Raw genomic sequence first — 115,343 nt, 5'->3', positions numbered from 1 at the left:
GATGAATGGGAAATCATTGATTATACTGAAAGAGAAGAAGCTATCAATTTGATGTATAAACATATCATCGATCGATTGAACAACGCGATTAGACTACATAAAAAGAAAGACAAAGTAATTGATGGCGATTTTACGGAAGAGTTTAAAACAGACCTATTTGATCAATCTATAGATAAAGTAAGTAAAAAGACATATAAATCACTTATTGGTGACTTACAAGATAGACTGAAAGAATTGCAATTTGCATTATACGAAAGAAAAATTCCGTTAATATTAGTGTACGAAGGTATGGATGCAGCCGGTAAAGGTGGCAATATTAAAAGAGTTAGAGAAAAATTAGATCCAACCGGTTATGAAGTAAATGCAATAAGTGCCCCAACAGACGTTGAGTTGAATCATCATTACTTATGGAGATTTGCTAAAGATATGCCTAGAAGCGGACATATTGAAATATTCGATAGAAGCTGGTATGGAAGAGTATTGGTAGAAAGAGTAGAAGGATTTGCTACTAAAAAAGAATGGAAACGTGCCTATGAAGAAATCAATCAATTTGAGAAAATGTGGACAGACGAAGGTGCAATTATTCTAAAATTCTTCTTAACTTTAGATAAAGATGAACAATTAAGAAGATTTAAAGAAAGAGAAGAAACACCAGAAAAACAATGGAAAATTACAGACGAAGATTGGCGAAATAGAGAAAAATGGGATCAATATATCGAAGCAAGTCATGATATGATTAAATTAACAAACACAGATCATGCACCATGGCTTGTCGTACCAGCTGACAATAAAAAATCAGCTAGAATCGAAGTTATCAAATACATTATTAAAAAATGTGAAGAAGTATTATGGGGCGTTAAACAATATTAGAATATGTTAGGGACAGAATTCCGAGAAATGTCCGTAAGAGAGGTCGTTAGGGACAGAATTCTGAGAAATGTCCGTAAGAAGTGTCGTTAGGGACATAATTCCGAGAAATGTCCGTAAGAGGTGTTGTTAGGGACAGAATTTGGAGAAATGTCTCTATATGAGCGCGCATCTAATTACCAGAATTCAGAATAATGGAAGTTACAGCGTTCTAACAACCACAATTCGGAATAATGGAAGTTACAGTGTTCTAATTACCACAATTCAGAATAATGGAAGTTACAACGTTCTAATTACCAGAATTCAGAATAATGGAAGTTAGCCGCCCTCCAAATACAAAAAAATAAGCATATCACTTAAGACTGAGTTCATCAGTTCGGTGATATGCTTATTTATTTACACTTAGCTATACATGCTTAAGATTGTATGATAAATCAGTTGTGAAATTTGAGATTGTTTCTCTAATTGTTCGTTTACTTGATCTTTAAATACAATTTGTCCTAAAACAACTATTCCGTTCATTCCCATATGTGCAACCATTGGTACGATGATACGTTTCGTTAATACATAAAGGCCGCTAAATACAGTTCCCATTACAACATATATTAATGTATGTTCTGGATCTGAATGTGCTAATGAGAAAATAAAAGAACTGACTAATACTGCTACGATAAAGCTTAACCACTTAGGTGCTTTAATCATATTGTATATTTCTCCGAAAATTAATTTACGGAATATTAATTCTTCTAATATTGGACCTGCTAATACGATATAAACGATTAATATATGTGATTGTTGTGCAATCTTCATGAGATTTTGAGTATTACCACTTTCTACTGGTTGATTAAATATATATGTATTAATCAAAGCGGCGATGATTTGTCCAAGCATGGCCATTATAATACCTGCAACACACCAGAAAATCACGTATACCCATGGTTCTTTCTTCTGTTGTTCTAATCGAGTTGGATTTTTAATATTTGAGTTCATATACCATAATAATAAAACAGTAATGATAGCTGTTGTTGCCATCCATGTTAAGCTGATTTCTAATCTTGTGACTTTAGATAATCCTGAATCAGCGTATAAACTATTTGGAATAATTGCGATTGTTTGTACAACACCAAATAGTAATAGGGTAGCAATATTAACAGTTAATCGATTAAATTGCATTTTCAATTCCTCCAAAAATAAACATGTAAACATTGTACCTTATTTAGCAGAAAAAGAGAAAAATTTAAGTTATATTGCTTGTAATTTTGACCAAATTTGATTATTATAAAAATGTAGTTAGCACTTAAGTATAAAGAGTGCTAACATTATTAGCGCCAAGGAGGATTTTATAAATGTTAAAACCATTGGGAGATAGAATTATTATTGAGAAAACAGAAACAGAACAAACTACAGCTAGCGGGATTGTATTGACAGATTCAGCTAAAGAATCGTCTAACGAAGGAAAAGTTGTTGCTGTTGGACCAGGTAAGCGTCTAGAAGATGGTACAAGACTTACTGTAGATGTTGCTGTAGGTGATCAAGTTGTATATCAACAATACGCAGGAACAGAAGTTAAACGTGATAAAGAAACATATATTATCCTTTCAGAAGATGACATTTTAGCAGTTATTGAATAATTTAGATAATATTTTTGAAGATATTTTATGGAGGTTTTTATAAATGGCTAAAGAACTAAAATTTTCAGAAGACGCTAGACGTTCTATGCTTGCTGGTGTTGATAAATTAGCAAATGCAGTTAAAGTAACTTTAGGACCTAAAGGACGTAACGTCGTTTTAGATAAAAAATTCACTTCACCATTAATCACAAATGATGGTGTTACAATCGCTAAAGAAATTGAATTACAAGATCCATATGAGAATATGGGTGCTAAATTAGTTGCAGAAGTTGCGAACCAAACAAATGATGTTGCAGGTGACGGTACAACTACAGCAACTGTCTTAGCTCAAGCGATGATTCAAGAAGGTTTAAAAAACGTAACAAGTGGTGCAAATCCAGTTGGTATTCGTGAAGGTATTGATAAAGCAGTTAAAGTAGCTTTAGAAGAATTACACAATATCTCACAACCAGTTGAGAAAAAAGAAGAAATTGCACAAGTTGGTTCTATTTCTGCTGCTGATGAAGAAATTGGTAAATTTATTTCAGAAGCAATGGAAAAAGTAGGTAATGACGGTGTTATTACAATTGAAGAATCTAAAGGATTCAGCACAGAATTAGAAGTTGTTGAAGGTATGCAATTTGATAGAGGATATACTTCTCCATACATGGTGACAGATTCAGACAAGATGACTGCTGAATTAGAAAATCCTTACATCTTAATTACAGATAAAAAGATTTCTTCATTCCAAGATATTTTACCTATCTTAGAAAAAATCTTACAAACAAATAGACCAATTTTAATTGTTGCTGATGATGTTGATGGAGATGCATTAACAAACTTAGTATTAAACAGATTACGTGGTACATTCACAGCAGTAGCAGTTAAAGCGCCTGGATTTGGTGACCGTCGTAAAGCTATGTTAGATGACTTAGCAATTTTAACTGGTGGTCAAGTGATTACTGATGACTTAGGTTTAGACTTAAAAGAAACAACTTTAGATATGCTTGGTGAAGCAGGTAAAGTTCAAGTTACTAAAGACGACACTACAATTGTTGAAGGACAAGGTGACTCAGTAAACATCGACGCTCGTGTTGGTCAAATTAAAGCTCAAATTGAAGAAACAACTTCAGACTTTGATCGTACGAAATTACAAGAACGCTTAGCTAAATTAGCAGGTGGCGTTGCAGTTATTAAAGTAGGTGCTGCAACTGAAACAGAATTAAAAGAACGTAAATTAAGAATTGAAGATGCTTTAAACTCTACACGCGCTGCAGTTGAAGAAGGTATTGTAGCAGGTGGTGGTACAGCATTAGTATCTATTTATAATAAAGTAGCTGAAGTTGAAGCAAAAGGCGATGTACAAACTGGTGTGAACATTGTGTTGAAAGCTCTTGAAGCACCATTACGTCAAATCGTTGAAAATGCTGGCTTAGAAGGCTCAATTATAGTTGAAAAACTTAAAAACGCTGACGAAGGTATTGGTTACAATGCAGCAACAGACGAATGGGTAAATATGTTAGACGCAGGTATTGTCGATCCAACAAAAGTTACACGTTCAGCACTACAAAATGCAGCATCTGTAGCTGCAATGTTCTTAACTACTGAAGCAGTAGTAGCAGACATTCCAGAAGAAGAACCAGCAGCACCAGATATGGGCGGCATGGGCGGAATGCCAGGTATGATGTAATTCGGTGAATATAACCGACATTACAAACTAAGAGATATGTATAATCCCCTTTCTAAATGTTATTAAACCATATGGAAAGGGGATTTTTATGTTAAAATGAATCTAATTTGTATTAAAGGAGTAGAAAATATGATTAGACCTGCTGTTAAAGAAGATGCAAAAAAATTAAGTGAGTTAATGTTTATGATTTGGCATGATATGGAGCTACCTTTAGTTGTTCAAAATGATAAAGAAACTGTTTTAAGATTACTTGAACAAGCGAGTGTTGAAAGTGAATATAGAAACCATTATAAACATAGTCAAGTATATGAAGTCGATGGAGAAGTAGCAGGCTTTCTTAATTGCTATAGTGGCAGTGACGAAAAACAACTTGAAGAAAATTGGCACAATATTGCATTTAAAGATTCATTTAAATTAGAAGGAACGCCGTTACCTGAACAAGAAGCGGATAATGGTGATTTATATATTGATTCAGTTGCGGTCTTTTCAGAATATAGAGGTAGAGGTATTGCCTCTAAACTTATAGAAGATGCTTTTGTACGAGCTAAAGAAAGAGGGTTTAAGCAAGTATCATTAAATTGTGAATTTGATAATGAAGGTGCAATGAAATTATATGAAAAACTTGGTTTTAAACCATCATATGATCGAAAACTAAGCGGACATGACTACAAATATATGATTAAACATTTATAACAAATTAAAAAAGTAACATCGGTTGAAAATATTAGCCGATGTTACTTTTATTTTTCTCAATATCAAGCAAGATTTCTTTACGCTCTATGCCACTAGAATATCCACCAATTGATCCATCAGCAGCTATCACACGGTGACAAGGTACAAGAATCGTAATAAAGTTCTTACCATTTGCATTAGCGACAGCACGAAAAGCAGTAGGTTTACCGATATTTTCAGCTAACTGCTTATAAGATATCGTCTCGCCAAACGGAATATCACATAAAGCACGCCACACTTTTTGTTGAAAAGGTGTGCCAAAGTTAAAATATATAGGTGTTGTAAAAGTAGAAAGATTACCTTCAAAATAAAGAGCTAATTCTTCCTCAAGTTTATCTAAAACATGATTACTTTCATCATTAATTTCTGAATTAAGTTGTTTACGTACAATATGTAATTCTTCTTCTAACGAAGGCTTATTCGTAAAATGTAACATTAATAAATACTCATTATTAGCAATTGCTAACATTTCACCAGCGCTCGTTTGAATTAACTTTTGATATAAAGCCATAATCATCACTCCTAAAGAGAGTTTAACATATAAAAATTTGATTGACTTTAGATTACTAAATGATAATATAATAATTAAACAGATGAGTTTAGTCGGAATTGAGGGAGGACTTTTTATGAAAAGATACATATTTTTAGCTTTGACACTTATTTTATCAGTTGTGGTAGCGGCTTGTGGAAATAATGATGACAAAGAAAAGAAGGAAATTACTATTGCTACATCACCGGGACCATATAGTGAGTTGTTTTTGAAAGGTATTAAACCTGAACTAGAGAAGAAAGGTTATACTGTTAAAGATAAAGACTTCACAGAATTACTTCAAGCTGATGTTGCTTTGCAAGAAGGTAGTGTGGATGTTAACGTTGATCAACATAAAGCGTATATGGATACGTTTAATAAAGAAAGAGATGCTGATTTAACGAATATTACTAAAATACCAACTGTGCCTGCACAAATATTCTCTAATAAAAATAAAAATCTTAAAGGTATTAAAAAGGGAGATACAATAGCTATACCACAAGATCCATCAAATGCAGCTAGAGCGTATCGTTTATTAGAAAAAGCAGGATGGATTAAATTAAATGCAGATAAAAATGATATTAAAATCACGAAGAAAAATATTTCTGATAATCCAATGAATCTTAATATTAAAACGATGGATTCTGTAAATATTCCTAGAATTTTAGACGAAGTTGATTATGCAGTTATACCAGGTTCAATTGTTTACGCTTCGAAAGTTGATCCAGCTAAAGGACTTCTAAAAGAAGATTTAGTAGAAGATTTATATTTACAAGTTGTTGTAGATAGTAAAAATAAAGATGCTAAATGGGTTAAAGATATAAAAGAGGCATATCAATCAAAAGGATTTAAGAAAGTATTAGATAAAGAAAATAAAGATGATTATTGGAAAATACCAAAGCAATCATAATATAAATATAGAGACTAGGACATTACCTTATGTTCCAGTCTCTATATTTTTTACTTCTTTTTATTAGCTTTTTTACGGTCGCCATTTCTACTTATAAATGCGGCTATTAAAAATAATATTGAAGAGAATGTAAATTGAATGCCTGAGTTGCCGCTTATTTGAATGCCTATTCCGATAATTAAGCAGATTATAGCTAACCCAACGAGAACTTTTGTAATTGTAGACATATGTTTTGCTCCTTTACTTTATTTATTATATCAATTATTTCTTTGTTATCCAAAAAGGGATGATTTTCTAAAATTAAATGATGAAATTTAGTGAACACACTTTTAATTTTCATAATTCTCGTCTAGTATAGAAGTATCATAACAATGAAAGAGGATGACTTTCTATGAACCCACTAGCATTAGAATTAAATGAACAACTGAAAAAAGAATATCCTGTTGTATTAGATATGCTTTCCGATTTAGGTAAATCTATTTATTATCCAAAGGGTATTTTATCACAATCTGGAGAAGCAAAAGGTACTAAGTATAATGCAACAATCGGTATGGCAACTACTGATGAAGGTATTATGTACACAGATGCTTTATATAATCAATTTGGTGACCAAGATCCAAGTGATATATTCCCATATGCACCGCCACAAGGTGATGAACGTTTACGTACATTATGGCAACAGAAAATTTTAAAAGACAATCCTGATTTAAGTGCTGATGATATTTCTAAACCAGTCGTAACAAACGCATTAACACATGGATTATCTTTAGCTGGAGATTTATTTGTAGATGCCCAAGATACAATTTTATTACCTGAACATAACTGGGGTAACTATAAATTAGCTTTTGGTGTAAGACATAGTGCGAACATTGAAACTTACAAAGCATTTGAAGAAGATGGTAGTTACACTTTAGAATATTTCAAACATGCTTTAGAACAATATAATAAAGAAAAAGTTATTCTCGTGTTAAACTTCCCAAATAACCCAACTGGTTATACACCAGTAGTTGAAGAAGTTAAAGAAATGGTTGAAGCTATTAAACAATTAGCTGACAAAGGTACGCAAGTGATTACATTAGTTGATGATGCTTATTATGGATTGTTCTTTGAAGATGTTTATAAACAATCTGTCTTTACAGCATTAACAGCGTTAAATCACGAAAATATTATGCCAGTTAAAGTTGATGGCGCAACTAAAGAATACTTCTCATGGGGCTTCCGTGTTGGTTTCTTAACATTTGGTAGTCAAAATGAAGTTGTTAAAGATGTATTAGTTGCTAAATTAAAAGGTTTAATTAGAAGTAACTTATCAAGTTGTTCTTTACCTAGCCAAACTGCAATAATTCATGCAATGGAAGATCCTTCTTTCCAAGATCAAGTTGATCATAACGTGAATATTCTAAAAGAAAGATATGAAGTAACGAAAGAAGTCGCATATCGTGATGAATTTAAATCATTATGGACGCCATATGCATTTAATTCAGGTTACTTTATGGCACTTAAAGTGTTAGATGTAGATCCTGAGCAATTGAGATTACATTTAATTGATAAGTATAGTATCGGTATTATTGCTTTAAATAAAACTGATATTCGTATTGCATTTAGCTGTATTGAAAAATCTGATATAGAACATGTATTTGAATCTATTGCTAAAGCAATCAATGACTTAAAATAATAAAATCAAACAGAGTGTGTATATACAATGAGTATACACACTCTGTTTTTTTTGTGTCTAAGAACATTGATTTATAAGCTTTTTAGTAAATGAGTTTGACAAATATGTATATAGTGTATATACTGTTTATACACAGTTAAAGAGAGGGAGGTTAAACATGAAGATTCTACTTCAAAATAATAGTAATCAGCCAATTTATGAACAGATTAAAGAACAAATCAAAGCACAAATATTACAAGGTAAAGTAGAACCGGGTGCTTCATTACCTTCTATGAGAGAGCTAGCAAGTGATTTAGGCGTCAGTTTAATAACAACTAAACGTGCTTATGTTGATTTAGAACAAGAGCAATTTGTCACGACGATAAGAGGGAAAGGTACTTTTGTAAAATCACAAGATCCCTCAATCATGAAAGAAAAACAATTTATTGTCATAGAGGATTTAGCAAGAGATTTAACTAAACAAGCAAAGTTAATCGGAATGGATGTTAAAGAACTCAATGAAATCGTTAATTTGATTTATGAGGAAGGTGAATAAAATGGACAATGCGATAGAAGTTAAAAATCTAAATTTTAATCATAAAAATCTTAAATTATCAGATGTTAACTTTGAAGTACGTAAAGGTTATGTAACAGGATTTATTGGTGCGAATGGTGCAGGTAAAACAACGATTATTCGTATTATTATGGGTCTACTTAAAGAACAAAGTGGAGATTTAAAAATACTTGGAGAATATTTAAGTGAGAACCCAGTTGATATTAAAAATAAAATCGGCTTTGTCTATTCTGAATTATATATGTATGAAAAATGGAATATTAAAACAATCGAGAAAGTCATCAGTAAATATTATAAACAATGGGATCACGAAATATTTCAAGGTTATATTAAAGAATTTAAATTACCTTATAAACAAAAGATTAAGCAATTTTCAACAGGTATGAAAATGAAATTGTCATTAGCAATCGCATTAAGTCACCATGCTGAACTCTACATTCTAGATGAACCAACTGCAGGACTTGATCCAGTCGTACGTAATGAAGTGCTTGAAATTTTACAAAGAGAATTAATAGATGAAGAAAAAACAATCTTTTTCTCGACACATATTATTTCAGATTTAGAGAAAATCGCTGATTATATTGTCTATTTGAAAAATGGATCCATTGTTATTAATGAAAGTGTAGAAGATTTAACAGATGGTTATCGAATTATTAAAGGAGACCAATCTATACTTGATGATGAATTAAGATCGTTATTAATCAGTGTGAAAGAAACGAAAACAGGTTTCTCAGGATTAACAAGACAAAGTTCAGTATTTGTTGAGTTATTTGGAAATGAAGTAGTCGTTGAAACGCCATCAATAGAGGATATCATGGTAAGAATTGAGAAAGATCAATTCGATAAGGAAGTGGTATAAATGAAAGCTGTTTTCTACCGAAACTTTCAATATGAGAAAGGGTATTACTTACTTTATTTAATTTGTTTCGGATTAGTATTGTTAACGAAATTTACTGTGTCTTTTCAAAGTATAGAACTCATGAATGTATTAGCGGTATATTTTGTCGCAGTCGTTTCAGTTCATAGTATTAATCATGCGATATTTTTAAATAAACAAAGCAGTCAAATCTTTTATATGAGTTTACCAATTTCTAAAGTTGATATTGTAAGAGGGCATTATTTATATAATTTATTAGTAACAGGTATTTCATTTATCATGATTATGGTCATAGCATTCGTAAAGCAAGACACAATATTTATTCAAGCTGGGTTATTTATTGTAGCAACGAACTTATTTACGTTAAGCATCGTTTATCCAACATTTGCACATTTGAATATTAATCAATTCGGTGCTTGGATATTAGTTGCTATGTATGGGATATTTACAATGTTTTACTTTGGTATATATTCGAATCGAACTCGCCAATTTGCTGAAGTTTTAGGTTGGAAAATATTTCTATACTATACACCAACAATCATATTGTTAATCGTTGCAATCATATGGTCGATTCAGTTTAGTAGAGCTATCAAACTAGCTAAACAAGATCAAATTACGGTTTATGGAGGTATAAAATGAAGGCAATCTTATATAGAAACTTAATTTTATCAAAATCATACCTATATTTAATGTTAGTTACAGCATTGTTATTACCATTAATAGTCGTATTACCTCTTAATGGCTTTATTAAAATAGGTATATTAGGCATACTCGTCGTTATGATCCATATTGTGTTCTTAGTACCAATGTATTTTCTATTTAATAAAATCAATAAAAATCATTCTGAATATACATTTTTAAGTTTACCTGTTAAGCAATCAACAGTAATTAATGCTCATTATTTAACAGGATTAATATTTATTTTATTCACACAATTACTACTTGGTTTATGTACGATTGTAGCATTTTTAATACAAGAACCAGGTATGAAAATTTCATACGATCTTTCAGGCATGTGTTTAAGTATTGCAGGGAATTTGTTGACGATTAGTTTAATCTTGCCATTTGCTGAGTATAAAAGATTGATCAAAATTCCTATTATATTTTGGATGATTATAGTCGGGGTGATTGTACCAAACTCAATACAGTTTATAGATTATGTGCTTAAATTCTTCTCAGTACAATCGCATATATTCAAGACACACGACATGTCTATATTCTTAGGCTGTTCCATCATTCTATTTATCGTGAGTTATATCATTTCAATTAATAAAGCACGAAAGCATGCAATTACAATTTAAAGGAGAGGTGAATAATCGTGAAATTAAATAATATACAAAAGTATTATGGTAAGCAACATATCCTCAAAAATATTGACTTTGATTTTGGGGATAGCCAAATTGTCGGATTGATTGGTAAAAATGGTGTAGGTAAAACAACATTAATGAAAATTATGAACCAGAATATTATGAAGTATGAAGGAAATTTTAACAAAGAAAATAGTGACAAAGTGGGTTATTTAATTGAAAATCCTAAATTATATTTGAATAAAACTGGCTATTATAATTTAAACTTCTTTAGAAAGGTATTAGGGACCAATGTAGATGATGATTATATAAATCTGTTAATCGAGTCATTTGGCATTAAGCCTTATATCGACAAAAAAGTAAAAAAATATTCAATGGGTATGAAACAGAAGCTATCTATTGCAGTTGCGCTTATGAATAAACCACAATATTTGATTTTAGATGAACCGACAAACGGGATGGATCCAGACGGTTCGATTGACGTCTTAAAAACGTTAGAAAAAGTAAGTAAAGATTTGAATATCAAAGTACTCATTTCAAGTCATAAGTTAGAAGATATTGAATTAATATGCGATAGAACGGTATTTATGAAAGATGGTGCGATCGTTGAAGATTATGATATGAAAGCTCAATCTAAAGACGTGACTAAATTTATTTTTGATCATTCAAACTATAATGAAGCACTTAATCTTCTTACGATGAATTACAAAGTAGTAACAAGTAATAAACAAGAATCGATTATTTCAGTAGAAGCGCTAGAAGATTATCAAGACGTGTTAAAAGCGTTAAGCGCTAAAAATATTTATCCTAAGTTTATTCAAAATAATAAAACGACTTTAAGAGATCAATACTTTAATATTAACAAAGGAGTTGAAGTATCATGAATATCGCCCAACATGTAAAATATGATTTAACGAGAATATTTAAAAGTCCATTAGGCTATTTAGGATTTCTTATTTCATTGTTTCCAGGAATAGCCATCATGATTTCGGTTAAAACATTAGATGGACCATTTGATGCACAAGTTGTATTGGCTATGTTCTTCGTATTTGGAGGACTCGTATTATTAATGTTCTCTATTAGAACGATAGTACGTGATATGCAGTATGGTACGATTCAGTTGTTTTTAAATTCTAAAACAAATAGAGTGAAGTATTTATATGGCAAGTTACTATCTATCATTGGCATTGTTATTATATTTACGATTTTAGGTACGCTATTTACATTATTAGCATCAACTATAATTGATGCAGGCGAATTAAGTGTATCGGACTATTTCAAAATGTTTGGTGAATTTCTACTTATCATGCTATTTTACGGAACATTATTAAATATCCTTAATTTATTAACTGGTAAATCAGCAGTTGTTTATACTACTGCCATCATATTAATATTATTTTTACCTAACATCTTTGATGCATTGATTTTTATTCCTGAAATAGGGGAAGATTTATCAAAAATGATGAATTATAATCCTTTAGACTTTTTACCTAAAATATTGAATCAAGGTTTACTCACAATGAAAGTATCACAAATTTGGATATCTGTAGCATGTATTGCTGTATTCACAGGTATCAATCATTACATGATAAGAAATAAGAATATTTAATGGTTTATCCCTCATTTCTATGTTAAATTTAAATTATTAGACATAAGAATGAGGGATATTTTTGGGTAAAAAATTTATTAAACATTATATCATTATTGGTATAATATGTATTGTTGCAAGTTTCTTTTTCCACGGTACACCAAGTTCATTAATGATTGGAGCTGGACTAGGATTTTTCCTAACAGCCGTATTAGCGAAATTTGAAAAAGAAGATAAAGTTGATGAACATCCAGATAAATTAAAAGATAAAAATGAAAAAAAGTAGCTACTACATTTTGTGGTAGTTACTTTTTATGAAATTGAGGAGGTGAATCTATGTTACGTAGTTTACTATTCAAAAAGCTTGAACAAAAAGAGCAAGATATGATTAAGCATTATCAATATTTACATCAATATCCTGAACCGTCATTTAATGAAGTGAAGACATCACAATATATAGAAGCGTTTTATGAAAATAAAGACGTCGTTATACATAAACGCATTGGTGGTAATTACGGGCTGATTGTAGAAATTGAAGGCAGTTTACCGGGAAGAACAATTGCATTACGAGCAGACTTTGATGCTTTAAATATTACTGAAGATACGGGATTACCATTTAGTTCTAAAAATAAAGGTTGGATGCATGCTTGCGGGCATGATGCACATACTGCATATTTGTTAATACTTGCGGAATGTTTGATTGAACTAAAAGCGCATTTACCAGGTAAGATTATGATTATTCATCAACATGCCGAAGAGTTAGCACCAGGTGGCGCAATTGACATGATGCAGTCAGGTTATTTAAATGGTGTGGATGAAATCTATGGTATTCATTTATTCCCTGACTATACACCTGATGTTATTTCATATAGGAAAGGTCCTACAATGGGTGGTCGATCATTATTTCACCTTAAAGTAAAAGGAAAAGGTGGACATGGATCAAGTCCACACCTTGCGAATGATGCAATTATGGCAGCAAGTACTTTCGTAACGAATGTACAAACTGTTGTATCAAGAAGGTTGAATCCATTTGATATGGGCGTCGTTACGATTAGTTCATTTAATGGTTTAGGTTCATTAAATGTAATCCAAGATAGTGTTGAATTAGCTGGTGATGTAAGATATATGGAAAGCCGTATAGGTCATCAAATCCATGATGAAATCGAACAGTTAATTAAAGGATTAGAAGATACTTTTAATATTCAATGTGAGTTTAAATATGAATTAGATTGTATTCCGCTAGTTAATCACTATAAACAAACAGACTATTTAATAGATATTTTGGCAACGAGTCAAGGTGATTATTTTGAATCCTTAAAAGAACATGAACAATTAACGAGTTCTGAAGACTTTGCGATATATCTTGAAAAAATACCAGGTACATTTTTCTTTGTCGGATGTAAACCATATGGAATTGAAAAAGCGCACTTTAACCATAGTCCGAAATTTGTGGTTAATGAAGATGCTTTATTAACGGCGAGTAAAGCATTAGGGGAAGTTGTATTAAACAGATTATCAATAGAATAGCGTTATATTTATGAGAGTTTAGGATAAAAAAATATCCTGAACTCTTTTTTTGTATTTTAAAAAATAAGCAGTAACCGTTTACAAATAATTCGAAAACGTTTACAATAACTTGTATACAAGTATACGAAGTTTGGAGGTATTTTATGAAACATCATTATCATTATCCAAGCGAATGGTTAAAGCATCGTTCAACGGGAGAGCAAGTAGCGAGTGAACTTAGGCTAGCAATTATAAGTAAGATTATAGAAGAAGGCGATAAGTTAAGTGAAAATAAAATTGCTCAACAATTTGAAGTGAGTCGATCACCAGTAAGAGATGCACTTAAACTCCTGCAACAAGATGGTCTTATATCATTAGAACGTATGGGAGCAGTTGTTATGGGGTTATCTAAAGCAAACCAAAAAGAAATATATGACATTAGGTTGATGTTAGAGTCATTTGTATTTGAAAGATTACTCGTTGAAAATAATGAAGAAGTGATTAAACAGCTGAATAAAATATTAAAAATGATGACTGTAGCTGTTGAATTTGAAGATGCAGATGAATTCACGAGATTGGATTTACTATTTCATGAATCAATGATCACTGCTATTCACCATCAATACATTGAAATGATATGGCACAATTTAACGCCAGTTATGGAATGTTTAGTTTTAATTTCAATGAGAAAAAGAATGCAAAATGAACCTGAAGATTTCAAAAGAGTGATACACAACCATAAAGTATATATTGAAGCGATTGAAAATAAAGATAGAAATAAAATGAAAGAAGCATTTCATTTAAATTTCGATGACGTTGATGAACAAATTGATGTCTTGTGGAATTCTCAAACTAATATAGATAGAAAGTAGGATTTTGTAATGAAATATATGATTGGTGTAGATATTGGTACAACGAGTACTAAAGCTGTTATTTATGATAGCGAAGGGAACTTTTTGAAAAAACATAATATAGAATATCCAATGACGACCCATGAAATCGGCGTTGCAGAAGAAAGTCCTGCAGAAATATTCGACGCTGTACTATTTACAGTAAAAAAAGTGATTAGAGAAGTTGGCGCTAAGCCAGAAGAAATCAAATTATTAAGTTTCAGTAGTGCCATGCACAGCTTGATAGCAATGGATAAAAATAATCAGCCATTAACGGAATGTATCACTTGGGCAGATAATAGAGCAAGTGAATACGCAGATAAGATAAATAATGAACATAACGGATTAGAAATATATAAAAGAACGGGTACACCCATTCATCCAATGTCTCCATTATCAAAAATTTATTGGTTAAAACATGAACATGCCGATATATTCAAGAACACTGAGAAATGGATAGATATTAAGACTTATGTATTCTATCAATTATTTGAAACATACGTTATGGACCACTCAATTGGTTCAGCGACGGGTATGATGAATTTAAATACATTAAATTGGGATAAAGATGTCTTAAACTTACTTGAAATTAATGAAACGCAATTACCAGAATTAGTGTCAACAACACATATTATGAAGCAAGTTAAAAAGAATTATGCTGATATTATGGGTATCAATGAAGATACACCGATTGTAATCGGCGCTTCAGATGGCGTATTGTCCAATTTAGGTGTTAATAGTTATCGTGAAGGAGAAGTAGCCGTAACGATTGGGACGAGCGGTGCTATTAGAACAATTATTGATAAACCAAAGACAGATGATAAAGGAAGAATCTTCTGTTACGTATTAACGGAAGATCATTATTGCATCGGTGGACCAGTGAATAACGGTGGTGTCGTTCTAAGATGGTTAAGAGATGAATTGTTAGCAAGTGAAGTTGAAACAGCTAAAAGACTCGGCGTTGATTCATATGATGTCTTAACTAAGATTGCAAGTAGAGTAAAACCTGGGGCAAATGGTTTGTTATTCCATCCATATTTAGCCGGTGAAAGGGCACCGCTTTGGAATGCAAATGCAAGAGGTAGTTACTTTGGTTTGACACTGTCTCATAAAAAAGAACATATGATACGTGCTGCGTTAGAAGGCGTTCTACTTAATTTATATACAGTATATCTTGCTTTAATAGAAGTGATGGATAAAGCGCCTGAACAAATTAAAGCAACAGGTGGATTTGCTAAGAGTGAAGTATGGCGCCAAATGATGGCAGATATATTTGATACTTCTGTTGAGGTACCAGAAAGTTACGAAAGTTCATGTTTAGGTGCTTGCATATTAGGATTAAAAGCTATTGGGGAAATAGAGGATTTTGAAGTTTTAAACAAAATGGTCGGTAAAACATATCAACATGAACCTAATCAAGAGAATGTCGATATTTACCAATCGTTAATTCCGATATATATCAATTTAAGTCGTAAATTAAATGAAGAATACGATTTAATTTCAGAATTTCAATCAACACATTCATAAGGAGATGTTTATATGTTTTCAGATATTGCACCATTATTAATTGTAGCACTTGCAATTGTTATATTATTAGGTTTAATTATGTGGTTAAAACTTAACACATTTGTATCTCTGATTATCACAGCTATGTTAACAGGTATTATGCTCGGTATGCCACTAAGCAAAGTCATCGGTACAATTGAAACAGGTATGGGATCTACACTCGGTCACATTGCTTTAATATTTGGTCTCGGTGCTATGTTAGGTAAGTTATTAGCAGACGGGGGCGGTGCAACTAGAATTGCACATACATTGATTGATAAATTTGGTCAAAAACGTATTCAATGGGCAGTTGTAACAGCATCATTTATTATTGGTATAGCTTTATTCTTCGAAGTAGGGTTAGTATTATTAATTCCGATTGTCTTTACAATTGCTAAAGAGTCTAAAGTTTCAACATTATACTTAGGTATTCCAATGACAGCTGCATTATCTGTTACACATGGATTTTTACCACCTCATCCAGGTCCAGTCATGATCGCTAAAGAATTTGGTGCAGATATTGGTCAAGTATTACTATTCGGCTTTATTGTTGCAATACCAGTAACAATTATTGCAGGTCCTATTTTTACAAGATTTGCGAAAAAAGCAATTCCAGAAGCATTTACTAAGTCAGGTGACTTAGCTTCATTAGGTAAACAAAAAACATTCAATATAGATGAAACACCTAGCTTTGGAATTTCTGCTTTAACAGCTTTATTACCAGTATTTATTATGCTTATTTCAACTATTGTAGATTTATTGACAGGCTCACCAGAAAACCCACAAGGTATTTTAGGATTTATTAGTTTTATTGGTGAAGCGGGTACTGCAATGTTAATTTCAGTATTATTCGCTATTTATTCAATGGGTCTTAAACGAGGATATAAAGTTACAGAAGTTATGGATACATTAACAAATGCCATTTATCCAATCGGTATGATGCTCTTAATCATCGGTGGTGGTGGAGCATTTAAGCAAATATTAATTGATGGTGGCGTAGGTAAAACAGTTGAGTCACTATTTACAGATACAGCAATGTCTCCAATATTATTAGCTTGGATCGTTGCAGCAGTCCTAAGATTAGCATTAGGTTCTGCAACAGTTGCTGCGATTTCAACAGTTGGTATTGTTATGCCATTATTAGAATCATCAGATGCTAATTTAGCATTAGTCGTATTAGCAACTGGTGCTGGTAGTGTAATCGCGTCACACGTGAATGATGCAGGTTTCTGGATGTTTAAAGAATATTTCGGTTTAACGATGAAAGAAACATTCTTATCATGGACGCTTCTTGAAACAGTTATCTCAGTTTCAGGTATTATCTTTATACTATTTATAAGTCTATTTGTATAATATATTTAAATATGAATATAAAAACCTCCAAATCTGTAAATAATCAGATTTGGAGGTTTTGTTATGTGTTTTTATTTGATGTTTACTGTGCTTGCATTTCTTTAATTCTTTTAATATCTACTCTGATTAAGAATGAAATCGCTAAAGCTACTACAAAGAATGCTGCGAAAATATATAATGTTGCCATGTAACTTTGTGTAACTTCTCTGACAGTTGCTGATATAAAAGGTCCAACTAATCCAGCTGCTGCCCACGCAGTTAATATATAGCCATGTATGGCACCGAGTTGTTTCGTACCAAATATATCACCGATATAAGCGGGGATAGAAGAGAAACCACCGCCATAACAAGAGATAATGATGAACAGAATAATTTGAAATAGCATTGGATTATCAACGATTGGTAACCATAAGAATAATGCGATTTGTATGACAAAGAAAATTGTATAGACATTTGTTCTGCCAATAAAGTCAGATATACTTGCCCAAATGAGTCGACCAAGACCATTAAACACTCCTATAATGCCAACCATTGTTGCAGCTTGAGCAGGTGTTAAGTTTACAATTTCTTGTGCCATTGGACTTGCGACAGATAAAATCGCTATACCACAAGTAACATTGATAAAAAGCATTAACCATAAATAATAAAACCTTTTAGTTCTAACGGCCTCATTAGCAGACATTTGAACTAAGTCTGGTTTTTTCTTTTTATCTTTTTGAGGATTAAAACTATTAGGTCTATAATATTCTGGTGGTCTTTCTAAATATAAACTAGAGATCAGCATGATAACACAATACACGACTGCTAAAATGATAAAAGTCGAGACAAGATTAAAATGTGTAATGAGAAATTCTATAACTGGACTGGCGATCATTGATGCGAATCCAAATCCCATAATGGCTAATCCTGTAGCCATACCACGCTTATCGGGGAACCATTTTACTAATGTAGATACAGGTGCAATATAACCAATACCAAGTCCAATACCTGATAATACACCATATCCTAAGTAAAGTAAGGGTAAGCTCTCAACGGAAATCGCATAACTAGAAAGTAACAATCCTGAGATGAAAAATATCGTAGAAACAAGTCCAGATAAACGTGGACCAAATTTCTCAACGAAATGCCCCATAAAAGCTGCAGAAAGACCTAAAAATAATATTGCAATACTAAATATTCTAGATACTTCACTTAAAGTAAAGCCTAAATCATTTTGAATATGTTTCGTGAAAACACTCCATGAATAAACAGATCCTATTGAAATATGTATTCCAACAGCTGCAACAGCAATGAGCCACCTGTTTTTGATTTTCTTGTTCATCATATTCCCCCTATAGTAATTGTGTCCAATTGATGTCATTATAGCTAAATTCAGAATATTCAGCAATCAAAATTTTGAAAAAAGTGACATTATTGAACAGTTAGGCAGCATGAATGCATGTTGATTTCATCGCCTTTTTAACAGTTAGGCATTCCTAACTGTTAAAAAAATAGTTGTAAAATACACTTAAGAAATGAAATATTTGAGTTAAGAATGAATCAACAAAAATTCCTATCTCACTGATATACTTTAGTCATAGATAACACAACACGAAGCACAATCCATTCAATTCCTCAAAACTATTTCGTATATGTTTTTTTCATGATTGTAAATGACTTTGTGTAGAACGTGTTTTGATAGTTATCTGTAATTGTAACGTTGAAATGGATCATAAAATGATTCAAGATATTTTTATAAAGTTTCCCGGCTTTATAAAAATACATGTTTCCTTAATTAATAACCCTTCCCCGAAAAGCGCTCGTTAATTCCCGGACGAGCGCTTTTCACTTGCCAATTTTTATATGTTAACTTTAATAACATGAATTTTCAGTTTTTGTTGATTTGAAGTATAGTTATATTAGTAGCCATGGGGATGGCGAGAAATTCTCCTAAGTGAATAGGGGCATTCATACATAAATAAGGCTCGGACTAAATGTCCGAGCCTTAATACTTTTAATTATGAAATTGAACTAACGATTGATTCGTATACGTCATCCCAAAATTCTGTTTTATTTTGATAAGTTTCATGGATGCTATGATGTACTTCTTTTTCTTTTTCAGCATATGTTGGATCGTCTTTACTTGGTAAATCTTTGCGAATATTTTCTACAAATTTTTGGACGCTGATTGCTCTTGGTCCCCAAACATGTTCTTGTTCATGTTTGTCATTTAAAAATACAAAAATAGGTATAGAGCGAGCAGTACCATTTGTTAAGTATTGATCAATTAAGTTTGTATCTTCATCACGATGGAAAGCTTTCACTTCTATATTAGCGTAATCAGCAATGTTTAATAGAACAGGTATGTTCATCATTGCATCTCCACACCAATCTTCAGTAATCACAAGTACTTTATAATTTTTATCTTTAATTTTATCTAATCGTTCATCATTTTTCGGTAATTGGAAAGATTGATAAATATCGAGTAATTGCTCTTTATTTGTTGTCATCTCATTAACATATTCTTTAATGGGTTGTGCCTGTTCATAGTATGTAGCTAACTTTGTCATTGTAAAAATCCCCCTTTGATATACTTAATATTATAACAATTCTGAAATATTTCGCAAAGTACAATACTTTAAAATGAATAATTAATCTACTGCATTATCGATTATTGTAAATGTCTTATTATCGACATCTAATTCAGCTTGTGCACCGTATGGAATAATGCATTTTGGTTCATTATGTCCAAAACTAGCATTATAGAAAACAGGCATATCTTCTTGATGCCACTCTTTTAACATTTTAACCCAGACTTCTTTATATTCTTCATAATATACATCGTCTTGTGGTCTTCCGATAATAACGCCATTAATTCTATCAAAAATACCCATAGAACCAAATGCACGAACATAATCTTCCATCAACCATGGTGGGGCATGAACTTCAGCAGTCTCAATGAAAAGAATTGCACCATCAAAGACATCTTTATTAGGGAACACGTCAGTAGCTTTTAAGGAATGGAATAATTCCATACAACCGCCAATAAGATGTCCAGTAGCTTTGCCAGAACCATTTAGAATTTCATATCCGTTATTGTCAAAAGATTCCCGGTTAATATTTTTATTCTTTTCATCCCACTGTAAACCGTATTTTCTAATTTGTGGTGAAGTAGGTACATTACCGACAATTCCATTTTGGAACCACGTTTGATTGATCGATTGAACAGTGTAGTCATCCATCTGAACATTTTCTGCAAAATCAGTTAATAACAATGGTCCGTAAAAGCTAGAAACACCTGCTTGATAAAACATAAAATGAAGTGCAGTCGTGTCAGAATAGCCACTGAAAATTTTAGGGTTATCCTTAATAATATTTAAGTCTATGTATGGCCACAATCGAACAGAATCGTCTCCGCCTAATGTACAGATAATAGCTTTAACTTCTGGATCTTGAAGTGCTTGATGTAAATCTTCTACACGTTTTTCTGGATGGTTATATGTATAGTCAGCACCTTTTAATGCGTGTGGCATGACTTTGACATTTAATCCGAACTCATCCTTTAATCTTTGTATACCAACTTCAGTTCTCCATAATATGTCTTTTTCGCCAGCTAATCCTGAAGAAGGCGAGACAATTGCTACAGTATCGCCTTTAGAAAGCTTACTCGGTTTTATTAATTCTTTCACATCATTACCCCCTTATTTGTATATTGAAATTAGTATAGCATACGGGTATAACTTGAAATCAAATAATTCAAATGATAATATAAGTTTGTTTGTAAAAAGAATGGTAAAATAATGAATAATGTAAGGTTAACTTCAGAAAATAAGGGGTATTTCTATGGATAAAATAACCTTCCTTAATTACCTTGAGGATGAATTATCTCGACTGCCTAAAGTAGAACGAGATAAAATAATGTACGAATATGAAACGAAATTTTTTGAATCAGAAGATGAACAAAGTTTAATACAAGAACTTGGTGAACCTAAAGCAATCGCCAAGAAAATATATGCAACAAGTGCCATTCATGATGCAGAGTTATCACCCAATTTTAAGAATGTATTTCAAGCAATTTTAGCTACATTAGGATTGAGCTTTTTTAATATAATTTTTATAATTATTCCATTTCTTATCATTGCCTTTGTACTGCTCATTGTAGTTGTAATCGGCGCTTTAATGATGCTAGGTCCTATCGTTAGTGTGATTAATGTATTTGTTCACGGTTTTTATTGGGTAGATATTACTAATATTATTTTTTCAATCTCTTTCTTAGGATTAGGACTGATGTTGTTAATAGCAGGGCTTAAATTAATAGAAGTGAGTTACAAAGGTATCTTAAAATATTTAAGATGGTGTGTGAAACTCGTTAAGGGGCGTGCTGAATCATGAAGAAGTTATTTTTATCTGGTCTAGGCATCTTCTTAATTTTTGGCATTTTAGGAACGATACTTTGGTTTACGGTTAATAATAAATATGAAAAGCAAGAAACGTATGAAAAAGTATATAAAAACAATCAAATAGAACAAGTTATCGTGAACGGGCAAAATACAAATGTTGAAGTTAAGAAAGGGAAATATTTAAGTATTAAATATAATGGTAATCAAGACGTAAATGCGAGCATAGAAAATAATTTATTGCATTTTACGGAGAGAAAAAATAAATACAAATTTAATGCTAATTTTATTCCATTTAGAAAGACGGTCAATCACTTAGTGATCACACTACCACCAAAAAATTACGAATCATTTAACATTACTACGAATACTGGAAACATTTCAGTACGTGACGCTAAAAGCAACAATAGTAATATGATTACGGATACAGGTGACATTGTTTATCATAATGTAAACTTGAAACATGCTAAAGCGATGACTGATTTAGGTAGTGTTAAAGTTAAACATTCAGATTTAACGGAATTCACAGGCGAAATTAAAACGGGTAATATATCTGTAGATAAAAGTAGTCTCGTTAATAGTGAAATGATTACATCATTAGGTAATATAAATATTAGACAACTGAAAAATGAATGCGATATTAAATCTTCAACAGAAGATGGAGATATTTCAATTTCTTATATGAATCCACCTAAGAATACTTTATTACAACTTCAATCTGAATCTGGAAATACAAAAATTGAAAATAAAGCATTTAATGGCGAAAAAGTAGGTAAAGGGAAACACGTTATTGAAAGTTATACAGATAATGGAGATATTTATATAAAATAATATGAAAATAGGCTGAGACTTCTAAGTCTCAGCCTATTTTCATTCACTCACTAGCAAATAGAATGTCTGAATCAATCTGACCTGTTATTGTAGGGAGGGTAATGGATTTACCATCTAACCATTCTTTGAAATCAAATGTATGTATGGTGCCATTTTCACCAAGTGCAATTTTCATTTTTAATTGGCTAGGTATATATGCTGATGTATGTATCGTACCTGACCAACTTTTAAATAACTTGCTGTAAATTTCATATTGAGGATCATTAAAATATCGAAAAGCATCTTCTAAAGACATTTGATCATTTGTGATTTGGTCAATTCGATTATATCTTTCGACAGACTCTTTAATATAATTTCGATTCTCATGACTTAATATTTCAAAATGATTAGTACATAAATTGTTATGTTTAGTAACAACTTCTCTTGGTGTCGCTTCTACAGTAATTCTCTTGTTTGTTTTATCCATTAAAATATAGCTAAATGAACTACGATGAGGAATTTCATTTAATAATCTAACAGCATCATCGACATCTTTACATGTTTCTAAGATCAGTCTTCCAATCATATAGCATACAAATCCATCACCAGGTTTTTTACGATGCATAAAATTATAGCCCATTGCTAGACCATGTTCATTCATGCCATCCATTCTGCCAGTTACTCTAGAAGTAGGGCCGATTTGTGCGTATCCACCATCTGTAGGTTGAAATAGACTAAATCTACCATCATATGTAGCTGGACTATAATCATAGTTTCTAACCATATAATCTTCTCCTAAGAAAATAGAACAACCACTATCTTTAGCATAAACTCTATAATGACCGTAGTTTAACAAGATTGTTTCTAACGGGAATTTTAATGTATCTTGAATACCCATCAGTTCGTCCCAAATTTTTGGTGCGAATTTTTGATATATATTTTTTGTTTCATCTATATTAATATCGAAGCGGGGTCTTCTAATTCGCCATTCTTTTTCTCTATTTTGCAACATTTTAGTAGACTTTAACCATTCTGCTTGGGCAACACCATAATCATAATGGTTACCTCTAAACTCTAATGTTTGCATCTTAACATTTTGCACATTATCACTCCTCTTATATTTATTTTGATTGAACTAATGTACTTTGTCACGTAAATCCTCTCATATAATTGGAAATATGATGTTAAAGAGATTGTAATAATCGCTTAACCTATGTAATTTATTACCATGTTATATTTGAATTACCAATTATCTCACAGATTATGTGAGAAGGGGGTATGTAAAATGTGGAATCAAGGATATATTTACGTAAAGAAAATATGGCAAGAATGGTATAGAAGATAATCTATTAAATGACGCTTATAGAACAGCTAGAATATATATTTTTGAAATAAAGGAGCAAGAGACGATTTAATGTCTCTTGCTCCTAAATTTTTATATTTGATCTGTTGATGTTCTATAAGATTGCGCTTTGTTTGTCTTTTTAGTTTGGTTAGACCATATAATAGCAATTGTAGGTCCGGTGATTAAGTGGATAAAGCTGAATATTGCACCTGGAACAGCGGATAGGGGATTGAAATGTGCTGTTGCGAGTGACACAGCTAGTCCGGAATTTTGCATACCAACCTCTATAGAAATTGCTCGTTTATCTGGTCTGTTAAGTTTGAATAATTTAGCTAATAAGTATCCGATTGTTAAACCACTGACATTATGAAGTAAAACAACGCCGAACATAATAAGACCAGTTTCAATGATTTGTGTTTTATTACCTGCGACTACGCTTGCAAGAATAAGTGAAATAGATACAACCGAAATAATAGGTAAAATATCAATAGATTTTTCAGCTACTGGTTTAAAGAATCTTTGAACGATGAAACCTAAAATAATTGGAATCAATACAACTTGAACTACTGATATAAACATAGATGCAAATGATACTTGTAACCATTCTCTTGCAAATAAATATATTAAACTAGGTGTAACAATAGGTGCTAATAATGTAGAAACAGTTGTGATAGAAACGGATAACGCAGTATTTGCTTTAGCTAAATAGCTAATAACATTTGATGCAGTTCCACCTGGACAACAACCTACTAAGATAACGCCTAATGCTACGTCAGGACTTAAATTAAGCCCTTTAGCGATTAAATAAGCAGTGACAGGCATTACGGTATATTGAAGAATAACACCAATTAATACGCTTTTGGGTGATTTAAATACTTCTTTAAAATCATTTGTAGAAATAGTCATGCCCATTCCAAACATTACAATTCCTAATAAATAAGGAATGTAAGGTGCTATTTGAGCAATGGCATTTGGAAAGCTAAACCCTAGCACTGCTGCCAAAAGCATCCAAAATACAAATGTTTTATTGATAAACTGACTGAACTTCTTAATATTACTCATATATACACCTTCCAATTAAATAATAATCAGAATATTAACAATAATACAAAAATTTTTCAATACTTTATTTGAATTAATTATTTATTTCACTTATTAATGATGAAATGATACATATATTAAGTGAAATTATACTAAAATATCTATATATCGATAATATCTCGCTTAGAAAAGGATAATATCTTTTATGTATTTTAAATATTATGTTATGATGAAAGAGGTAGAAAATGATGAATGAGGTGACTTCAATGGATTGTATTAAAGGGATATTCAAATTCTTTTTCATCTTAATTGCTATAACAACAGTTGCTGTTGGGGCAGGTATTGCTGTCTTAGCATTTGTGTTTAAAAAAGACTTTGAAGAATTAGAACAAAAAACAAAAGAAATTGTATCTGAAATCGAATCTAATAATTAAAATAAAGGAGCAATCACAATATTTCTGTGATTGCTCCCTTTTTTATATTTAAAAATTAGGAGGGTTTATATTTGCGATATGAGCGTAATGTTTTAATATCCCCAAGACTAGAAAATGACAAATGTCATCAATTAAAAGCTTTATCTCATAATCTCAAAGTACCAAGCGAAGATGAATTATATGCCATACTTGAAAGCATTGAATATGACCAACCATTTTTAAAATCGATTACAATTGGAACGAGTAATGAAAAAGAGATGATTAATACAGCATTTCATTTAAAAGCAATCATAGAGTATATGTGGTACGAACGAAAAAAATCTGAAGTATATGTTAATATCGTCATTTGGAAGAATCATGTTGGTTCTTCTAAAAAATATGTTGATAAATTTATGAAGTATGAACCAGATGCGTGGATAATATTAGGATCTCATATAGGTTTCTGCAATTTGTTAAAAAGATTATATAGATTTGAAAATTGGGATGCTAATCGAACATATTGTTCAAATGCGTTATTGTCCCAAACGATGTTTCAAATAGTAGGTGAAAAGTATTTCGAACATATTAAAAGTATCAATCATCTCGGTAAACCAATAATAATCGAAGATGGTAAAATCATTTCAAAATTCAACGCTATTGTTTAGACCGCTTCTTTTTGAATATAAAAAATAGAATTGATGAAATACATATGAGTAATGCACTTATTAAATAATTCAAGAAATGTTTTGAACTTTGACCAGTTTCAGGAAGCTTTGATGTTTCTGATTTGGTCTTTTTTTCTTTATTAGTGTGATCGTTAGTAAGTTTATTAGGGTTTGGAATTAAAGAGTCTTTAATAACTGAGATTTGATATGTCTGATTTTGACTTGGAATATGATTAGAATTCGGATTATCAGTAATTTGACTTTGACTTTGTTGTCCTTGATCTATTTGAGTAGGTTGATTTGTACTTTGTTCAAAAGTTGAAGTAGTCCTGTCGTCAGAATTAAATGTATAATATTTATCCTCTCCTAGTGAAATTGTTGAGTGGCTATCTACGCCGTTAATCTTCACATTAAATTTAGTAGACTTAGTAAATGTAGTGGGTATATTGATTGAAGTATTACCGTTCTGATCTGTTATGCCAGAAAATTCTTGGTTATCTGCAATGAGTTTAACTTCGACATTATTTAAAGGGTGATAGGTCTTTGAAAGTACATTAATTGAAATGGATTGATTATTTGTATTTGTTATATTGCGTTGGATATTGCTAGAAGAAGTTAATCTATATAACTTATTAGGTTCAACAGTAAAAGTTTGATTATTTGAAGTGGTTAAAGTGTAATGAGGTTTAATATTCTTATTAGGAATTTCTATAAATGCTAAACCATCAGATTTAGTTGTTAATGATTTAACTTCTTGATCTAACTGTAATTGGAAAGTTTCATTAGATATCGGGGTATTATCAGAAGCATAGAATTGAAAGCCAATAGGTGTCATATCATTATTAGCGTGTGCAGTTCGTGACGTATTGAATGATGTAGCGACCATACAAACAATACTAAATAAAAAGATTGGGAAAGGTTTCATATTGACCTCCTTTCATCTTATTAATGGTTAGATGATCATCTGATATCATTATGCCATAAACTCAAGTGATATGCCACTATTATTTTATACTTTTTATATAAAATTTTTAATACAACTAAAATCTTCCTATATATATGTCATTCAAAATTTTTGTGAATGGACGCTTGAATCTTTTTGCAAGTGATAAAATAAAAGAGTAAAATATAATCAGAACGAGCATAATCTAAAAGGGGATGTCTTATATGAAATGTGCAAGTTGTAATCAAGAAATGGTAGATGATCTTCGTACGAATGTTCCAGGCACTCTAGTTGATGTTAGATTAATAAAAGAAGAAGAAAATGAAGATATTTTAAACAAAGCGATTGCAATACCGAAAGCAGCAGTATGTTTACAATGCGGCGAAGTGAAATATTACATAGAAGATATTGAATCATTTAGAAATGCTATTAACCATGATTAAAAAGTAAATCATTAATAAAAAAACAGCGTACATTTGAAAAAAATCATGTACGCTGTTTTGTTTATATTTTTTTAATATTTCGTACAGATGCATAGCAATGCTCACCATTACTAAAATATACAGCACGATCTTTCGTGTTAATAGTATCAACGTTATTGCGATTAATGACATAGCTGTTATGACATCTGAAGAAGCGGTCATCTAAATTAGATAAATCTTTTAAACTGCCATAGAACTCAATTTGTCTATTGTCTAGATGGGCAATTAGTCTATGTGATTTTGATGATGACTCAAAGAACATAACGTCATCATATTGAACATATACAGAATTGCTACCTCTCGTTAATTCTATTTTTTCAACGTTTGTATTTTTTGAAAGCATACCTAATCTTATGTATGCAGTGTCTAAACAATCTAACACTCTAGTCTTCAGTTGATCTGGATCATCCTTAAAAATAAAATCCATCGCAGCAACTTTATAAACAAATGTTAAATAAGTCAGTTCACTGTGACTTGTGACAAAAACAATATTACCAATAGGGTCATACTTACGTATTTCACTTGCTAATGTAATACCATTAATATCAGCATCTAATTGAATATCTAAAAAGTAACAGCCTATATCATTTGAAGATTTAACGTGCTCCAACAATTCGTACGGATCACGTGTTGCAAGTTCAATAGACATTTCTTTTTCTTCAATCATAATATAATTATTGATAATCGTCTGCATGCGCTCTAATTGTTTCGGGTCATCTTCACAAATGATGATTTTCATTGAATCACTTCCTCATTGCTATCATTTAAAATTTCAAGCTTTTGAATAAAGTATTGATTATTAATAAAAGTATCTAAGAAAACATGGTCTGTCTTCTCAGTGATTTCTTTCAACGTAGTTAACCCAATACCACGCTTACGACCTTTAGTAGAATAATGATTTTCAAATAGTTTATGTACCTTAGGCGTATCTTTAGAACATTTATTCATGAATACAAGTAAAATCGATTCCTCATTTTTAATAAATGCAATTTGAATCGTTGGATTATCAACAAACTCAGAAGCCTCAATCGCATTATCCATAATGATGCCGATACATCTACTTAATTCAACAATGTTCATATTTATATGATCAATCTGTTCAGTAATCTCAACACTAATATTGATATTCTGTTCTTGAGATTGAATAATTTTCGTCGTTAATAAACCCTTAATTTCTCTAACATGTAAATTTTGAAGACCATTAATTTTTATCGCATTTAATTTCATATCATCATGAAGATGTGCAATATTTTGGTCAAAGTAAGTTCTCAAACCATCCATATCATCTTCTCTAATATATTCAGATAACGTCGCTAAAATATTTACATAATCATGACGAAACTTACGCATCTCATTATTAATCTGCTCAATCTGCAACGTATACTTATAATACTGATTGATTTCTTTCTTCGTACGCTGCAAAGCCATCTCTCTAATAACCGTGAAAGAAATTAAAATAATAAAAATAGCCGCAACACATACATAAATCACATAAAATAAAGTTTGGAATTCAAATTCTTTTTCAGTATTGTAAGACTTTGGCATGTACACATAGAACACCATGAAGGATATAGCTAAGAAAGCAGCTATCAATAATAAATAAACTCTATTATTATACAAATAACTGATCTTTAATCGATTCATTAACCGTCTTATTAAAAATGCTATTATTATTGTGAATGTACTGTGAAACATCATATAATACAAGAAAAATTGTGGTACATTATTTAAGCTATCAATTAAATATTTGGTGATAAAAACAGACATATAATCTGAAACTACTGAGATTAATATAACAATAAGTGTGTTTATAATACCTAGCAATCTGAATTTTTTATAGAAGAAAATGAAATAGAATAGGCATACATAAACTATTGCACTCATACCAAATATATAATAAAAAGCAAGAGAAGGGATCATGTATCCCGTTGAGAGAATAACATAATCCCTTTTGCTATAACGATAATTTTGAGTTATAGCTAATAAAATCGTAAATAATAAAATTTGTAATATGCCAAATGGTAAAGATTCTATATTTGTAAATGATTCCATATACCCTTACACTTCCCTAAAACAATCTTATTGTTTTTCTTTTAATAATTCTGCAGGAACTTCTGTTTCATCTAAAAATGCCATACAACCTCTAATTACCGCTTTTTCACCGATTGCTGAAAGGATATTTGATACTGATTTTGAAAATAGGCTTGATAATAAATTCATGATAATGTTTCCTCCTCTTTGTAAAATATAGGTAATAGTGATACTGCTTCAAAGATTAATCCTAAACATACTAATTGTTGATAGGGTTCTTTAAGGAATAAAGTTAATACTATCAAAATTGTTGCTGCTAGGATTGATCTTAGTTTAAGTCCTTTTTTCCATTTGCCTAATATTGGGTGTTTCTTTGTTTGCATTGGTGCGTACTTTATAATGATAAGATAACCGACTAACGCTATGGCTAAGAATGGCCAATAGGGTATGTTGGTATTTATAATTATAAGTGGTGCAACGACAAACATAATTAGGCTTTGTATCGTACATAGAAATGTGGACTTAGCGTGCGCGCCAAACGCGAAATATCGAATGGCAAAATAACTAAGATGTACAATAAGTGTGTATAAAAATATATGGCATAGAAGGGCAGCGCCGTATATAACTATGGTCTTCATCATATTCCCTACAAATACTTCTAGCCCATACTTTACCTTTAAATAACTAACATGATCTAGATTATTTGAATTTTGAAGACTTGCAGCAATTTTATCTATTTGTGTTTGGACAGGTTGATACATAGCGCCCCTCCTTCATTATGATTATAGAACATATTGATTTACATTTTACTTCTTTTGCCTAACTGTATTATTTCAATGCCTAACTGTTTGAATTTATAATATATTTGTATTTTAACATAATTTTAATGCAGTTAAGAACTTAAATTAACGACTTAGGGAAAATATAAAATTCTATTATTGAAATACTATAATATATTTAGTGAATATTTAATTTTTTATGATAAATTAAAAAGTTTAAATATAAAGGAGGATCCTTTATGGCAGGCGATATCGTCAATGCTATTTGTAGTATTTTTAATTGGTTAGTGGAACTTTTTTATGGGTTGTTTACTTAAATATCTGCTGTGTTTGATACGTGGTTATTCATATAATAAATATTTTAACGTGTACCATTTGGTATGCGTTTTTATTATAGTTATTGAGCGTTTTCATGTAGAATGATAATAAAGAACAAATTAGGGAGGAATTTAATTTTATGAAAACGAAAGGTTATATTGGAAGTTATACGAAGAAAGAAGGAAAAGGGATTTATCGTTTTGATGTTGATGAGAATGATCAAACAATCGAGAAGGTTGAAGTTGGTTATGAAGTTGAAGCATCTACATATTTAACGCAACATGGTCAATTTTTATATGCTATTAAAAGAGATGGCGATGATTGCGGTGTTGCAAGTTTTAATATTAATGAAGATGGTAGTTTAACATATATAAATGATTGCTTAGCTTCACAAGAAGGAACGGGTTGTCATATTTCAGTTTCTGAAGACGGTCAATATTTATTTGAAGCTGTTTATGGTAGTGGTTATGTAAGACTTTATAAATTAAACGCTGAAAATGGCGAAATTATTGAATTAATAGATGTGTATAAAGGTGAAGGTCATGGACCAAATGAAGCAAGACAAGAAGGTAGCCATATACACTTTGCAGAACAGACACCAGATTTAGATTATATCGTTACAGTTGATTTAGGTGCAGATGTGATCAGAACATTTAAATTCTCTGATGAAGGATTGGAATTATATGAAACATTAGAAGTTCAAGCTGGAAGCGGTCCAAGACATATTGCGTTCCATCCAAGTGGTGTTTACGCATACTTAGTGAATGAACTGAGCAATACGATTCAAGTGTTGTCATATAAAAATGGAGTGTTTGCGACAATCAGTCCAGCAATATTAACGATTCCTGAAGACTTTGATTTAAATTCACAAGTTGCTGCTGTTAGATTAAGTCATGATGGACAATTTATTTATGTTTCTAATAGAGGACATAATAGTATAGCTGTTTATAAAATATTAGGTGATGGTGCAAATGTTGAATTAGTTGAAATTGTAACGAGTGGTGGAACTTGGCCAAGAGATTTAAATATCACACCAAGTGATTCGTTTATAGTTGTTGCACATGAACATTCATATAATTTAGTATTATTTAGTCGAAATAAAGAGACTGGTAAGCTGACAGAAATAGAGAACGAACAAAAAGCTGCAGAAGGCGTTTGTGTTCAATTTATATAATGGTAGGTGATGAACGTTGAAAATAGCACTATATCAGATGCATGTAATACCTGGAGAGCCTGAAAAAAATATTGAAAAAATTAATCAATGGTTAGATGAGTTAGATGATGAAATTGACATAGCAGTGTTACCTGAAATGTGGAACACTTCTTATCGATTAAATGAGTTAACCGAACTTGCTGATGAAGACGGTCAAAGAATTTTACCTTTCTTAGAGCAAAAAGCAAAAGAAATCCACAAACATATTGTTGCTGGTTCAATTGCATATAAAAAAGGAACTGAAATTTATAATCGAACAATTGTCGTCAATAACGAAGGAAAGTGCATTAATACTTACGACAAAGCACATCTTGTACCAATGTTTAATGAACATCATTTCTTAACTTCAGGTAGTAAGAAATCAACTGTATATGAGTTAGATGAAATAGAGATGGGAACGATTATTTGTTATGATTTAAGATTCCCAGAATTAACACGTTCATTAGCTTTAGAAGATGCAAAAGTAATTTTTGTTCCGGCACAATGGCCGAAATCAAGAATTGATCATTGGAAAGTATTATTACGTGCTAGAGCAATTGAGAACCAAGTGTACATTATTGCTTGTAATAGTGTGGGGACTTGTGATGATAACGAATTTGGTGGGCATAGTTTAGCATATGCACCAGATGGTACATTAATTGATAGTTTATACTATGATGAAGATACATTAATCGTAGATATAGACTTTGATTCGCAAGAAAAAATTCGTGAAGCCATTCCTATTTTCAATAGTTTAAGAACAGATTTATATTAGGTAGATGTAGTTAGAGACTGGGATATTATATGATATTCCAGTCTCTTATTATCTTACAAATGTCATATTGAACATTTGTAGAAAAAGTATAAAATCAATTATAAGACAGAAAATAGTTAAGGCATGGAGATGATTTATTTGGAAAGTAGTGTAGCAGTCCAATTTAAAAATGTAGAATATGAAATAGAACGGTCACTAATTTTAAAAGGTGTTACAGGTGATATTTATAAAGGTAAACTTACTTCTATAATCGGGCCATCAGGTGCAGGAAAATCAACACTGCTCTCTTTAATTAATTTATTAAAGTCTAGTACAAGTGGCGAAATATTCATTGATCAACAATCTATTGAAACATATAATCCAATGGAACTTAGAAGAAAAGTACAGTTAGTTTCTCAAGAAGCAACGATGATTAAAGGAACTGTAAAAGATAATTTAGAACTGCCATTAATACTTCAAAATAAAAAAATGACAGATGAAGAAGCTAAATATTATTTGAAGATAGTCGATTTGCCAGAAACTTTCTTGAATAAAAATAGTAAAGAATTATCAGGTGGAGAAAAACAAAAGTTATCATTAGCACGATCACTCGTTAATAAACCTAAAGTGATATTGCTAGATGAAGTGACATCGGCATTAGATAGAAACTCAAAGCGTGCAATTGAACAGCTTTTACAAAAAATTATTAAAGAACACGAAGTTACGATGATATGGATTACACATGATATTAATCAAGCCTTTAGAATGAGCGATTACATATGGGTTATGATCAATGGAGAAGTTGCACAAGCTGATACAGCTGAAAATGTTAAAAATTCAGAACAACCAAACGTCAGAAGCTTTATAGGAGAAAAATTAATATGAGTATTACATCAATCGTGTTAATGTTTATTTTTATTATTATTCCGATCGTTATTTCGAAAAGTTTTAATTTAGGATTAGGGAAAGATACATTAATTGCAGCTATTCGATCATTTGTTCAACTGTTAATTGTAGGGTATATATTACAATTTATATTTGATCAAGAAAGCCATATTTTTATCATTTTAATGGTCATGCTCATAATAGGTGCTGCAACACAAAATGCACGAAAAAAAGGTTTGGAAATACCAGGCATCACTTGGAAATTATTACTCGCTTTTGTAGCAATAGAAGTTATTACACAAGGTATCTTATTAGGATTTAAAATAACACCACCAACAGCACAATACATCATACCAATAAGTGGCATGATTGTTGGTAATGCAATGGTATTAAGTATATTGTTCTTAAATAGATTTATGTCAGAAGTTAAACAAAATGAAAATGTGATAGAGCTTGTTCTATGTTTGGGAGGAACTCCTAAACAGGCTATACATAAGCAACTGATCACTTCTATACAGTCTAGTGTTATACCAACTATAGAACAACAAAAGACAATTGGTCTTGTTCAATTACCCGGGATGATGAGTGGTCAAATTATAGGTGGGGCAGATCCAATTGAAGCGGTACTCTTTCAAATATTAATCGTATTTATGTTATTAACAAGTGCTACAATGACGAGTGTAATATTAGGTTTCTTATCATATCCAACTTTATTTAATAAAAAGCAGCAACTCATTGAAAGTCAATATAAATAAAAATAAGCATATGGTTAAGACGTTAAAGAATGTCTATACCATATGCTTATTTTATATGCTTAAATTTAATTTTGTCGCTATAAGTAACAATTCAGAATTACTTTTTAAACATGGCTCTCACGTATTTAGCTTTTCCTTTATAAGGTGGGAAAAGGACACCAGTTTCTAGTTTAGTTGTTTTAAACATGATGCTCTTTTCATTGCTAAAGAGTTCAAATGAAGCTTTGCCATGATATTTACCAATTCCTGAATGACCGACACCACCAAATGGTAAGTTATGGTTACCTAAATGTAAAAGTGTATCATTGATACAACCGCCACCGAATGATATTCTTCTTACGACTTCATCAGTATGATTTTCGTCTTCACTAAATAAATATAGTGATAGTGGCTTTGGTTTATTTTTGATAAATTGAATGGCATCGCCAAATGCTTCATACGTCATAATAGGTAATATTGGACCAAAGATTTCATCTTCCATTAGAATATCATCAAATTTAACATTATCGACAATAGTCGGTTCTATATAGCGATTCTCTCTGTCCGAGCTACCACCGTAAACGATGTCACCATTAGTTTGATTAAGTAAATTCACTAATCGATCTGTATGACGTTCATTTACGATTCGGCCATAATCTTCACTATTTTGTGCTGATGACGTATAAAATTCTCGAATAGTTGTTTGAATTGCTTTAATAAATTGTTGTTTAATCGATGCGTCGATGATGACATAATCTGGTGCTACACATGTTTGACCGGCATTAATGAATTTACCAAATGCGATTCTTTCTGCTGCTACTTTAATATTTGCAGTCTTATCTACAATTGCTGGACTCTTTCCACCTAATTCAAGTGCTACTGGAATCAGTTGTTTACTAGCTTGTTCGTAAACGATTTGTCCAACTTTAGTAGAACCCGTAAAGAATATAAAGTCGAATGGGTAAGTTAACAGTTCTTCAGTTACGGTTTGATCACCAGTTATACAAGATACATATGAAGGATTAAATGCTTCTTGTATAATTTTTTCTATAACAACACTAACATTTGGTGTAAGTTCTGAAGGCTTGATAACTGCACAATTTCCAGCAGCAATGGCACCAATTAAAGGTTCGATAACAAGTTGAAACGGATAATTGAACGGACCGATGATTAAGACTGTGCCATATGGTTCGTTAATTGTGTAACTTTTACCTGGAAATAAAAATACAGGTGTGTTCACGTTTCTTTTACTTGCTAAACTCTTGACTTCTTTTAGCATGAAAGAGATACTTTTGTAAATGTAACCTATTTCAGTAGCATAAGATTCAACAGAATTTTTACCTAAATCTTGTTGCAATGCTGAAATTAAGGCACTTTCATTTGATTTAATGGATTTTCTCAGTGCTCTTAACTGTTTTTTTCTAAATTTAATATCTTTTGTTACATCACTATCAAAAAGTGATTGTAAGTTTTCGAATTGAGTCGCGATAGTCAATATGGATGTCTCCTTTATACTTCTATTGTTTATATTTTAACAATAGTTATAATTAAAAGCGAAGTGTTTATTTATGAAATTTTTATTTTTAAAAAAATAACGAAAAGGTGAAATAATATGAGATTTGGATTTATAGGTACCAATTGGATAAGTGATAAATTTATAGAGAATGGTTTAGAAGTTGAAGCGTTTGAACCTTATGCTGTCTATTCACGTACTGAAGAAAGAGCAGACTATTATAAGGAGAAACATCAACTTACTGAAACATTCACAGATTTAGAGTTATTTTGTCAATCACCTAATTTTGAAGCGGTATACATAGCATCACCAAATGCGTTTCATTTTGAACAAGCAGAAATAGCGATTAAAAATAAAAAACATGTCTTAATCGAAAAGCCAGCGACAATTGTTCAAGAGCAATTTGAAGCATTATCTAAACTTGCTTATGAATATAATGTTACTGTTATGGAAGCTATGAAATCAACATTATTACCACCATTTGTAGAATTTACAAATGATCAAATTGATATTGGTGAAATTAGATATGCTGATTTTCATTATCACCAATATTCTTCAAGATATGATAACTATAAAAAAGGCATCATAGAAAATGCTTTTAAACCTGAGTTAGGGAACGGCGCTTTAATGGACTTAGGTGTATATGCAGTAGCACCAATGATACATTTGTTTGGTATGCCACAAAGTATTAAAGCAAATGGCTTTAAATTAGATACTGGAGCAGATGGACAAGGTAATGCGATATTGGATTATCCTACTTTCCAAGCAACAATTAGTTATTCAAAAATATGTGACCGCCCCAGCCCTTCAGAAATAGTAGGGGAAAATGGTTATGTATTAATTGATAAGATAAGTGCACCGTCAAATATTAAAGTATTTAATAGAGAAGGTGTATTACAGAAAGAATATAATAATGATTCACCGTTAACAATGAAAGATGAAATAATTGAATTTATTAAGTGTGTACAGAATCATAAGGTAGAGTCATCTATTAATACACATCAAAGATCATTAGAAACGATTAAAGTATTAGATGAAATTAGACAGCAAATTGGAGTTCAATTTAATGTCTAAAAAGTACTTCATCATTACATCTGTGATTATTATCGTTTTACTTTTAGTCGTGGCATTTGTGCCATTCAAACAAAATCCTTCTTCGACATCAAGAGTGGTCGTTGATCACTTTAACCATAAGTATGCATTTCCGAGTTGTTATGACTACGAAAAAGCATCAAATTATATCGATGAAGTAACATATAAAGATGCTCAAGATTTAAAATATCCACCTATGAATACGTGCACAGAAGAAAAGGCAAAGCCTCAATATAAATCATTGCTTAAACGGTTATTAGAAAGTACAGAAATATAAAAAATCCTGACGAAATGATATCATTTCGTCAGGATTTTTTGATTATTTCTTTAATACATCGTGTGTGCTTTCATCTTTAGTCATAACATCTTTAACGTACGGACAAACTGGATCAATTACTTTCTCTTCAGATCTTGCTTTTTCAATAACAACATCAACCAATTTTCTAGCAATACCTTGTCCTCGTAGTGAAGGATCTACAAATGTATGATCGACCACAAGTGTCTTGCCATCTAAGTCTTGATACGTGATTTCTGCTTCAAAATCATTCTCAGAATTGCCTACATAAAATTTGTTTGTACCTTGTTTGATTTCCATTTAAAGCACACTCCTTATAAATTATTTACCTAATAATTCATCAATAGGTGGAACCACTTGTTTCTTACGAGAAACAACGCCAGGTAATACAGCGACATTTCCATTTAATTCAGTGTTGAATGCTTTTGTTACGACTTGTTGTTCTTTACCTAAAGCAATAGCAGTTGAGTCACTGTTTAAGATATCTGTAATAACAAATACAAATAAGTCATATTGTTCTTTAGCAATAATTGCGTTGATTTCATTTTCAACGTCTTCTTGAATTTCAAGAACTTCGTTTACATCAACAGTATTAACTTGTGCAATACGTACGACTTTATCACCCATGTTGAATGATTTAGCATCCATATTTAAAAGGAATTCAGGTGATTTACCTTTTACTGAAGCACCAGCTTTTAACATTTCTAAACCATATTCATTTAAATCAACATTGGCAATTTTAGCTAATGCTTCACAAGCTTTTTTATCTTGTTCTGTGCATGTTGGTGATTTAAATAGTAATGTATCAGAGATAATAGCTGAAATCATAAGACCAGCAATTTCAGGTTTAATTTCAACACCATTTTCTTCATACATTTTTTTAAGGATTGTAGTCGTACAACCAACTGGTTCAGCTCTGTAATATAATGGAGCTGCTGTTTCAAAATTGCTGATACGGTGGTGATCAACAACCATTGTAATTGTAGCATCTGAAATGTCATCTGCACTTTGTTGGAATTCATTGTGATCGACTAAAATAACGTCTTTATCTTTTAAAGGTGTTTCTAACAATGCAGGTGCTTGAACTTTGAAATAATCCAATGCAAATTGTGTTTCGTCTGAAACGTCTCCAAGTCTTGCAGCTTGAACGTCATTTCCAAGTTCTTTTTGTAAATCTTCCATTACTAATGCTGAAGCAATTGTATCTGTGTCAGGATTCTTATGTCCAAATATAAATGTGTTTACCAATGTAATTTCTCCTTTTGCTTTGAATATTCTGTCACTTTATTTTAACATGAACACCTTGTCTATTCTACAACTGCGCCTATACTATTTTCAAAATGTGTAAGTGCCCAATCGTGCCCAGCTTGATTAAAAGAAGCGACACAATTCTTCGGAATAATAATTTGATAATTTAAATTGTAAGCATCGACAGCAGTATGTAACACACAAATATCTGTACAAACGCCGACAATTTCAACAGTATCAATATGTCTTTCTCTTAATAAACTATCAAGATTTGTACCGAAAAATGCACTATATCTTGTCTTATCTATCCAAAATACATGATTAGAATGTTTGATTGAATCGTATTGAGGCTTTAATGAGTTATATAAATTTCGACCTTCTGTACCTACAATATTATGAGGTGGAAATAATTTTGTTTCAGGATGATATGGATCATTCTCATGGTGATAGTCCATTAAATAAAAAATCAAATCTTCATTCGAGTTGTATGTTTCAATTTTGTGGTGAATATTTTGTTCAATTTCTTGACCAGGTTCTCCGCATGTTAACTTACCATCTGTCGCAACGAAATCATTTGAATAATCAACGATAATGAGTGCTTTCTTCAATTATATTCCCCCTAATTGTTTATAAAATGTTTTCAGTGTAATATAAATATACATGCAAGTATACGCTATATTAAGGTGGTTATGAAGTATGAAGCATATTGTTAATGTAAATCGTTATGGTGCTAAAGGTGGTTGTGGAATAACGGATACAGTTGGTATTCAATTAGCTTTGTTACAAGCTAAGAAAGGACCAGTAACTGTTTATATACCTAAAGGTGTTTATCATATTATTTATGAATTAGTGATATATGAAAATACAACGCTTATTTTACATGATGAAGCTGTGTTAATCAGAAAATCGCATACAGCTATGCTGAAAAACGGACATAGATTGAAAAAATACTATGGCTATGAAGGTCATGGTAATATCAATATTATCGGTGGGACATTTGATGCATATGGACATACAAATAATACAAATAACACAATCATGTCTATTGGTCATGCACGAAATATTCAAATACATAATGTGACATTTAAGAATGTTGTTGGTGGGCATGCGATTGATGCATGTGGCTTAGATGGCTTTTATGTAAATGAATGTAAGTTCCTTGGATTCCGTGACGATAGTGGAACAAGGTTATTTAGTGAAGCTGTACAAATAGATATTCAAACTGAAGGGGCATTTCCTAAATTTGGGGCGACAGATGGTACGATAACTAAAAATGCACTGATCGAAAACTGTTATTTCGGAAATTCAGGTGATCCGAACATGTTACCTTGGAATAGAGCAGTCGGATCTCATGCAAGTATGTATGATGTGTTTTATGAGAATATAAATATTCAACATAATACTTTTGAAGGGTTAGGGGATTTCGCAGTTACTTTATTAAAAGCGAAAGATTCAACTGTTACAAACAATCAATTTATAAATTGTGAGGGTGGCATACGCTATTTAGCAGTACCAACAGGTAAATATTCTGTAGATATCCATAAATTAAATAGAGGCGGACAAGCAGGGTCAACTATTTTGATAGGTGATAATACATTTAAAGATATTAAAAGTAAACCAAGTATTTTAATTAAAAGTTATGAAGACGTTATGAATAAAGATATTTATATTTATAATAATCATTTTGAAGGAGAATCTTCAAATAATATTAAATTCATTAAGACGACAGATATTTATTTATACAATAACCGTAATTTAAGCAATATCAAACAAGATCAAGTTGAGAATCTTATTCATATTTAATTAAAATGGAGGACATGATGAATAGCATAGACCGTTATATTGAACAAATAGATGAAAAGAAAAAAGAAACATATATTCATTTGCTAGATACAATCAAAACACATTTACCACCAGGATATGAACTAGTCATGCAATACGGTATGCCGACATTTGTAGTACCTTTAGATAAATATCCAAAAGGTTATTTAAATAGAGCAGACGAACCACTTCCGTTCATTAGTCTTGCTGCTCAAAAAAATCATATTGCCTTATATCATATGGGCTTATATGGGATGAAAGAATTGAAAGAATGGTTTGAAGACAGATACAAAGAGCAAGTACCAACTAAATTAAATATGGGGAAAAGTTGTATTAGATTCACAAACAATAAAAACATACCCTTTACTTTAATAGGTGAGTTGAGTGAAAAAGTCACTGTAGATGAATGGATACAAAAATATGAATCAGGACATAGAAATCAAAAATAATAGTTTTAGTGATGATTACTTGAATTATACGAGAATGCTTTATTTTATGCATAAAATTGGAGATTTGTATCGATTTTGCAAAGTGCTGACGCCTGAGGGAATAGTATGAGCGAGAGACTACAGGCTCGAGCCATACCCTAGGCAAGCATGCACGAACAAAATCGTAGATTATAAAATAACACCCTATTTACTGAATAAATCAGTAAATAAGGTGTTTTTTAATTTGAGTTAGGAATTATATCCCAAACGATTTATTTATGTAATTCGCTTATCAAAATTACCTAGCACTTTTACATTAAAGTCTAATGTTTTTAGGATTGTGATTACTTTCTTCATTTCTACATCTTCAGCGCTACAATCTGCTTGAACAAAGAAATGATACATGCCGAGTTGCGTTTTGAGTGGTCGTGACTCAATCCATGATAGGTTGATATTAAACAAAGCAAATGTATTTAATATACTTGCTAATAAGCCTGGTTTATCTTGGTCAGGAGTAATTAATAAAATACTATCTGTTGCTTTTTCAACATGTTTTTCTTCAGCTGATAAAATTAAAAATCTTGTTGTATTATGTGGATAGTCTTCGATGTGTTCATGCAATGCTTCAACATCGTCATTAGATTTTTCTAAACCAATTGGTGCAATTGCGCCAGTATGTGCATCTATTTCATCTAAACTTTGAACGGTACTATCAGAATATCTGTATGCAAAGTTATGATTTTTAATAAATTTAGATGTTTGATTGATCGCAGGGGCAATAGAAACAACTTCTTTAATATCTTCTAATTTTGCACCTTTTTGAACATAAAGAGAAAATGATATATCTAGATGTAATTCGTCTATAACGTGGATTTTCTGTTCTGTTAATGAATCGGCAATGATGTTGATCGTACCTTCGATAGAATTTTCAATTGGGGCAATTGCGATGTTTTCTGGGTCAGTTTCAATTGCTTTAACCACTTCGTATAAATTTGACTTAGGAATATATTCATTAATTTCATCTGGCTTATATTTAAGTGCTGCCATATGTGAAAATGTACCTAGTGGTCCTAAATAATATAACTTCATAAATGACTTCCTTTCTAATGCATTGGACAACCTTTTTGATTTTGTCTATATAAAAAGTTTGGACTTCTCATCTCATTATCATAGCCTTTATGATAATTATGTACAAGTGAAGGTGAAAGAGGAGGTGCAAGCCAACTCCATTTTCCGGTCACTTTTCTATTAGCTTTACATTCATTTTCTTCAAATTTCTTAAATTGTTTAGAAGCATTATAATGATCAACAATTGCAACACCCGCTTCTTTATACGAATGATAAATAGCATAATTAAACTCTACTAAAGCTCTATCTCTCCAGTAACTTGATGTTGTCGTCGTATCAAAATCAAATGCTTCTGCAATATCTTTTAATTTATTATAGCGATATTGATCAGTAAAATTTCTAACGCCTATTTCAGTTTCCATGTACCACCCGTTGAATGGGGCAGTATGATAATATATACCACCAATTTCTAAATCCATATTTGAAATGATGGGTACTGCATACCATTTCAGTTGTAGTGATGCTAACTTAGGATACTGTTTATGAGTGATGTCAATTTCTTTAATGAGTTCTTGTGGATATTGATGGATTTTAGGGCGTTGTTGATTAATTCGATACATTAATGGAAGTACATCAAAATCAGTTTGAGGACTTTGCCAATTTAAATGGCGTGCTAATTTCGTCATTTCAATAGATTTAGGGTCGCCCTTATCTCCGTATCCTGCATATCTAATCAATTGTTCATTCATAATTTCTATTTGGTTGTTATATATGCTGATCATGGGTTTGATTTTTCCATCATTTGTAGCATCTTTAATGTGATCTTCAATTGAAGCGATAAATGTTTGTTCATCTTGAATATGTCTTAAATCTCTAACCGTCAATTTATCCCAAAATAGTCTACCAATACATCTATTTGAATTTCTCCAAGCTACTTTCGCACCATATTCTAATTCCTCGGTAGTGTGGGTATAAGTACCAGTTTGTGAAATTTCATGTTCTATTTCTTGTATTCTTTTATTCATTTGTAATTCTGATATTTCTAATTCTTTATACATATCGTTAATAAAAGCAGTCGCTTTATCTCGTAACATAAATACACCTCTATGTACTAGTATAAGCGACTGCTAATTTTTGACAATATATGAATTATGACAATTTACCAATTATTAATGTCTTGTCGTTCACCTTTAAAGTTACCTGACTTTTTATGACGTTCTTTCAATACTGATATGACATCTTCAAATTTAACGCCTCTATCATGTAGTAATACGAATAAATGATAAAGTACATCAGCGACTTCATTTGTGAGTTCTAATTTGTCATTTTTCATAGCTGCAATAACGACTTCAAACGACTCTTCTCCATATTTTTTAGATATTTTATCTATACCTTTATTAAGTAAATAATTTGTATATGATTTTGGATTATTAGAATCAACACTTTCTTGAATAGTCGTTTCTAATGATTCAAGCGTGTAAGGTTCTTCAGTATTAAAGCAACTAACAGATCCAGTATGGCAAGTAGGGCCATCAGGATTGACTTGTAATAAAATCGTATCTTGGTCACAATCTAATTGTATCTCGATAATATGCTGGATATGATTGGACGATTCGCCTTTTTTCCATAGACGATCTTTACTTCTTGAATAAAACCAACAGACTTTATCTTGAATGGTTAAGTTATAAGCTTCTTCATTCATATAACCTAACATTAATACTTGTCCAGTTTGGTAATGTTGTAGGATGGCTGGTACAAGACCTTTAGAAAAATCAGGTGCTAATTCACTCATCGTACATTCACTCCTTCATTAGATAAATGTGTTTTGACTGCTTGTATCGTTGTTTCTTTATCGTGAAAAATACTTGCAGCGAGACCTGCAGATACATCCGTTTGTTTAAATAAATCAACAAAATGCTGACTATTACCGCCACCACCTGATGCAATAACAGGTAAAGAAACCCGTTGATTAATTTCAGTTAATAAACGATGATCAAATCCTTGTTTAACACCATCGTAATCCATACTGGTAATTAATAATTCACCAGCGCCGAGATTTTCAACTTCTTGAACCCAATCTAACACACGTTTATCTGTTCTCTGTTTACCACCATGAGTATAACAATACCAATCTTGATGTTCTTCTTCCCATTTAGCATCAACTGCGATACAGATACATTGTTTTCCGAACTTATCACTCGCTTCACGAATAAATGCTGGATTACGCAAAGCACTTGAGTTTAATGAAATTTTATCAGCACCATGATTAAGTAATACCGAAATATCTTCAAGTGTACTAATACCACCACCAATAGTAAGTGGTATGAATAATTTTGAAGCTGTTTCTGATATGATATCTAACATCATTTGATGTCCATTTTCTGTCTTAGAAATATCTAAGAACACAAGCTCATCTGCCGCTTCTTGATTATAATATTCAGCTAATTCAACTGGATGTCCAATATCTCTCAAACCTTTAAATTTTATGCCTTTAACGACACGTCCATCTTTAACATCTAAGCATGGGATGATTCTTTTTTTGATCATTCAATACCCTCCCAAAATGCATCCGTATTTGCTGCTTTTCCAACAATTGCAGCGTGTACATTTAATGCATCCAGTTGATCTATGTCATCTTTATTTCTTATACCACCAGATGCAATGACAGGAATAGATGTAGATTGTACTAATTTACCTGTTAATGCAAAGTTTGGTCCAGACATTTTTCCGTCTTTTGAAATATCTGTATAGATAATTCCGCCGAGAGGGAATGTGTTGATTTTTTCAATAAAATCAAATAGGTCTATACCGGCATCATCGAGCCAACCGTTTAGTTTGATTTTTTCAACATACGCATCGACAGATAAATATATTTTGTTAGGGAACTTATTAGTCACTTCTTTTAACCAGTCTAAGTCTTGTATGCCTTTAGTGCCGACGATAATGTACTCAACGCCTTTATTTAAATATGATTCAATTGTTTCAACACTTCGAATACCGCCACCAACTTCAATTGGTAAATGAGTTAAACTGACGAGTTGTTCTATGTAATCTGCTTCTGTTGGTTGTTGATTTTTAGCGCCGATTAAATCGATAACATGAATTCTAGAAACTTGTTTAAATTTTGAATAGAAAGCAATTGCTTCTTCAGCAGTTCTAGGCATAGATTCTTTAGAATCATATTTACCTTCAGTTAATCTCACGCTTGTGGAGTCTATTAAATCTATTGCTGGCCAAATTTCAATCATTTAAAAAACCTTCTTTCAATGCTTGGTCTAGTATTTTGAGTCCATAATCACCACTTTTTTCTGGGTGGAATTGTATACCGATAATATTTTCTTGTTGCACGATAGCAGTAATTGGTTGTCCATAATCTGCTGTAGCAACTATAGGTAGATCAGTAGAGACATGATAAGAATGTATAAAGTAAACATCACCATCAAGAAGTGGATGTTCACTTTGTAAATTGTTCCATCCTAAATGAGGAACAGGGTAGGGACTCTCTATAGGTATAACGTTCCCTTGCAATAAATTTAATCCTTTTGTTGAACCTTCCGCACTGTATTCAAATAACACTTGCATACCTAAACAAATGCCAATGATTTTATGCGTATCTTTAATATCTTTAATCACTTTGTCTAGACCACTTGATGTTAATTGTGTCATAGCATCTTTGAAGTGCCCGACACCAGGAAGAATGACATGTGTACTATTTTTTATAGTTTCTTCATCTGAAGTTAATATGGCATCATATCCTAAATGTAAGAGGGCACGTTCAATATTTTTAATATTGCCAAGTCCATAATCAATGATTGCAATCATTATTCAATCACACCCTTAGAAGAAGGGATACCTGCATAATCATCTTGTGTTAATGCGATTTTTAAACTTCTAGCAAATGCTTTAAAAATCGCTTCGATTTCATGGTGCGTATTGCCACCTCTAATTAAATCGATATGTGTTGTTAACCTTGCATTAATCACAAGTGCTCTAAAGAATTCCTCAACAAGTTCTGTATCAAATGTGCCAACTTTTTCACGAGAAAATGTCGCATTAAATGATAAATATGGTCTGCCACTAATATCCGTTACAACACGTGCTAAAGTTTCGTCCATTGGTATATAGAATGAACCATATCTCGTAAATGATTTTTTATCCTTAACGACTTCAAGCAGTAATTGACCTATTACAATGCCAATATCTTCAACAGTATGATGGTCATCTACATGTGTATCTCCATCAACTTCTATATTTAAGGCAATACCACTATGAAAACTAAACAACGTCAACATATGGTCTAAAAAACCAACACCTGTATTAATGTGTGAATCTTCTCCATCTAATCGTAGTTGAATTTTGATATCTGTTTCTTTAGTTGATCTTTCTTTTTGATAAGTCATATTCTTGTCTCCATTCTTTAACGATTTTTTCAAGTTCATTTAATTCAGATTCTGTAGCAATAGAGTATCTAACAGTTTGTTGCATGTTTGGTTCATCATAAAATCTTGGTAAATAGCCATGGTCATAAATATACTGACCTAATGATTCTGCTAAATCTCCATAAGTTAATACGAAATTTGTTTTTGAAGGTATGACATGGATAACATCGCTCACATGTTGTTCAAAAATATTTCTTAATTGAATACTCAATTGTCTTTGTTGTGTTAATAATGAATGTACAAGTTCTTTGTTACTGAAAATTTCAGTCGCAATATTTAAAGTTAATGTGTTTAAAGGATACGGATGTGCGATACGATTTAAAGTTTGAATGGTCTTCTCAGTTGAAATGACGATGCCGACTCTTAAACCAGCTATTGCAAATGCCTTACTTAACGTACGCATTTGAATGATATGGTCTTGCAATTCAATATCATATGCATCTCCAAAATCTAAATAAGCTTCATCAATAATAAAATAACCACCAATTGCCTTCATTTCATTCGCAATTTCTTCTAAAAATGATTTAGGATATTGAATGCCTGATGGATTATGAGGCACACTCATAATGAAAAATGCTGGCTTTAATTCTTGGATTGATTGCTTAATTTTATCTAATGAGAATGTATAGTCATCTTCTGCATCAACATAATGAATAGGGCGATTAATCTGATGTGCATATGCTGTATACATGAAGAAATCTGGATTAAGCGTTAGGACAGGTCCATCGGGTAATGCAATCATGCATTTTTGAATCCACTCATCTGAACCATTCGCTGCAGAAACTTGGTTAGGTGATAATTGATAGTAGTCTGCATAAGACTTGATAAAGGCATCATATTCCTCATCAGGATAAAAATTAAAATTTGAATTGGCGATAATATTTTTTAAAGTTGCATTATCTAATGCAGGAATAGGGCTTTCATTCTTGTTTATTCTAATCATGTTTCACGACTCCTCGTTGTTTGTTAATCTCACTTCTAAAGATTGTTTATGTTGATATAAACCTTCTTGTTCAGCTAAAGCTATAGCACTAGGTGCAATACTTTGATAAGTGTGTTCATCTAGATGAATAACAGAATGACTCGTTAAGAAATCATTGACTGTTAAGCCATTCGAGAATCTTGCTGTTTTATCAGTCGGTAATACATGACTTGGTCCAGCAGCATAGTCACCAATTGCTTCTGGTGAGTATTGACCTAAGAACATTGCTCCGACGTATTTAATTTTACCAATATATTTACTTGGATCAGTCGTTTGAATGGATAAATGTTCTGGCGCAATATAATTAATGACATCTATCGTTTCGTTAATATCACGCGTTAAAATTGGATAATGATAATTTTTGATACTTTGTTCGATGATCTGTTTTCTTGGTGCTTGATCTATAGCTTGTTGTAGTTTCTGTTGAACTTTTGTTAAGAATGAAGAATCTGTTGAAACTAGAAATGTTCTAGCCTGTTCATCATGTTCTGCTTGCGCTAATATATCTTGAATGATGTAATCTACATTTGAATTTTCATCAGCAATAAGTGCGATTTCACTTGGTCCAGCTATTTGATCAATACCAACTACACCGTATAATAACTGTTTACTTAATGAAACAAATTGGTTACCAGGTCCAACAATTTTATCTACTTTCGGAATTGTTTCCGTACCGAAAGCTAGTGCAGCGATACTTTGAGCGCCACCTACTTGGAATACACGATCAACACCCGTAATATGGCATGCAGCAAGTATAGCTGGGTCGATACCATCTTTTTGAGGTGGGGTAACAACAATAATTTCTTGAACATTTGCTACTTTAGCAAGGGTAGCTGTCATCAGAACTGTTGATGGGTAACTTGCTTTTCCACCTGGTACATAGATACCGACTTTTTCAATAGGGTGATAAAGTTGGTAAGTTTGACCTGTAGTTACATTTTCATGTTTAATTTTTTGTTGGAAATTTTTAATTTGTTCAAAGCTTGTTTCAAGTGCTGATCTTAAAGTATCTGATATAAGGTTGATACTGTTTTTTATATCATATTGTGGGACTTCAAGTTGTTCTAAATCAACATTGTCAAATTTCTTGTTATAACGAAATAAAGCTTGGTCTTGATGTTCTTTTACATCTTGGATAATTTTTTTAACATCTTCAGTATTACTTTCGTCTGTTAATCTATCTTGTTCAAATTTATTTATGAATTCTGTTTTAGATAGCATTCATCGACACCCCGATTTCTTCTATAAATGATTCAATCATATTTGATTTACTAAAAAATGCATGTTTATTTGTAATCAATTTAGCATTGATGTCACCGATGGATTCTTTTTCAACGAGTCCATTAGATTTTAATGTCGTACCTGTTTGGACGATATCAACGATTGCATCAACCATGTTCACTACTGCTGCTAATTCTACAGATCCTGATAATGGAATAATTGAGACATCTTGTCCTTTATTTTTAAAATATGCTTTCGTCGTTTTAACATAAGTCGTCGCAATTTTTTTATATTCTGTTACTTCAGGTTTACTTGCAACAGCAAAGTGACAATAACCAAAAGGTAAATCAACTAAGTTGTTTACATTGAGTTTATCTTTTTCATCAAGAATATCACTGCCTGTAATACCTATATCAGCAATGCCTTCTTCAACATAAGTTGATACATCATTTCCTTTAACAAGAATAAATCTAACGTTCGCAACTTCAATTTGAAGTTTACGTTCTCTATTATTTAAGGCGTCTGCCCATTTTGGGTTACCATTTTCATCAATAAATTTTATGAAATCTTTTAATAAACGTCCTTTACTTAATGCAACTGTTAACATAATGACCTCCTATGATAGTTGAATACCAAATCCAAAACCTTCTAACGTACCGTTATAATGTCCGCCTGATGCGATTGGATTTCGATTGTTATTTTCATAAAGCTGAATGAAGCTCCCAACATAATATGATTTTGGGGGCATTGTTGTTATATCTAAATGTATATGGTTAATACCTGATGCTTCTAATGTCGCTTTCCAATATTGTAAAGATTTATAAGTTGGATGGTCAGTATCAGCAAAAGTTGTTAAAAAGTCTAATTGTTGATGAGTAGGTGTTTTAAGTAATTGTACGAGTGAATGATTTTGTGAAAGTAGTTTAGAAATTTTTGAAATATTTCTTTCACTAATAGCCGTAAATAATTCTTCGTTTTGTTCTTCTTTAGAAAGTAAAAGATCAAATAATTGATAATGTCCAATAACAGCAAAATCAACATTTAAATCAAGTTCATTTTGGATAAAGTCATGTATATATTCATAACATTGCAACATGTCATTCCTTTTAGGATTAAAGATTTCAACACCTAAATTTGTATATATATGTTCATTAATTGCGATAGGGCCAGCATATGTTACGGAACGTGCATCAAGGTTATATTCACGACTATAATGTTGGATTTGATCCGTCCAATCATTTCTTAAACTATAAAATGCATCGCCATTTTTCCAAATGCTTCTAGTATCTAAACTATTCAAATCATCTTGTGTTAATTGTTTCCAATGAAGCTTTTCTATAAAACTCATATCTATCACTTCGAAATCTCGAGCACTAAAATATTTTAGAAATTTAAGTTCTTTTTCTTTCTTTTGAATAACGTCATCTCTGTATTTTACATAATCCATATTATAAACCTCGCTTTTACTCTCTACCAAGTTAAAGTATTTATTTAATTATAAATGATACTATAACATGCATAACGAAACATATCAATTGAAAGTTCTGAATATTTAAAATATCAAAAAAATATATAAAAAATAAACCCATAGACATTTGAATTAGTCAAAGTCTATGGGTTTAAATTATATTATAGTGATGCGATTTTAATTTTTATGAATAGCTTAAATTACGCTTCAACTTTTGTAGGTGTTCTATGAATAAGTAATAGAATAAACACGATAAATACAAATGCAGCAATCATCGTAAAGAATATTGTGCCGTTTGATAATTGTATAATCGTTCCTCCAAGCATTGGGCCAATGATACTACCAACACTAAATGACATGGCTATCATTAAATTACCAGCTGGTAGATTATGCTTTGGTGTTAAATCTGTCATAAAGCTTACACCTAAGCCATAAAATGAACCTGTGAATAATCCGGCGATTAAGAATAATCCCATCATAATAAATGTACTCGTTGGTAAAAAGTCTCCTAACATAAACACGATGCTGCCGATTAATGTTAATCCAGTTAATACTTTCTTTCTACCATGAATATCACTAAACATACCTAATGGAACTTGGAAAAGAATAGCACCAAGACTAAATGCAGGTAAGATTAATGTAATACTTGTGACATCAAGTCCATTTCTTAAACCATAAACAGGGAAGTTACTATGTAATCCTGCTTCAAATAATCCATATAATAATGGAAACATAAACGCTATCCATGATGTTCTTATAACATCTCCAAAGTTTTTTAACGTATTTAATATACTGACTGGTCTAACATTAGATGAAGGGAATTCATTGTGTATTAAAAGGACTAATGAAATTGTTATTAATGAAAGTATTGCTGAAAGGATAAATGGTAAAGCTTCCGAAACGTCTACAAGTTTAGCTAATAGGGGTCCTAACATAAAACCTGCTGAGAAACTGAAACCATAAACAGAAATCGTTCTTCCTAATTTTTCTTTAGGTGTAATATGTGTTAACCAAGTTTGCGTGCTAAAGTGTAACATATTATCACCAATTCCAATTAATAGTCTTAAAATAAACCAAATAGATAATGTCTTTAAAGTTGGAAATAACAATAAAGATAAAGCAACTATGGCTCCACCAACTAATATCATATATTTAAACCCAGACTTTCTAACAAGCCCTTCGATAAAGAATGATGACAAGAATACACCTATATATAATGAAGTTGCATGTAAACCATTCAATGAACTTGAAATACCATTACGTTCAAAGATGACCGATATAAGTGGTAAGAGCATTCCTTGTGAAAAACCAGAGACAGCTACAGTAATTGAAAGTATAATAAATAATTTTTTGAATGAAGAATTTTTCATTTGTATGCCTCCTTGTAAATTTTACATCTTTAGTATTTTATCACAGAGGTAAATGACTTGATATATTTAAGTTACTTTTTAATTTTTAATTTAAAAAGTATGATAAAATAATATAAAATTAGATAACCTGAGGAGTATTGAATAATGTATAAATATGAAGACGATAGTTTGATGTTACACACGGATTTATATCAAATCAATATGGGTGAAACTTATTGGAATGATGGTATTCATGAGCGTACTGCTATTTTTGATTTGTATTTTAGAAGCATGCCATTTAATAGCGGCTATGCTATTTTTAGTGGATTAGAAAGAATTGTGCAATTTATTGAGCATTTTAAATTTACAGAGTCAGATATTGAATATTTAAGAGAAGTTGGATATCAAGATGATTATTTAGATTATTTAAAGTCATTGCGATTTACAGGGAATATTAGAGCAATGAAAGAAGGGGAACTTTGTTTCAATAATGAACCACTCATTAGAGTAGAAGCGCCACTTATTCAAGCACAGCTCATTGAAACTGCACTTTTAAATATCGTGAATTTCCAAACGTTAATTGCGACTAAGGCAAGTAGAATTAAACAAGTTGTTCGTGATGAAATTGTAATGGAATTTGGTACTAGAAGAGCGCAAGAAATGGATGCTGCGATTTGGGGTGCTAGAGCTGCGATGATTGGTGGATTTGATTCTACAAGTAATGTCAGAGCTGGTAAATTATTTGGTATTCCGATTTCAGGAACACATGCGCATTCAATGGTTCAAACATACGATGATGAATATACAGCGTTTAAAAAATATGCTGAAAGACATAAAAATTGCGTGTTTCTAGTAGATACTTTCCATACTTTAAAATCAGGTGTGCCGAATGCGATTAAAGTAGCGAAAGAATTAGGAGATAAAATTAATTTTATCGGTATTCGACTAGACTCAGGAGACATCGCTTATTTATCTAAAGAAGCAAGAAGAATGTTAGATGAAGCTGGCTTTACAGAAGCAAAAATCTTCGCTTCAAATGATTTAGATGAACAAACAATTACAAGTTTAAAAGCACAAGGTGCAAAAGTAACGGCATGGGGTGTCGGTACGAAACTGATTACAGCATATGATCAACCTGCATTAGGTGCTGTATATAAACTTGTAGCAATCGAAGAAGAAAATGGTGAATTATCAGATCGCATCAAAATTTCTAACAATGCTGAAAAAGTTACAACACCAGGTAAGAAAAATGTTTATAGAATTATCAATACTAAAACGAATAAATCTGAAGGCGATTATATTACATTAGAAGATGAAGAGCCGAATAAAGAAGAACGTCTAAAAATGTTCCATCCTGTTCACACTTATAAAATGAAATATATCAAACATTTTAAAGCTGTCGATTTACATCATGACATTTTTAAAGATGGTAAACGTGTGTATACACTTCCAGAAATTAAAGAAATTAGGGAATTTGCTTTTAACAATTTAGATATATTATGGGAAGAAAATAAACGTTATTTAAATCCTGAAGAATATCCAGTAGATTTGAGTAAAGCATGTTGGGATAATAAAAATAAAAAGATATTCGATGTAGCTGAAAGAGTAGCAGAAGCGATAAAGGATGTGGAAGAGTCATGAGAGATTTACAATCAATCATTGTCAAAGAAATGAATGTTAAAAAATCAATCGATCCCAAAAAGGAATATGAAGAAATTAAGCAGTTCTTAAAATCTTACGTTAAAGCACATAGTTTTGTTAAATCTTTAGTGTTAGGTATTTCTGGCGGGCAAGATTCAACATTATTAGGTAAAATCGCGCAATTAACTGTAGATGAATTAAATGCTGAAGAAAATCATCAATATGAATTTATCGCAGTAAGGTTACCTTATGGTGAACAATTTGATGAACAAGATACACAAGATGCATTAGATTTTATCAATCCAAGTAAACGTGTAACAGTCAATATTAAACCGGCAGTGGACGCGAGTATTCAATCTTTAAAAGAAGCGGGCGTTGAATTAACTGATTTTCAAAAAGGTAATGAAAAAGCGAGAGAACGAATGAAAGTTCAATATTCAATTGCTTCAGCTAATAGCGGACTTGTACTTGGTACGGATCATTCTGCTGAAAATATTACAGGTTTCTATACGAAATTTGGAGATGGTGCTTGTGATGTTGCACCGTTATTCGGACTTAATAAACGCCAAGGCAAAGCCATTTTAAAATATTTAGGTGGTCCAGATCATTTAATCAATAAAGTACCAACTGCTGATTTAGAAGAAGATAAACCTGCTTTACCTGATGAAGAAGCGTTAGGCGTAACTTATGATGCAATTGATGACTTCTTAGAAGGTAAAAAAATCAGTGAGAAAGATCAAGAAATTATTCAAAATCACTATGTAAGAAATGCACATAAAAGAGAAATGCCTTATAACCGTTACACATGGCCAAAATAATGCGTGACTTTCATAAGTTTGCTTGATAAAATGATTCCAGTATTTTGATTTATGGAGGGTTTAAATGTCAGCTATATTAGATAATCCATGGTTAATGGTGCTATCTATATTTGTCATTAATATAGTATATGTATCCTGTTTAACAATGAGAACAATTTTAACATTAAAAGGATATCGATATGTGGCCGCTGCTGTTAGTGTACTTGAAGTAGTTGTTTATGTTATCGGGTTAGGTTTAGTAATCAATAGTCTTGACCAAATTCAGAATATATTAGCTTATGCGCTTGGATTTGCTGCAGGCATCATTGTCGGCATGAAGATAGAAGAGAAAATTGCATTAGGATATATCGTTGTGAATGTTACAACAGCTGAATATGAAACAGATTTACCAAGAACGTTAAGAGATTTAGGTTACGGTGTTACACATTACGTTGCTAAAGGACGAGATGGTGATCGCTTAGTGATGCAAATTTTAACACCACGTAGATTCGAATTAAAATTAATGGATACAATTAAACAATTGGATTCTAAAGCCTTTGTAATCGCTTATGAACCTAAGAATATACACGGTGGATTCTGGGTTAAAGGTGTACGAAGCAAAAAATTAAAGGCGTATGATACGGATGAAGTTTAGAGTAGAAGACAATGAAACGATTGAAATGTGTCTCAAAAGAATGAAAGCTCAAGGTTATACACCTGTAAAAAGATTTGAAAAACCTGTATTTATTGAGAAAGAAAATGGTGACATTGAAGTTCTTAAACAAGAAATACAATTCGTAGGTAAGAAAATCAAAGAATGATTATAAATCTGGGACATGAGAATGTGGCCCAGATTTTTTTCTACTTTTAGTTTATTCTCCTAGTGTTACAATATATAATGAAAGATATTAGGAATAAAATTATAAATCACGAACAATTTTGTATTTTTTATAAACAATGTACGTGTTCGTAGAAGTCTGTTATACTATAAATGACTAAAATATGTTAGGAGAATTTATCAATGATTGAACGTTATTCAAGAGAAGAAATGGCTAATATTTGGACAGAACAAAATCGTTTTGAAGCTTGGTTAGAAGTTGAAATACTAGCTTGTGAAGCATGGAGTAAATTAGGACACATTCCTGCAGAAGATGTAAAGCTTATAAGACAAAATGCTAAGGTCGACGTTGATAGAGCTAAAGAAATTGAACAAGAAACACGTCACGATGTTGTGGCATTCACAAGACAAGTTTCTGAAACTTTAGGTGAAGAACGTAAATGGGTACATTACGGTTTAACTTCAACAGATGTTGTTGACACAGCGTTAAGTTATGTCATTAAACAAGCAAATGAAATCATTGAAAAAGACTTAGAAAGATTTTTAGAAGTATTAAAAAATAAAGCAATCGAACATAAAACGACTTTAATGATGGGTAGAACACATGGTGTACATGCTGAACCAACAACATTTGGTATTAAAATGGCACTATGGTATACAGAAATGAAACGTAACTTAGAAAGATTTAAACGAGTTCGTGAAGAAATTGAAGTTGGAAAAATGAGTGGTGCTGTTGGTACATTTGCAAACATTCCACCAGAAATTGAAGAGCATGTATGTACAGAATTAGGATTAGGTTGTGCGCCAGTTTCTACGCAAACACTTCAACGTGATCGCCATGCTTATTACATTGCGACATTAGGATTAATCGCAACATCTATCGAAAAATTTGCAGTAGAAGTTCGTGGTTTACAAAAAACTGAAACACGTGAAGTTGAAGAAGCTTTTGCTAAAGGTCAAAAAGGTTCTTCAGCAATGCCTCATAAACGTAATCCAATTGGTTCTGAAAATGTGACAGGTTTAGCACGTGTGATTAGAGGATATATTACGACTGCTTATGAAAATGTACCATTATGGCACGAAAGAGATATTTCACATTCATCTGCAGAAAGAATTATGTTACCAGACGTAACAATCGCATTGGATTATGCATTAAACAGATTTACGAATATCATCGATCGTTTGACAGTATATCCAGAAAACATGAAACGTAATATCGATAAAACATTTGGTTTAATTTATTCACAACGTGTTATGTTAACGTTAATTAATAAAGGTATGGTAAGAGAAGAAGCATATGATATCGTTCAACCAAAAGCAATGGAATCATGGGAAACTCAAACACCATTTAGAACATTAGTAGAACAAGATGAAAAAATTACAAACTTGTTAAGTACTGAAGAATTAGACGAATGCTTCAATGAGAAACATCATTTAAATCAAGTCGATACAATATTCAGAAGAGCGGGTATAGAATAAGACACATTTTACTGTACTTTAATAGGTTAGTGCGTTAAAATGCAATTAATGAACTTATATTAAACAGGGGTTGATTTTTTGCAAATTGAAAAATTAAGAGGAAAAGCATTAGATGAACTATTTGATGCAGTTCTTACACTAGAAACTCGAGAAGAATGTTATCAATTTTTTGATGATTTATGTACAGTAAATGAATTACAGTCATTGTCACAAAGATTACAAGTGGCTAAAATGATTAAACAAGGATACACTTATGCTCATATAGAAAAAGAATCAGGTGCTTCAACTGCAACAATTTCAAGAGTTAAACGCTCATTGCAATGGGGTAATGATGCATATACGATGATTCTTGAAAGAATGAATATTGACTTCGAAAAATAATCATAAATATGTATGAGGGGGAGCGAGACAGAAATCTAATTTGTGAAAAAGATTTCGTAGTCTCGCCCCGGCAAAGATGGCTAAAGTTGAAAAAGTTTGAAACAAGCGCATTTCAATTCAGTCATCTACTGCCAAATGACTAAGAGAGACTGAGACATTTTATTATGTCTCAGTCTCTTAATTGGTTAAAATAGTATAATAATAGTAAATTTTATGAAATAAGGAGCTTTACGCATGAAGAAATTATTTTTAATAATTGGCATATCTACTTTAGTATTAAGCGCATGTAGTGATGATCAGAATACAGATAATCAATCAACTAAAGAAGAACATACTCAAAAAGATAAAAAAGAGACAGCACAAAAATCTAAAAAGCAAGAACAAAAGAAACATAAAGTGACAAAGAAAGATGGCATCACATATGTTGACGGGCATGTTTTTGTAAATAAAAAAGTAGGCTTACCTCATGATTATGCCCCAGGTGAAAATAGTACTGCAAGAAATCAATTAAATAAACTAATACAAGATGGAACGAATGAAGGTTTAGACTTAGTATTTAGAAGCGGATATCGTTCTTATGAAAATCAAAAACAACTATATAATGATTATGTAGCAAGAGATGGTGAAGAAGCGGCCAACCAATATAGTGCTAAACCAGGACAATCAGAACATCAGACAGGATTAGCATTTGATGTAGGTTCAAACTCAGCAACTGATGATTTTAGAAAGTCATTCGGTAATACAAACGAAGGAAAATGGATTAAAACACACGCACATCAATATGGATTTATCATTAGATATCCATTAGGCAAAGAAAAAATAACAGGATACCAATATGAACCATGGCATTTAAGATATGTCGGTAAAGAATTAGCAGAAAAAATTTATAAGCAAGACACAACATTAGAAGAATACTTTGATTACGGTAAATAGAAGTTGTGAGAGAGATTGAATAGTCATAAGATCGTCAGAGTCGTGGCTTAAGTGGTGAATAAAGCCAAGAGATAGCTGAAGTCGTGGCTTAAGTGGTGAATAAAGCCAAGAGATCGACTAAGTCGTGGCTTAAGTGGTGAATAAAGCCAAGAGATAGCCCAAGTCATGGCTTAAGTGGTGAATAAAGCCAAGAGATAGCCCAAGTCATGGCTTAATGTGTGAATAAAGCCAAGAGATAGCCCAAGTCATGGCTTAAGTCCTGAGTAAAGCCAAGAGATTGTCTAAGTCATGGCTTAAGTCCTGAATAAAGCCAAGAAATCGTCCAAGTCGTGGCTTAAGTGGTGAATAAAGCCAAGAGATAGCCCAAGTCGTGGCTTAAGTCCTAAGTAAAGCCAAGAGATAGCTGAAGTCGTGGCTTAAGTGGTGAATAAAGCCAAGAGATAGCTAAACTCACACCTCAAAACTTCACAAACATACATCTTCACCTTAACCGTAATTCAAACATCGTAAGAAGCGAAATTTTTCGCTTCTTTTTTTATGATAATTGTCCTATTTCATTTCGGAATTTAATCTTAAAAATGCTATAATTAATCTTATGATAATTAAAGGAGTTTAAGTATGTACGATATAAATTTGTGGAGTCACGTATTTAAATTAGATCCAGCGAAATCTATATCAGATGAGGACTTAATGAAAATATGTGAATCTGGTACGGATGCTATTATAATTGGCGGTACTGATAATGTTACGGAAGATAATGTACTAAATTTAATGAGTAGAATTAGACGTTATCCGCTACCTTGCGCACTTGAAATTTCTAATATTGAAAGTGTTGTGCCTGGTTTTGATTTTTATTTTGTACCGAGTGTTTTAAATAGTAATAATGTTGACTTCCATAATGGCCTGCTTCAAAAAGCCGTTAAGGAATATGGCTATATGATGGATTTTGATGAAATTTTCTTAGAAGGCTATGTTGTCATGAATGAAGACAGTAAAGTAGCGCAATTGACAGGCGCGAATACAGATTTAGATGAAGACGATTTAATCAGTTATGCAAGAATGGTGGATAAACTTTATCATTTACCTATTTTTTATTTAGAATACAGTGGTAAGTATGGAAAAGTGGAAGAGATTAAAGCTGTTAAAGAACATTTAGAAAACGCCCGACTTATTTATGGTGGCGGTATAGATAATTTAGAAAAAGCGAAAGAAATGGCAGAATATGCTGACATAATTGTAGTCGGTAATGCCATTTATGAAGATTTGAAAAAAGCTTTACAAACAGTAAAAGTAAAACAATAAAGGAAGGTTTTTATGAACGCATTGTTAGATAGAATGAATGACGAACAGAAACAAGCAGTCAAAACAACTCAAGGGCCATTACTGATTATGGCAGGTGCAGGTAGTGGTAAAACGAGAGTATTAACGCACAGAATTGCGTATTTATTAGATGAGAAAGATGTTTCTCCTTATAATGTTTTGGCAATTACATTTACTAATAAAGCAGCTAAAGAGATGAAAGAAAGAATTAGCCATTTAGTTGGTCCTGAAGCTGAAAGTATTTGGATATCTACATTCCACTCAATGTGTGTAAGAATCTTAAGAAGAGACATTGACCGTATTGGAATTGAAAGAAACTTTACAATTATAGATCCGACTGACCAAAAATCAGTGATTAAAGAAATATTGAAAAAGCAAAATATAGATAGTAAAAAATATGACCCAAGAACATTTATTGGTGCGATTTCTAATTTAAAAAATGAATTAAAAACAGCAGAAGATGCTGAAAAAGAAGCTAGTGATTTTCATGCCAATATGGTTGCTAGTGTATACAAAGGCTACCAAGAAAAATTACTTAGAAATCACGCATTGGACTTTGATGATTTAATCATGATGACGATTCAATTATTTAATAGAGTGCCTGAAGTATTGGAGTACTACCAAAATAAATTCCAATATATTCATGTCGACGAATATCAAGATACTAACAAAGCACAATATACGCTCGTTAATTTATTAGCAAGTAAATTTGAAAATATATGTGTCGTAGGTGACTCTGACCAATCTATTTATGGTTGGAGAGGTGCAGACATTAAAAATATTTTATCATTTGAAGAAGACTATCCAAATGCACAAACAATTTTCTTGGAGCGTAACTATAGATCAACTAAGACGATTTTAACTGCAGCAAACGAAGTGATTCGTAATAATGCTGAACGTAAACCTAAAGCATTATGGACGGATAATAACTCAGGCGAAAAGATAAAATATTATGAAGCGACAACTGAAAGAGATGAAGCAGAATATGTCATCCGTCAAATATTAAAGAAAAAACAAGAAGGCTATAAAAACCAAGATATAGCTGTGTTATATCGAACAAATGCGCAATCACGTGTACTTGAAGAAACGTTCTTGAAATCTAATATTCCTTATACAATGGTTGGCGGAACAAAGTTCTATGACAGAAAAGAAATTAAAGACATTTTGAGTTATTTAAGATTAATTTCAAATAGTAATGATGATATTAGTTTTGAAAGAATCATTAACGTACCTAAAAGAGGTATTGGACCGACATCAGTTCAAAAAATTGCTCAATATGCAGCGATGAATCAATTGAGTTACTTTGATGCATTAGGAGAAGTTGATTTTATCGGTTTATCTAAAAAAGTTACTGAAGAAGGCGCAGCATTTTATGAGATGATGAACAACTTTATGCAACAACAAGAGTTCTTATCAGTAACTGAAATTGTAGAACAAATACTAGAAAAATCTGGTTATAGACGTATGTTAGAGAACGAACAAACGATTGAATCACAAAGTAGACTTGAGAATATTGATGAGTTCTTATCAGTACCAAGAGACTATGAGAAAAACACACCAGTTGAAGAGCAATCATTGATGAACTTCTTAACAGATTTATCACTCGTTGCAGATGTTGATGATGCAGATTTAGAAGCCGGTGTAACATTGATGACAATGCACTCAGCGAAAGGTCTAGAGTTCAAAGTTGTATTTATCATTGGTATGGAGGAAAGTATTTTTCCACACTTTAGAAGTCTTCAATCAGGTGAAGAACATGAAATGGAAGAAGAACGCCGAATTGCATATGTGGCTATTACGAGAGCCGAAGAAGAGTTACACTTATCTCATGCGACAACTCGTACATTGTTTGGTAGATCTCAAGCGAACTTAAAATCAAGATTTTTAAAAGAAATTCCAGAAGATTTACTGGATGGCGTGAAACCAAAAACATCATTCAAGCAAAAACAAACATCAACACCTAAACGTAGTTTTGCAGGGCGTATGAATACGAAGCAGAAACCAGAAACATCATGGAATGTTGGGGATAAAGTAACTCATAAATCATGGGGTGAAGGAATGGTAAGTGCTGTGAATGATAAAAATGGTTCTGTTGAATTAGATATCATTTTCAAAAAAGAAGGACCAAAACGTCTATTAGCGCAATTTGCACCTATTGAGAAGAAAGGGGAGTAAACTATGGAAGATTTAAAATCAAGAGTTAATGAACTTCATCAATTGTTACATCGTTATAACCATGAATATCATGTGTTAGATAATCCAACTGTTCCGGACAGTGAATATGATCAATTATTGCATGAGTTAATCTCTATAGAAGAAAAGCACCCTGAACTAAAAACGGACGATTCACCAACAGTTAGAGTTGGTGGACCACCGTTATCTCAATTTGAAAAAATTAATCATGACACACCTATGTTGTCATTAGGTAATGCTTTTAATGAAGAAGATTTAAGAAGATTTGATCAAAGAGTTAGAGAAAAAGTAGACAATGTTCGCTACACTTGTGAATTAAAAATTGATGGCTTAGCGGTATCGTTAAAGTATGTAAACGGACGATTTGTTCAAGGATTAACGCGTGGAGATGGTACAACTGGTGAGAATATCACTGAAAATTTAAAAACGATCCATGCGATTCCTTTAACAATTAAAGAACCTCTTTCTATTGAAGTTCGTGGTGAAGCATATATGCCAAGAAAATCTTTTGTTTCTTTAAATGAACAAAAAGAACAAAATGGTGAACAACTATTTGCTAACCCTAGAAATGCCGCTGCTGGTTCATTAAGACAGCTTGATTCAAAATTAACTGCTAAAAGAAAGCTCGATATTTTCTTATATAGTGTTAATGACTTAACTGAAATAGAAGCGGATAGTCAATCAGAGGCATTAAATAATTTAGATGAACTTGGCTTTAAGACAAATAAAGAAAGAGAAACATTTGATGATATAGAAGGTGTATTATCTTTTATAAGTAAGTGGACTGAACAACGCAATAATTTATCATATGATATAGATGGTATTGTCATTAAAGTTGACGATTTAAGTCAGCAAGAAGAACTTGGATTTACTCAGAAATCACCAAGATGGGCAATTGCGTATAAGTTCCCAGCTGAAGAAGTCTTAACTACATTAACAGATATTGAATTAAGTATAGGTAGAACGGGTGTTGTGACGCCAACAGCGATATTAGAGCCTGTTAAAGTGGCAGGAACTACTGTTTCTCGTGCATCATTACATAACGAAGACTTAATCCATGAAAAAGATATCCGTATAGGGGATAAAGTTGTCATCAAAAAAGCAGGTGACATTATACCTGAAGTCGTTAAAAGTATTGCTGAAGAAAGAAGCGAAGATAGTGAAGTTTATCATATGCCAACACACTGTCCAAGTTGTGAGCATGAATTGGTTAGAATAGAAGGCGAAGTTGCTTTAAGATGTATTAACCCTAAATGTTCTGCTCAATTAGTAGAAGGTATGATTCATTTCGTATCACGACAAGCAATGAATATTGACGGTTTAGGAGATAAAATCATCGAGCAACTTTATCAAAATGATAAAATTAAAGACGTTGCGGATTTATATTATTTAACTAAAGATGATTTACTACCATTGGAAAGAATGGGCGAGAAGAAAGTTCATAAATTATTAACAGCAATCGAAGCTTCTAAAGAAAAATCACTTGAACATTTATTATTTGGTTTAGGTGTGAGACATTTAGGTACGAAAGCAAGTCGTGTAATAGCTGAAAAATATGAAACAATTGATCGTTTATTCGAAGTAACGATAGAAGATTTAACTGAAATTCCAGATGTTGGGCATAAGATGGCTCAATCACTTGTTACGTATATGGAAAATGATGATATAAAAGTATTAATCGATAAACTTAAACAGAAAAATGTTAACATGACTTATACAGGTATTAAGCAATCTGAAATCGAAGGTCATCCAGATTTTACTGGAAAAACATTCGTCTTAACTGGTAAAATGACAGAGATGACAAGACCTGAAGCAACAAAAGTAATCCAATCATTAGGTGCAAAAGTAACAGGAAGTGTCACTAAAAATACAGATGTTGTTATTGCTGGTGAAGATGCTGGATCCAAACTTGAAAAAGCTGAAAAATTAAATATAGAAGTTTGGTCAGAAGAAGATTGGTTAAACAAATATCGTAATATCAATGAATAGAGGTTAAAGATATGAAAAAAGGATTTCTTATTTTAGCGTCTGTAATATTGCTTACAGCATGTTCATCAGATACTACTCAAAAAGATAATCAAGATAAATCGGATAAAGAAAAAGAGCAAACAAAGCAAATTTCTACAGGTATGCAAATTTCCAGTGATTATTATCGAACATTACTACCTTTTAAAGTAAGTGCTGCTAGAGGATTAACTCAAGATAATATGATTTCTAGTTATAACAGTGAAGCATTTGAAAGTGGATTGTTAGATATAAGTAAACAAACATTTTCACCTGATGATTACTTATACAGAGATGGCCAATTCTTAGATAAAGATACTGTGAGGGCATATTTAGCACCTAAATTTACTAAAGCAGAAATCAAAGATATGAGTGATGATGAAAAAGAACAAAATAATGCTAGAGAAAACTTAGGATTGAATCCAACTCATAATGGAGAAACAGATCCTGAAAAAATAGCTGAGAATTCACCTACATATTTATCACATATCATCGAACAAGATTACTTCACAGAAAGTGATGCTAAAAAACAAAAGATTTCTGGTATGACGATTGGTTTAGCAATGAATAGTGAATATGTTTACCAAAAAGAAGAATATGGTGAAACATATACGAAGAAACTTGATAACAAAGAAGTAGAGAAAAAAGGTAAAGAAATGGCTGAAGAAATCCTTTCACGACTTCGTGTAAGAGATGACCTTAAAAATATTCCAATTAACTTTGGTATCTTTATACAGTCTGGAGAAGGTGACATCAAACCAGGTAAATTTGTTTCTTATGCTTCTAGTGAAGGCGGTAAGCGTAACGTTAAAAGTTGGGAAAAAATGAATCAAAAATATGTCACAATCCCATCAAACGATGCAGCAGATTTAGATGAAAATTTAAATTCTAATTTTGAACAGTTCAATCAAGACTTACAAAAATACTTCCCGAACTTTACACAATCAGTAGGAACAGGTAAATTTGATGACGATAAACTGACAGAACTAGAAATAAAAGTACCACTTGATTATTATGGAAAAGCAGAAGTAATTGGTGTGACTCAGTACGTAGCAGACCTATCTCAAAAATACTTTAAAGGTATAGATGATTTAGAAATCTCTATCGTAGACGGAGAAGAACCACAAGCATTAATTACGAAGACTAAAGACGATGACGAACCACAAATTCATATTTATAAATAATTAAAAAGAGAGTCTGGAACAGAGGAATGTTCCAGACTCTTTTCGTATTTTCGGAAATATGGGCCTGAACATTGCAAGTGGGGTGTGACAAGCAATGTTCAGGAGCTCGAATTTATCAAGACTGCCCAAACAAGATAAATATGAGCCCTGTATTTATCAAGATTGACCAAACAAGATAAATATGAGCCCTGTATTTATCAAGACTGCCCAAACAAGATAAATATGAGCCCTGTATTTATCAAGATTGGCCAAACAAGATAAATATGAGCTCTGTATTTATCAAGACTTACGAAACAAGATAAATAGAAGGTCTGTATTTATCAAGACTAGCGAAACAAGATAAATATGAGCTTCGTATTTATCAAGACTAGCGAAACAAGATAAATATGAGCTCTGTATTTATCAAGACTGGCCAAACAAGATAAATATGAGCTCTGTATTTATCAAGACTGGCCAAACAAGATAAATATGAGCTTCGTATTTATCAAGACTAGCGAAACAAGATAAATATGAGCTTCGTATTTATCAAGACAGGCCAAACAAGATAAATATGAGCCTCCTATATTGCTAGACTGTCCAAACAAGCAACATAGAACGCCCATATATTGCAAGACTGTCCAAACAAGCAACATAGATCGCCCATATATTGCAAGACTCCCTAAACAAGCAACATAGAAGCTCCCTATGTTGCAAGACTCCCTAAACAAGCAACATAGCCCCCAATGTTACAGCTATTTTTCCATAAAAAAGACTGGCACATTATATGTACCAGTCTCTTCCATATTAATCTTCTTTTAAGATACGTTTCATACGATCTAAGTTATCAATAACTTCTTTGTCTGGCTTTTTAGTAAATGAACTTACAATAACTGTAACGACGATGTTTGTGAAGAATCCTGGGATAATTTCGTATAATTCGAAAATACCGCCATGACTTTTCATCATAATCCAGAATAGTACGACGATTGAAGACGTAACCATACCTGCGATTGCACCGTTTTTCGTTAAGCCTTTCCAGTATAATGACATTAATACAAGTGGTCCAAATGCTGCACCGAATCCTGCCCAAGCATTACCTACAAGGTTAAGGATAGTGTCGTTTGGAGTCCAAGCAAGTAATATTGCCACAACTGCTACAGCTAATACTGCAAATCTACCTACCATAACAAATTCTTTATCTCTATCTGGTTCATAACCACGTTTTTTAGTTATGATTTTATAGAAGTCTTGTGTTAAAGCACTTGATGTAACGAGTAATTGAGATGAAATTGTACTCATAATAGCTGCTAAAATTGCTGCTAAGAAGAACCCGCCAACTAATGGGTGGAATAACACTTGACTCATTAAGATGAAGATTGTTTCTGGGTTATCAATTGTTTGGCTCGTGTCATGAATGTATGCAATACCAGTTAAACCAACTAAACATGCACCTAATAATGAAACTGCCATCCAACCGATACCGAATCTTCTTGCTGTTGGTAATTGTTTATGTGATTTAATAGACATAAATCTTACAATAATATGTGGTTGTCCAAAATAACCAAGTCCCCATGCAATTAATCCTATGATACTTACAACTGAAGTTCCTTTAAACCAATCTAAGTTTGTTGGTTTAACTTCTGCTACAGTGTGGAAAGTATCTAACCCGTTTAAAGTTAATAATGCTGCGATAGGTACCATAACCATCGCTATTAACATGATCACACCTTGGAAGAAGTCTGTTAGAGAAACAGCTAAATATCCTCCGAAGAATGTATATATTACAACGATACCAGCAGTTAAGATAATACCAAGACGATAATCCATACCAAATGCACTTTCGAATAAAGTACCGCCTGAAACCATACCAACTGAAGTATATAGTGTAAAGAATACTACAATGATAATACCTGAAATAATTTTTAAAGCATGTGTATTATCTGCAACACGTTTCTCGAAGAAGTCTGGAATGGTAATAGCATTTCCAGTATGTTCAGTATATACACGTAATTTCGGTGCTACTAATATGTAATTTAACCATGCACCTACTGTTAAACCGATAGCAAGCCAAGTTGCTGATAATCCAATACTGTAAACTTCACCAGGAAGTCCCATAATCATCCAACCACTCATATCGGATGCACCAGCGGATAATGCTGTTACATAAGGACCTATACTACGGCCACCTAACATGTACTCATCTAAATTGCTTGTTGATTGTTTATAAGCATAATAACCAATTGCTAATAGAACAACAAAATAGACTATAATCATGAAATAAGTTTGCCAGCCTGAAGCAACTCCAGTGCTCGCATCAATTTGTCCTAAAATAAACATATTCCCGCTCCTTTATTTAAATATTTTAAAGTTGCACGTTGACCATTATACACAAATGAAATAATAATCAAAGGGTAAAAAGTAAATTATCCGTATATTCAGTTTATCATTTATATAGAATGATGTCACAATTTGTTCATATTTAATATTGCTCTATGCCTTGCGGTGTAAATGTTTACAAAGGATATGCATATGACTTATTTTGCTCATAAAATTACGATGTAAACTTTTTTAAAAATTTTTAGCTTTTTAAAATTTGTTCCATGTCGTCAAACTTTTTAAGGTCATATTCAACAGGTGGTTTCGTCATTAAACTCACAATAACTGTTACAATCATACTTGAAATAAATCCAGGTATGATTTCGTAAAATTCAAAAATGCCACCATGATCTTTCATGAGTATCCAGAAAATAACGACTAATGAACCAGTCAAAATTCCTGCAATCGCGCCGTATTTAGTTAGACGTTTCCAATATAGTGATAATAATACTAAAGGTCCAAATGCTGCACCGAATCCAGCCCAAGCATTACCAACTAAATTTAAAATTGTATCATTTGGATTCCACGCGATATACATCGCAACGATTGATACAAGTAAAACAGATAAGCGTCCTACAAGAACGAATTCCTTTTCATGACTTTTATCTTGTAACGTTTTTCTGCGCAATAACATGTAAAAGTCTTGCGTTAATGCACTAGATGTTACAAGAAGCTGTGAAGAAATTGTACTCATAATCGCAGCTAAAATTGCTGCTAAGAAGAACCCTGCAATGAGTGGATGGAATAAAATTTGACTCATCACGATAAAGATTGTTTCTGGGTTTTTAACTTCTATATTAGTGTGTTCAACAAAAGCAATACCAATTAATCCTGTCATACAAGCACCTAATAAAGAAATTGCCATCCATGAAATACCAATTCTACGCGCTCTAGGCATTAGTTTATGCGTTTTGATAGACATAAAACGTACTATAATATGTGGTTGACCGAAGTAACCTAATCCCCAAGCGAGTAAACTGATGATACCAACTGTTGTTGTACCTTTGAACCAATCTAAATTCGTAGGCTTTAAATCACCAACTTCACTAAACGTGTCTAGACCATTTAACTTTAACAACGCAACGATAGGTACTAATACCAATGCTAAGATCATAATGACACCTTGGAAGAAGTCCGTTAATGATACAGCTAAATAACCGCCGAAAAGTGTATACAAAATAACAATACTAGCGGCTATAAATAAACCGACATGGTAATCTAGTCCAAATGCACTATTAAATAGTACGCCACCAGCTACCATTCCAGAATGTGTGTATAACGTAAAGAATACAACGATAACTAATCCTGAAATAACTTTAACGATTCTTGTATGATCTGATAATCTTTTTTCGAAAAAGTCAGGTAAAGTAATAGCGTTATCAGTCAGTTCAGTATAAATTCTCAAACGTGATGCAACGAGTATGTAATTAAGCCAAGCACCTATTGTAAGACCAATCGCAATCCAAGTTGCTGATAGACCAATACTATATACAGATCCCGGCAAGCCCATAATCATCCAACCACTCATGTCTGAAGCACCTGCTGATAGGGCAGTAACAAGTGCACCTAAATCTCTGCCGCCTAACATATATTCATCAAGCGTACTTGTCGAACGTTTGTAAGCATAAAATCCAATTGCTAATAAAATGGCAAAATAAATAGCAATCATGACGTATGTTTCCCAAGAAGTTTCGACTTTAACATTCTTAAAAGTATTTCCAAGTATAAACATGAAAAACCACCTCTCACTCATTGACATAAAATTCAGAAAAAATTCTGATAATTTATTATACACAATGTATGCGCTTTCATGTAGTTAATTTTTAATAACTTTAGATTTTTATATGAAAATTTGTTAAAATTATATGATGTTAGATTAACTAAGGAGGCGTCGCACATGACGAAGGTAACATCTGAGCAAGTTGAACATGTTGCTAATTTAGCTAGACTTGAAGTTTCACAAGACGAAGTCAATGAATTCACACAATCTTTAGAAAAGATCTTAAATTTTGCAGGACAATTAGATGAAGTTGATACTGAAAATGTTGAACCAACATTCCACGTATTAGACTTACAAAATGTTCTAAGAGAAGATAAGAGTGAATCAGGAATTCCTCAAGAACAAGCATTACTTAATGCGAAAGAAAAAGAAGCGGGGCAATTTAAAGTTCCAGCAATTATGAACGAGGAGGACTAAAGCATGACAATTCGTTATGAAACAATTGAACGTTTATCAGAAATGATTAAAAATAATGAAATTAAGCCATCTGAAATTGTTAGAGATATTTTTGATGCGATAGAAGCAGACGACGCAAATATTAAAGCATTCTTAGCTTTAGATAAAGAACAAGCAATTAAAAAAGCTGAAGAACAAGATAAATTACAAGCTGAAGGTAAAATGGAAGGTAAGTTATTTGGTATTCCAATGGGTATCAAAGACAATATTATTACTGAAGGTGTAGAAACTACATGTGCAAGTAAAATGTTAGAAGGCTTTATTCCTATATATGAATCAACAGTTATGAATAAATTAAATGCTGAAAATGGTATTTTAGTTGGTAAACTTAACATGGATGAATTTGCTATGGGTGGTTCAAATGAGAACTCTTATTTCAAGACAACTGTTAATCCATTTGACCATAAAGCCGTACCAGGTGGTTCATCAGGTGGTTCAGCAGCAGCTGTTGCAGCAAGCTTAGTACCATTTGCATTAGGTTCAGATACTGGTGGTTCAATCCGTCAACCAGCATCATACTGTGGTGTTGTTGGTATGAAACCTACATATGGTCGTGTATCTCGTTTTGGTCTAGTAGCATTTGCTTCTTCATTAGATCAAATTGGACCTATTACACGTAATGTTAAAGATAATGCGTTAATCTTAGAAACGATTTCTGGACATGACGCACAAGATTCAACAAGTGCACCGATTGAAGATGTAGACTTTACGTCTGAAATTGGTAAAGATATTAAAGGCTTAAAAGTAGCTGTTCCAGAAGAATTCATTGGATCTGGTGTATCTGAAGAAGTTAAGAACTCAGTAAATGAAGCGGTTAAAACTTTAGAATCTTTAGGTGCTACAGTTGATCGCGTATCATTACCAAATACTAAATACGGTGTAGCAAGTTACTATATCATTGCATCTTCTGAAGCATCAGCTAACTTAGCAAGATTTGATGGTATCCGTTATGGTTATCATTCAAAATCAGCAAATACACTAGAAGAACTATACAAAAAATCTCGTGGTGAAGGCTTTGGAGATGAAGTTAAACGTCGTATTATGCTTGGAACGTTCGCATTAAGTTCAGGTTATTACGATGCTTACTACAAAAAAGCTCAAAAAGTTCGTACATTAATCAAACAAGACTTCGAAAAAGTATTTGAAGATTATGATGTTATCGTAGGACCAACTGCACCAACGACAGCATTCAATATTGGTGAACAAATTGATGATCCATTAACAATGTACGCTAATGATATTTTAACGATTCCAGTTAACTTAGCAGGTGTACCATCAATCTCTATTCCTTGTGGTAAATCAAATGGTCGTCCAATTGGTTTACAAATTGTTGGTAAACCATTCGATGAAAAAACAATATACAAAGTTGCTTATCAATATGAAACACAATATAACTTACATGATGACTATAAAACTTTACAAGGAGTGTGAAACTGAATGCATTTTGAAACAATTATCGGCTTAGAAGTTCACGTCGAATTAAAAACAGAATCAAAAATGTTTTCACCATCACCCGCTCATTTCGGTGCGGAACCTAATACAAATACAAACGTTATTGACTTAGCATACCCAGGCGTATTACCAGTTGTAAACAAGACAGCTGTTGATTGGGCTATGCGTGCAGCAATGGCATTAAATATGGATATAGCGAAAGAATCTAAATTTGATAGAAAAAACTATTTCTACCCAGATAATCCAAAAGCTTATCAAATTTCTCAATTCGATCAACCAATTGGTGAAAATGGTTGGATTGATATTGAAGTAGATGGAGAAACTAAACGTATTGGTATCACACGTTTACACATGGAAGAAGATGCAGGGAAATTAACACATAAAGATGGATATTCTTTAGTTGATTTAAACCGTCAAGGAACACCTTTGATTGAAATCGTTTCTGAACCTGATATTCGTTCTCCTAAAGAAGCATATGCATACTTAGAAAAATTACGTGCAATTATTCAATATACAGGCGTATCAGATTGTAAAATGGAAGAAGGTTCATTACGTTGTGATGCCAACATTTCATTACGCCCATATGGTCAAGAAGAATTCGGTACAAAAGCAGAGCTTAAAAACTTAAACTCATTTAACTATGTACGTAAAGGTCTTGAACATGAAGAAAAACGCCAAGCAGAAGTATTATTAGCTGGTGGAGAAATTTTACAAGAAACACGTCGTTTCAACGAATCAACTGGCGAAACAATTTTAATGCGTGTTAAAGAAGGTTCAGATGACTATCGTTACTTCCCAGAGCCAGACTTAGTACCATTATACGTTGATGATGAGTGGAAAGAACGTGTACGTCAAACAATCCCAGATTTACCAGACGTACGTAAAGAACGTTATGTTAATGAATTAGGATTACCAGCTTATGATGCACATGTATTAACATTAACTAAAGAAATGTCAGATTTCTTTGAAGCAGCAATTGAACATGGTGCAGACGTTAAGTTAACATCTAACTGGTTAATGGGTGGCGTTAATGAATACTTAAATAAAAATCAAATCGAATTACAAGATACTGCATTAACTCCAGAAAACTTAGCAGGTATGATTAAACTTATTGAAGATGGTACAATGAGTAGTAAAATTGCTAAGAAAGTATTCCCTGAATTAGCTGAAAACGGTGGAGACGCACATCAAATTATGAAAGACAAAGGTCTTGTACAAATATCTGATGAAGCAACACTATTAGGATTTGTTACAGAAGCATTAGACAACAATCCACAATCAGTAGAAGACTTTAAAAATGGTAAAGGCAAAGCGATGGGCTTCTTAGTAGGTCAGATTATGAAAATTTCAAAAGGCCAAGCAAACCCACAAATCGTGAACCAATTACTAAAATCAGAATTAGAAAAAAGATAATAAATATTATGAAAATCTCGTCACAGAGTGAAGTACTCGTGACGAGATTTTTTTGTTGAATGAGATGTTGGCGTGGCTGTTAGGGACAGAATTCTGAGAAATGTCCGTAAGAGGTGCTGTTAGGGACAGAATTCCGAGAAATGTCCGTAAGAGTTGTTGTTAGGGACAGAATTCCGAGAAATGTCCGTAAGAGTCGTTGTTAGGGACAGAATTCTGAGAAGTGTCCGTAAGAGGTGCTGTTAGAGACAGAATTCCGAGAAATGTCCGTAAGAGGCGTTGTTAGGGACAGAATTCCGAGAAATGTCCGTAAGATGGGCGGTTATGGACAGAATTCTGAGAAATGTCCGTAAGAGTCGTTGTTAGAGACAGAATTCCGAGAAATGTCCGTAAGAGAGCGCCCACATAACTACCAGAATTCGAAATAATGGAAGTTAGCGCCCACATAACTACCACAATTCCGAATTATGAAAGATACACCTCCATTAATTCTTGTTCTTATTAAATTGCAAATTCTATATCTAATTACTTGCATGGTTGGTGTGTTGAAGTACAATAGTATTAAATCATAATGACGATGGAGGCGTAATTACATATGACGCAAATTAAAATAGCTAAAAATGAAAATGAAATCAATTTAGAATTAGGCCAAGCTAATAGACATGGTTTGATTGCTGGTGCTACTGGTACTGGTAAAACAATTACTTTAAAAGTATTGGCTGAACAATTTTCTAAAGCTGGTGTACCAGTCTTTATGTCAGATGTTAAAGGGGACATCTCAAGTATTGCAGAAGCTGGCTCTATCAATGATAAGATTCAAGAACGTATTGATATGATGAAAATTGATGATTACAAAAATAATGCTTTTCCTGTAACGTTGTTTGATGTATTTCAAAAAACGGGCGTACCTGTTCGTACAACGATCACAGAAATGGGTCCGCTATTAATCGGTAAATTATTAGATTTAAATAATACTCAATTAGGTGTATTAGATATTGTATTTAAAGTTGCTGATGAAAGTGGTCTGCTTCTGATTGATATGAAAGATTTTAAAGCACTTTTAAAAGAAATTAATGAAAATAGAGCAGAGTATGCTGAAAAGTACGGTAATATTTCTTCTGCATCAATTGGTGCAATTCAACGTGCATTATTACGATTAGAATCTGAAGGTGCTGAAACATTCTTCGGAGAACCTGCGTTACAATTAGAAGATTTTATTAAGTTTGATGAATCAGGCAGAGGTATGATTAATGTACTTGATGCATCTGTTTTATATCAAAAGCCTAAATTATACGCAACATTCTTATTATGGTTATTATCTGAACTATTTGAGAGTCTTCCAGAAGTAGGCGATCCTGAAAAACCAAAAATTGTATTCTTCTTTGATGAAGCCCATCTTTTATTTAATGACAGCTCTAAAGAGTTAATTGAAAAAGTTGAACAAGTAGTACGTTTAATCCGTTCTAAAGGTGTAGGTATTTATTTCGTAACTCAAAATCCAATTGATATTCCAGAATCTGTCCTTGGACAACTAGGTAATAGAGTACAACATGCACTTAGAAGTTACACACCTAAAGATCAAAAAGCGATTAAAAGTGCTGCACAAACTTTCCGTCAAAATGAAAGTTTCGATACTGCTCAAGTAATCGGAGAATTGAAAACTGGGGAAGCGTTGATTTCATTCTTAAATGATGAAGGCCAACCGAATGTTGTTGAACGTGCATTTATTCGTCCGCCTGAAAGTAAAATTGGTGTAATCGATGAATCTGTTAAAAAAGATTTAATTGATAATGCACCATTAAATGAAACATATAAAGAAACATTTGATCGTGAAAGTGCATATGAAATGTTACAAAATAAAATTGAAAAGCAACCTGAAGAAGAACCAAAAACTAAGAAATCAACGTCAACTAAGAAAGAAACAACATCTAAGAAGAAAGAAAAACCTTCACAATTCCAAAAAGAAACATCTAAATTCTTATCAACAGTTGGAAGACAAATTGGTAGAGAAATCGTACGTAATATATTTGGAACGAAAAGACGTTAATTATTTTTTGCTTTCTTATATTTAGTATATGCTTTAATATAAAGATATAAGAATATACAAGAGGGATCATAATGAAGAAAAAAGCTAGAATCATTTACAACCCAACATCAGGAAGAGAATTATTTAAAAGAGCATTACCTGATGTATTAATTAAATTAGAACAGGCTGGTTATGAGACAAGCGCTCATGCTACAACAAGTGCTGGAGATGCGACACATGCTGCTAGGGAAGCTCTAAAATATGATTATGATGTAATCATTGCTGCTGGTGGAGATGGTACTTTAAATGAAGTTATCAATGGTATAGCAGAAGCAAAGAAGCGACCTAAACTAGGGTTAATTCCTATGGGGACAGTTAACGATTTTGGTAGAGCACTTCTTATTCCAAACAATATAATGGAAGCTGTAGATACAATCATTAAAGGCGATCTTGTACCTGTAGATGTTGGTAAAATGAACAATCGCTATTTTATTAATATTGCTGGTGGCGGTAAAATAACAGAAGTTTCTTATGAAGCGCCAAGTAAATTGAAAACAATGGTTGGACCACTCGCTTATTACATTAAAGGCTTAGAGATGTTACCACAAATTAAAGCGACTGATATACGTATCGAATATGATGGTAATGTATTCCAAGGCGAAGCGATGATGTTTTTAATTGGCTTAACGAATTCAATAGGTGGCTTTGAAAAGCTTGTACCAGATGCTGATATTAATGATGGTAATTTTACTTTGCTTATATTAGAAAAAGTGAATATAGCAGAACTTGGACATATTATGACATTGGCTTCTAGAGGTGATCATATCAATCATCCGAAAGTTCATTACACTAAAGCTAAAACAATTAATGTCTCATCATTTGAGCAAATTCAATTAAATGTTGATGGTGAATTTGGTGGCGTATTACCTGCTAATTTCTTAAACTTAAAACAACATATACAAGTCTTTTCTAAACTTGAAAGGGTTAAGAGAGAGCACGGAATTGAAACAGTAGAAAGAGAACGAGAAAGACTACACGAAGAACAAACAGAAGAATAAATACATAGGGACATTATTTTGTCCCTTTTTTCTATGTTTATCGTGAAAGAGGGAGTTAATATGGCAGGAGTCGTAAATAAGAATGAAATATATACTGGAGAGGTTATCGATTTTACACATGAAGGGCATGGTGTTGTCAAATTCGATCGTTATCCAATTTTCGTACCAAATGCAATTAAAGATGAAACCATTTCATTTAAAGTCATCAAAGTGAAAAAGCAATTTGCTATTGGTAAATTAATCTCCATTGAAGAAGCATCAAAGGACAGAATTGAACCACCATGTGAATATTATAAAGTTTGTGGTGGATGTCAACTTCAACATTTAAGTTACAATGCGCAATTAGAAATGAAAAAAGAACAAGTGATTAATCTATTCAAGAGAAAATCACATTTTGAAGATACAATCATTCACGACACAGTTGGTATGGAGAATCCGTGGCATTATCGTAATAAATCTCAAATACCAGTCGGGAAAAATAAATCTGGTGAAATTGAACTAGGATTCTATAGACAAAGAAGTCACGATATCGTGAATATAGATCATTGTATGATTCAAGATGAAAAGCATGATTTAATTATGAAGAAACTTAAGCAACTTTTAGATGAAACAAACATCAGTATTTATAATGAACAAAAACATAAAGGTGAATTAAGACATATCATCTTGAGAACTGGTTATTATACTGGAGAAACAATGGTTATATTCGTGACGAATAGTAAACAACTTAGCCATAAAAATAAAATAATTGATTTTATACAAACAGAATTTGAAAATGTGGTCAGCATTAAACATAATATTAATTTAGAAAAATCAAATGTTATTATGGGACATACGTCACATACTTTATACGGGAAAGATACAATTACAGATAAACTTTCTGAATATGAATTTAAAATATCCGACACTTCTTTCTATCAAATCAATCCAACACAAACAGAAAAACTTTATCATAAAGCACTAGAATATGCACAATTAGATGGAGAAGAAACAGTCATAGATGCGTATTGTGGTATTGGGACAATAGGTTCATACATGTCACAAAAAGCAAAACACGTTTATGGCGTGGAAGTCGTAGAACAAGCTATAGAAAACGCAAAAGAAAATGCGCAAATCAACCATATAGACAACGCGACATGGGAAGCAGGAAAAGCAGAAGAGATCATCTTAAAATGGCAACAAGAAGGTGTTAAACCAGAAGTTGTAATGGTCGATCCACCAAGAAAAGGATGCGATCAAACATTTATTGAAACATTAATCGAATTATCACCAAAAAGAATCGTGTATATTTCCTGTAACCCAGCAACACAGGTGAGAGATGTAGAATTGTTGAAAAATAGCGGTTATCAACTAAAAGAAATCACACCAGTGGATATGTTTCCACATACAACACACGTCGAAACAGTAGCTTTAATCGAAAAAATAAGAGAATAGAATTCACCAAAAACCCAAGCCAACTTATACGTTGGCTTGGGTTTTTGAGCGTTATGTTTGTGTGAAAGTGTTTACAACTGTATAAATAATGTAAGGAGGGTTGTTTATGAAGCGACTAATGATCAGTGCAATTTCGGCTAGTTTTATTTTATCTGCTTGTGGTAATGATTCGCGTGATGAAACTGAAGATAAAGATAAGCAAACTCAGAATGAAATGGAACATGAACAGAGTCAGTCAGATGACAACCAAGAACGTAAAGAAACTAAAGGTATTGAAACGGTAGCTCAAGGTTTAGATACACCGTGGAGTATTGCGAAATCAGATGATGTGTTTTATTTATCAGAACGTCCTGGCAAAATTATTAAAATTGATGGCAATAAAAAGACTGAGCAACAAGTAGATTTAGATAAGGAAGTTTCTACTGCTGCTGAAGCGGGTTTATTAGGATTCGTTCTTGCACCTGATTTTAAAGATTCTCAAGAAGCATATGCGTATTACACATATGAAGATAATGGCCAGTTTAATCGTATCGTAAAATTAAAATTAGAAAATGATACGTGGAAAGAAGAAGAGGTATTAATTGATAAAATACCGAGTGGTCAATATCATCATGGTGGTCGGTTGAAAATTGGACCGGATGATAAATTATACGCGACAACTGGAGATGCTTCAGACGAACAAAATGCGCAAGATAAAGATTCATTAGGTGGTAAAATCTTAAGAATTAATCTTGATGGTAGTAAGCCTAAAGATAATCCGATGTCTAATTCATATGTTTATAGTTACGGTCACAGAAATCCACAAGGACTTGTATGGACACCAGATGGACAGATGTTTGCGAGTGAACATGGTAATCAAGCTAATGATGAAATAAATGAGATTAAAAAAGGGCATAATTACGGTTGGCCAGTGATTGAAGGTAATGAAGAAAATAATAATATGGAAACCCCGATATTTACTTCAGGATCAGATGATACTTGGGCACCTTCAGGCATCGCATTTAAAGATGGGATCATTTATTCTGCTGCATTGCGTGGAGAAGGTATTATGAAATTTGATGTAGAAAAAGATGAAATGAAAAAAGTGGCGACTAAATATGGAAGAATTAGAGATGTTTACATTGTAAATAATGATTTATATTTTGTAAGTAACAATACAGATGGTAGGGGTAATCCATCTAAAAACGATGATAAGATGTATAAAGTTTCACTAAGTCAATTAAATTCATAATTCAAACCGAGCATAAAATCATTAGTATAAATTGAATTTATATTTTATAATCATTATGTAAAGGTTATTAAGAAATGGTTTCACGGGGGTATTGGATGCTTAAAATTGACTTAGTTAACAATATATCTGTATTAAAAAGGTTAGCACTTTTACAATTTGTTTTATTTCTTTCATTAATATTAATTAGTTTTAAGTTAATTGCGAATATCATATATATTTATGAAGAAGGCTTTGTAAGAAATATTATAGTCGGGTTAGTTGGTTTAATTATATTAGTGTTTATCCATGAGTTAATACACGGTATTTGTTTTAAAATATTTAACCCAAAGGGAAAAGTTAAATATGGATATATGAAAGGCATGTTTTATGCAACGATGCCAAATGCTATTTTTACAAGAAAACAATTTTATATCATATTATTAGCACCATTTGTTTTAATTAGTATAGGATTATTAATTGTATTATTATGGCTTCAAGTCACTTCTATTATTTATGTATTTGCTTTTCATGGTGCTGCATGTATCGGTGATTTTTACATGGCGCAAGTGATTTATAGTAATAAACAGATGAATTATGTAGAAGATACAGAAGTAGGCATTAATTTATTTACGGATAATAAAGACGTTCAATCAACAAGTTAAAAAGATTTTTGATATAATATATAGGAATTTGGGCAACCAACTTCCTATTTTTTTGTAGAGGTGTTTAGAATGGAACGGCGAATCATTCACATTGATATGGATGCTTTCTTTGCTCAAGTAGAAATAAGAGATAATCCAAAATTAAAAGGAAAACCAGTGATTATAGGTGGACGTGCTTCAGGTAGAGGGGTTGTTTCGACAGCTAGTTATGAAGCTCGTAAATTTGGTGTTCATTCAGCTATGCCCATGGCTCAAGCACATCAACTTTGTCCGGATGGTTATTATGTACGCCCAAGAATTAACTATTATCGAGAAGTGTCGAATGATATAATGGCAATTTTTAAAAGTTATACAGATATTGTTGAACCATTATCGTTAGATGAAGCTTATTTAGACGTTACTGAACTTGTGAGAAAAGACTTACCTGCGTCAACGATTGCACAATACATTCAAAGAGATATTTATGATAAGACGCATCTTACTTCTTCAGCAGGCGTTTCTTATAATAAATTTTTAGCAAAGCTCGCAAGCGGTATGAATAAACCGAGTGGTCGGACTGTAATAGATTATGAGAATGTACATGATTTGTTGATGTCGTTGCCAATAGGAGATTTCGCGGGTATTGGAAAAGTAACCGAAGAAAAGATGAAATCATTGGGAATCAATAGTGGTAAAGATTTATACGCATATGACCAAATGGAATTGATTCAATTATTCGGTAAACGTGGTGTAAGCTTTTATAATAAAGTACGCGGTATTGATCATTCACCAGTGAAACCAACACGTGTTAGAAAATCAATCGGTCGAGAAACAACATTTGAAACAGATCAAAATGATGATGACTTTATACTTAATACGATTAGAAAATTGAGTACGGAAGTTGCCAATAGAGCTGATAAACATGAACTAGCAGGACGAACGATAACAGTTAAACTTAAGACACATAACTTTGAAACATTATCTAAACAAACAAGTAGTCATACACCAGTCTATGACGAAGTTGAAATATATAATATAGCATATGATTTATATAATTCATTAAAAGATCCGGTTACTTCTATACGTTTAGTAGGTGTATCAATCGGGAATTTAGTTTCGAGAACGTATCGCAATTTAACAATATATGATTTTATTTAAACCGATTTACTTGATATCATCATGTATCCTTAGTATTCTGAATATTGTTGAATGCGCGTTTCGACTAAATGAGAAGTGGGTATTTATTAATACTTATAATAAGAAAGTAGAGATTGATATGAAATTTAAATTTTCAATTATTGCAATTACAGTATTATTAATCATTTTATTTATTAAAAGTTCCATTGAAACAGGTACATTCGATATTATCAAATTACTAGGTATTATTGCGATAGCAATATTATTATTCTGGGTTGATAGAAAGTTAGAAAGACCTGTTAATAAAGCGAGTTTAAAAAGAGACATAAAAAAAGAATTCCAACACAAAGAGTAAATAAAAAAAAGCTTCTAGGATGCGTCATGATATCCTAGAAGCTTTTTATTTATACATATTTTTTATCGGTTAATGTTTTGCCGTAAATATCTAATACAGCATCTAAGTCTGGATAATGTTTTAACAATCGATACGTAATAATCGCACATGCTTTAGCATCATTTAACGCATGATGGTGACCTTTAAAATCAATATTATAATAATCCATCATTGGCGCAAGTCCATATCTATGATTGTTGACTGTTTTTCTAGCTAGTATACATGAACAAAAATACGTTAATTCAGGAATTTCGATTTGGTGTTTAATGAGTGATTTAAACAATACAGTCATATCAAATTTAGCATTATGTGCTACAACAGGTAGTGTACCGATGAAATCCATCATATATGGAAACACGACATCGAAAGTAGGTGAATTTGTCACATCAGAAGGTTTAATTTTATGAATTTTAATATTTATATTTGAAAAATAATCTTCGGGATTCACTAATGTATAAAAAGTTTCTGTAATTTGATGATCAATTACTTTGACCATTCCGACAGAGCAAATACTTTCCGGACTTCCATTTGCTGTTTCAAAATCAAGTGCTACAAATGAAGACATGCCATCACTTCCTTTAGAAAGTTATTATAAACATTTGTTGGAATAATGTAAATGATGATGGTATGTAGATAGAATGAATAAAGACCATCTGCCATGAATAGTTCATGGAGATGGTCTTGTTTAAGTATTGTAAGACTATAAATTATTCAGCATCTTCATCGAAGTGACGAGAAGCTAAATCTTTTTCATAGATAAATAATGCGTTATTGTCTTCTTGAATTCTTTCTAAGTAGTCAATATGTGTTTCAAACATAGACTCTTCTTCAACTTGCTCATCTAAGAACCAGTTTAAGAATGAAATTGTAGCAAAGTCTTTTTCTTCTTTAGCAATTTCAGATAAATTATAGAATCGACGTGTAACATCTTGTTCTTGAGCTAATCCATCTTTAAATGTTTCTAATAAAGAACTGAATTCAGTCTTAGGTGCATCTAAAGCTGTGAAAATAGCTTTTTCACCACGATCGTTAATATAGTCATATATTTTCATACCATGGAAACGTTCTTCTTTAGCTTGTTGAATATAGAAGTTTGCAAATCCATCGTAACTCTTATCTGCACAATAAGCTGCCATTGCCATATATGCATGTGCTGCGTAAAATTCATGATTCAACTGATTGTTTAAAGCATCTAAAATATTTTTAGATAACATAGAAATCTTCCCTTCTATAATAATTTTAACTTACATTTTTATTATACAATAACAACAAAATGAAACCAATGATTTGATACAGTTAAACACTTTTTTTAAAGCTTTTGAACGTGGTATAATGATGTGACAGAACAAGGAGGTAACGTATGAAGAAGTATGTTGCGAAAAATATAGCAAAGCTAGCTCGATATGCTAGTAGAAAAGTAGGTAAACAAGGTACGGATCTTCCGGGACAAATAGCTCGAAAAATAGACCCGCTTATTTTAAGAAAGTTAGCAAATGAAGTAGATGAAATCGTGATGATTAGTGGTACGAACGGTAAAACGACGACATCGAACTTAATAGGTTATACATTAAAGAAGAACAATATTGAAATTATACATAATACTGAAGGTGCCAATATGGCAGCTGGGATTACTTCAAGCTTTATTGTTCAATCTAATAAAAATACTAAAATTGCTGTTATAGAAATAGACGAGGGTTCTATACCAAGAGTGTTAAAAGAAATGACACCTTCTATGATGGTAGTGACAAACTTCTTTAGAGACCAAATGGATAGATTTGGTGAAATCGATACGATGGTAGATAATATTGCCAACTCAATCAAAGATAAAGGTATTAAACTGTTATTGAATGCAGACGATCCTTTCGTTAGTCGTTTGAAAATAGCAAGTGATGACATCGTATATTATGGTATGCAAAAAGGGATACATGAATTTGAACAAAGTACAATGGTTGAAAGTAAATATTGTCCTAATTGTGGTAGATTATTAAATTATAGTCATATACATTACAACCAAATTGGTCATTATACATGTGAATGTGGATTCAATAGAGCGACTCCACAATATGAAGTGACAGCATTTAAACAGGAACCATTTATACATGTCGGCTTAAATGATGCACATTTTGATATGAAGATTGCTGGTGATTTTAATGTATTTAATGTCATTGCAGCTTATTCAGTATTAAGAGAATTAGGTTTAAATGATCAATCTATTAAAGCTGGATTTGAAACATATACTTCTGATAATGGGCGTATGCAATACTATAGAAATAGTAAAAAAGAAGCGCTTATTAACTTAGCTAAAAACCCTGCAGGTCTGAATGCAAGTTTATCTGTTGGTGAACAAATTGATGGAGAAAAAGTTTATTTAATCAGTTTGAATGATAATGGTGCAGATGGAAGAGATATTTCATGGATTTATGATGCAGACTTTGAGAAATTATCTAGACAGAATATCAAAGCCATCATCTGTACAGGACAAAGAGCTGAAGAATTAGCATTAAGATTGAAATATGCTGAAGTTGAAGTGGAAGTTATTATAGAACATTCAATAGAAAAGGCAACGGAACTATCAATGACATACAATCAGTTTACAGTTGCAATTCCAAACTATACATCTTTATCACCAATGCATCGAACATTGAATAAAGCCTTCAAGGAGGAAGCGTAATGTCATCAATAAAAATATTTCATTTTATGCCAGATAAATTAAATTTATACGGCGATATTGGCAATATCATTGCACTGAAACAACGTGCAAAATGGCGTAATATAGAAGTAGAAGTAATAGATATAACAGATACTGATCAATTAAGTTTAGATGATTGTGACATTTTCTTTATAGGCGGTGGAAGTGATAGAGAACAAAGTTTAGCAACAGAACAATTAAAGAAAATTAAAACACAACTCAAAGATGCAATTGAAGACGGTATGCCAACCTTAACAATATGTGGAGGCTATCAATTTTTAGGATCTGAGTATGTAACACCTGATGGAACAAGATTAGAAGGTTTAAACATTCTTGATATTTATACAGAATCTAAGAAAGACCGTCTAATCGGTGATATTGTAATTGAATCAGAAACATTTGGACAAATTGTCGGTTTCGAGAATCATGGTGGAAGAACATATCACGAATATCCTACATTAGGTAAAGTCGTTGATGGTTATGGTAATAATGATACAGATAAAAAAGAAGGTATCCATTATAAAAATTTATTGGGAACATATTTACATGGACCAATATTACCTAAAAACCACGAAATCACCGATTACTTATTAAAACAAGCATGTATCCGAAAAGGTATAACATTCGAACCAGAACAACTAGACAATACAGTTGAAGAAGCGGCAAAACAAGCTATTATTAAACGATTGTTAAAAGCAAAATAATAAAAAGCGGCTGGGACATAAATTAATGTCTCAGCCGCTTTTTAATATTTTAGCTTAGTTATTTTGTTAATCTTGAATATCTATCGTTTAAAATTTTATTAATCATGAGTATTTCATAAATAATGTGACTTTTGATTTGGTTTTCATCAAATTCGTTCAGCCCTTTAACACTATTTTTTAAAGTGGATGCTGCATTTTTTTGTTTTTTATATTCATTTTCTTTTATTAAGTGTTCATAGGATTTGATGAAATTTGAGATTGCTGTGCGTTCTTTTTCGGTAAAGACGATGTGCGTATTCTCTGGTAAATATACTAGGTTTAATAAATGTGCGTTTAGTAGTCGGTTAATGTGATATTTCATTTCGACTTTTCTAATATGAGATTTAGATTCTTTCTTTGCTCTATGGTAATCGTATTCTTCTTTTTGGTATTTGATAAGTTGTTCAATTTTAGTGGCTTGTTGTTGTAATGTTGATACTTTTTTCATGGATAGGGCAGATTCATATTCACCTAGTAAGAGTTCTTTAAGTCTAGATATGTATATTTCTAAAATACTTTGATCCATTTTATGATTGATGTCTTCTATTTGATTTATATATTTAGGTGGCAAAATAATAAAATTGACGATGCCTGCTGTTGCAAGTCCAATTGTAGTCGTCGCTAATCGTGATACGAAATTATATACAAATGCTTCATGGATAACAGGAACCATTGCAACAGCTGTAATGGCAGCTACTAACATACCATCAAATAATTTAAGCTTATAACAAACTAAAATTGTGACGGTTGCTGCTAATGAATAACTTAAAGGTGATTCTCCAAAGAAGTATGTACTAATAACGGCAATAAATGCACCAAGTATTGAAGCGGGGAACCTAACAAATGCTTTCTTTAAGGATGCTTTAGCTGTAGGTTCAATTGTCACAATAGATGTGATAACCGCAAATATAGGATTTAAATTTAAAGACATACATATTAAAGCAGTTAAAAAAGTTGCTAATCCAGTTTTAATAATTCTTGCACCGATAATTCGAGATAACCAATTTTCTTTCATATTCAAAACTCCGAAATCATTTTTTTATAGTATAACATGCATTTTCTGATATAATGATAAACGACAAAAAAATTTTAAAAGAAAGAACGGGATTTAAATGATAATTCAAAACAATGAAGAACTTGAAGGCCTAAAAGAAATAGGTAAAATTTGTGCAATAATTCGTGATGAGTTAAAAGAAGCAACTAAACCCGGAATTACAACTAAAGAATTAGATAACATCGCAAAGGAAAGATTTGAAGAGTTAGAAGCAGAATCAGCACCTATTGCAGAGTATGATTTTCCTGGTTACACATGTATAAGTGTAAATGAAGAGGTTGCGCACGGTATACCTGGTAAACGTGTGATTAACGAAGGCGATCTTGTAAATATAGACGTTTCTGCTCGTAAAAATGGCTATTATGCAGATACAGGTATTTCATTTGTTGTTGGTAATGCAGATGATCCGAAAAAACAATTAGTAGTAGATGTAGCAGCTATGGCTTTTGAAGAAGCAATGAAGAAAGTTAAGCCAGGCGCTAAATTATCTCAAATAGGTAGAGCAGTAAATGCAACAGCACGTAAAAATGGCTTAAAAGTTATTAAAAACTTAACTGGTCATGGTGTTGGACGTTCATTACACGATTCACCACAACATGTTATGAACTATTATGATCCATTAGAAAAACAATTGCTTAAAGAAGGTATGGTACTTGCAGTAGAACCATTTATCTCATCTAATGCAACAATCGTTAGCGACGGTAAAAATGATTGGGCATTTGAAACGAAAGATAAAAGTTTCGTCGCTCAAATTGAGCACACAATTGTTGTAACAAAAGAAGGACCATTATTATTAACTAAATTAGAAGACTAAAAATATAAGAGGAGTGGATAGAATTGATTAAACATACAAGATTCTATACTACTCCTTTTTATTTTCCTAAGACTAAGGTCCTATTGAAAATTCAATCCTAGGTCCATTTTTAGATTTGAAATAACATTTTATAATAGAGTCTAATATGACAGAAGTAGGTGATTCTATGTTTAATGTTGTTTCAGATCAATTAAAGCAATTAATTCTTGTTTCTTATTATGAAAGTTTAGATACATGTGCTAAGCGCTTAGATGTTAAAATTAAAGCTATGAAGCAGTACTTAACGTATCTTGAACAAAAACGTTGTCAATTAAGTAAATTAATTGATAAATATACTTTAGAATTAGACAATAAGTATATGGACAAGATTGAAGATTTTAAAATTAAATGTGCTAAAAAATTAGAAGATCATGATTTACAATGGTTACAAAAGCAAATTAATATGTTAGAAAGTGAATTAGCGAAAATTGACGAAGCTATGAAAAGTACTTTAGATAAAATTGCTGATACGATAGCTGAGCGTACGATGCTTACTCAGATGAATTCACTTCTCTAAAAAAGGAGTGGTATGTTGAAGAATAAATTTATATCAACGGAATTGTTGATCGTATTATCTGTATTGATTTTGTTATCAAACATTTACTATATTTTCTTTGAGAAAATAGGCTTATTACTCGTTGTTGTAATGGGTACGATATTTATATATGTAGGATATTTATATTTTCATAAATTACGGGGATTAATTATATTTTGGATAGGCGCCATTTTAATGATTTATGCATTACTTTCTAATCCATATATGCTTGCCATTTTATTTTTATTCTTAGTATTTTTAGTTATTAGATATCTTATATATCGTAAGAAACCATTAAGAGTAGAACATGTCGATCAAACGTCCAATGAAAATATTAACGAATCATTTATAAAACAGCGATGGTTCTCACCACAAAAGACACCACACTATATTTATAAATGGGAAGATATACAAATTCAACAAGCAATTGGAGATATTGAATTAGATTTATCTTTAGCTGCTAATTTATCTGAGCATAATGTTATTGTCGTGAGACAGTATATTGGAAAGACGCAAATTATTGTTCCTTATAATTACCATGTACATGTACATATAACTGCTTTATATGGCAGATTATATATGAATGATCAAGTGTATAGAGTGAAAAATGAAACGGTACATTATGAGGAAAATAGTCATAAAAATTCATTTAAAGTTAATATATTCTTCTCAACATTTATGGGAGATGTTGAGGTGATTTATCGATGAATAACTACACGAGAATTATAGGTTCAATGCTTATTCTTGTTTATACAATTGTCGGCATTTTATTTTTCTTAGATCGAATTTTTATTAATATTATATATTTTCAAGGTTTATTTTACACACAAATATTAGGTGTACCAGCATTCCTGTTTATCAATATTGTAGTGATTTTACTATGTATCATAATAGGGACTGCAGTAGCTTACAAAATTAATCAACAGCACCATTGGATTAAAGAACAAATCGAAAGATCTTTTCAAGGAGAAATGTTAGGTGTGAATCACCATGAAATTGATTTGCACAAAGAAACTTTAGAAATTTATCAAACATTAATTCCGTTGCATGAAGAACTATACACGTTGAGATTAAAGTCTCAACAAATAATTAATGAATCGTATCAAATGCAAGATTCTGTCGTTAAAAAAATCATAGAAGATGAACGACAAAGATTAGCAAGAGAATTACATGACTCTGTAAGTCAGCAATTATTTGCGGCAAGTATGATGTTATCTGCAATTAAATCATCAGAATTAAAAGAGCCATTAGCTAAACAAGTAGACTTATTAGAAAAAATGATACAAGATTCGCAATTAGAAATGCGTGCTTTATTATTACATTTAAGACCTTTAGGATTAAAAAATAAATCCCTTGGTGAAGGTATTAAAGATTTAGTAGTCGACTTGAAACAAAAAATACCAATGAAAGTTGTTTATGATATAGAAGATATAGAAATAGCCAAAGGTACGGAAGACCATCTGTTCCGTATAACTCAAGAAGCCATATCTAATACGTTACGTCATTCTAAAGGTACAAAAGTTTCAATAGAGTTAATAGATACGAATGATTATGTTATATTACGTATACAAGATGACGGTGTAGGTTTTGACACATCTAAAAGAGATCCACAGAGTTATGGGCTAAATACAATGAATGAACGTGCATTAGAAATTGGAGCCACTCTCAATATTATTTCAATGCCTGAATCGGGAACGCGTATTGAAGTTAAGGTACCAAATAATAAGGAGGAACAATATGACAATTAGAGTATTATTTGTAGATGATCATGAAATGGTTCGAATCGGAATCTCTAGTTATTTATCTACACAAGAAGATATTTCCGTCATAGGGGAAGCAGCATCAGGAAGAGAAGGTATTGAAAAAGCTGAAGAATTAGAACCCGATGTCATTTTAATGGATTTAGTGATGGATGATATGAATGGTATAGAAGCAACACAACATATAAAAAAGCATCAACCAAGTGTTAAAATCGTCATGTTAACAAGTTTCATTGAAGATAATGAAGTCTACCAAGCCTTAGATGCAGGTGTTGATAGTTATATATTAAAGACGACTTCTGCGGATGATATCGCAAATGCGATACGTAAGACGTACAATAAAGAGTCTATTTTTGAACCAGAAGTACTTGTAAAAATGAGAAATAGAATGAACCAGAAAGCTGAATTATTCGAAATGTTGACTGAACGAGAAATGGAAATATTATTATTAATCGCTAAAGGTTATTCAAACCAAGAAATAGCAAGTGCCTCACATATTACAATTAAGACAGTTAAAACGCACGTTAGCAATATATTAAGTAAATTAGAAGTACAAGATAGAACACAGGCTGTTATATATGCCTTTCAACATAACTTAATATCATAATAAAAGAAGTTGAGCTTCCAGAAAGGAGCTCAACTTCTTTTATTTAGTATATTCATATCCATTTTGAATCACTTCTAAATCACCATTATGTGGATCAATTACGAGTCCATGTATCGGAACAGATTGATCAAATAATGGATGGTTATATACTTTTTGTATATTTGTTTGAACATTTTCAGTTACATCATCAAATCCTCTTAAGAATTGATGAATATTAATACCTGAATGTTCGATTGTATTTAGTGTATCATCTGTGATACCACGGCTTTTCATTGTATCTATTACTGAATCAACATCTAAATTCCCCATACCACAGTCTTTATGACCCATGATAATGATTTCTTCAGCGCCAAGTGCATAAATCGCTACTAATAAACTTCGCATTGTAGAACCATATGGATGAGAAATAGTTGCGCCAGCGTTTTTAACAACTTTGATGTCGCCATTTTTAAAGCCTAATGCACGCGTAGAAAGTTCTGTTAATCGCGTATCCATACACGTGAGCAATACTGCTTTAGCGTTAGGTGTCTTTGTTGTTATGAGATTTTCATATTCCTTATTTTCTATAAAAGCTGCATTATATTCTAAAATATCATTCAATAGAGGCATTAGTCATATCACCGTTTTCTGTTAAGTTATTAAATGCTTGTTCTTCTGGTGATCCATTTTTAAGCATTTTCTTCTGATGTAGTACTGCGTTTATTTCTGCACCGATGATAATAATTAATCCAGTTAAGAATAACCAAATCATCAATACGATAATACCTCCGATACTACCGTATGTTTTAGAGTAGTTAGCGAAATTATTAACATATACACCAAATAAAGCACTTGAACCTAACCATGCAATTGTTGTAAAAGCTGCACCAGGAACAACTGATAATAATTTAATTTTAATGTTTGGTGCAAGTGTATAAAGTGTGATGAACACGATAAACGTCACAATTAATGGTAATACGACTTTTATTAAACTAAATATCCAACGTAATTCAGATTCTAATCCTAAAGGACCAAATAATAAATTGCCGATTTGTTGACCAAATATAGGTAGTGCTATTGCAATACCGAATACAACAACCATAATAACTGTGAAGAAGACACTCATGATTTTAAGTATGATAGCATTTCTTCCATCTTCAACATCATAAGCGACATTAAATGCGTTCATTAAAGCAGTCATACCATTTGATGCAGACCATAATGCTGCGATTAAACCGAATGAGAATAAGCCACCACTAGCATTATTCATAACGTCATCAATTATCCCAGTAATTAACTTTGCCGTATCGCCAGGTGCATTTTCTGATATCATATTTGTAATTGTATCAGGGTTGACTTGGAATAACGGTATCAACGTTAACACAAATATTAGAGTAGGGAATAACGCAAGTAAGAAATAGTATGAAAGCTGTGCTGCAAGTCCTGTAGCATTATCCTTACCGATTCTGTAAATTAAAGTTGATAAAATATTACCGTCTTTCGTAAATTTAGCTGGCTTATTAATCTTTGAAACATAAAATATTTGGTTATCTTTCTTTGCTGTCTTAGATTCAAATTTTTGTGGTGGAATATAATATTCTTTCTTAATAGACTTTTTTTGTTCGTCTTTAAAGTTTTTAGCTTGTTCTAAAAATTTTGAGCTCGATTTATCATTTCCCATATAAATTCTCCTAATTTAATATGATGTTAAAAAAGACTAGGTTAGATGAATAAGCCTAGTCTTTAATATAAATTATGAATGGTTTGAACCTGAGATTTGTCTTTGATTCTTTTTCTCAATGAATGTATCTTTAGCATCCATAATTGATTGCTCTAATTCTGGATTTTTACGACGAATTTCTTCGATTACATCTTTCCAGTATAGAACTTCATCTTTAATTTGATCTAATTTAGAAGGTTCTCTTGAAGTGTTGCCTTCTTTAATGTTTTGTACTTGGTTTGATAATGATTGGCGAGTGTTTTTATCAGCTAATGCAATAATTGCGCCAATTGTACCACCTATTAAAATAGCAGGAACTAATTTGTTTTGCATAATGTTTTTCCCCTTTCAAGAATATAACTTTAAATTAACATTGACCTACATATCATATCACATATGAATCTCAAATTAGAGAATATAGGCGTTAATATATGTTATAAATATCACTAATGTTGTTTATTCCCATAAATTTAGAGATATAAACACAATTGTAGTTTATAATAGTGCATTAGACAATAGCTTTTCAAAAGGCATAATATCTAAATTTCTGCCTATTTTAATTTTAAAATGCCCAGCTCTCGTCCATAATGTGATTTCACCGTTTAAATCAAGTAGTTTACCAGCATTCTCAGTAGACCACATCAGTATAATGTTATAAGGTATAGAGTAAGTTTCTATTTTCTTACCGGTGATACCTTGCATATCGCGAATGATAATTCGTTTGTTTGTAAATACTGCAGTATCTCTAAATGTCTTAAAAGCACTATAAGCTTCTTCGCCATCAACGAGGTATTGCGAAATATTATCTGGTACTGCAACTTGTTCGAAAAGCGTCCATGAAAGTATATCTTGAACAGCCACTAGAATCACTCCTCACCTTATAATTCATGTTTATTGTATAAAATATTCATATAAATTGTAAAGTGAATATATAAGTTTGATAGTTTTAATTATAATTACTTTTTGCTAAACTAAATTTTGAAAGGATGATAAAAAATATGACTGAATCAATAGAACAAATGGTAGATGATTTAAAAGGCAAGCTACGATTAGTAAATACAAGTGTATTGAATAAAGATGCAATACCTGAAGAAAAGAAAGAAGAATTGAAAGAAATACATACTATGGTCATGTCTAGAAAAAACATTTCAGCTAGTGAAATGACAGCTATTACACAAGCTTTAGGTGACCTTAGAAAATAAACAAAGGTGGTTAAACAAATGGGTTATGAAAAACAGCTTCAAAAATATGCAGAGTTATTAGTTAAAGTTGGTTTGAATGTTCAGGAAAAAGAACCTGTATATATTCAAGCTTCAATTGATGCAAGTGAATTTGTACATTTAGTTGTTGAGGAAGCATACAAAATAGGGGCAGAAGATGTAAAAGTTAGTTACAAAGATGATAGAATTGCACAGCTTAAATATCAATATGAACCTGAATCATTTTTTGAGAATGTTAAACAATATGATATTGATGAAAAAATGGATTATTTAGATAGAAAAGCAGCGTTCTTATCAATTGTTTCATCTAGTCCAGATAGTTTGAAAGATGCTGATCCTAACAAGATCCGCAAATCTATGGCGGCAAACGGAAAAGCATTTAAAGACTATATGGTTGCTGTTCAAAGTGATCGTATGAGTTGGTGTGTTGCTTCATATCCATCAGTTGGTTGGGCTAAAATGATGTTCCCTGAATTAAGTGATGATGAAGCGGTCAATAAATTACTTGAAACAATTTTAAAAACAGTACGAGTTGATCAAGAAGACCCAGTGAAAGCTTGGGAAGAACATGATCACTTATTACATGAAAAAGCGGATTATTTAAATAACAAAAAATATAAAGCATTGCATTACAAATCAGAAGGTACTGACTTAACAATTGAATTACCAAACGGTCAATATTGGTCTGGTGCTAGTTCTGTAAACTCAAAAGGCAACAGCTTTGTAGCGAATATGCCTACTGAAGAAGTATTTACTGCACCACATAAAAATGGTGTTAACGGAACAGTAAGTAATACATTACCTTTAAGCTATTCAGGTAATATTATTGATGACTTTACTTTAACATTTAAAGATGGTGAAGTAGTAGATTATAAAGCTGGTGTTGGTGAAGAAATTTTGAAATCGATTCTTGAAACAGATGAAGGTTCAAAACGACTAGGTGAGGTAGCATTAGTACCTGTTGATTCACCAATTTCTAACATGAACACGTTATTCTATAATACATTATTTGATGAAAATGCCTCTTGTCATATTGCATTAGGATCTGCGTATGCATTTTGTATTGAAGGTGGCAAAGATATGTCAGCTGAACAATTAGCTGAAAATGGTTTAAATGATTCAACAACACATGTTGACTTTATGATTGGTAGCAAAGATTTATCAATTGATGGCATTTTAGAAAATGGTGAGAAAGAACCAGTATTTAGAGATGGTAATTGGGCATTTTAAAAGATAGCCATTTAAGAATACATCATGTATAATAAAGATAAATAAAGTCTTTATAGCCATTCAAAGGAGGGGATATCATGAGTACACCAATGGAATGGAGTGTAATGATCGCATTTGTGTTCGCAATTTTTGCATTTGGCGGCGCATTAATGATGTATCTTGTTCAAACATTCGATAGTAGAGAGTCTGTACGAATTGATACTGCTGAAGAAGCACTAGAGAAGAAAGTCTTTGATGATGAGGAACATTATCATTAATAACAATGTATAGCCAGGGAAACCTGGCTATTTTTTTCAATAAAAATAAGCAAAAATCGAACGGGGTTATAATATGAAAACGAAGAAACCAATGAAAGAATCAAGAAGTGTCAAATCCATACAAATCTTTCCAGAGGACACTAATCACCACAATACGATGTTTGGTGGTAAATTAATGGCGGAAATTGATGAAATCGCAGCAATCGCGGCGATGAGACATAGTGGGAATTCAGTTGTAACAGCATCTACGGATTCAGTAGACTTCTTACAACCAATCGGAACGGGTGAAGTGATATCGTTAGTTTCATTTGTCACTTATGCAGGTAAATCATCTATGGAGATTTGTGTAAAAGTCATTAGTGAAGACAATATTAATCAAAAGAAACATTTAGCAGCGTATAGCTTTTTAACATTTGTAGCTTTAGATAAAGAAGGGAACAAAGCAGAAGTTCCAGCAATTTATCCAGAAACAGATGATGAAAAATGGTTCTATGAAAGTGCGCAAGATAGAGTGAAATTACGCCAAGAAAGAAGAAAAGAAAGCAAGAAAACATTAGACTTCATGTCTACAAAACTATATATCTAATTTAAATAAAGGGCTAGGACAACAATCGTTATCCTAGCCCTTTATTATATTATTGATTCATTCTTAATTCGTTTGCTTTAAAGTCAACATCTTTATAGTACATATCTTTTACGAGTAGATTTGGACCTAAACATCTCACTTTAGGACAGTGACAGTTAAGTGATTTTGCTAAAGATGAATTCATCCATGTTTGATAAACATCTTCAAGTTTATCTTGTTTGATATTTGCGATAGATCCCGTTTCATCGCCGAAGTCTGTAACGATTACATCTCCAGAAAATACATTTACGTTTAATCTGCTTCTTCCATCTGGATCATTTCTTAAACTTACATTTTTAGATGATTTTAATCTAGATAATAAGTTCTGGTCAGATTCATTCATGAAACAAGGGTAAAAAGGTAACGTTCCAAATAACATCCATGTGTCTTCATCTCTAAAGTCTAAAATCTCATGAATAGTATCTTTCATTTCATCTAAACTCATAATATTTAACTGACTCGCAAAGTCAGAAGGGTACATAGGATGTATTTCATGACGACTACATTTCATATCATGAACAATTTCATTATGGATTTTTTGTAAATAAGGTTTAGTACTTTTATTTAACATCGTTTCAGCAGATACAAACATACCTTGTTCTGATAGTGTGGCAGAGTTTTGAATCATTTGTTCGTATAGACGATATCTTGCTTTTAAAGGTGGTTTCTTGTCCATTACATGGAAACCAACTTCACTGAATTCATCTATTGTTCCCCAGTTGTGTGAAATATGCATAACATCAATATACTCAGCAATTTCTAAATAACGGTCAAGTGGTAACGTTAAATTAGAATTCATTTGCGTGTAAATGCCTCGTTTGTGTGCATATTTTAATAAAGGAACGACAGTTTCTCGAATTGATTTTTTACTGAACATTGGTTCTCCGCCAGTAATTGAGATTGTTTTTAAATGAGGAACTTCATCAAGTCTCTTTAAAATTAAATCCATCGGTAATGTGTCAGGGTCTCGTAATTGTAACGTATAACCTACTGCACAATGTGCACAACGCATGTTACAGAGTGTAGTCGTTGTAAATTCTATATTACTCAGTTGTAATGAACCATGTTCATCTATATCGTTATAGGCTTCCCACGGGTCGTTTTTTATTGAAATAGGACTTTTCAAGTCGTATATCATGATATATCCTTCTTTCTGATTTTTTTCCTATCTATGAGCGTAACACTTGTTATCAAATTTTCCAATACTGATTTATGATTGTTTTTATACTTGTTATCATTCATAATAATATTATTAAAAATAAAGGAGTATTAAAATGAGTAAAAAAACATCACTTAATGAAATCAAACAAAGGTTATCAGACTTTTTAGATGAAATGGAAGCAATGAATCCTGAAGATATGGAAGTATCTGATGTAGATGAATGGATTGCTTTGCTTGATGAACTTGAGAAAAAAGTTCAAGCTATGCATGATTAACGGTGAGCATAGATGAATGTTTCAGTAAAAGTAGGACAGAAGTTTCCTTTAACGATCAAACGATTAGGTATTAATGGTGAAGGTATTGGCTATTATAAGAAGAAGATAACATTTGTAGAAGGTTTATTGCCGGGAGAGGTTGGACTTGTCCAAGTTGTAAAAGCGAAACCAAATTTTATCGAAGCGAAAGTAGTCAAAATCCGTGAACGTAGTAAAGAAAGGGTTAAACCTAAATGTAAAGTTTATGATATTTGTGGTGGATGCCAACTGCAACATTTAAATTATGATGCGCAACTTTTATTCAAATCACAAATTGTAAAAGATGCGTTAACTAAATATGCGAAAAATATCCCAACAAAAATTGTAAAACCTACAATCGGTATGGATAATCCTTGGGGATACCGTAATAAAAATCAATTTCCTGTTCAGAAGAAGGGAAATCAACTCATTGCAGGCCTTTATGAAAAAGACAGTCATCAATTAATTGATATTAAAAAATGTCCAGTTCAAGACAAACGTACAATTCAAGTTACGAATGAACTGAGAAATATTTTGATGAATTTAAAAGTTAAAGTATGTAGAAATCCAAATAAAGAACAAGGGCTAAGATATATTGTTACGAGAGTAGCAAAACATAGTCAACAAATACAAGTTACGTTAGTTTGTACGGACGATCAATTGAAGTATAATAAGTCTCTTATTGATCAAATCATGAATTTGTCTTTCGTGGAAAGTTTATCCATCAATATTAATAAAGAGAAGACATCACGAGTACTTGGCAATCAAACGATTCATGTAAGTGGTAAACAACAAATTACAGAAACGCTTGGTCAATACTATTATGATTTATCGCCAGATTCATTTTTCCAATTAAATCCGGAACAAGCTACAAAAATGTACGGTGAAATTGAAGCTCAAGCGAATTTAACAGGTAATGAATCAGTTGTAGATGCATTTTGTGGAACAGGTACAATTGGTATTTGGCTTTCTAAAAATGCGAAAGAAGTAAGAGGTATGGATATCATTAAAGAAGGTATTGATGACGCCAAGAAAAATGCTGAACTCAATAATCGTCATAATGTACACTATGAAGTTGGTGATGCATATAAAGTTATGGATAAATGGATTAAAGAAGGTTTTAAACCAGACGTGATAACAGTTGATCCGCCAAGAACAGGATTAGGTATTAAAGCTGTTGAACTTATTAAATCCGTTCATCCAAAAACATTTGTGTATACAAGTTGTAATCCATCAACTTTAGCTAAAGATTTAGCACACTTATCTAAAAAATACAAAGTCGTAAGCATGCAACCTATTGATATGTTTCCACAAACAGCACAAGTAGAAGTCGTAGCAAAATTAGTTGCAAAATAAGTTTAAAACCTTTCAAAAGTGGTATATAAATATTAGACATACTATGAAAGGAAGAGATTGATATTATGAGTAAAAAAGTAGCAGCAGTTGTAACAGATTTATTCGAGGACGTTGAATTAACAAGTCCACAAAAAGCATTAACTGATGCTGGACATGAAGTTGTTATTATTGGTGAAGAAAAAGGTAAAGAAATCACTGGTAAAAAAGGCGAAAAAGTTACAGTAGAAGTTGGTATTGATGAAGCAAATGCTGCAGATTATGATGCAGTCTTAATTCCTGGCGGATTTTCACCAGATTTATTACGTGGAGATGAACAAGGACGTTTTGGCGAATTTGTTAAACATTTCGTACAAAATGAAAAACCTTCATTTGCAATTTGCCACGGACCTCAATTATTAATTGATACAGATTTATTAAATGGCAGAACTGTTACTAGTTTCTTGTCAGTTAGAAAAGACTTACAAAATGCAGGTGCAAAAGTCGTTGACGAATCTGTAGTCGTTGACAATGGCATCGTCACAAGTCGAACTCCAGACGACTTAGAAGACTTTAACCGTGAATCACTTGCATTGCTTCAATAGATGCTTTGATGAGCCACTCACTTTTATAGTGAGTGGTTTTTTTGTGCAGGCTATTATATAATTTTTTTATAATATGTAAGGAGCGTGGTTTATGGAAAGTAAGTATGATACAAAGTATTTTCAGTCATTAATAGGGCGCGCTGAATTAACCGAAAATATTTTGAAATCAATTCAAAATAAATCAAGTGGAAACGATGGCGAAAACTATTTTAGTGCTATTTTAAATTGTGATACGGATATCGTATATTTGAATGACTTTCAATTTACTTACAATAGTCAAGTTCAAATAGATACAATCGTCATCGATGATTATGCAATATATTTATTCGAGATAAAGAATTATAAAGGCATTTATTATTTAGAAGACACGTTGTTAAAAAATAATTTTGGAAGTACATTTACCTCACCGTTCATACAAATGGAACGAGCTAGAAATGAATTCAATAAACTATGTCACTATTTAGAAATTGGTAAACCCGTCATTTCAAAATTAGTCTTTACCAATCCTTACTTTAACTTCAAAAATAGAAACCTACTAAAAGATCAAGTTATCTTACCCTCAGAATTAGGCTCCATTACCCAACTTTTTAAAAATCAAAATCAATCAGAAAATATAAGAATTAAACAGAAACTATTATCAGTAAGAAATTCATTTGATGCACAATACAATAAAAGTGTGACAATACCGTTTGAACAAATCAAGCCAGGTATCAAATGTCCTAGATGTCATCGCATGTTCACAGTAAAAATTGAACAAGACAAACAGAAATGTACATGCCAATATTGTGAGTCCGTCATGGATAAAAAGTATCTTTATGAATATAATTTGCAAGAACTGTATTATTTAAAACAAGAGCCATTCACTATCACCGAAGCAGTATGGTGGTTAGGAGGGAATAGTATTACTACAATTCGAAGAGTATGTGAACAAAACTTTAAAAGTATAGGTAAAAGATATAAGAAATACTATATTTAGAATTAGATGAGTTAGCTAATTACCAGAATTCCGAATAATGGTAGTAAGAGCGTTCTAATTACCAGAATTCAGAATAGTGGAAGTTACAGCGTTCTAATTACCAGAATTCAGAATAGTGGAAGTTCAGAGTTCTAATTAATACAATTTCAAAAAATGTCCCTAACATCCGTTAACAACCTCCATCACAATCTACAAAATTCCACATCTCAGCGCGCTATTTTAAAATTTTTATTGAAAATACTTAAATTTAACCCAACAGAAAAAGCAGTGAAGTTCTTCATAAACTTCACTGCTTCTTTATTTTTATTAGAAGAATCTTCTTATTAGTGTTTTGAGTGGTGGCATTTTTTCGAGTCTGTTTTCTTCTAATGCTGTTCTAATTTCGAATTTTGCATATCCTTTTGCTTCGTCCCATATAATTTTACCTGGTAATGGAGCAGCATCTGAATCTACTTTTACGTTAACAACTACAGGTTTATTCGCATTTTTAGCTTTTTCAAGTGTAGGGGCGATGTCTTCTACATCTACGACATTATAGCCTATACCGCCACAACTATCTGCAAATTTAGCGAAGTCGATATCGCCTAAATCAATAGCATATTCTAACTCACCAGCTGCTTGTTGTTCGTATTTTATGAAAGCTAATTCTTGGTTATTCAGTACGACGACGATAATAGGTAGTTTATATTGTACCGCTGTAACGAAGTCTTGCATAACCATCGCAAATCCTCCGTCACCTGTAATAGCAATTGCTTGCTTATCTGGATTTGCGACTTTACTTGCTATCGCTCCTGGTAATGCACAGCCCATCGTGCCTAACCAAGATGACGTGATAAATTTATGATTGTGACCGAGTTGTAAATATCGTGTGCTCCATACTGTTGAAGTTCCGACGTCAACTGAAAATACTGTGTCATCTGTTGAAATTTTTTCTATTTCAGACATTAATAATTCTGGTCTGATTGGTTTGCTGTCATTATTTCTATCTTCTTCTAACCATCTGTTCCATGCTTTCATATTTTCTTGGCATGCTTTTAAGAATTTACGGCCGGTAACTTTTTCAGACGCTTCTGTTAATGCAGCTAATACATTTTTTGTATCGCCTATTAAGCCTACATCAACATTAAAACGTTTGCCGATATTTGTTTGATTAATATCAATTTGGATACATGGTATATCTTTATCAGGTAAATAATCTACATATGGATAATTCGTACCAACTAAAATTAATAAATCAGCATCTTTAGACGCTTCAAATGCTGGTTTAGTACCGATTTTACCTAAGTTACCCATGAAATTAGGATGTTTATCTGGTATGATACCTTTTGCTGGTAATGTAATTAAACCAGGTGCATCGATATGAGCTAAGAAGTTAAGTAATTCTTCCTTAGCATCTTTAGCACCAACACCAGTTAGGACGACCGGTTTTTCACTTTTATTTATAAGTTCTGCAGCTTTTTTAACATCTTCATCTTTAGCGTAAGTTACTGCATTTTCAAATTTATAAGTTTCTCTAGGGACATTGTCTTCAATTTTCTCACCTAGAACATCACTTGGAATCGTTAATACTGCAACGCCTTTTTTAGCATATGCAGTTTTGATAGCTTCATCTACAATTTCATGTACATTTTCAGCTGATTCTAATTGTTTATTATAAACAGCTACATCTTCGAAAAGGGCTGTTAAGTTAACTTCTTGGAAGAATTTCGTGCCCAATAATTTCGAATCTGTTTGACCTGCTAAAACGAGCATAGGGACATTATCCATTTTAGCGTCATACATACCATTTAACATATGTATTGCGCCCGGACCACCAATACTTAATGCTACTGCTATTTTGCCTGTTAATTTGGCATAACTACTAGCAGCTAAAGTTGCAACTTCTTCGTGTCTTACATCATAGAATTTAATATTATCTTCTTCTGTTTTAAGTGCATCTACGACTTTATCTATTGAATCACCAGGTATGCCATATACGTGGTCAATTTGCCAATTCTTTAAGACTTGTACGAGTGCTTTGTTTGCTTTAATTTTTGCCATATAAAATTCCTCCTTATCGTTATCTATACCCAAATACGCTAAAAGTTATACTTATAAATAAGACTCAGGACTGATTTTGTTGTTTTTCAGTAAAAAGAAGTGTTTAAATTCATTATTACAAGCTATAATGATGTAAGAAATATGAATAAGGGAGAATACAGATGGGGCTATTTAAGAATAAGAAGAATGAAATACCACAACCTAATTCAGAAGAAGTTCAATATAGAAGATATCAACATTATTATCAAGAACCTGTACAGCCGAGAAAGAGAAAAAGAATTTCAAAGCTATTTGGTCTTGTAACAATACTTATTATACTAGCGATTACTTTTTATTTAGCAGTTATGTATATGTGGTCAAGAACATCTGATGTTGATGATTTAGTAAAAATTGAAGATAAACAATCTTATGTTCAAGTTGAAGATATGCCTGATTATACTAAAAATGCTTTTGTAGCAGTTGAAGATAAACGATTTTATGATCATGATGGAATTGACTTAAGAGGTGTATCACGTGCGCTTGCTGTAAGTTTGAAAAATGGTGAACTAACGCAAGGTGGAAGTACGATTACGCAACAAGTCGTTAAAAACTATTTCTATACGAATGAAACGCAACTCACAAGAAAAGTGAAAGAGATGTTTGTGGCGAAACGTGTTGAAGATAAATATAGTAAGAATGATATTTTGAGTTATTATGTCAATAATATCTATTTTGGTCAAAATAATTATACGATAGAAGAAGCGGCAAATTATTACTTCGGTGCGACAGTCGATAAAAATAATCCAAACCTTCCTCAAGTAACGGTATTACAAAGTGCAATTTTAGCTAGTGTCGTAAATGCACCATCCAATTTTGATATTAATAATATTAGTGATAGTTATATGACACGTATCAAAACAACGCTTGAAAAAATGAAACAACAGAATTATATTACTGAATCAGAGTATACTGAAGCTATAAATGAATTAAATCAATAATAAACACACTGAGTTAAGAGATTAAACTTTTAAACTCAGTGTGTTTTATTGTATCCTATATATATGTGTGGAGGGATGTAAAATGCTTAAAATAACTAAACTTGAAGTACAAAAGAAAAACAAAGAACGTTTAAATTTATTTATTAATAATGAATTTGAAATGGGTATTGATCAAGCAACATACATCTACTTTAATTTAAGAAAAGATTTAGAAATTACGAAAAGTAAATTACAAGAAATTAAGGACTACGATCAATATAGACAGGCACTTAATCAAGCGATTGTCTATTTATCACATAAAAAGCGTACGAAATATGAAGTAGAAAAATATTTAACAGACAAAGAATATGGCAGTGACTTAATTGATAGAGTGATAGAGTATTGTCAATCTAATAAATACATAGACCATAAAGATTATATTGAAAGTTTAAAAAACACCATTTTAAAAACAACGGATAAAGGTCCTGACCATTTTGAAAGAATAGCAAAAGAAAAAGGTATAGAACAAGATTTAGTTTACGAATTCAAAGAAAAGTTTGAAATGGAAATGGCAGAAGAACGAATTCCGAACATCGCCAAGAAGATTATGCAAAAAAAGAAACAACCTCCTAACCGTTTAAAGCAAACGATTGTCCAAACACTTCAACAAAGAGGCTATGCTTTTTCATTAATCAATGAACATCTAACAGATTTGAATATTGAACCGACATCTGATGATGTTGAAAATATTTTGATGAAAGATTTGGAAAAGGTATATAATAAATATCAAAAGAAATATAATGGATATGAACTTAAGTCACATGTTATTCAAGCACTCGTAAGAAAAGGGTATACATTTGAAATGATTAATGACAAATTAGTAGAAAGTGGTATTGTAGATGAATAATGATAAAAAATTTGTTGAAATGACAGACTATGAACTTAAAAACGCAATTGCTGAATATCGCGAAAAGATGAGAAAATCAGAAATGATGGGTATACTAAATGAATATGAAGTATATAAGAGAAAAGCGCTCATAGCAGAAAGTTACCTTGTCGACACTTCAAAAATAGAAGTCGGTAAAGTATATGGCTTAATAGGTGACACACCTAGTTACTTTAAAGTAGAACGCATTAATGGTGTATTTGCTTGGGGATTTAGATTAAAAGGATCAAAAATTGAAGAAGGCATTCCTGTAAGTCTTCTACAACTATAATGGTGGTGCAGAATGACACAGCAAATATTACTGAGAGTTGTTAACGCAACTAAATATTATTATATAAGTAAAGAACAGAATAAATTCAAATCATTATTTAAGTTAAAGCACCTTAATAAAGACATTGTACTTAAAAATGTTACCGTGCATCTTTATAGAGGCGAAGTGCTGGGCATTATCGGCGATGATCAGTCTGGTAAAGAAATGATCAGTAAATTAATGATTAAAGAAGTTGCACCTAATTTAGGTAAAGTAACAAATCATGCACAAACATTTTTAGCGGATGTTAGACATAAAGCTGATGATCATCAAACATTAAATGAAATGATTATTCGTACTTTGAGTTTATCCGGTGTAGAAATTAGAGACATTACGACGATTCAAAGACAAATATTAAGCTTTGCCAAATTATCGGATAAAGCTTCAAAGACGTGCCAAGATATTAATGAAGCAGAATATGCGCAGTTGTTAGTTAGTATAGCCAAATATATGAGACCTACCGTTGCAATTTTTACGAACATCATTCAATACTTAGACGAATCATTTCAGAAGAAGTTCCATGAATTTTTAAATGAACAAAAAGAATACGATCGTGCAGCTGTTGTTATTGATGACCATATACACTCAATTGAGAAAATGAGTAACTATCTTATCTGGCTAACTTATGGTCAAGTTAGAAAAGAAGGTACCGTTAAAGAAGTATTAGGTCATTACCGAGAATATCATAAGAAATATAACCAAATTCAAGATAAAGACCAAAAAGAACTTTACGATCTTAAATGGAAGATGGCTCAACAAGAACTTCCTATAGCGCACGGCGAAGGTTATAAAAGAATGCGTAAATATCAATACGGTAGAGTGCCGAAATCTATTGAGAAAATGATATTTTATGGCTTAACATTTATCTTTGGTGCTACATTAGCAGCGCTATTTATGTTTATAGGTGTGGGTAGCTCGCCTACAGAAAAAGAAGTTACATCAAAACAGGTCATCACAACAAATAGTGAACCAAAATACATAGATAAGTCAGCTTATGTCCTATCGCTGAAACATGATACAGAACTCACACCTTCATCCAAAGGCTCAAAGTTGAAATTACCTCAGTATAGTTTTGTAGATGTAACAGGTGAAAATCAATCTAATTATAGACTTGAAGTAGATGACAAGACTTATATCTCTAAGAAGAATAACTTGTACTTTTTCAATCCGGCAGGACTATATGAAGACGTTGATTGGTCAGATTTAGAAGATTATGTTGATGATAGTTATTTAAATTATATAGATTTTTATAACAGCTTTATGCATAAATCACATAAGAAAGTTTCTGAGACCATTACAGCTGATAAAGCAAACCGATTTAATGAACAAATGGAAGGCCAAAAAGTACATATGGTTTTCGACAGTGATAATCAACTAACTGGTTTTACATTTGATATGAAAAACAAAGCTAAATTAGTTAAGAAATATAATATTTCAAGTGACACTTGGGTAGTTAAATCAAGAGATGGCTTTATGATAGCAGACTTAGCAGAAAACAAATGGATTTTTATTCAATTATAGGAGGTCAATATGAACGAATTATTTGAACAACATATTAAACATTTTCCACATATGCTTAAATATTGCTTCTATGAAGTTAAAACTCATTATAAATATTATGTATCTGCTTTTGCTATCATGTTAGTATTATTGATCTTCACATATTTGAAGTTATGGATTACTGATGCGATAGATGTACAACAATCAACGTCTTATTATAAATTGATTGGCTTTTTCGCTTACATGTGGGTCTTTTTATCACTTTTCAATTCTGAAAAGACAGTCAGAAAGCAAGGAGCACTTTATAATAGATTATCAGTACCGTACTATGTTGGTGCTTCTTCACAAGTATTTTTAACGATGATTATGTTCTTGATTGTTGTAACACTTACTGGTATAGTTTCAACATTTTCGACATCAAATTTAATCGAAATTAATCATTTAGGATTTTTCTATTATTTAGTGATGGCATACATATTACTTGTACCAGTAGCATCTATTATCGGCGTGTTTGGTAAATATGTATATTCTGCAAGGTTTATCGTTTTCGGATTATTGATTGTATTATTATTTGTCGTACCGATATTGTATGTACCTAATAATATGTATGCAGTTTGGGTCAATGTCTTAAAACTCAATCCATTATTCTATATTATTAATGGGTTCCAACAATCAATGGTGTTAGGTAACGCATCCGTTACGAATTTGCCATATCATATTCTGTTCTATTTTGAAGTAGCATTTATCTATTTAGCTTGGATCAATATTAATAAAGCTTATAAAACTGAATACTTTAAATAAAAAAATTAAGGCTGAGATGATTTAATCGTCTCAGCCTTAATTGTATTTCTAAGCTTCAAGTTTTTTCATTAATTTTTCTTCGGTAAATACCCAACCGATATATGAGTTTGTCACTTTCATATCATCATCTAAATGTAGTATAGCTACAAATGGGTAATGACCATTCTTCAAATATCTTAAATCAATAAATCTTAGTTCTGTTGTTTTTTTATCTATTCTTGTAACTTCCCATCGATAAATAGAACTGAAACTTAAGAAAGATCTTAAATTCTCATCATATTTAGCATAAGCCATTATATGGTCATTCGGGAATGCTTGTCTTTTGAATACATCATTAAATGCTACGTTACGACCATAACTACGTCCAACATAATCATGTGTTTCAGTTTGAATGGCAATACGCCATTCCATAAAACGTATTGTCGGTGCAACAAATATTTTAACGGGATTATCTTCTTGTTGTATTTGTTTTAAAGCTTGGTCTTTTATCGCTTTTTGTAATATGAATCGCACAATATAATAGAATATTAACAAGAAGTATAATGTACCAAAAGCAATGCCAGCATTAACACCGAGTGTCCAGAACAGTATGGCAACTAAGTGTGCTACAAAAATAATGGGGTCAAACGTATTAATAATACTTAATTGAATCCATTTATTAGATATCGGTCTAAGCGCCTGTGTACCATATGAATTAAAAATATCTACAAAAACATGAAAGAATACGGCAAATTGCGTCCATAACCAAATATGCAAGACATCTACTCCTGGAAAGATAACGAATATTAGAAACGTTAATATTAAAGGCCATAATAATGTAAAAGGTATTGAATGAGTGATACCTCTATGGTTTTTAACATATATCGCATTATTTTTTAATTTTAATACTGTATCAATATCAGGTATTTGTGATCCAACCATTATACCAGTTGCCACTGCAGCAAATGTAGGTGTAACATGTGGATCTAATGTTGCAAGACCAGTTAACGCAACACCCATAACAACGTGTGTACCAGTATCCATAAAAATCACCACTTTACTTTAATCTATATGATATATATTATATAGCATATGCATAGTAATCTGAAAGCAATTCACAAGAAAGTAGTGTCATAAATGATAGAAACGAAACAATTTAAAGACGATTTGCTTAATTGGTTTCATAAAAATAAACGACAAATGCCGTGGAGAGAAACATCAAATCCATATTATATTTGGTTAAGTGAAGTAATGTTGCAACAAACACAAGTTAATACTGTTCGACCATATTACAAAGCATTTATTGAGCGTTTTCCAACTATAGAAAGTTTGAGTGAAGCAAACGAAGAAGATGTACTTAAATATTGGGAGGGTTTAGGTTATTATTCTAGGGTTAGAAATTTTCAAGAAGCGGTTAAAGAAGTTCACCATAGTTATCACGGAGTAGTACCAGATAACCCTGATGATTTTAAAAAGTTAAAAGGTGTCGGCCCATATACAAATGCAGCAGTTATGAGTATCGTGCATAATCATCCGATACCAGCAGTTGATGGCAATGTGTTAAGAGTGTGGAGTAGATTGACTGGTAATGACAGTGATATAGCTGCACCGAAGACGAAAAAATTATATGAAGATGAATTACAGCCATTTGTAGAAGAACATTCTGGAGATTTTAATCAAGCAATGATGGAATTAGGAGCAACCATTTGTACACCTAAAAAGACTTTGTGTATTATGTGCCCTGTTCAAAAACATTGTTATGCTTTTGCTAATGGTATAGTGGATGAATTACCGGTTAAAAAGAAAAAAATAAAGAAAAAGACAATTGATTTTAACGTATTATATATCACGAATCGTTCTGGAGAGATATTAGTACGCCAAAGAGATACGAAATTATTAAATGGCATGTGGGAGTTTCCAATGTTTGAGGCTGATGAAAGTATACACAGCATTGAAGAAACTTTAGATGCAGTTATAGATATTGATCAAACACCTGAATATACTACTAAGCATGTTTTTACACATATGACATGGAATATGAATGTATACCGTGCGCATACTCAAAAAAGTGATTTTGATTACCCATATAAATGGATTAAAAAAGAAGAAAAAGAACAGTTATCATTTTCAACATCTATGAGTAAGATTTTTAATCAACTCAATGGATAATGATAAGAAACATAATTTTAGCTTATTTATTTAAATATGATATAATAACTTGGTAAATATTTAAAAGGTGGTGTGGAACATGGTCAAAGAATCCATACCAAAAGAAGGCCAAGTAATTAAAATACAAAGTTATAAACATGATGGTAATATACATCGTGTGTGGTCTGAAACAACAATTCTTAAAGGTACGAGTCATGTTATTATCGGTGGGAATAATCGTACACTCGTAACAGAAAGTGATGGTAGAACTTGGGTAACAAGGGAACCAGCGATTGTTTATTTCCATTCAGAATATTGGTTTAACGTCATTTGTATGTTCCGCGAAGACGGTGTTTATTATTATTGTAATTTATCATCACCATTTGTTTGTGATGAAGAAGCGATTAAATATATCGATTATGATTTAGACATTAAAGTTTATCCAAGCGGCAAATATCATTTGTTGGATGAAGATGAGTATAAACAACATATGAAACAAATGAATTATCCTAAAGACATTGATGTAATACTTAGAAGAAATGTTGATATTCTACAACAATGGATTGAACGCAAGAAAGGACCATTTGCGCCAGACTTTATTAAAGTTTGGCAAGAAAGATTTCATTCAATTGATAGACGTAATTCTTGAGAATGAAAATATCACAGCCTAGCTAAAGCTAGGCTGTTTCGTTTGGACTAAGATTGGGGGAACAATAATGATTAAAAGGTATTTACAATTTGTAAAACCATACAAGTGGCATATTGTAGGTACGATTATCATTGGAATTTTAAAATTTGGTATCCCGTTATTACTTCCATTACTGATTAAATATGTAATCGATGATGTCATTAATAATGGTGCACTATCAATTGGACAAAAAACAGAAAAATTAACATATGCAATGTTAATTATGGGATTCATATTTGTTGTACTAAGACCACCTATAGAATACTTCAGACAATATTTAGCACAATGGACATCTAATAAAATTCTGTATGATATTCGTAAAAAATTATACACACATTTACAGGCATTAAGCTCAAGATTTTATGCTAATAATAAAGCAGGGGAAGTTATATCACGCGTGATTAATGACGTTGAACAAACTAAAGACTTTATCCTTACAGGACTTATGAACGTTTGGTTAGATTTAGTGACTATCGTCATCGCATTAAGTATTATGTTTGTTTTAGATATTAAATTAACATTTACAGCAATTGCGATTTTCCCAGTATTTATATTTAGTATTTATTACTTCTTCGGAAAATTACGTAGTTTAACGAGAAGAAGATCGCAAAGTTTAGCAGAACTTCAAGGATTTCTTCATGAACGTGTTTCAGGGATGTCTGTTATTAAAAGTTTTGCTATTGAAAAAAATGAAGAAAAACGATTTGATAAAAGAAACCAAAACTTCTTAACTAAAGCAACTGATCATACGAAATGGAATGCTAAATCATTTGCAGTTATTAATACAGTTACAGATATTGGTCCATTATTAGTAGTAGGTATCGGTGGTTTTCTTGTTATTCAAGGGAATTTAACTGTTGGGACATTAGCAGCATTTGTAGCATATCTTGAACAGTTATACGGACCTTTAAGAAGATTGGTTTCATCATCTACAACTTTAACGCAAAGTATCGCTTCAATGGACAGAGTATTTCATTTGTTTGATGAAAAATATGATGTCAAAAATGAAGATGACGCACAAGACATTGTCATTAAAGAAGGGCACATTACGTTTGATGACGTATCATTTAAATATAATGATTATGAAGATGAAGTGCTTAAACATATTAATTTAGATATTAATAAAGGTGAAACCGTCGCATTTGTAGGTATGAGTGGTGGCGGTAAATCGACACTTATTAGTTTACTGCCTAGATTCTATGATGTGACAAAAGGTAGTATTAGTATTGATAATCATAACGTTAAAGATTTCACAACTGAAAGTCTCAGAAATCAAGTAGGTATGGTTGAACAAGATAATATTTTATTCTCTGATTCTATTAAAGAAAATATTTTATTAGGTAAACCGGATGCATCTGATGAAGAAGTTATAGAGGCTAGTAAAAAAGCGAATGCACATGACTTTATTATGTCATTGCCAAATGGTTATGATACAGAGGTCGGCGAACGTGGTGTAAAATTATCAGGTGGACAAAAACAAAGAGTTTCTATTGCAAGAATATTCTTGAATAACCCTCCTGTATTAGTACTTGATGAAGCGACGAGTGCACTTGATTTAGAAAGTGAAAAAATTATTCAAGATGCACTTGAAATATTAAGTACTGAAAGAACGACTTTAATAGTTGCACATAGATTATCAACAATTACACATGCGGATAAAATAGTTGTTATTCAAAATGGACAAATTGAAGAAGTTGGTTCACACAAAGAATTAATGGCAGCACAAGGAAGTTATTACAACTTATATAATATTCAATCATTCGGGTAAAATTACAACACCCCCTCATTCTATGCTATTATTAATTTAATAGAGATAGACTGAGGGGGAATTTTTATGACTTTTTTAAGCATACTACAATTGATTGTGAATATTTTATTCTTTGTCATCATTATTGGTGGTATTATTGCCTGTATTTCTTTGTATGTTATAGATAAAAGGCAAAAGCATCATAGTGTATTAAGAAATTACCCGGTACTTGGTAGAGTGAGATACTTTTTAGAAAGTATAGGACCAGAACTTAGACAGTACTTAATATTAAATGACAATGCTGGAAAACCATTTTCAAGAAAGCAATATTTAAATATCGTCATGCCAGGTAAATATAAAAATAGAATCGAAAGTTTTGGATCGTTGAGAAAATTTGAAGAGCCAGGATTTTATTTACAAAATACAATGTTTCCAGTGGACCATGATGAATTAGAAATTAACCAAGATGAACAAATGTCTACTTTTATTTATGAAATTTCTAATGAAGGACTTTTTGATCGTAAAGAAGAACAGAAACAAAAAGATGTTGATCCATATAAATTAACAACAGATAACCAGATAATTATAGGTGGTGACTTAAAACATCCATTTATCGTTAATAGATTGGTTGGACAATCAGGTATGAGTTATGGTGCACTAGGTAAAAATGCGATTACTGCATTGTCAAAAGGATTAGGCAGAAGCGGTTCATGGATGAATACAGGAGAAGGAGGATTAAGTGATCATCATTTAAGTGGAGAATGTGATATCATCTTTCAAATAGGACCAGGTTTATTTGGTGTTCGAGATAAAGAAGGTAATTTCGATGAGAAAGAATTTATTGAAAAAGCCAATATGAAACAAGTTAAGGCATTTGAATTAAAGTTAGCGCAAGGTGCCAAAACGAGAGGTGGACATATTGAAGGAGCAAAAGTAACAGAAGAAATTGCTGAAATTAGAAATGTAACGCCTTTTGAAACAGTTAACTCACCTAATAGATTTGAGTTTCTTCATAATAATAAAGAGTTGTTACAATTTGTTCAGAAGTTAAGAGAACTATCTGACAAACCAGTTGGCATAAAAATAGTTGTCGGAAACATAAATGATTTAAAGAAATTAATACATGAAATGGTATCATCAAACATTATTCCTGATTTTATTACTGTCGATGGTGGAGAAGGTGGAACAGGTGCGACTTATCAAGAACTTGTAGATACTGTTGGTTTGCCATTATTTTCAGCATTACCAATATTAGATGTTGAACTTAAAAAATTTAAAATAAGAGATAAAGTGAAAGTATTTGCATCTGGAAAACTTATCACACCTGATCAAATTGCTATTGCTTTAGCGTTAGGTGCAGATCTCGTTAATGTAGCAAGAAGTTTAATGATTAATGTAGGTTGTATTATGGCTCAACAATGTCATACAAATAATTGCCCTGTAGGTGTAGCTACTACAGATCCAAAAAAAGAATCTGCTTTAGTTGTATCAGAAAAAGAATACAGAGTTTCAAATTATATTGTGAGTTTACATGAAGGGTTATTTAATTTAGCTGCTGCAGTAGGTGTGAAAAGTCCTAATCAAATAAATGAAAACCATTTATTATATAGAAGTGCTAATGGAAATGTCATGAATGTTAATCAATATAAAAAATCCATATATAAAGAGAATTAAAAATAGACCTGAACAGATAACTGTTCAGGTCTATTTTTATAAATCAAAATCTTCATCTTCAATTTGAATGTCGCTATCTTCTGGATGGTATTTGAAATAACTAGAAGATAATTTGTCTAAATGTAAAATAGTCGCTTTATAATCTAACATAGCTGAAATAACTTGCATGACGTTCTCAATATAGTAATCTTCTTGATCAGGATTTTCCATAATATCTTTAATGAATATTTCCATTAAATCTTCTTTATAAGGTTCTACTAAATAATCAGGAACTTGATCAATTTCGTGTTTAGCTTTTTGTGATATCCTTACTAATATTTGTTCATGCTGCGCCATCAGTTCATCCAGTTCAAACTTCATTTGTACTTTGAGATCATCATTTAAGTTATGAATATCGTTTTCGTAACGATTCATTTTTCTTAAAACTTCGTATGCTCTGCGTGTTGATGCAATAATCTCTTTGAAAAGAATCTTCTTACGCATTTGACTAAAAGCTTGTTTCTTTGTGTAGGCTCTTTCTTCTTTATAATATAAATAAAATTGTTCAAGCTTTACGATACGTGTTCTGATTGTTTCTAAATCTTGCTTTACGTAGTTAAATTCAGTTGTACCATTTAACACTAATCTAAACCATTTAAATATATCAGTAGAAATATTGAGTGAGTTATAATACATTTTAGTTTCGAATTTCGGTGGTAAAAACGTAAAGTTAACAAGGAAAGCACTTAAAACACCAATCATAACTAAGACGAAACGATAGAATGCAGAGATATAGAAATCTCCTTCATGATGTCCAAGTATGATTAAAGCTGTAACAACTGCTAAGTTAGAAACATGTTGTAGATTAAATTTGTAAAGTATTGAAATAATGATAATCGCTGTTAAACCGATAAATACAACATTGTTACCAAATATAGAGAATATGGTAACAGCTGTAATCGCACCAATCACATTACCTTGAAATTGTTCTACAATCGTTTTGAACGAACGATAGACACTTGGTTGCATGGCGACCATTGCAGCAACACCAGCTATTGATGTTATCATTGCTGGTCCTGGCAGTAAATTAGCTATAAATATTGCTAGGACAATCGCGATACCAGTTTTAAATATTCTTGCCCCAAATTTCATAAAACCATTCCTTTTTGTTTTTAAAACAGGGTTGTAACAAATATCACAAGCCTAGTATATATTGGTTATACAACGTTTTGGCTAACTTTTCAAGTTTATAATTGAGAGAAAGCGTAATCAACTGCATTTAATGTTTGACTTATGTCTTCTTCAGTATGTTCAGTTGTTAAGAACCATGCTTCATATTTAGAAGGTGCTAAATTAATACCTTGATTTAACATTAACTTAAAGAATTTTGCGAACTGTTCACCGTCAGTATTTTCCGCTTGAACATAATTTTCAACTTTTTCGTCTGTAAAGTAAAGAGTTAAAGCACCTTTGATTCGATTAACTGTTGCTTTAACGTTATGTTTTTTAATTAATTCCAATAAACCTTCTTCTAATTGTTGACCTAATTGATCCAATTTATCGTAAACACCAGGTTGTTCCAATATTTCTAATAAAGCAATTCCAGCTCTCATAGAAAGTGGGTTACCCGCCATTGTACCTGCTTGGTATGCTGGACCAAGTGGTGCAACATGTTCCATGATTTCTTGACGTCCTCCGTATGCACCGATTGGTAAGCCGCCTCCAATAACTTTACCAAATGCAGTTAAGTCAGGATAAACGCCTAATAAATCTTGTGCAGCACCGTAATGGAATCTAAATGCTGTAATAACTTCATCATAAATCACTAAACCACCGTATTGATGTGTTACTTCATTTACTGCTTCTAAAAAGCCTTCTTTAGGCTCAACCATACCGAAGTTTCCGACGATTGGTTCTACTAATACACCAGCAACTTGATCGCCCCAATGTTCCATAGCTTCTTTAAATGAATCTATATCATTAAAAGGAACTGTAATAACTTCTTGCGCTACACTTTTCGGTACACCAGCAGAATCAGGTGTGCCAAGTTGAGATGGACCACTTCCTGCAGCAACAAGCACTAAGTCAGAATGTCCGTGATAACATCCAGCGAATTTAATGATTTTATCTCGCTTAGTATATGCACGTGCAACTCTAATAGTTGTCATAACAGCTTCAGTACCTGAGTTTACAAATCTGATTTTTTCTAGCGATGGAATAGCGTTACGTAGTTTTTTAGCAAAAGTAATTTCATATTCAGTAGGTGTACCGAATAATACACCATCTTCAGCTGCAGCTTTAATGGCTTCTGTTATATGTGGATGTGCATGTCCAGCTATGATTGGTCCATATGCTTGAAGATAGTCAATATATTTATTACCATCAACATCGTAAAAATACGCACCTTTACCTTTTTGCATAACTACAGGAGCGCCACCACCTACAGCTTTATATGAACGAGATGGTGAATTGACACCACCAAGAATATATTCATTTGAAAGTGTTTGTAAGTACTCACTTTTTGTAAATTCCATATTATCAACCTCTTTTAATTTAATTATTTTCATTTATATCGTATCATAAAATTAAACATCTATCGTTTATAAGGAGTGTAAAATATGATACAAATTGGTGAAAAATTTCCGGATTTCAAGTTGAAAAATCAAAATGGTGAATTAATTAGTAATGAGGACTTAAAGGGATCTAAAGTCGTTGTTTATTTTTACCCTAGAGATAATACACCGACATGTACGACAGAAGCATGTGATTTTAGAGATAATTTAGAAGATTTTAATGAATTAAATACGAAAGTTTATGGTATTAGTGGAGATAGTGAAAAGAAACATGCTAATTTTTCTAATAAACATAATTTGAATTTTGATTTACTAGTAGATGAAGATTATAAGCTTTCTGAAGAAGTAGGCGTATATCAATTGAAGAAATCATTTGGTAAAGAATCAATGGGGATCGTTAGAACGACTTTTGTGTTAGATGAAGAAGGTACTGTCATACATAAAATTGACAAAGTAAAAGTTAAAACTCAAATTGAAGACTTAAAAAACTTTATAAAGGAATGATATAAATGAAAGTCGTTACTTTAATGAGGCTAAAAGAACAAGAAGAGAGACTAAAAGAAACATTTCCTAATGTAGATTTTAAATTTTATAAACATCCGAATGAAGCACGTGATGAAGATTTAGAAGATGTTGATGTATTAGTTAGTTATCATGGAGAAGTGAATCCTTCATTTTTAGATAAATGTAAGAATATCAAACTAATCGCATGGTTTGCTACAGGGGTGAATCAATTACCTCTAGGTTACATTCAAGATAGAGGAATTAAATTGACTAATGCAAGAGGGGTACATGCCATTCAAATCGCTGAATTTATTTTTGCATATATTCTAAATGATATTAAACTATTTAGTACTTCATATGAGTCTCAAAAGAAACGTGAATTTAATCATAAGCTTAAACCTGATTCAATAAATGAAAAGACTATTCTATTTTTAGGTACAGGCAAGATTCCGCAAAGAACTGCTGAAGTTGCTAAAGTATTTAATATGAAGGTTATTGGTATAAATACAACTGGACATGATGTTCCTGGGTTTGATGAAGTTTATTCTATAGAAGAAAGACGTCATGTATATCATAAAGCTGACTTTGTTGTGAATGTATTACCTGAAACAGAAGATACGATACATTTATTACAGAAAGAAGACTTTAAACTTATGAATGAAGATACACATTTTATAAATGTAGGTAGAGGTACTGTCGTATCAGAAAGTGTCTTATATGAAGCCTTGGATAATAAAGAAATTAGATATGCATCTTTAGATGTATTTGAAGAGGAACCATTACCTGAAAACTCTAGACTATATGATTTAGATAATGTGTTTATCACAGCTCATATTACAGGTAATGATCTTAACAATTTAAAGAGAAGTACAGATATTCTAATTGAAAATCTCAAACATATTGAAAATTATGAGTCAGATAAGTTAATAAACATTGTTAACTCAGAAGCGGGATACTGATTAATTGTTTGACAAAATGCTACTAAAAGGGATATATTATAAATAATAATCATTATAAATTAGAAGGTGGGTGTAAGGATGCAACAAAATATTGAGAATGTTGAACATATGTTAGACGATGCAATTGGTACTTTAAGAAGTACTGGTGTTCGAATTACACCACAACGTCAATCGATACTTCAATATTTAATCGAAACAGATAGTCATCCTACTGCTGATGAAATTTATCAGTCACTTTCACCACAATTTCCAAATATGAGTGTTGCTACAGTTTATAATAACTTAAAAGTTTTTAAAGAAACTGGGCTTGTTAAAGAATTAACATACGGTGACGCTTCAAGTCGTTTTGATTTTGAAACACATAATCACTATCATATTATCTGTGATCAATGTGGTAAGATATCTGATTTTCATTATCCACGATTAGATGAAGTAGAGCAATTGGCACAACATGTCACTAGTTTTTCAGTAACGCACCACAGAATGGAAATATATGGTGTTTGTCCAGAATGTCAAAATAAGAATAAATAAAACAAAAAGCTAAAGGCGGATGCCTTTAGCTTTTTTTCTTTTCTTCAGTATGTTCTTCAGTTTGCTGTTCTTCTAATTTCTTAGATTTGCGCTTATTATTATAATCTTGATTAAAGGCTTTACCCTCTAAATTCTTATCTAATGTAAGAGGTTGATTACAATTAGCACAAATATCTGCTCGTCCTAACATTTTTGTATAATGATCACAGTTTGGACATTGCACTTGTATAGTACGAGAACTCAACATGCCAATCCAAAAGTAAACTATAAATGAAAGACCAAGAGCTAACATTCCTAAAACTAAGAATATACTAAATACAATTTGGCTCTTAAAATAGTAAAAGAAGAATACACCTATGTACATAACAATCATACCTAAGAAGATTAATCCTAATGCAAAAGATCTAATTCTATTTATTTTACTAGTAGGTTTTTTGCGAAATAGCTTCAAATCTATTCCCTCCATACTTATTAATACTGATAAAGTATAGCATAATTTCTATTAAAATATATAGTCCCTAATAAAGCGAAATAATACACAATTTTGTTTATATAAATCGTTGACGTATAGTATATATCTTGATATTATATAAAAGTCGTCAAAACAGACAGACATCGCAAAATAAAATGATTGTTAAAAAGGTTAATAAAGTGTAAATTTAACGCTTGAAATTAACTAAATAACAATGTAATATAAATTATGCAAGTTGATTGAAACGGAAACGACCACTTGAAAAGCTGAGTCAAACCGAACAAAACAAATTATTATTTTTTAAAAATAATACTTGACTTGATATTTAATAACTAGTATAATTGTTTCTTGTAGCGATTAAAATGAACATTGAAAACTGAATGACAATATGTCAACGTTAATTCCAATAATTGAGTACTGAAAGTACTTCAGAGTGATTGGCTTAACCAA

General features: G+C 31.9%; 122 protein-coding genes (1 of these 122 running past the window's edge). 78 read left to right on the top strand and 44 right to left on the bottom strand.

Annotation, left to right across the window (positions count from 1 at the left end):
* Positions 1–870, top strand: partial view of a phosphate--AMP phosphotransferase gene (locus LQ677_RS10955; protein ID WP_204188886.1) — the 3' portion only. The gene continues 558 nt to the left of window position 1, outside the view; only the last 870 of its 1,428 coding nucleotides appear in the window; its start codon lies off the left edge, out of view; it ends in the stop codon at positions 868–870.
* A gap of 399 nt (positions 871–1,269) precedes the next feature.
* On the opposite strand, the gene mroQ is transcribed toward LQ677_RS10955, so the two are convergent.
* Positions 1,270–2,040 carry an intramembrane glutamic endopeptidase MroQ gene (gene mroQ / locus LQ677_RS10950; RefSeq protein WP_025905067.1) on the bottom strand — a complete coding sequence of 257 codons (771 nt, stop codon included), beginning with the start codon at positions 2,038–2,040 and terminating at the stop codon, positions 1,270–1,272.
* Between the two features lie 173 nt (positions 2,041–2,213).
* On the opposite strand from mroQ, the gene groES reads away from it, so the two are divergent.
* From groES to LQ677_RS10935, 3 genes are all read left to right on the top strand, one after another.
* Positions 2,214–2,498: a co-chaperone GroES gene (gene groES / locus LQ677_RS10945; RefSeq protein ID WP_025905068.1), complete on the top strand. Its 285-nt coding sequence runs from the start codon at positions 2,214–2,216 to the stop codon at positions 2,496–2,498.
* Positions 2,499–2,541: 43 nt separating this feature from the next.
* Positions 2,542–4,167 (top strand): chaperonin GroEL, encoded by a 1,626-nt coding sequence (gene groL / locus LQ677_RS10940; RefSeq protein WP_037589599.1) that lies wholly within the window; start codon positions 2,542–2,544, stop codon positions 4,165–4,167.
* A 129-nt stretch (positions 4,168–4,296) separates the two neighbouring features.
* Positions 4,297–4,860 carry a GNAT family N-acetyltransferase gene (locus LQ677_RS10935; RefSeq protein ID WP_196307705.1) on the top strand — a complete coding sequence of 188 codons (564 nt, stop codon included), beginning with the start codon at positions 4,297–4,299 and terminating at the stop codon, positions 4,858–4,860.
* Positions 4,861–4,891: 31 nt separating this feature from the next.
* On the opposite strand, the gene LQ677_RS10930 is transcribed toward LQ677_RS10935, so the two are convergent.
* Positions 4,892–5,410 (bottom strand): methylated-DNA--[protein]-cysteine S-methyltransferase, encoded by a 519-nt coding sequence (locus LQ677_RS10930; RefSeq protein WP_239748828.1) that lies wholly within the window; start codon positions 5,408–5,410, stop codon positions 4,892–4,894.
* 115 nt (positions 5,411–5,525) lie between these two features.
* Between LQ677_RS10930 and LQ677_RS10925 the strand changes: the two genes are divergently transcribed.
* The gene (locus LQ677_RS10925) at positions 5,526–6,338 is read left to right on the top strand and encodes a MetQ/NlpA family ABC transporter substrate-binding protein (RefSeq protein ID WP_239748827.1); all 813 of its coding nucleotides are present in this window, start codon (positions 5,526–5,528) and stop codon (positions 6,336–6,338) included.
* 50 nt (positions 6,339–6,388) lie between these two features.
* Here LQ677_RS10925 and LQ677_RS10920 read toward each other — a convergent pair whose 3' ends face one another.
* Positions 6,389–6,565 (bottom strand): hypothetical protein, encoded by a 177-nt coding sequence (locus LQ677_RS10920; protein ID WP_239748826.1) that lies wholly within the window; start codon positions 6,563–6,565, stop codon positions 6,389–6,391.
* A 164-nt stretch (positions 6,566–6,729) separates the two neighbouring features.
* Between LQ677_RS10920 and LQ677_RS10915 the strand changes: the two genes are divergently transcribed.
* From LQ677_RS10915 to LQ677_RS10860, 12 genes are all read left to right on the top strand, one after another.
* Entirely contained in the window at positions 6,730–8,013 is a 1,284-nt protein-coding gene (locus LQ677_RS10915) for an aminotransferase class I/II-fold pyridoxal phosphate-dependent enzyme (protein WP_206166846.1), read from the top strand.
* A gap of 157 nt (positions 8,014–8,170) precedes the next feature.
* A complete protein-coding gene (pmtR, locus tag LQ677_RS10910; RefSeq protein ID WP_025905075.1) occupies positions 8,171–8,548 on the top strand; it encodes a PSM export ABC transporter transcriptional regulator PmtR in 378 nt (125 codons plus the stop codon).
* Position 8,549: 1 nt separating this feature from the next.
* Complete coding sequence (gene pmtA / locus LQ677_RS10905) at positions 8,550–9,425, top strand: phenol-soluble modulin export ABC transporter ATP-binding protein PmtA (protein ID WP_159315385.1); 876 nt, start codon at positions 8,550–8,552, stop codon at positions 9,423–9,425.
* Complete coding sequence (locus LQ677_RS10900) at positions 9,426–10,082, top strand: ABC-2 transporter permease (RefSeq protein WP_239748825.1); 657 nt, start codon at positions 9,426–9,428, stop codon at positions 10,080–10,082. It begins immediately after the preceding gene.
* Complete coding sequence (gene pmtB, locus LQ677_RS10895) at positions 10,079–10,744, top strand: phenol-soluble modulin export ABC transporter permease subunit PmtB (RefSeq protein WP_239748824.1); 666 nt, start codon at positions 10,079–10,081, stop codon at positions 10,742–10,744. The genes LQ677_RS10900 and pmtB overlap by 4 nt, the downstream gene beginning before the upstream one ends.
* A 17-nt stretch (positions 10,745–10,761) precedes the next feature.
* Positions 10,762–11,634, top strand: a complete 873-nt coding sequence (pmtC, locus tag LQ677_RS10890; protein ID WP_239748823.1) for a phenol-soluble modulin export ABC transporter ATP-binding protein PmtC — start codon at positions 10,762–10,764, stop codon at positions 11,632–11,634.
* On the top strand, positions 11,631–12,359 hold the full coding sequence (locus LQ677_RS10885; RefSeq protein WP_204253045.1) for an ABC transporter permease subunit: 729 nt from the start codon (positions 11,631–11,633) through the stop codon (positions 12,357–12,359). The genes pmtC and LQ677_RS10885 overlap by 4 nt, the downstream gene beginning before the upstream one ends.
* A 61-nt stretch (positions 12,360–12,420) precedes the next feature.
* Complete coding sequence (locus LQ677_RS10880) at positions 12,421–12,624, top strand: hypothetical protein (RefSeq protein WP_025905081.1); 204 nt, start codon at positions 12,421–12,423, stop codon at positions 12,622–12,624.
* A gap of 50 nt (positions 12,625–12,674) precedes the next feature.
* Positions 12,675–13,865 (top strand): amidohydrolase, encoded by a 1,191-nt coding sequence (locus LQ677_RS10875; RefSeq protein ID WP_198471942.1) that lies wholly within the window; start codon positions 12,675–12,677, stop codon positions 13,863–13,865.
* A 143-nt stretch (positions 13,866–14,008) separates the two neighbouring features.
* The gene (locus LQ677_RS10870) at positions 14,009–14,716 is read left to right on the top strand and encodes a GntR family transcriptional regulator (RefSeq protein WP_037589561.1); all 708 of its coding nucleotides are present in this window, start codon (positions 14,009–14,011) and stop codon (positions 14,714–14,716) included.
* 9 nt (positions 14,717–14,725) lie between these two features.
* The gene (gene gntK, locus LQ677_RS10865) at positions 14,726–16,261 is read left to right on the top strand and encodes a gluconokinase (RefSeq protein WP_198471943.1); all 1,536 of its coding nucleotides are present in this window, start codon (positions 14,726–14,728) and stop codon (positions 16,259–16,261) included.
* Between the two features lie 12 nt (positions 16,262–16,273).
* The gene (locus LQ677_RS10860; protein ID WP_191836619.1) at positions 16,274–17,632 is read left to right on the top strand and encodes a gluconate:H+ symporter; all 1,359 of its coding nucleotides are present in this window, start codon (positions 16,274–16,276) and stop codon (positions 17,630–17,632) included.
* Between the two features lie 82 nt (positions 17,633–17,714).
* On the opposite strand, the gene LQ677_RS10855 is transcribed toward LQ677_RS10860, so the two are convergent.
* From LQ677_RS10855 to LQ677_RS10845, 3 genes are all read right to left on the bottom strand, one after another.
* Positions 17,715–18,953, bottom strand: a complete 1,239-nt coding sequence (locus LQ677_RS10855; RefSeq protein WP_204168745.1) for an L-lactate MFS transporter — start codon at positions 18,951–18,953, stop codon at positions 17,715–17,717.
* Positions 18,954–19,629: 676 nt separating this feature from the next.
* Complete coding sequence (locus tag LQ677_RS10850) at positions 19,630–20,181, bottom strand: thioredoxin family protein (protein ID WP_025905087.1); 552 nt, start codon at positions 20,179–20,181, stop codon at positions 19,630–19,632.
* Positions 20,182–20,262: 81 nt separating this feature from the next.
* Positions 20,263–21,300 (bottom strand): S66 family peptidase, encoded by a 1,038-nt coding sequence (locus LQ677_RS10845; protein WP_206180846.1) that lies wholly within the window; start codon positions 21,298–21,300, stop codon positions 20,263–20,265.
* 154 nt (positions 21,301–21,454) lie between these two features.
* Here LQ677_RS10845 and LQ677_RS10840 point away from each other — a divergent pair, with 154 nt between their 5' ends.
* Together LQ677_RS10840 and LQ677_RS10835 are read left to right on the top strand one after the other, a co-directional pair.
* Entirely contained in the window at positions 21,455–22,003 is a 549-nt protein-coding gene (locus LQ677_RS10840; RefSeq protein ID WP_159315373.1) for an HAAS signaling domain-containing protein, read from the top strand.
* A complete protein-coding gene (locus LQ677_RS10835; protein ID WP_159315372.1) occupies positions 22,000–22,839 on the top strand; it encodes a DUF4097 family beta strand repeat-containing protein in 840 nt (279 codons plus the stop codon). Before LQ677_RS10840 ends, LQ677_RS10835 begins: the two co-directional genes overlap by 4 nt.
* 43 nt (positions 22,840–22,882) lie before the next feature.
* Here the strand turns inward: LQ677_RS10835 and LQ677_RS10830 are convergent, their stop codons facing one another.
* Both LQ677_RS10830 and LQ677_RS10825 read right to left on the bottom strand, forming a co-directional pair.
* Positions 22,883–23,920, bottom strand: a complete 1,038-nt coding sequence (locus LQ677_RS10830; RefSeq protein ID WP_374199843.1) for a C45 family autoproteolytic acyltransferase/hydrolase — start codon at positions 23,918–23,920, stop codon at positions 22,883–22,885.
* A gap of 333 nt (positions 23,921–24,253) precedes the next feature.
* On the bottom strand, positions 24,254–25,225 hold the full coding sequence (locus tag LQ677_RS10825; RefSeq protein WP_126477666.1) for a bile acid:sodium symporter family protein: 972 nt from the start codon (positions 25,223–25,225) through the stop codon (positions 24,254–24,256).
* Positions 25,226–25,449: 224 nt separating this feature from the next.
* Here LQ677_RS10825 and LQ677_RS10820 point away from each other — a divergent pair, with 224 nt between their 5' ends.
* Positions 25,450–25,638: a hypothetical protein gene (locus tag LQ677_RS10820; RefSeq protein WP_037560030.1), complete on the top strand. Its 189-nt coding sequence runs from the start codon at positions 25,450–25,452 to the stop codon at positions 25,636–25,638.
* Between the two features lie 71 nt (positions 25,639–25,709).
* Positions 25,710–26,282 (top strand): hypothetical protein, encoded by a 573-nt coding sequence (locus tag LQ677_RS10815; RefSeq protein WP_126477626.1) that lies wholly within the window; start codon positions 25,710–25,712, stop codon positions 26,280–26,282.
* Here LQ677_RS10815 and LQ677_RS10810 read toward each other — a convergent pair.
* A complete protein-coding gene (locus tag LQ677_RS10810; RefSeq protein ID WP_126477627.1) occupies positions 26,272–27,207 on the bottom strand; it encodes an LPXTG cell wall anchor domain-containing protein in 936 nt (311 codons plus the stop codon). The genes LQ677_RS10815 and LQ677_RS10810 overlap by 11 nt on opposite strands.
* A gap of 242 nt (positions 27,208–27,449) precedes the next feature.
* Here LQ677_RS10810 and LQ677_RS10805 point away from each other — a divergent pair, with 242 nt between their 5' ends.
* Positions 27,450–27,668 (top strand): hypothetical protein, encoded by a 219-nt coding sequence (locus LQ677_RS10805; RefSeq protein WP_037589544.1) that lies wholly within the window; start codon positions 27,450–27,452, stop codon positions 27,666–27,668.
* Positions 27,669–27,729: 61 nt separating this feature from the next.
* Here LQ677_RS10805 and agrA read toward each other — a convergent pair whose 3' ends face one another.
* Genes agrA through LQ677_RS10785 form a run of 4 tightly spaced genes read right to left on the bottom strand, consistent with a single transcriptional unit; the run spans position 27,730 to position 30,499 of the window.
* Positions 27,730–28,446, bottom strand: a complete 717-nt coding sequence (gene agrA, locus LQ677_RS10800; protein WP_037589542.1) for a quorum-sensing response regulator AgrA — start codon at positions 28,444–28,446, stop codon at positions 27,730–27,732.
* The gene (agrC, locus tag LQ677_RS10795; protein ID WP_103360856.1) at positions 28,443–29,759 is read right to left on the bottom strand and encodes a quorum-sensing sensor histidine kinase AgrC; all 1,317 of its coding nucleotides are present in this window, start codon (positions 29,757–29,759) and stop codon (positions 28,443–28,445) included. The genes agrA and agrC overlap by 4 nt, the downstream gene beginning before the upstream one ends.
* A gap of 27 nt (positions 29,760–29,786) precedes the next feature.
* Positions 29,787–29,927 (bottom strand): cyclic lactone autoinducer peptide AgrD, encoded by a 141-nt coding sequence (gene agrD / locus LQ677_RS10790; protein ID WP_078099959.1) that lies wholly within the window; start codon positions 29,925–29,927, stop codon positions 29,787–29,789.
* Positions 29,924–30,499, bottom strand: coding sequence for an accessory gene regulator AgrB (locus LQ677_RS10785; protein ID WP_164961276.1), 576 nt, complete (start codon positions 30,497–30,499; stop codon positions 29,924–29,926). The genes agrD and LQ677_RS10785 overlap by 4 nt, the downstream gene beginning before the upstream one ends.
* 475 nt (positions 30,500–30,974) lie before the next feature.
* On the opposite strand from LQ677_RS10785, the gene pglS reads away from it, so the two are divergent.
* From pglS to LQ677_RS10765, 4 genes are all read left to right on the top strand, one after another.
* Positions 30,975–32,009 (top strand): 6-phosphogluconolactonase, encoded by a 1,035-nt coding sequence (gene pglS, locus LQ677_RS10780; RefSeq protein WP_037589539.1) that lies wholly within the window; start codon positions 30,975–30,977, stop codon positions 32,007–32,009.
* A gap of 16 nt (positions 32,010–32,025) precedes the next feature.
* Positions 32,026–32,802, top strand: coding sequence for a carbon-nitrogen family hydrolase (locus tag LQ677_RS10775; protein ID WP_037589538.1), 777 nt, complete (start codon positions 32,026–32,028; stop codon positions 32,800–32,802).
* A gap of 138 nt (positions 32,803–32,940) precedes the next feature.
* Positions 32,941–33,666, top strand: a complete 726-nt coding sequence (locus LQ677_RS10770; protein WP_191836613.1) for an ABC transporter ATP-binding protein — start codon at positions 32,941–32,943, stop codon at positions 33,664–33,666.
* A complete protein-coding gene (locus LQ677_RS10765) occupies positions 33,663–34,421 on the top strand; it encodes an ABC transporter permease (RefSeq protein WP_037589536.1) in 759 nt (252 codons plus the stop codon). Before LQ677_RS10770 ends, LQ677_RS10765 begins: the two co-directional genes overlap by 4 nt.
* Before the next feature lie 97 nt (positions 34,422–34,518).
* Here the strand turns inward: LQ677_RS10765 and LQ677_RS10760 are convergent, their stop codons facing one another.
* Entirely contained in the window at positions 34,519–35,898 is a 1,380-nt protein-coding gene (locus LQ677_RS10760) for an aldehyde dehydrogenase (protein ID WP_025905103.1), read from the bottom strand.
* A 114-nt stretch (positions 35,899–36,012) separates the two neighbouring features.
* Here LQ677_RS10760 and LQ677_RS10755 point away from each other — a divergent pair, with 114 nt between their 5' ends.
* Positions 36,013–36,987, top strand: a complete 975-nt coding sequence (locus LQ677_RS10755) for a Gfo/Idh/MocA family protein (protein ID WP_191836612.1) — start codon at positions 36,013–36,015, stop codon at positions 36,985–36,987.
* Positions 36,980–37,282 carry a hypothetical protein gene (locus LQ677_RS10750; protein ID WP_126477122.1) on the top strand — a complete coding sequence of 101 codons (303 nt, stop codon included), beginning with the start codon at positions 36,980–36,982 and terminating at the stop codon, positions 37,280–37,282. Before LQ677_RS10755 ends, LQ677_RS10750 begins: the two co-directional genes overlap by 8 nt.
* Before the next feature lie 42 nt (positions 37,283–37,324).
* On the opposite strand, the gene LQ677_RS10745 is transcribed toward LQ677_RS10750, so the two are convergent.
* The 3 genes from LQ677_RS10745 to LQ677_RS10735 are packed head-to-tail and all read right to left on the bottom strand — an operon-like array spanning position 37,325 to position 39,156.
* Positions 37,325–37,600 (bottom strand): GNAT family N-acetyltransferase, encoded by a 276-nt coding sequence (locus tag LQ677_RS10745; RefSeq protein WP_025905106.1) that lies wholly within the window; start codon positions 37,598–37,600, stop codon positions 37,325–37,327.
* A gap of 21 nt (positions 37,601–37,621) precedes the next feature.
* On the bottom strand, positions 37,622–38,548 hold the full coding sequence (locus LQ677_RS10740; RefSeq protein WP_037589529.1) for a manganese-dependent inorganic pyrophosphatase: 927 nt from the start codon (positions 38,546–38,548) through the stop codon (positions 37,622–37,624).
* 59 nt (positions 38,549–38,607) lie between these two features.
* Complete coding sequence (locus tag LQ677_RS10735) at positions 38,608–39,156, bottom strand: cysteine hydrolase family protein (protein ID WP_126477121.1); 549 nt, start codon at positions 39,154–39,156, stop codon at positions 38,608–38,610.
* An 88-nt stretch (positions 39,157–39,244) separates the two neighbouring features.
* On the opposite strand from LQ677_RS10735, the gene LQ677_RS10730 reads away from it, so the two are divergent.
* The gene (locus LQ677_RS10730; protein ID WP_126477120.1) at positions 39,245–40,351 is read left to right on the top strand and encodes a glycosyl hydrolase family 28-related protein; all 1,107 of its coding nucleotides are present in this window, start codon (positions 39,245–39,247) and stop codon (positions 40,349–40,351) included.
* Between the two features lie 14 nt (positions 40,352–40,365).
* Positions 40,366–40,818, top strand: a complete 453-nt coding sequence (locus LQ677_RS10725) for an iron chaperone (protein WP_308193329.1) — start codon at positions 40,366–40,368, stop codon at positions 40,816–40,818.
* Positions 40,819–41,073: 255 nt separating this feature from the next.
* Here LQ677_RS10725 and LQ677_RS10720 read toward each other — a convergent pair whose 3' ends face one another.
* The 12 genes from LQ677_RS10720 to LQ677_RS10665 all read right to left on the bottom strand — a co-directional run bounded on the left by LQ677_RS10720 (position 41,074) and on the right by LQ677_RS10665 (position 51,345).
* A complete protein-coding gene (locus LQ677_RS10720; RefSeq protein WP_239748822.1) occupies positions 41,074–41,886 on the bottom strand; it encodes a prephenate dehydratase in 813 nt (270 codons plus the stop codon).
* A gap of 14 nt (positions 41,887–41,900) precedes the next feature.
* Positions 41,901–42,959, bottom strand: a complete 1,059-nt coding sequence (locus LQ677_RS10715; RefSeq protein WP_204253059.1) for a nitric oxide synthase oxygenase — start codon at positions 42,957–42,959, stop codon at positions 41,901–41,903.
* 65 nt (positions 42,960–43,024) lie between these two features.
* Positions 43,025–43,657 carry a bifunctional phosphoribosyl-AMP cyclohydrolase/phosphoribosyl-ATP diphosphatase HisIE gene (gene hisIE, locus LQ677_RS10710; RefSeq protein ID WP_239748821.1) on the bottom strand — a complete coding sequence of 211 codons (633 nt, stop codon included), beginning with the start codon at positions 43,655–43,657 and terminating at the stop codon, positions 43,025–43,027.
* A complete protein-coding gene (gene hisF / locus LQ677_RS10705) occupies positions 43,654–44,412 on the bottom strand; it encodes an imidazole glycerol phosphate synthase subunit HisF (protein ID WP_191836604.1) in 759 nt (252 codons plus the stop codon). The genes hisIE and hisF overlap by 4 nt, the downstream gene beginning before the upstream one ends.
* Positions 44,409–45,113, bottom strand: a complete 705-nt coding sequence (gene hisA / locus LQ677_RS10700) for a 1-(5-phosphoribosyl)-5-((5-phosphoribosylamino)methylideneamino)imidazole-4-carboxamide isomerase (protein ID WP_191836603.1) — start codon at positions 45,111–45,113, stop codon at positions 44,409–44,411. The genes hisF and hisA overlap by 4 nt, the downstream gene beginning before the upstream one ends.
* The gene (gene hisH, locus LQ677_RS10695; protein WP_126477114.1) at positions 45,106–45,687 is read right to left on the bottom strand and encodes an imidazole glycerol phosphate synthase subunit HisH; all 582 of its coding nucleotides are present in this window, start codon (positions 45,685–45,687) and stop codon (positions 45,106–45,108) included. The genes hisA and hisH overlap by 8 nt, the downstream gene beginning before the upstream one ends.
* Positions 45,687–46,265: an imidazoleglycerol-phosphate dehydratase HisB gene (gene hisB / locus LQ677_RS10690; protein ID WP_037589517.1), complete on the bottom strand. Its 579-nt coding sequence runs from the start codon at positions 46,263–46,265 to the stop codon at positions 45,687–45,689. The genes hisH and hisB overlap by 1 nt, the downstream gene beginning before the upstream one ends.
* The gene (locus LQ677_RS10685) at positions 46,237–47,247 is read right to left on the bottom strand and encodes a pyridoxal phosphate-dependent aminotransferase (protein ID WP_191836602.1); all 1,011 of its coding nucleotides are present in this window, start codon (positions 47,245–47,247) and stop codon (positions 46,237–46,239) included. Before LQ677_RS10685 ends, hisB begins: the two co-directional genes overlap by 29 nt.
* A 3-nt stretch (positions 47,248–47,250) precedes the next feature.
* Positions 47,251–48,507 (bottom strand): histidinol dehydrogenase, encoded by a 1,257-nt coding sequence (gene hisD / locus LQ677_RS10680; protein ID WP_191836601.1) that lies wholly within the window; start codon positions 48,505–48,507, stop codon positions 47,251–47,253.
* Entirely contained in the window at positions 48,497–49,114 is a 618-nt protein-coding gene (gene hisG / locus LQ677_RS10675; protein ID WP_025905120.1) for an ATP phosphoribosyltransferase, read from the bottom strand. Before hisG ends, hisD begins: the two co-directional genes overlap by 11 nt.
* A gap of 9 nt (positions 49,115–49,123) precedes the next feature.
* Positions 49,124–49,954, bottom strand: a complete 831-nt coding sequence (locus LQ677_RS10670; protein ID WP_037589512.1) for an ATP phosphoribosyltransferase regulatory subunit — start codon at positions 49,952–49,954, stop codon at positions 49,124–49,126.
* Positions 49,955–50,175: 221 nt separating this feature from the next.
* A complete protein-coding gene (locus tag LQ677_RS10665; protein WP_191836600.1) occupies positions 50,176–51,345 on the bottom strand; it encodes an MFS transporter in 1,170 nt (389 codons plus the stop codon).
* A 144-nt stretch (positions 51,346–51,489) separates the two neighbouring features.
* Between LQ677_RS10665 and LQ677_RS10660 the strand changes: the two genes are divergently transcribed.
* The 11 genes from LQ677_RS10660 to LQ677_RS10610 all read left to right on the top strand — a co-directional run bounded on the left by LQ677_RS10660 (position 51,490) and on the right by LQ677_RS10610 (position 64,094).
* On the top strand, positions 51,490–52,965 hold the full coding sequence (locus tag LQ677_RS10660) for a nicotinate phosphoribosyltransferase (RefSeq protein WP_037589510.1): 1,476 nt from the start codon (positions 51,490–51,492) through the stop codon (positions 52,963–52,965).
* Entirely contained in the window at positions 52,962–53,783 is an 822-nt protein-coding gene (gene nadE, locus LQ677_RS10655) for an ammonia-dependent NAD(+) synthetase (protein ID WP_037589509.1), read from the top strand. Before LQ677_RS10660 ends, nadE begins: the two co-directional genes overlap by 4 nt.
* A gap of 64 nt (positions 53,784–53,847) precedes the next feature.
* Complete coding sequence (locus LQ677_RS10650) at positions 53,848–54,417, top strand: DUF2179 domain-containing protein (RefSeq protein ID WP_025905125.1); 570 nt, start codon at positions 53,848–53,850, stop codon at positions 54,415–54,417.
* Positions 54,407–54,583, top strand: a complete 177-nt coding sequence (locus LQ677_RS10645; RefSeq protein WP_049320405.1) for an NETI motif-containing protein — start codon at positions 54,407–54,409, stop codon at positions 54,581–54,583. Before LQ677_RS10650 ends, LQ677_RS10645 begins: the two co-directional genes overlap by 11 nt.
* 200 nt (positions 54,584–54,783) lie before the next feature.
* On the top strand, positions 54,784–56,079 hold the full coding sequence (purB, locus tag LQ677_RS10640) for an adenylosuccinate lyase (RefSeq protein ID WP_025905126.1): 1,296 nt from the start codon (positions 54,784–54,786) through the stop codon (positions 56,077–56,079).
* Positions 56,080–56,157: 78 nt separating this feature from the next.
* The gene (locus LQ677_RS10635; RefSeq protein WP_025905127.1) at positions 56,158–56,460 is read left to right on the top strand and encodes a YerC/YecD family TrpR-related protein; all 303 of its coding nucleotides are present in this window, start codon (positions 56,158–56,160) and stop codon (positions 56,458–56,460) included.
* Positions 56,461–56,694: 234 nt separating this feature from the next.
* Positions 56,695–57,393: a M15 family metallopeptidase gene (locus LQ677_RS10630; RefSeq protein ID WP_191836599.1), complete on the top strand. Its 699-nt coding sequence runs from the start codon at positions 56,695–56,697 to the stop codon at positions 57,391–57,393.
* A 618-nt stretch (positions 57,394–58,011) separates the two neighbouring features.
* On the top strand, positions 58,012–58,695 hold the full coding sequence (gene pcrB / locus LQ677_RS10625) for a heptaprenylglyceryl phosphate synthase (protein ID WP_191836598.1): 684 nt from the start codon (positions 58,012–58,014) through the stop codon (positions 58,693–58,695).
* A gap of 12 nt (positions 58,696–58,707) precedes the next feature.
* On the top strand, positions 58,708–60,888 hold the full coding sequence (gene pcrA / locus LQ677_RS10620) for a DNA helicase PcrA (RefSeq protein ID WP_049320401.1): 2,181 nt from the start codon (positions 58,708–58,710) through the stop codon (positions 60,886–60,888).
* A 3-nt stretch (positions 60,889–60,891) separates the two neighbouring features.
* Complete coding sequence (gene ligA, locus LQ677_RS10615) at positions 60,892–62,895, top strand: NAD-dependent DNA ligase LigA (RefSeq protein ID WP_191836597.1); 2,004 nt, start codon at positions 60,892–60,894, stop codon at positions 62,893–62,895.
* Positions 62,896–62,906: 11 nt separating this feature from the next.
* A complete protein-coding gene (locus LQ677_RS10610; protein ID WP_191836596.1) occupies positions 62,907–64,094 on the top strand; it encodes a CamS family sex pheromone protein in 1,188 nt (395 codons plus the stop codon).
* A gap of 783 nt (positions 64,095–64,877) precedes the next feature.
* On the opposite strand, the gene putP (LQ677_RS10605) is transcribed toward LQ677_RS10610, so the two are convergent.
* Positions 64,878–66,410 (bottom strand): sodium/proline symporter PutP, encoded by a 1,533-nt coding sequence (gene putP / locus LQ677_RS10605; protein WP_037590582.1) that lies wholly within the window; start codon positions 66,408–66,410, stop codon positions 64,878–64,880.
* Positions 66,411–66,651: 241 nt separating this feature from the next.
* On the bottom strand, positions 66,652–68,181 hold the full coding sequence (putP, locus tag LQ677_RS10600; RefSeq protein WP_037590581.1) for a sodium/proline symporter PutP: 1,530 nt from the start codon (positions 68,179–68,181) through the stop codon (positions 66,652–66,654).
* Positions 68,182–68,346: 165 nt separating this feature from the next.
* Here putP (LQ677_RS10600) and gatC point away from each other — a divergent pair, with 165 nt between their 5' ends.
* The 10 genes from gatC (at position 68,347) to LQ677_RS10550 (ending at position 79,408) form a co-directional block, all read left to right on the top strand.
* Positions 68,347–68,646: an Asp-tRNA(Asn)/Glu-tRNA(Gln) amidotransferase subunit GatC gene (gatC, locus tag LQ677_RS10595; RefSeq protein ID WP_025905135.1), complete on the top strand. Its 300-nt coding sequence runs from the start codon at positions 68,347–68,349 to the stop codon at positions 68,644–68,646.
* Between the two features lie 3 nt (positions 68,647–68,649).
* A complete protein-coding gene (gatA, locus tag LQ677_RS10590; RefSeq protein ID WP_037590580.1) occupies positions 68,650–70,116 on the top strand; it encodes an Asp-tRNA(Asn)/Glu-tRNA(Gln) amidotransferase subunit GatA in 1,467 nt (488 codons plus the stop codon).
* Between the two features lie 6 nt (positions 70,117–70,122).
* A complete protein-coding gene (gene gatB / locus LQ677_RS10585) occupies positions 70,123–71,550 on the top strand; it encodes an Asp-tRNA(Asn)/Glu-tRNA(Gln) amidotransferase subunit GatB (RefSeq protein WP_037590579.1) in 1,428 nt (475 codons plus the stop codon).
* A gap of 592 nt (positions 71,551–72,142) precedes the next feature.
* A complete protein-coding gene (locus tag LQ677_RS10580; protein ID WP_191835826.1) occupies positions 72,143–73,594 on the top strand; it encodes a helicase HerA-like domain-containing protein in 1,452 nt (483 codons plus the stop codon).
* 71 nt (positions 73,595–73,665) lie between these two features.
* A complete protein-coding gene (locus tag LQ677_RS10575; RefSeq protein ID WP_025905139.1) occupies positions 73,666–74,631 on the top strand; it encodes a diacylglycerol kinase in 966 nt (321 codons plus the stop codon).
* Positions 74,632–74,691: 60 nt separating this feature from the next.
* Positions 74,692–76,065 carry a 23S rRNA (uracil(1939)-C(5))-methyltransferase RlmD gene (rlmD, locus tag LQ677_RS10570; protein ID WP_191835827.1) on the top strand — a complete coding sequence of 458 codons (1,374 nt, stop codon included), beginning with the start codon at positions 74,692–74,694 and terminating at the stop codon, positions 76,063–76,065.
* Positions 76,066–76,171: 106 nt separating this feature from the next.
* Positions 76,172–77,296 (top strand): PQQ-dependent sugar dehydrogenase, encoded by a 1,125-nt coding sequence (locus LQ677_RS10565; protein WP_191835828.1) that lies wholly within the window; start codon positions 76,172–76,174, stop codon positions 77,294–77,296.
* Between the two features lie 95 nt (positions 77,297–77,391).
* Positions 77,392–77,937: a DUF3267 domain-containing protein gene (locus LQ677_RS10560; protein ID WP_037590444.1), complete on the top strand. Its 546-nt coding sequence runs from the start codon at positions 77,392–77,394 to the stop codon at positions 77,935–77,937.
* A gap of 69 nt (positions 77,938–78,006) precedes the next feature.
* Positions 78,007–79,074, top strand: coding sequence for a DNA polymerase IV (gene dinB, locus LQ677_RS10555; protein ID WP_191835829.1), 1,068 nt, complete (start codon positions 78,007–78,009; stop codon positions 79,072–79,074).
* 118 nt (positions 79,075–79,192) lie between these two features.
* Entirely contained in the window at positions 79,193–79,408 is a 216-nt protein-coding gene (locus LQ677_RS10550) for a hypothetical protein (protein WP_025905144.1), read from the top strand.
* Positions 79,409–79,457: 49 nt separating this feature from the next.
* On the opposite strand, the gene LQ677_RS10545 is transcribed toward LQ677_RS10550, so the two are convergent.
* Entirely contained in the window at positions 79,458–80,012 is a 555-nt protein-coding gene (locus LQ677_RS10545; RefSeq protein WP_126477100.1) for a 3'-5' exonuclease, read from the bottom strand.
* 142 nt (positions 80,013–80,154) lie between these two features.
* A complete protein-coding gene (locus LQ677_RS10540) occupies positions 80,155–80,661 on the bottom strand; it encodes a ferritin (RefSeq protein WP_025905146.1) in 507 nt (168 codons plus the stop codon).
* Positions 80,662–80,807: 146 nt separating this feature from the next.
* Between LQ677_RS10540 and murT the strand changes: the two genes are divergently transcribed.
* Positions 80,808–82,118, top strand: a complete 1,311-nt coding sequence (gene murT, locus LQ677_RS10535) for a lipid II isoglutaminyl synthase subunit MurT (RefSeq protein ID WP_191835830.1) — start codon at positions 80,808–80,810, stop codon at positions 82,116–82,118.
* Positions 82,118–82,840: a lipid II isoglutaminyl synthase subunit GatD gene (gene gatD, locus LQ677_RS10530; protein WP_037590448.1), complete on the top strand. Its 723-nt coding sequence runs from the start codon at positions 82,118–82,120 to the stop codon at positions 82,838–82,840. Before murT ends, gatD begins: the two co-directional genes overlap by 1 nt.
* Positions 82,841–82,898: 58 nt before the next feature.
* Here gatD and LQ677_RS10525 read toward each other — a convergent pair whose 3' ends face one another.
* Positions 82,899–83,894: an FUSC family protein gene (locus LQ677_RS10525; RefSeq protein WP_191835831.1), complete on the bottom strand. Its 996-nt coding sequence runs from the start codon at positions 83,892–83,894 to the stop codon at positions 82,899–82,901.
* A 97-nt stretch (positions 83,895–83,991) separates the two neighbouring features.
* Between LQ677_RS10525 and map the strand changes: the two genes are divergently transcribed.
* From map to LQ677_RS10500, 5 genes are all read left to right on the top strand, one after another.
* Positions 83,992–84,747, top strand: a complete 756-nt coding sequence (gene map, locus LQ677_RS10520; RefSeq protein ID WP_025905150.1) for a type I methionyl aminopeptidase — start codon at positions 83,992–83,994, stop codon at positions 84,745–84,747.
* Between the two features lie 145 nt (positions 84,748–84,892).
* Entirely contained in the window at positions 84,893–85,303 is a 411-nt protein-coding gene (locus tag LQ677_RS10515) for a hypothetical protein (protein ID WP_224658943.1), read from the top strand.
* A gap of 15 nt (positions 85,304–85,318) precedes the next feature.
* Positions 85,319–86,029: a cell wall-active antibiotics response protein LiaF gene (liaF, locus tag LQ677_RS10510; RefSeq protein ID WP_191835832.1), complete on the top strand. Its 711-nt coding sequence runs from the start codon at positions 85,319–85,321 to the stop codon at positions 86,027–86,029.
* Positions 86,026–87,069 (top strand): sensor histidine kinase, encoded by a 1,044-nt coding sequence (locus LQ677_RS10505; protein ID WP_037590451.1) that lies wholly within the window; start codon positions 86,026–86,028, stop codon positions 87,067–87,069. Before liaF ends, LQ677_RS10505 begins: the two co-directional genes overlap by 4 nt.
* Positions 87,059–87,688, top strand: coding sequence for a response regulator transcription factor (locus tag LQ677_RS10500; RefSeq protein WP_025905154.1), 630 nt, complete (start codon positions 87,059–87,061; stop codon positions 87,686–87,688). Before LQ677_RS10505 ends, LQ677_RS10500 begins: the two co-directional genes overlap by 11 nt.
* 39 nt (positions 87,689–87,727) lie before the next feature.
* On the opposite strand, the gene LQ677_RS10495 is transcribed toward LQ677_RS10500, so the two are convergent.
* The 4 genes from LQ677_RS10495 to LQ677_RS10480 all read right to left on the bottom strand — a co-directional run bounded on the left by LQ677_RS10495 (position 87,728) and on the right by LQ677_RS10480 (position 90,248).
* Positions 87,728–88,297, bottom strand: coding sequence for a beta-class carbonic anhydrase (locus tag LQ677_RS10495; RefSeq protein ID WP_037590452.1), 570 nt, complete (start codon positions 88,295–88,297; stop codon positions 87,728–87,730).
* A complete protein-coding gene (locus LQ677_RS10490; RefSeq protein WP_025905156.1) occupies positions 88,281–89,348 on the bottom strand; it encodes a YihY/virulence factor BrkB family protein in 1,068 nt (355 codons plus the stop codon). Before LQ677_RS10490 ends, LQ677_RS10495 begins: the two co-directional genes overlap by 17 nt.
* Positions 89,349–89,420: 72 nt before the next feature.
* A complete protein-coding gene (locus LQ677_RS10485; protein ID WP_025905157.1) occupies positions 89,421–89,720 on the bottom strand; it encodes a YtxH domain-containing protein in 300 nt (99 codons plus the stop codon).
* Positions 89,721–89,882: 162 nt separating this feature from the next.
* Positions 89,883–90,248 (bottom strand): PH domain-containing protein, encoded by a 366-nt coding sequence (locus LQ677_RS10480; RefSeq protein ID WP_025905158.1) that lies wholly within the window; start codon positions 90,246–90,248, stop codon positions 89,883–89,885.
* A gap of 137 nt (positions 90,249–90,385) precedes the next feature.
* Between LQ677_RS10480 and LQ677_RS10475 the strand changes: the two genes are divergently transcribed.
* From LQ677_RS10475 to LQ677_RS10460, 4 genes are all read left to right on the top strand, one after another.
* A complete protein-coding gene (locus tag LQ677_RS10475) occupies positions 90,386–90,589 on the top strand; it encodes a DUF1128 family protein (RefSeq protein ID WP_025905159.1) in 204 nt (67 codons plus the stop codon).
* 18 nt (positions 90,590–90,607) lie between these two features.
* Positions 90,608–91,837, top strand: coding sequence for an aminopeptidase (locus LQ677_RS10470; RefSeq protein WP_126477098.1), 1,230 nt, complete (start codon positions 90,608–90,610; stop codon positions 91,835–91,837).
* 77 nt (positions 91,838–91,914) lie between these two features.
* Positions 91,915–92,094: a hypothetical protein gene (locus tag LQ677_RS10465; RefSeq protein WP_037590455.1), complete on the top strand. Its 180-nt coding sequence runs from the start codon at positions 91,915–91,917 to the stop codon at positions 92,092–92,094.
* 73 nt (positions 92,095–92,167) lie between these two features.
* Complete coding sequence (locus LQ677_RS10460; protein WP_037590456.1) at positions 92,168–92,680, top strand: acyl-CoA thioesterase; 513 nt, start codon at positions 92,168–92,170, stop codon at positions 92,678–92,680.
* A gap of 49 nt (positions 92,681–92,729) precedes the next feature.
* Here LQ677_RS10460 and yfkAB read toward each other — a convergent pair whose 3' ends face one another.
* The gene (gene yfkAB, locus LQ677_RS10455; protein ID WP_025905632.1) at positions 92,730–93,857 is read right to left on the bottom strand and encodes a radical SAM/CxCxxxxC motif protein YfkAB; all 1,128 of its coding nucleotides are present in this window, start codon (positions 93,855–93,857) and stop codon (positions 92,730–92,732) included.
* Positions 93,858–93,993: 136 nt separating this feature from the next.
* On the opposite strand from yfkAB, the gene LQ677_RS10450 reads away from it, so the two are divergent.
* The 4 genes from LQ677_RS10450 (at position 93,994) to LQ677_RS10435 (ending at position 97,086) form a co-directional block, all read left to right on the top strand.
* The gene (locus tag LQ677_RS10450) at positions 93,994–94,155 is read left to right on the top strand and encodes an SE1561 family protein (protein WP_049320382.1); all 162 of its coding nucleotides are present in this window, start codon (positions 93,994–93,996) and stop codon (positions 94,153–94,155) included.
* A 12-nt stretch (positions 94,156–94,167) separates the two neighbouring features.
* The gene (gene rlmD, locus LQ677_RS10445) at positions 94,168–95,529 is read left to right on the top strand and encodes a 23S rRNA (uracil(1939)-C(5))-methyltransferase RlmD (protein ID WP_126477096.1); all 1,362 of its coding nucleotides are present in this window, start codon (positions 94,168–94,170) and stop codon (positions 95,527–95,529) included.
* Positions 95,530–95,594: 65 nt separating this feature from the next.
* Positions 95,595–96,110 carry a type 1 glutamine amidotransferase domain-containing protein gene (locus LQ677_RS10440; RefSeq protein ID WP_025905630.1) on the top strand — a complete coding sequence of 172 codons (516 nt, stop codon included), beginning with the start codon at positions 95,595–95,597 and terminating at the stop codon, positions 96,108–96,110.
* A 91-nt stretch (positions 96,111–96,201) separates the two neighbouring features.
* Positions 96,202–97,086: a nuclease-related domain-containing protein gene (locus LQ677_RS10435; RefSeq protein WP_191835833.1), complete on the top strand. Its 885-nt coding sequence runs from the start codon at positions 96,202–96,204 to the stop codon at positions 97,084–97,086.
* Positions 97,087–97,392: 306 nt separating this feature from the next.
* Here the strand turns inward: LQ677_RS10435 and LQ677_RS10430 are convergent, their stop codons facing one another.
* Positions 97,393–99,126 carry a pyruvate oxidase gene (locus tag LQ677_RS10430; RefSeq protein ID WP_191835834.1) on the bottom strand — a complete coding sequence of 578 codons (1,734 nt, stop codon included), beginning with the start codon at positions 99,124–99,126 and terminating at the stop codon, positions 97,393–97,395.
* A 161-nt stretch (positions 99,127–99,287) separates the two neighbouring features.
* Here LQ677_RS10430 and sgtB point away from each other — a divergent pair, with 161 nt between their 5' ends.
* The 5 genes from sgtB (at position 99,288) to LQ677_RS10405 (ending at position 103,639) form a co-directional block, all read left to right on the top strand.
* Positions 99,288–100,103, top strand: a complete 816-nt coding sequence (gene sgtB, locus LQ677_RS10425) for a monofunctional peptidoglycan glycosyltransferase SgtB (protein WP_126477093.1) — start codon at positions 99,288–99,290, stop codon at positions 100,101–100,103.
* Positions 100,104–100,185: 82 nt separating this feature from the next.
* Positions 100,186–100,989, top strand: coding sequence for a recombination regulator RecX (recX, locus tag LQ677_RS10420; protein ID WP_126477092.1), 804 nt, complete (start codon positions 100,186–100,188; stop codon positions 100,987–100,989).
* The gene (locus tag LQ677_RS10415; protein ID WP_126477091.1) at positions 100,982–101,299 is read left to right on the top strand and encodes a YfhH family protein; all 318 of its coding nucleotides are present in this window, start codon (positions 100,982–100,984) and stop codon (positions 101,297–101,299) included. The genes recX and LQ677_RS10415 overlap by 8 nt, the downstream gene beginning before the upstream one ends.
* Before the next feature lie 12 nt (positions 101,300–101,311).
* Positions 101,312–102,859 (top strand): ABC transporter ATP-binding protein, encoded by a 1,548-nt coding sequence (locus tag LQ677_RS10410; protein ID WP_025905624.1) that lies wholly within the window; start codon positions 101,312–101,314, stop codon positions 102,857–102,859.
* Between the two features lie 9 nt (positions 102,860–102,868).
* Positions 102,869–103,639: an ABC transporter permease gene (locus tag LQ677_RS10405; RefSeq protein WP_058611102.1), complete on the top strand. Its 771-nt coding sequence runs from the start codon at positions 102,869–102,871 to the stop codon at positions 103,637–103,639.
* A gap of 48 nt (positions 103,640–103,687) precedes the next feature.
* On the opposite strand, the gene LQ677_RS10400 is transcribed toward LQ677_RS10405, so the two are convergent.
* On the bottom strand, positions 103,688–104,662 hold the full coding sequence (locus LQ677_RS10400; protein WP_025907185.1) for a metal-dependent hydrolase: 975 nt from the start codon (positions 104,660–104,662) through the stop codon (positions 103,688–103,690).
* A gap of 93 nt (positions 104,663–104,755) precedes the next feature.
* On the opposite strand from LQ677_RS10400, the gene mutY reads away from it, so the two are divergent.
* The 4 genes from mutY (at position 104,756) to LQ677_RS10380 (ending at position 109,875) form a co-directional block, all read left to right on the top strand.
* Positions 104,756–105,787 (top strand): A/G-specific adenine glycosylase, encoded by a 1,032-nt coding sequence (mutY, locus tag LQ677_RS10395; protein ID WP_159315341.1) that lies wholly within the window; start codon positions 104,756–104,758, stop codon positions 105,785–105,787.
* A 79-nt stretch (positions 105,788–105,866) separates the two neighbouring features.
* The gene (gene ntdP, locus LQ677_RS10390; protein WP_025907189.1) at positions 105,867–106,415 is read left to right on the top strand and encodes a nucleoside tri-diphosphate phosphatase; all 549 of its coding nucleotides are present in this window, start codon (positions 105,867–105,869) and stop codon (positions 106,413–106,415) included.
* Between the two features lie 67 nt (positions 106,416–106,482).
* Entirely contained in the window at positions 106,483–108,222 is a 1,740-nt protein-coding gene (locus tag LQ677_RS10385; protein ID WP_037590537.1) for an ABC transporter ATP-binding protein, read from the top strand.
* A gap of 66 nt (positions 108,223–108,288) precedes the next feature.
* Entirely contained in the window at positions 108,289–109,875 is a 1,587-nt protein-coding gene (locus tag LQ677_RS10380) for an FMN-binding glutamate synthase family protein (protein WP_191835836.1), read from the top strand.
* A 36-nt stretch (positions 109,876–109,911) separates the two neighbouring features.
* Here LQ677_RS10380 and LQ677_RS10375 read toward each other — a convergent pair whose 3' ends face one another.
* Positions 109,912–111,006: an FUSC family protein gene (locus tag LQ677_RS10375; protein ID WP_191835837.1), complete on the bottom strand. Its 1,095-nt coding sequence runs from the start codon at positions 111,004–111,006 to the stop codon at positions 109,912–109,914.
* Between the two features lie 95 nt (positions 111,007–111,101).
* Positions 111,102–112,388, bottom strand: coding sequence for a glutamate-1-semialdehyde 2,1-aminomutase (locus LQ677_RS10370; protein ID WP_191835838.1), 1,287 nt, complete (start codon positions 112,386–112,388; stop codon positions 111,102–111,104).
* 84 nt (positions 112,389–112,472) lie between these two features.
* Between LQ677_RS10370 and bcp the strand changes: the two genes are divergently transcribed.
* The 3 genes from bcp to perR all read left to right on the top strand — a co-directional run bounded on the left by bcp (position 112,473) and on the right by perR (position 114,421).
* The gene (gene bcp / locus LQ677_RS10365; protein ID WP_037590541.1) at positions 112,473–112,931 is read left to right on the top strand and encodes a thioredoxin-dependent thiol peroxidase; all 459 of its coding nucleotides are present in this window, start codon (positions 112,473–112,475) and stop codon (positions 112,929–112,931) included.
* Positions 112,932–112,936: 5 nt separating this feature from the next.
* The gene (locus LQ677_RS10360; RefSeq protein WP_239748820.1) at positions 112,937–113,890 is read left to right on the top strand and encodes a phosphoglycerate dehydrogenase; all 954 of its coding nucleotides are present in this window, start codon (positions 112,937–112,939) and stop codon (positions 113,888–113,890) included.
* A gap of 78 nt (positions 113,891–113,968) precedes the next feature.
* Positions 113,969–114,421, top strand: coding sequence for a peroxide-responsive transcriptional repressor PerR (gene perR, locus LQ677_RS10355; protein ID WP_025907200.1), 453 nt, complete (start codon positions 113,969–113,971; stop codon positions 114,419–114,421).
* 25 nt (positions 114,422–114,446) lie between these two features.
* Here perR and LQ677_RS10350 read toward each other — a convergent pair whose 3' ends face one another.
* Positions 114,447–114,887 carry a YgzB family protein gene (locus LQ677_RS10350; RefSeq protein ID WP_037590543.1) on the bottom strand — a complete coding sequence of 147 codons (441 nt, stop codon included), beginning with the start codon at positions 114,885–114,887 and terminating at the stop codon, positions 114,447–114,449.
* Between the last annotated feature and the right edge of the window lie 456 nt (positions 114,888–115,343).

Origin of the sequence: Mammaliicoccus sp. Q-M61 (genome assembly GCF_022386055.1) — a bacterium.
Taxonomy (GTDB): domain Bacteria; phylum Bacillota; class Bacilli; order Staphylococcales; family Staphylococcaceae; genus Mammaliicoccus; species Mammaliicoccus sciuri_A.
Note: the sequence above shows the minus strand (reverse complement) of the source record. Positions and strands in the feature narration are given on the sequence as shown.

Bases quoted from the DNA above. Each gene is read 5' to 3' on its own strand.
- mroQ (WP_025905067.1), bottom strand. From the start codon at position 2,040: ATGCAATTTAATCGATTAACTGTTAATATTGCTACCCTATTACTATTT.
- groES (WP_025905068.1), top strand. From the start codon at position 2,214: ATGTTAAAACCATTGGGAGATAGAATTATTATTGAGAAAACAGAAACA.
- groL (WP_037589599.1), top strand. From the start codon at position 2,542: ATGGCTAAAGAACTAAAATTTTCAGAAGACGCTAGACGTTCTATGCTT.
- LQ677_RS10935 (WP_196307705.1), top strand. From the start codon at position 4,297: ATGATTAGACCTGCTGTTAAAGAAGATGCAAAAAAATTAAGTGAGTTA.
- LQ677_RS10930 (WP_239748828.1), bottom strand. From the start codon at position 5,410: ATGGCTTTATATCAAAAGTTAATTCAAACGAGCGCTGGTGAAATGTTA.
- LQ677_RS10925 (WP_239748827.1), top strand. From the start codon at position 5,526: ATGAAAAGATACATATTTTTAGCTTTGACACTTATTTTATCAGTTGTG.
- LQ677_RS10920 (WP_239748826.1), bottom strand. From the start codon at position 6,565: ATGTCTACAATTACAAAAGTTCTCGTTGGGTTAGCTATAATCTGCTTA.
- LQ677_RS10915 (WP_206166846.1), top strand. From the start codon at position 6,730: ATGAACCCACTAGCATTAGAATTAAATGAACAACTGAAAAAAGAATAT.
- pmtR (WP_025905075.1), top strand. From the start codon at position 8,171: ATGAAGATTCTACTTCAAAATAATAGTAATCAGCCAATTTATGAACAG.
- pmtA (WP_159315385.1), top strand. From the start codon at position 8,550: ATGGACAATGCGATAGAAGTTAAAAATCTAAATTTTAATCATAAAAAT.
- LQ677_RS10900 (WP_239748825.1), top strand. From the start codon at position 9,426: ATGAAAGCTGTTTTCTACCGAAACTTTCAATATGAGAAAGGGTATTAC.
- pmtB (WP_239748824.1), top strand. From the start codon at position 10,079: ATGAAGGCAATCTTATATAGAAACTTAATTTTATCAAAATCATACCTA.
- LQ677_RS10885 (WP_204253045.1), top strand. From the start codon at position 11,631: ATGAATATCGCCCAACATGTAAAATATGATTTAACGAGAATATTTAAA.
- LQ677_RS10875 (WP_198471942.1), top strand. From the start codon at position 12,675: ATGTTACGTAGTTTACTATTCAAAAAGCTTGAACAAAAAGAGCAAGAT.
- LQ677_RS10870 (WP_037589561.1), top strand. From the start codon at position 14,009: ATGAAACATCATTATCATTATCCAAGCGAATGGTTAAAGCATCGTTCA.
- gntK (WP_198471943.1), top strand. From the start codon at position 14,726: ATGAAATATATGATTGGTGTAGATATTGGTACAACGAGTACTAAAGCT.
- LQ677_RS10860 (WP_191836619.1), top strand. From the start codon at position 16,274: ATGTTTTCAGATATTGCACCATTATTAATTGTAGCACTTGCAATTGTT.
- LQ677_RS10855 (WP_204168745.1), bottom strand. From the start codon at position 18,953: ATGAACAAGAAAATCAAAAACAGGTGGCTCATTGCTGTTGCAGCTGTT.
- LQ677_RS10850 (WP_025905087.1), bottom strand. From the start codon at position 20,181: ATGACAAAGTTAGCTACATACTATGAACAGGCACAACCCATTAAAGAA.
- LQ677_RS10840 (WP_159315373.1), top strand. From the start codon at position 21,455: ATGGATAAAATAACCTTCCTTAATTACCTTGAGGATGAATTATCTCGA.
- LQ677_RS10835 (WP_159315372.1), top strand. From the start codon at position 22,000: ATGAAGAAGTTATTTTTATCTGGTCTAGGCATCTTCTTAATTTTTGGC.
- LQ677_RS10825 (WP_126477666.1), bottom strand. From the start codon at position 25,225: ATGAGTAATATTAAGAAGTTCAGTCAGTTTATCAATAAAACATTTGTA.
- LQ677_RS10820 (WP_037560030.1), top strand. From the start codon at position 25,450: ATGATGAATGAGGTGACTTCAATGGATTGTATTAAAGGGATATTCAAA.
- LQ677_RS10810 (WP_126477627.1), bottom strand. From the start codon at position 27,207: ATGAAACCTTTCCCAATCTTTTTATTTAGTATTGTTTGTATGGTCGCT.
- LQ677_RS10805 (WP_037589544.1), top strand. From the start codon at position 27,450: ATGAAATGTGCAAGTTGTAATCAAGAAATGGTAGATGATCTTCGTACG.
- agrA (WP_037589542.1), bottom strand. From the start codon at position 28,446: ATGAAAATCATCATTTGTGAAGATGACCCGAAACAATTAGAGCGCATG.
- agrC (WP_103360856.1), bottom strand. From the start codon at position 29,759: ATGGAATCATTTACAAATATAGAATCTTTACCATTTGGCATATTACAA.
- agrD (WP_078099959.1), bottom strand. From the start codon at position 29,927: ATGAATTTATTATCAAGCCTATTTTCAAAATCAGTATCAAATATCCTT.
- LQ677_RS10785 (WP_164961276.1), bottom strand. From the start codon at position 30,499: ATGTATCAACCTGTCCAAACACAAATAGATAAAATTGCTGCAAGTCTT.
- pglS (WP_037589539.1), top strand. From the start codon at position 30,975: ATGAAAACGAAAGGTTATATTGGAAGTTATACGAAGAAAGAAGGAAAA.
- LQ677_RS10765 (WP_037589536.1), top strand. From the start codon at position 33,663: ATGAGTATTACATCAATCGTGTTAATGTTTATTTTTATTATTATTCCG.
- LQ677_RS10755 (WP_191836612.1), top strand. From the start codon at position 36,013: ATGAGATTTGGATTTATAGGTACCAATTGGATAAGTGATAAATTTATA.
- LQ677_RS10750 (WP_126477122.1), top strand. From the start codon at position 36,980: ATGTCTAAAAAGTACTTCATCATTACATCTGTGATTATTATCGTTTTA.
- LQ677_RS10745 (WP_025905106.1), bottom strand. From the start codon at position 37,600: ATGGAAATCAAACAAGGTACAAACAAATTTTATGTAGGCAATTCTGAG.
- LQ677_RS10730 (WP_126477120.1), top strand. From the start codon at position 39,245: ATGAAGCATATTGTTAATGTAAATCGTTATGGTGCTAAAGGTGGTTGT.
- LQ677_RS10725 (WP_308193329.1), top strand. From the start codon at position 40,366: ATGATGAATAGCATAGACCGTTATATTGAACAAATAGATGAAAAGAAA.
- LQ677_RS10720 (WP_239748822.1), bottom strand. From the start codon at position 41,886: ATGAAGTTATATTATTTAGGACCACTAGGTACATTTTCACATATGGCA.
- LQ677_RS10715 (WP_204253059.1), bottom strand. From the start codon at position 42,959: ATGTTACGAGATAAAGCGACTGCTTTTATTAACGATATGTATAAAGAA.
- hisIE (WP_239748821.1), bottom strand. From the start codon at position 43,657: ATGAGTGAATTAGCACCTGATTTTTCTAAAGGTCTTGTACCAGCCATC.
- hisF (WP_191836604.1), bottom strand. From the start codon at position 44,412: ATGATCAAAAAAAGAATCATCCCATGCTTAGATGTTAAAGATGGACGT.
- hisA (WP_191836603.1), bottom strand. From the start codon at position 45,113: ATGATTGAAATTTGGCCAGCAATAGATTTAATAGACTCCACAAGCGTG.
- hisH (WP_126477114.1), bottom strand. From the start codon at position 45,687: ATGATTGCAATCATTGATTATGGACTTGGCAATATTAAAAATATTGAA.
- hisB (WP_037589517.1), bottom strand. From the start codon at position 46,265: ATGACTTATCAAAAAGAAAGATCAACTAAAGAAACAGATATCAAAATT.
- LQ677_RS10685 (WP_191836602.1), bottom strand. From the start codon at position 47,247: ATGATTAGAATAAACAAGAATGAAAGCCCTATTCCTGCATTAGATAAT.
- hisD (WP_191836601.1), bottom strand. From the start codon at position 48,507: ATGCTATCTAAAACAGAATTCATAAATAAATTTGAACAAGATAGATTA.
- hisG (WP_025905120.1), bottom strand. From the start codon at position 49,114: ATGTTAACAGTTGCATTAAGTAAAGGACGTTTATTAAAAGATTTCATA.
- LQ677_RS10670 (WP_037589512.1), bottom strand. From the start codon at position 49,954: ATGGATTATGTAAAATACAGAGATGACGTTATTCAAAAGAAAGAAAAA.
- LQ677_RS10665 (WP_191836600.1), bottom strand. From the start codon at position 51,345: ATGAAAAATTCTTCATTCAAAAAATTATTTATTATACTTTCAATTACT.
- LQ677_RS10660 (WP_037589510.1), top strand. From the start codon at position 51,490: ATGTATAAATATGAAGACGATAGTTTGATGTTACACACGGATTTATAT.
- nadE (WP_037589509.1), top strand. From the start codon at position 52,962: ATGAGAGATTTACAATCAATCATTGTCAAAGAAATGAATGTTAAAAAA.
- LQ677_RS10650 (WP_025905125.1), top strand. From the start codon at position 53,848: ATGTCAGCTATATTAGATAATCCATGGTTAATGGTGCTATCTATATTT.
- LQ677_RS10645 (WP_049320405.1), top strand. From the start codon at position 54,407: ATGAAGTTTAGAGTAGAAGACAATGAAACGATTGAAATGTGTCTCAAA.
- purB (WP_025905126.1), top strand. From the start codon at position 54,784: ATGATTGAACGTTATTCAAGAGAAGAAATGGCTAATATTTGGACAGAA.
- LQ677_RS10630 (WP_191836599.1), top strand. From the start codon at position 56,695: ATGAAGAAATTATTTTTAATAATTGGCATATCTACTTTAGTATTAAGC.
- pcrB (WP_191836598.1), top strand. From the start codon at position 58,012: ATGTACGATATAAATTTGTGGAGTCACGTATTTAAATTAGATCCAGCG.
- pcrA (WP_049320401.1), top strand. From the start codon at position 58,708: ATGAACGCATTGTTAGATAGAATGAATGACGAACAGAAACAAGCAGTC.
- ligA (WP_191836597.1), top strand. From the start codon at position 60,892: ATGGAAGATTTAAAATCAAGAGTTAATGAACTTCATCAATTGTTACAT.
- LQ677_RS10610 (WP_191836596.1), top strand. From the start codon at position 62,907: ATGAAAAAAGGATTTCTTATTTTAGCGTCTGTAATATTGCTTACAGCA.
- putP (WP_037590582.1), bottom strand. From the start codon at position 66,410: ATGTTTATTTTAGGACAAATTGATGCGAGCACTGGAGTTGCTTCAGGC.
- putP (WP_037590581.1), bottom strand. From the start codon at position 68,181: ATGTTTATACTTGGAAATACTTTTAAGAATGTTAAAGTCGAAACTTCT.
- gatC (WP_025905135.1), top strand. From the start codon at position 68,347: ATGACGAAGGTAACATCTGAGCAAGTTGAACATGTTGCTAATTTAGCT.
- gatA (WP_037590580.1), top strand. From the start codon at position 68,650: ATGACAATTCGTTATGAAACAATTGAACGTTTATCAGAAATGATTAAA.
- gatB (WP_037590579.1), top strand. From the start codon at position 70,123: ATGCATTTTGAAACAATTATCGGCTTAGAAGTTCACGTCGAATTAAAA.
- LQ677_RS10580 (WP_191835826.1), top strand. From the start codon at position 72,143: ATGACGCAAATTAAAATAGCTAAAAATGAAAATGAAATCAATTTAGAA.
- LQ677_RS10575 (WP_025905139.1), top strand. From the start codon at position 73,666: ATGAAGAAAAAAGCTAGAATCATTTACAACCCAACATCAGGAAGAGAA.
- rlmD (WP_191835827.1), top strand. From the start codon at position 74,692: ATGGCAGGAGTCGTAAATAAGAATGAAATATATACTGGAGAGGTTATC.
- LQ677_RS10565 (WP_191835828.1), top strand. From the start codon at position 76,172: ATGAAGCGACTAATGATCAGTGCAATTTCGGCTAGTTTTATTTTATCT.
- LQ677_RS10560 (WP_037590444.1), top strand. From the start codon at position 77,392: ATGCTTAAAATTGACTTAGTTAACAATATATCTGTATTAAAAAGGTTA.
- dinB (WP_191835829.1), top strand. From the start codon at position 78,007: ATGGAACGGCGAATCATTCACATTGATATGGATGCTTTCTTTGCTCAA.
- LQ677_RS10550 (WP_025905144.1), top strand. From the start codon at position 79,193: ATGAAATTTAAATTTTCAATTATTGCAATTACAGTATTATTAATCATT.
- LQ677_RS10545 (WP_126477100.1), bottom strand. From the start codon at position 80,012: ATGTCTTCATTTGTAGCACTTGATTTTGAAACAGCAAATGGAAGTCCG.
- LQ677_RS10540 (WP_025905146.1), bottom strand. From the start codon at position 80,661: ATGTTATCTAAAAATATTTTAGATGCTTTAAACAATCAGTTGAATCAT.
- murT (WP_191835830.1), top strand. From the start codon at position 80,808: ATGAAGAAGTATGTTGCGAAAAATATAGCAAAGCTAGCTCGATATGCT.
- gatD (WP_037590448.1), top strand. From the start codon at position 82,118: ATGTCATCAATAAAAATATTTCATTTTATGCCAGATAAATTAAATTTA.
- LQ677_RS10525 (WP_191835831.1), bottom strand. From the start codon at position 83,894: ATGAAAGAAAATTGGTTATCTCGAATTATCGGTGCAAGAATTATTAAA.
- map (WP_025905150.1), top strand. From the start codon at position 83,992: ATGATAATTCAAAACAATGAAGAACTTGAAGGCCTAAAAGAAATAGGT.
- LQ677_RS10515 (WP_224658943.1), top strand. From the start codon at position 84,893: ATGACAGAAGTAGGTGATTCTATGTTTAATGTTGTTTCAGATCAATTA.
- LQ677_RS10505 (WP_037590451.1), top strand. From the start codon at position 86,026: ATGAATAACTACACGAGAATTATAGGTTCAATGCTTATTCTTGTTTAT.
- LQ677_RS10500 (WP_025905154.1), top strand. From the start codon at position 87,059: ATGACAATTAGAGTATTATTTGTAGATGATCATGAAATGGTTCGAATC.
- LQ677_RS10495 (WP_037590452.1), bottom strand. From the start codon at position 88,297: ATGCCTCTATTGAATGATATTTTAGAATATAATGCAGCTTTTATAGAA.
- LQ677_RS10490 (WP_025905156.1), bottom strand. From the start codon at position 89,348: ATGGGAAATGATAAATCGAGCTCAAAATTTTTAGAACAAGCTAAAAAC.
- LQ677_RS10485 (WP_025905157.1), bottom strand. From the start codon at position 89,720: ATGCAAAACAAATTAGTTCCTGCTATTTTAATAGGTGGTACAATTGGC.
- LQ677_RS10475 (WP_025905159.1), top strand. From the start codon at position 90,386: ATGACTGAATCAATAGAACAAATGGTAGATGATTTAAAAGGCAAGCTA.
- LQ677_RS10470 (WP_126477098.1), top strand. From the start codon at position 90,608: ATGGGTTATGAAAAACAGCTTCAAAAATATGCAGAGTTATTAGTTAAA.
- LQ677_RS10465 (WP_037590455.1), top strand. From the start codon at position 91,915: ATGAGTACACCAATGGAATGGAGTGTAATGATCGCATTTGTGTTCGCA.
- LQ677_RS10460 (WP_037590456.1), top strand. From the start codon at position 92,168: ATGAAAACGAAGAAACCAATGAAAGAATCAAGAAGTGTCAAATCCATA.
- yfkAB (WP_025905632.1), bottom strand. From the start codon at position 93,857: ATGATATACGACTTGAAAAGTCCTATTTCAATAAAAAACGACCCGTGG.
- LQ677_RS10450 (WP_049320382.1), top strand. From the start codon at position 93,994: ATGAGTAAAAAAACATCACTTAATGAAATCAAACAAAGGTTATCAGAC.
- rlmD (WP_126477096.1), top strand. From the start codon at position 94,168: ATGAATGTTTCAGTAAAAGTAGGACAGAAGTTTCCTTTAACGATCAAA.
- LQ677_RS10440 (WP_025905630.1), top strand. From the start codon at position 95,595: ATGAGTAAAAAAGTAGCAGCAGTTGTAACAGATTTATTCGAGGACGTT.
- LQ677_RS10435 (WP_191835833.1), top strand. From the start codon at position 96,202: ATGGAAAGTAAGTATGATACAAAGTATTTTCAGTCATTAATAGGGCGC.
- LQ677_RS10430 (WP_191835834.1), bottom strand. From the start codon at position 99,126: ATGGCAAAAATTAAAGCAAACAAAGCACTCGTACAAGTCTTAAAGAAT.
- sgtB (WP_126477093.1), top strand. From the start codon at position 99,288: ATGGGGCTATTTAAGAATAAGAAGAATGAAATACCACAACCTAATTCA.
- recX (WP_126477092.1), top strand. From the start codon at position 100,186: ATGCTTAAAATAACTAAACTTGAAGTACAAAAGAAAAACAAAGAACGT.
- LQ677_RS10415 (WP_126477091.1), top strand. From the start codon at position 100,982: ATGAATAATGATAAAAAATTTGTTGAAATGACAGACTATGAACTTAAA.
- LQ677_RS10410 (WP_025905624.1), top strand. From the start codon at position 101,312: ATGACACAGCAAATATTACTGAGAGTTGTTAACGCAACTAAATATTAT.
- LQ677_RS10405 (WP_058611102.1), top strand. From the start codon at position 102,869: ATGAACGAATTATTTGAACAACATATTAAACATTTTCCACATATGCTT.
- LQ677_RS10400 (WP_025907185.1), bottom strand. From the start codon at position 104,662: ATGGATACTGGTACACACGTTGTTATGGGTGTTGCGTTAACTGGTCTT.
- mutY (WP_159315341.1), top strand. From the start codon at position 104,756: ATGATAGAAACGAAACAATTTAAAGACGATTTGCTTAATTGGTTTCAT.
- ntdP (WP_025907189.1), top strand. From the start codon at position 105,867: ATGGTCAAAGAATCCATACCAAAAGAAGGCCAAGTAATTAAAATACAA.
- LQ677_RS10385 (WP_037590537.1), top strand. From the start codon at position 106,483: ATGATTAAAAGGTATTTACAATTTGTAAAACCATACAAGTGGCATATT.
- LQ677_RS10380 (WP_191835836.1), top strand. From the start codon at position 108,289: ATGACTTTTTTAAGCATACTACAATTGATTGTGAATATTTTATTCTTT.
- LQ677_RS10375 (WP_191835837.1), bottom strand. From the start codon at position 111,006: ATGAAATTTGGGGCAAGAATATTTAAAACTGGTATCGCGATTGTCCTA.
- LQ677_RS10370 (WP_191835838.1), bottom strand. From the start codon at position 112,388: ATGGAATTTACAAAAAGTGAGTACTTACAAACACTTTCAAATGAATAT.
- bcp (WP_037590541.1), top strand. From the start codon at position 112,473: ATGATACAAATTGGTGAAAAATTTCCGGATTTCAAGTTGAAAAATCAA.
- LQ677_RS10360 (WP_239748820.1), top strand. From the start codon at position 112,937: ATGAAAGTCGTTACTTTAATGAGGCTAAAAGAACAAGAAGAGAGACTA.
- perR (WP_025907200.1), top strand. From the start codon at position 113,969: ATGCAACAAAATATTGAGAATGTTGAACATATGTTAGACGATGCAATT.
- LQ677_RS10350 (WP_037590543.1), bottom strand. From the start codon at position 114,887: ATGGAGGGAATAGATTTGAAGCTATTTCGCAAAAAACCTACTAGTAAA.